General features: G+C 69.2%; 102 protein-coding genes, 1 tRNA gene, 1 other RNA gene and 4 pseudogenes (1 of these 108 cut by a window edge). 38 read left to right on the top strand and 70 right to left on the bottom strand.

Features of this window, described 5'->3' with window-relative positions:
* Positions 1–702 (top strand): lipoyl(octanoyl) transferase LipB (gene lipB, locus ACQE3C_RS10950; RefSeq protein ID WP_434539216.1); only part of this gene is annotated, 702 nt, incomplete at its 5' end.
* Here the strand turns inward: lipB (ACQE3C_RS10950) and ACQE3C_RS10945 are convergent.
* The 3 genes and pseudogenes from ACQE3C_RS10945 to ACQE3C_RS10935 form a co-directional block, all read right to left on the bottom strand.
* Positions 648–1,157 carry a hypothetical protein gene (locus ACQE3C_RS10945; protein ID WP_434539215.1) on the bottom strand — a complete coding sequence of 170 codons (510 nt, stop codon included), beginning with the start codon at positions 1,155–1,157 and terminating at the stop codon, positions 648–650. The genes lipB (ACQE3C_RS10950) and ACQE3C_RS10945 overlap by 55 nt on opposite strands.
* A 92-nt stretch (positions 1,158–1,249) precedes the next feature.
* A complete protein-coding gene (locus ACQE3C_RS10940) occupies positions 1,250–1,900 on the bottom strand; it encodes an ATP-grasp domain-containing protein (protein ID WP_434539214.1) in 651 nt (216 codons plus the stop codon).
* A 62-nt stretch (positions 1,901–1,962) separates the two neighbouring features.
* Positions 1,963–2,370: pseudogene (locus ACQE3C_RS10935) on the bottom strand (biotin carboxylase N-terminal domain-containing protein); the annotation flags it as partial.
* Positions 2,371–2,503: 133 nt separating this feature from the next.
* On the opposite strand from ACQE3C_RS10935, the gene ACQE3C_RS10930 reads away from it, so the two are divergent.
* Positions 2,504–5,083: a sucrose phosphorylase gene (locus ACQE3C_RS10930; protein ID WP_434539213.1), complete on the top strand. Its 2,580-nt coding sequence runs from the start codon at positions 2,504–2,506 to the stop codon at positions 5,081–5,083.
* Positions 5,084–5,133: 50 nt separating this feature from the next.
* On the opposite strand, the gene ACQE3C_RS10925 is transcribed toward ACQE3C_RS10930, so the two are convergent.
* The 6 genes and pseudogenes from ACQE3C_RS10925 to ACQE3C_RS10900 form a co-directional block, all read right to left on the bottom strand.
* Positions 5,134–5,631: a universal stress protein gene (locus tag ACQE3C_RS10925; protein WP_434539212.1), complete on the bottom strand. Its 498-nt coding sequence runs from the start codon at positions 5,629–5,631 to the stop codon at positions 5,134–5,136.
* Positions 5,632–5,641: 10 nt separating this feature from the next.
* Positions 5,642–7,039: an MFS transporter gene (locus ACQE3C_RS10920; RefSeq protein WP_434539211.1), complete on the bottom strand. Its 1,398-nt coding sequence runs from the start codon at positions 7,037–7,039 to the stop codon at positions 5,642–5,644.
* On the bottom strand, positions 7,036–7,500 hold the full coding sequence (locus tag ACQE3C_RS10915; protein WP_434539210.1) for an SRPBCC family protein: 465 nt from the start codon (positions 7,498–7,500) through the stop codon (positions 7,036–7,038). Before ACQE3C_RS10915 ends, ACQE3C_RS10920 begins: the two co-directional genes overlap by 4 nt.
* 237 nt (positions 7,501–7,737) lie before the next feature.
* A pseudogene (locus ACQE3C_RS10910) lies at positions 7,738–8,951 on the bottom strand (IS256 family transposase).
* A gap of 142 nt (positions 8,952–9,093) precedes the next feature.
* Positions 9,094–9,501: a hypothetical protein gene (locus ACQE3C_RS10905; RefSeq protein WP_434539223.1), complete on the bottom strand. Its 408-nt coding sequence runs from the start codon at positions 9,499–9,501 to the stop codon at positions 9,094–9,096.
* Positions 9,502–9,514: 13 nt separating this feature from the next.
* Positions 9,515–9,727, bottom strand: a pseudogene (locus ACQE3C_RS10900) (2'-5' RNA ligase family protein); the annotation flags it as partial.
* Positions 9,728–9,803: 76 nt separating this feature from the next.
* On the opposite strand from ACQE3C_RS10900, the gene lipB (ACQE3C_RS10895) reads away from it, so the two are divergent.
* The 7 genes from lipB (ACQE3C_RS10895) (at position 9,804) to ACQE3C_RS10865 (ending at position 15,640) form a co-directional block, all read left to right on the top strand.
* On the top strand, positions 9,804–10,529 hold the full coding sequence (lipB, locus tag ACQE3C_RS10895; protein WP_434539209.1) for a lipoyl(octanoyl) transferase LipB: 726 nt from the start codon (positions 9,804–9,806) through the stop codon (positions 10,527–10,529).
* An 82-nt stretch (positions 10,530–10,611) separates the two neighbouring features.
* Positions 10,612–11,580: a lipoyl synthase gene (gene lipA, locus ACQE3C_RS10890; RefSeq protein WP_434539208.1), complete on the top strand. Its 969-nt coding sequence runs from the start codon at positions 10,612–10,614 to the stop codon at positions 11,578–11,580.
* Positions 11,581–11,616: 36 nt separating this feature from the next.
* Positions 11,617–12,378, top strand: coding sequence for a DUF4191 domain-containing protein (locus ACQE3C_RS10885; protein WP_434539207.1), 762 nt, complete (start codon positions 11,617–11,619; stop codon positions 12,376–12,378).
* 10 nt (positions 12,379–12,388) lie between these two features.
* A complete protein-coding gene (locus tag ACQE3C_RS10880; protein ID WP_434539206.1) occupies positions 12,389–14,233 on the top strand; it encodes an ABC-F family ATP-binding cassette domain-containing protein in 1,845 nt (614 codons plus the stop codon).
* Between the two features lie 145 nt (positions 14,234–14,378).
* Complete coding sequence (locus ACQE3C_RS10875) at positions 14,379–14,513, top strand: hypothetical protein (protein ID WP_434539205.1); 135 nt, start codon at positions 14,379–14,381, stop codon at positions 14,511–14,513.
* 105 nt (positions 14,514–14,618) lie between these two features.
* Positions 14,619–14,786: a hypothetical protein gene (locus ACQE3C_RS10870; protein ID WP_434539204.1), complete on the top strand. Its 168-nt coding sequence runs from the start codon at positions 14,619–14,621 to the stop codon at positions 14,784–14,786.
* Positions 14,783–15,640 carry an aldo/keto reductase gene (locus ACQE3C_RS10865; RefSeq protein ID WP_434539203.1) on the top strand — a complete coding sequence of 286 codons (858 nt, stop codon included), beginning with the start codon at positions 14,783–14,785 and terminating at the stop codon, positions 15,638–15,640. Before ACQE3C_RS10870 ends, ACQE3C_RS10865 begins: the two co-directional genes overlap by 4 nt.
* Positions 15,641–15,656: 16 nt before the next feature.
* Here the strand turns inward: ACQE3C_RS10865 and ACQE3C_RS10860 are convergent, their stop codons facing one another.
* Both ACQE3C_RS10860 and ACQE3C_RS10855 read right to left on the bottom strand, forming a co-directional pair.
* Positions 15,657–16,832, bottom strand: coding sequence for a glycosyltransferase (locus ACQE3C_RS10860; RefSeq protein ID WP_434539202.1), 1,176 nt, complete (start codon positions 16,830–16,832; stop codon positions 15,657–15,659).
* Complete coding sequence (locus ACQE3C_RS10855; RefSeq protein ID WP_434539201.1) at positions 16,829–17,254, bottom strand: RDD family protein; 426 nt, start codon at positions 17,252–17,254, stop codon at positions 16,829–16,831. The genes ACQE3C_RS10860 and ACQE3C_RS10855 overlap by 4 nt, the downstream gene beginning before the upstream one ends.
* 107 nt (positions 17,255–17,361) lie before the next feature.
* On the opposite strand from ACQE3C_RS10855, the gene glnA reads away from it, so the two are divergent.
* From glnA to ACQE3C_RS10835, 4 genes are all read left to right on the top strand, one after another.
* A complete protein-coding gene (gene glnA / locus ACQE3C_RS10850; RefSeq protein ID WP_434539200.1) occupies positions 17,362–18,783 on the top strand; it encodes a type I glutamate--ammonia ligase in 1,422 nt (473 codons plus the stop codon).
* Positions 18,784–18,891: 108 nt separating this feature from the next.
* The gene (locus ACQE3C_RS10845) at positions 18,892–22,146 is read left to right on the top strand and encodes a GH92 family glycosyl hydrolase (RefSeq protein ID WP_434539199.1); all 3,255 of its coding nucleotides are present in this window, start codon (positions 18,892–18,894) and stop codon (positions 22,144–22,146) included.
* Positions 22,143–23,354, top strand: a complete 1,212-nt coding sequence (locus ACQE3C_RS10840) for a glycoside hydrolase 5 family protein (protein ID WP_434539198.1) — start codon at positions 22,143–22,145, stop codon at positions 23,352–23,354. The genes ACQE3C_RS10845 and ACQE3C_RS10840 overlap by 4 nt, the downstream gene beginning before the upstream one ends.
* 358 nt (positions 23,355–23,712) lie before the next feature.
* Positions 23,713–25,674, top strand: coding sequence for a leucine-rich repeat domain-containing protein (locus tag ACQE3C_RS10835; RefSeq protein ID WP_434539197.1), 1,962 nt, complete (start codon positions 23,713–23,715; stop codon positions 25,672–25,674).
* Here the strand turns inward: ACQE3C_RS10835 and ACQE3C_RS10830 are convergent, their stop codons facing one another.
* Positions 25,675–28,575, bottom strand: coding sequence for a bifunctional [glutamine synthetase] adenylyltransferase/[glutamine synthetase]-adenylyl-L-tyrosine phosphorylase (locus ACQE3C_RS10830; protein WP_434539196.1), 2,901 nt, complete (start codon positions 28,573–28,575; stop codon positions 25,675–25,677). It lies immediately after the preceding gene.
* Between the two features lie 119 nt (positions 28,576–28,694).
* On the opposite strand from ACQE3C_RS10830, the gene ACQE3C_RS10825 reads away from it, so the two are divergent.
* Positions 28,695–29,465, top strand: a complete 771-nt coding sequence (locus tag ACQE3C_RS10825) for a sterol carrier family protein (RefSeq protein ID WP_434539222.1) — start codon at positions 28,695–28,697, stop codon at positions 29,463–29,465.
* Between the two features lie 23 nt (positions 29,466–29,488).
* Here ACQE3C_RS10825 and ACQE3C_RS10820 read toward each other — a convergent pair whose 3' ends face one another.
* Positions 29,489–30,484: a hydroxyacid dehydrogenase gene (locus ACQE3C_RS10820; protein WP_434539195.1), complete on the bottom strand. Its 996-nt coding sequence runs from the start codon at positions 30,482–30,484 to the stop codon at positions 29,489–29,491.
* A 20-nt stretch (positions 30,485–30,504) separates the two neighbouring features.
* Positions 30,505–31,806: a glutamine synthetase family protein gene (locus ACQE3C_RS10815; protein ID WP_434539221.1), complete on the bottom strand. Its 1,302-nt coding sequence runs from the start codon at positions 31,804–31,806 to the stop codon at positions 30,505–30,507.
* 115 nt (positions 31,807–31,921) lie between these two features.
* On the opposite strand from ACQE3C_RS10815, the gene ACQE3C_RS10810 reads away from it, so the two are divergent.
* Positions 31,922–32,812, top strand: a complete 891-nt coding sequence (locus ACQE3C_RS10810; protein WP_434539194.1) for a DUF2510 domain-containing protein — start codon at positions 31,922–31,924, stop codon at positions 32,810–32,812.
* A 41-nt stretch (positions 32,813–32,853) separates the two neighbouring features.
* Complete coding sequence (locus tag ACQE3C_RS10805; RefSeq protein ID WP_434539193.1) at positions 32,854–33,717, top strand: DUF2510 domain-containing protein; 864 nt, start codon at positions 32,854–32,856, stop codon at positions 33,715–33,717.
* Between the two features lie 15 nt (positions 33,718–33,732).
* Here ACQE3C_RS10805 and ACQE3C_RS10800 read toward each other — a convergent pair whose 3' ends face one another.
* Positions 33,733–33,981, bottom strand: a complete 249-nt coding sequence (locus ACQE3C_RS10800; RefSeq protein WP_434539192.1) for a hypothetical protein — start codon at positions 33,979–33,981, stop codon at positions 33,733–33,735.
* Positions 33,982–34,009: 28 nt separating this feature from the next.
* Here ACQE3C_RS10800 and map point away from each other — a divergent pair, with 28 nt between their 5' ends.
* On the top strand, positions 34,010–34,885 hold the full coding sequence (gene map / locus ACQE3C_RS10795) for a type I methionyl aminopeptidase (RefSeq protein WP_434539191.1): 876 nt from the start codon (positions 34,010–34,012) through the stop codon (positions 34,883–34,885).
* Positions 34,886–35,001: 116 nt separating this feature from the next.
* On the opposite strand, the gene ACQE3C_RS10790 is transcribed toward map, so the two are convergent.
* From ACQE3C_RS10790 to ACQE3C_RS10755, 8 genes are read right to left on the bottom strand one after another with little or no spacing between them, the layout of a single operon-like run.
* A complete protein-coding gene (locus ACQE3C_RS10790) occupies positions 35,002–35,994 on the bottom strand; it encodes a LysR family transcriptional regulator (protein WP_434539190.1) in 993 nt (330 codons plus the stop codon).
* Positions 35,991–36,986: a uroporphyrinogen decarboxylase family protein gene (locus ACQE3C_RS10785; protein WP_434539189.1), complete on the bottom strand. Its 996-nt coding sequence runs from the start codon at positions 36,984–36,986 to the stop codon at positions 35,991–35,993. Before ACQE3C_RS10785 ends, ACQE3C_RS10790 begins: the two co-directional genes overlap by 4 nt.
* A complete protein-coding gene (locus ACQE3C_RS10780; protein WP_434539188.1) occupies positions 36,986–38,968 on the bottom strand; it encodes a hydantoinase B/oxoprolinase family protein in 1,983 nt (660 codons plus the stop codon). Before ACQE3C_RS10780 ends, ACQE3C_RS10785 begins: the two co-directional genes overlap by 1 nt.
* Positions 38,965–41,055 carry a hydantoinase/oxoprolinase family protein gene (locus ACQE3C_RS10775; protein WP_434539187.1) on the bottom strand — a complete coding sequence of 697 codons (2,091 nt, stop codon included), beginning with the start codon at positions 41,053–41,055 and terminating at the stop codon, positions 38,965–38,967. The genes ACQE3C_RS10780 and ACQE3C_RS10775 overlap by 4 nt, the downstream gene beginning before the upstream one ends.
* Positions 41,056–41,065: 10 nt before the next feature.
* Positions 41,066–41,899, bottom strand: a complete 834-nt coding sequence (locus ACQE3C_RS10770; RefSeq protein ID WP_434539186.1) for an ABC transporter permease — start codon at positions 41,897–41,899, stop codon at positions 41,066–41,068.
* Positions 41,892–42,767 carry an ABC transporter permease gene (locus ACQE3C_RS10765; RefSeq protein WP_434539185.1) on the bottom strand — a complete coding sequence of 292 codons (876 nt, stop codon included), beginning with the start codon at positions 42,765–42,767 and terminating at the stop codon, positions 41,892–41,894. Before ACQE3C_RS10765 ends, ACQE3C_RS10770 begins: the two co-directional genes overlap by 8 nt.
* Positions 42,764–43,831, bottom strand: a complete 1,068-nt coding sequence (locus ACQE3C_RS10760) for an ABC transporter ATP-binding protein (RefSeq protein WP_434539184.1) — start codon at positions 43,829–43,831, stop codon at positions 42,764–42,766. The genes ACQE3C_RS10765 and ACQE3C_RS10760 overlap by 4 nt, the downstream gene beginning before the upstream one ends.
* A gap of 11 nt (positions 43,832–43,842) precedes the next feature.
* Complete coding sequence (locus ACQE3C_RS10755; protein WP_434539183.1) at positions 43,843–44,886, bottom strand: ABC transporter substrate-binding protein; 1,044 nt, start codon at positions 44,884–44,886, stop codon at positions 43,843–43,845.
* Positions 44,887–45,442: 556 nt separating this feature from the next.
* Here ACQE3C_RS10755 and ACQE3C_RS10750 point away from each other — a divergent pair.
* The gene (locus ACQE3C_RS10750) at positions 45,443–45,694 is read left to right on the top strand and encodes a helix-turn-helix domain-containing protein (RefSeq protein ID WP_434539182.1); all 252 of its coding nucleotides are present in this window, start codon (positions 45,443–45,445) and stop codon (positions 45,692–45,694) included.
* A 159-nt stretch (positions 45,695–45,853) separates the two neighbouring features.
* On the opposite strand, the gene ACQE3C_RS10745 is transcribed toward ACQE3C_RS10750, so the two are convergent.
* From ACQE3C_RS10745 to ACQE3C_RS10720, 6 genes are all read right to left on the bottom strand, one after another.
* Positions 45,854–46,120, bottom strand: coding sequence for a hypothetical protein (locus tag ACQE3C_RS10745; protein ID WP_434539181.1), 267 nt, complete (start codon positions 46,118–46,120; stop codon positions 45,854–45,856).
* A gap of 8 nt (positions 46,121–46,128) precedes the next feature.
* Complete coding sequence (locus ACQE3C_RS10740) at positions 46,129–47,007, bottom strand: phage major capsid protein (RefSeq protein ID WP_434539180.1); 879 nt, start codon at positions 47,005–47,007, stop codon at positions 46,129–46,131.
* Positions 47,008–47,108: 101 nt separating this feature from the next.
* Entirely contained in the window at positions 47,109–47,420 is a 312-nt protein-coding gene (locus ACQE3C_RS10735) for a hypothetical protein (RefSeq protein ID WP_434539179.1), read from the bottom strand.
* 8 nt (positions 47,421–47,428) lie between these two features.
* Positions 47,429–47,836 carry a hypothetical protein gene (locus tag ACQE3C_RS10730; protein WP_434539178.1) on the bottom strand — a complete coding sequence of 136 codons (408 nt, stop codon included), beginning with the start codon at positions 47,834–47,836 and terminating at the stop codon, positions 47,429–47,431.
* A 14-nt stretch (positions 47,837–47,850) separates the two neighbouring features.
* Positions 47,851–49,128 carry a phage portal protein gene (locus ACQE3C_RS10725; protein ID WP_434539177.1) on the bottom strand — a complete coding sequence of 426 codons (1,278 nt, stop codon included), beginning with the start codon at positions 49,126–49,128 and terminating at the stop codon, positions 47,851–47,853.
* A gap of 26 nt (positions 49,129–49,154) precedes the next feature.
* Entirely contained in the window at positions 49,155–49,409 is a 255-nt protein-coding gene (locus ACQE3C_RS10720; RefSeq protein WP_434539176.1) for a hypothetical protein, read from the bottom strand.
* Here ACQE3C_RS10720 and ACQE3C_RS10715 point away from each other — a divergent pair.
* Positions 49,396–50,433, top strand: a complete 1,038-nt coding sequence (locus tag ACQE3C_RS10715) for a hypothetical protein (RefSeq protein WP_434539175.1) — start codon at positions 49,396–49,398, stop codon at positions 50,431–50,433. The genes ACQE3C_RS10720 and ACQE3C_RS10715 overlap by 14 nt on opposite strands.
* A 12-nt stretch (positions 50,434–50,445) precedes the next feature.
* Here the strand turns inward: ACQE3C_RS10715 and ACQE3C_RS10710 are convergent, their stop codons facing one another.
* From ACQE3C_RS10710 to ACQE3C_RS10695, 4 genes are all read right to left on the bottom strand, one after another.
* A complete protein-coding gene (locus ACQE3C_RS10710) occupies positions 50,446–50,670 on the bottom strand; it encodes a hypothetical protein (protein ID WP_434539174.1) in 225 nt (74 codons plus the stop codon).
* Positions 50,660–50,875, bottom strand: a complete 216-nt coding sequence (locus ACQE3C_RS10705) for a hypothetical protein (RefSeq protein WP_434539173.1) — start codon at positions 50,873–50,875, stop codon at positions 50,660–50,662. The genes ACQE3C_RS10710 and ACQE3C_RS10705 overlap by 11 nt, the downstream gene beginning before the upstream one ends.
* Positions 50,872–51,660, bottom strand: a complete 789-nt coding sequence (locus ACQE3C_RS10700; protein WP_434539172.1) for a hypothetical protein — start codon at positions 51,658–51,660, stop codon at positions 50,872–50,874. The genes ACQE3C_RS10705 and ACQE3C_RS10700 overlap by 4 nt, the downstream gene beginning before the upstream one ends.
* A 117-nt stretch (positions 51,661–51,777) precedes the next feature.
* Complete coding sequence (locus tag ACQE3C_RS10695) at positions 51,778–51,975, bottom strand: helix-turn-helix transcriptional regulator (protein WP_434539171.1); 198 nt, start codon at positions 51,973–51,975, stop codon at positions 51,778–51,780.
* A gap of 115 nt (positions 51,976–52,090) precedes the next feature.
* On the opposite strand from ACQE3C_RS10695, the gene ACQE3C_RS10690 reads away from it, so the two are divergent.
* Together ACQE3C_RS10690 and ACQE3C_RS10685 are read left to right on the top strand one after the other, a co-directional pair.
* Positions 52,091–52,696 carry a helix-turn-helix domain-containing protein gene (locus tag ACQE3C_RS10690; protein WP_434539170.1) on the top strand — a complete coding sequence of 202 codons (606 nt, stop codon included), beginning with the start codon at positions 52,091–52,093 and terminating at the stop codon, positions 52,694–52,696.
* Entirely contained in the window at positions 52,671–53,795 is a 1,125-nt protein-coding gene (locus tag ACQE3C_RS10685) for a tyrosine-type recombinase/integrase (protein WP_434539169.1), read from the top strand. Before ACQE3C_RS10690 ends, ACQE3C_RS10685 begins: the two co-directional genes overlap by 26 nt.
* Positions 53,796–53,810: 15 nt before the next feature.
* On the opposite strand, the gene rnpB is transcribed toward ACQE3C_RS10685, so the two are convergent.
* From rnpB to ACQE3C_RS10665, 4 genes are all read right to left on the bottom strand, one after another.
* An RNA gene (rnpB, locus tag ACQE3C_RS10680) (RNase P RNA component class A) lies at positions 53,811–54,175 on the bottom strand.
* Positions 54,176–54,189: 14 nt separating this feature from the next.
* Positions 54,190–55,641 (bottom strand): RNB domain-containing ribonuclease, encoded by a 1,452-nt coding sequence (locus ACQE3C_RS10675; protein WP_434539168.1) that lies wholly within the window; start codon positions 55,639–55,641, stop codon positions 54,190–54,192.
* Positions 55,642–55,685: 44 nt separating this feature from the next.
* Positions 55,686–56,408 carry a zinc ribbon domain-containing protein gene (locus ACQE3C_RS10670; RefSeq protein ID WP_434539167.1) on the bottom strand — a complete coding sequence of 241 codons (723 nt, stop codon included), beginning with the start codon at positions 56,406–56,408 and terminating at the stop codon, positions 55,686–55,688.
* A gap of 35 nt (positions 56,409–56,443) precedes the next feature.
* Positions 56,444–57,376 (bottom strand): acyltransferase domain-containing protein, encoded by a 933-nt coding sequence (locus ACQE3C_RS10665; RefSeq protein WP_434539166.1) that lies wholly within the window; start codon positions 57,374–57,376, stop codon positions 56,444–56,446.
* A 74-nt stretch (positions 57,377–57,450) separates the two neighbouring features.
* Here ACQE3C_RS10665 and ACQE3C_RS10660 point away from each other — a divergent pair, with 74 nt between their 5' ends.
* Positions 57,451–58,992 carry an aminopeptidase P family protein gene (locus ACQE3C_RS10660; RefSeq protein ID WP_434539165.1) on the top strand — a complete coding sequence of 514 codons (1,542 nt, stop codon included), beginning with the start codon at positions 57,451–57,453 and terminating at the stop codon, positions 58,990–58,992.
* Complete coding sequence (locus tag ACQE3C_RS10655; protein WP_434539164.1) at positions 58,992–60,050, top strand: magnesium and cobalt transport protein CorA; 1,059 nt, start codon at positions 58,992–58,994, stop codon at positions 60,048–60,050. The genes ACQE3C_RS10660 and ACQE3C_RS10655 overlap by 1 nt, the downstream gene beginning before the upstream one ends.
* 1 nt (position 60,051) lies before the next feature.
* On the opposite strand, the gene ACQE3C_RS10650 is transcribed toward ACQE3C_RS10655, so the two are convergent.
* The 3 genes and pseudogenes from ACQE3C_RS10650 to ACQE3C_RS10640 all read right to left on the bottom strand — a co-directional run bounded on the left by ACQE3C_RS10650 (position 60,052) and on the right by ACQE3C_RS10640 (position 62,252).
* Positions 60,052–60,681, bottom strand: coding sequence for an SAM-dependent methyltransferase (locus ACQE3C_RS10650; protein WP_434539163.1), 630 nt, complete (start codon positions 60,679–60,681; stop codon positions 60,052–60,054).
* 89 nt (positions 60,682–60,770) lie between these two features.
* Positions 60,771–61,274: pseudogene (locus ACQE3C_RS10645) on the bottom strand (general stress protein); the annotation flags it as partial.
* 54 nt (positions 61,275–61,328) lie between these two features.
* A complete protein-coding gene (locus ACQE3C_RS10640) occupies positions 61,329–62,252 on the bottom strand; it encodes an HpcH/HpaI aldolase/citrate lyase family protein (RefSeq protein ID WP_434539162.1) in 924 nt (307 codons plus the stop codon).
* Positions 62,253–62,315: 63 nt separating this feature from the next.
* Here ACQE3C_RS10640 and ACQE3C_RS10635 point away from each other — a divergent pair, with 63 nt between their 5' ends.
* The 3 genes from ACQE3C_RS10635 (at position 62,316) to ACQE3C_RS10625 (ending at position 65,336) form a co-directional block, all read left to right on the top strand.
* Positions 62,316–63,590 (top strand): magnesium transporter MgtE N-terminal domain-containing protein, encoded by a 1,275-nt coding sequence (locus ACQE3C_RS10635; RefSeq protein WP_434539161.1) that lies wholly within the window; start codon positions 62,316–62,318, stop codon positions 63,588–63,590.
* Positions 63,583–64,101 carry a DUF1003 domain-containing protein gene (locus ACQE3C_RS10630; protein ID WP_434539160.1) on the top strand — a complete coding sequence of 173 codons (519 nt, stop codon included), beginning with the start codon at positions 63,583–63,585 and terminating at the stop codon, positions 64,099–64,101. The genes ACQE3C_RS10635 and ACQE3C_RS10630 overlap by 8 nt, the downstream gene beginning before the upstream one ends.
* A 74-nt stretch (positions 64,102–64,175) precedes the next feature.
* Complete coding sequence (locus ACQE3C_RS10625; RefSeq protein WP_434539159.1) at positions 64,176–65,336, top strand: Mrp/NBP35 family ATP-binding protein; 1,161 nt, start codon at positions 64,176–64,178, stop codon at positions 65,334–65,336.
* A 13-nt stretch (positions 65,337–65,349) separates the two neighbouring features.
* Here ACQE3C_RS10625 and ACQE3C_RS10620 read toward each other — a convergent pair whose 3' ends face one another.
* From ACQE3C_RS10620 to dapA, 4 genes are all read right to left on the bottom strand, one after another.
* Positions 65,350–65,778 (bottom strand): sec-independent translocase, encoded by a 429-nt coding sequence (locus ACQE3C_RS10620; RefSeq protein WP_434539158.1) that lies wholly within the window; start codon positions 65,776–65,778, stop codon positions 65,350–65,352.
* Positions 65,779–65,812: 34 nt separating this feature from the next.
* Positions 65,813–67,264, bottom strand: coding sequence for a hypothetical protein (locus ACQE3C_RS10615; RefSeq protein ID WP_434539157.1), 1,452 nt, complete (start codon positions 67,262–67,264; stop codon positions 65,813–65,815).
* Positions 67,261–67,923, bottom strand: a complete 663-nt coding sequence (gene sigE, locus ACQE3C_RS10610; protein ID WP_434539156.1) for an RNA polymerase sigma factor SigE — start codon at positions 67,921–67,923, stop codon at positions 67,261–67,263. Before sigE ends, ACQE3C_RS10615 begins: the two co-directional genes overlap by 4 nt.
* 68 nt (positions 67,924–67,991) lie before the next feature.
* On the bottom strand, positions 67,992–68,891 hold the full coding sequence (gene dapA, locus ACQE3C_RS10605) for a 4-hydroxy-tetrahydrodipicolinate synthase (RefSeq protein WP_434539155.1): 900 nt from the start codon (positions 68,889–68,891) through the stop codon (positions 67,992–67,994).
* A 29-nt stretch (positions 68,892–68,920) separates the two neighbouring features.
* On the opposite strand from dapA, the gene ACQE3C_RS10600 reads away from it, so the two are divergent.
* Positions 68,921–69,571, top strand: a complete 651-nt coding sequence (locus ACQE3C_RS10600; RefSeq protein ID WP_434539154.1) for an O-methyltransferase — start codon at positions 68,921–68,923, stop codon at positions 69,569–69,571.
* A gap of 74 nt (positions 69,572–69,645) precedes the next feature.
* Here ACQE3C_RS10600 and glgC read toward each other — a convergent pair whose 3' ends face one another.
* Positions 69,646–70,872 (bottom strand): glucose-1-phosphate adenylyltransferase, encoded by a 1,227-nt coding sequence (glgC, locus tag ACQE3C_RS10595; RefSeq protein ID WP_434539153.1) that lies wholly within the window; start codon positions 70,870–70,872, stop codon positions 69,646–69,648.
* 178 nt (positions 70,873–71,050) lie between these two features.
* Here glgC and ACQE3C_RS10590 point away from each other — a divergent pair, with 178 nt between their 5' ends.
* The 4 genes from ACQE3C_RS10590 to glgA all read left to right on the top strand — a co-directional run bounded on the left by ACQE3C_RS10590 (position 71,051) and on the right by glgA (position 74,550).
* Positions 71,051–72,334 (top strand): hypothetical protein, encoded by a 1,284-nt coding sequence (locus ACQE3C_RS10590; RefSeq protein WP_434539152.1) that lies wholly within the window; start codon positions 71,051–71,053, stop codon positions 72,332–72,334.
* 107 nt (positions 72,335–72,441) lie between these two features.
* Positions 72,442–73,125, top strand: a complete 684-nt coding sequence (locus tag ACQE3C_RS10585) for a uridine kinase family protein (RefSeq protein ID WP_434539151.1) — start codon at positions 72,442–72,444, stop codon at positions 73,123–73,125.
* 36 nt (positions 73,126–73,161) lie between these two features.
* A tRNA-Gly gene (locus ACQE3C_RS10580) sits at positions 73,162–73,235 on the top strand.
* Positions 73,236–73,350: 115 nt separating this feature from the next.
* Entirely contained in the window at positions 73,351–74,550 is a 1,200-nt protein-coding gene (gene glgA / locus ACQE3C_RS10575) for a glycogen synthase (protein WP_434539150.1), read from the top strand.
* Between the two features lie 91 nt (positions 74,551–74,641).
* Here the strand turns inward: glgA and ACQE3C_RS10570 are convergent, their stop codons facing one another.
* The 4 genes from ACQE3C_RS10570 to dapE form a co-directional block, all read right to left on the bottom strand.
* Positions 74,642–74,821 carry a DUF3117 domain-containing protein gene (locus ACQE3C_RS10570; RefSeq protein WP_434539149.1) on the bottom strand — a complete coding sequence of 60 codons (180 nt, stop codon included), beginning with the start codon at positions 74,819–74,821 and terminating at the stop codon, positions 74,642–74,644.
* An 84-nt stretch (positions 74,822–74,905) separates the two neighbouring features.
* On the bottom strand, positions 74,906–75,340 hold the full coding sequence (locus tag ACQE3C_RS10565) for a DivIVA domain-containing protein (RefSeq protein ID WP_434539148.1): 435 nt from the start codon (positions 75,338–75,340) through the stop codon (positions 74,906–74,908).
* A gap of 10 nt (positions 75,341–75,350) precedes the next feature.
* Entirely contained in the window at positions 75,351–76,151 is an 801-nt protein-coding gene (locus ACQE3C_RS10560) for a TIGR00730 family Rossman fold protein (RefSeq protein ID WP_434539147.1), read from the bottom strand.
* Positions 76,152–76,179: 28 nt separating this feature from the next.
* On the bottom strand, positions 76,180–77,250 hold the full coding sequence (gene dapE, locus ACQE3C_RS10555) for a succinyl-diaminopimelate desuccinylase (protein WP_434539220.1): 1,071 nt from the start codon (positions 77,248–77,250) through the stop codon (positions 76,180–76,182).
* 184 nt (positions 77,251–77,434) lie between these two features.
* On the opposite strand from dapE, the gene ACQE3C_RS10550 reads away from it, so the two are divergent.
* Together ACQE3C_RS10550 and dapD are read left to right on the top strand one after the other, a co-directional pair.
* Entirely contained in the window at positions 77,435–78,691 is a 1,257-nt protein-coding gene (locus ACQE3C_RS10550) for an alkylhydroperoxidase domain protein (RefSeq protein WP_434539146.1), read from the top strand.
* A 10-nt stretch (positions 78,692–78,701) separates the two neighbouring features.
* Entirely contained in the window at positions 78,702–79,655 is a 954-nt protein-coding gene (gene dapD, locus ACQE3C_RS10545; protein ID WP_434539145.1) for a 2,3,4,5-tetrahydropyridine-2,6-dicarboxylate N-succinyltransferase, read from the top strand.
* A 22-nt stretch (positions 79,656–79,677) separates the two neighbouring features.
* Here dapD and ACQE3C_RS10540 read toward each other — a convergent pair whose 3' ends face one another.
* Genes ACQE3C_RS10540 through ACQE3C_RS10530 form a run of 3 tightly spaced genes read right to left on the bottom strand, consistent with a single transcriptional unit; the run spans position 79,678 to position 82,351 of the window.
* Positions 79,678–80,466: an ABC transporter ATP-binding protein gene (locus ACQE3C_RS10540; protein ID WP_434539144.1), complete on the bottom strand. Its 789-nt coding sequence runs from the start codon at positions 80,464–80,466 to the stop codon at positions 79,678–79,680.
* A complete protein-coding gene (locus ACQE3C_RS10535; RefSeq protein WP_434539143.1) occupies positions 80,463–81,371 on the bottom strand; it encodes an ABC transporter permease in 909 nt (302 codons plus the stop codon). The genes ACQE3C_RS10540 and ACQE3C_RS10535 overlap by 4 nt, the downstream gene beginning before the upstream one ends.
* A gap of 5 nt (positions 81,372–81,376) precedes the next feature.
* Positions 81,377–82,351: an ABC transporter substrate-binding protein gene (locus ACQE3C_RS10530; RefSeq protein ID WP_434539142.1), complete on the bottom strand. Its 975-nt coding sequence runs from the start codon at positions 82,349–82,351 to the stop codon at positions 81,377–81,379.
* A gap of 145 nt (positions 82,352–82,496) precedes the next feature.
* On the opposite strand from ACQE3C_RS10530, the gene ACQE3C_RS10525 reads away from it, so the two are divergent.
* Positions 82,497–83,366, top strand: a complete 870-nt coding sequence (locus ACQE3C_RS10525; protein WP_434539141.1) for a hypothetical protein — start codon at positions 82,497–82,499, stop codon at positions 83,364–83,366.
* A gap of 4 nt (positions 83,367–83,370) precedes the next feature.
* Here the strand turns inward: ACQE3C_RS10525 and dapC are convergent, their stop codons facing one another.
* The 11 genes from dapC to ACQE3C_RS10470 form a co-directional block, all read right to left on the bottom strand.
* On the bottom strand, positions 83,371–84,477 hold the full coding sequence (gene dapC / locus ACQE3C_RS10520) for a succinyldiaminopimelate transaminase (RefSeq protein WP_434539140.1): 1,107 nt from the start codon (positions 84,475–84,477) through the stop codon (positions 83,371–83,373).
* Positions 84,474–84,794 (bottom strand): ferredoxin, encoded by a 321-nt coding sequence (gene fdxA, locus ACQE3C_RS10515; RefSeq protein ID WP_434539139.1) that lies wholly within the window; start codon positions 84,792–84,794, stop codon positions 84,474–84,476. The genes dapC and fdxA overlap by 4 nt, the downstream gene beginning before the upstream one ends.
* Before the next feature lie 62 nt (positions 84,795–84,856).
* Positions 84,857–86,653: a VanW family protein gene (locus tag ACQE3C_RS10510; protein ID WP_434539138.1), complete on the bottom strand. Its 1,797-nt coding sequence runs from the start codon at positions 86,651–86,653 to the stop codon at positions 84,857–84,859.
* Between the two features lie 142 nt (positions 86,654–86,795).
* The gene (pepN, locus tag ACQE3C_RS10505; RefSeq protein ID WP_434539137.1) at positions 86,796–89,237 is read right to left on the bottom strand and encodes an aminopeptidase N; all 2,442 of its coding nucleotides are present in this window, start codon (positions 89,235–89,237) and stop codon (positions 86,796–86,798) included.
* Positions 89,234–90,235 (bottom strand): carbohydrate kinase family protein, encoded by a 1,002-nt coding sequence (locus tag ACQE3C_RS10500; RefSeq protein WP_434539136.1) that lies wholly within the window; start codon positions 90,233–90,235, stop codon positions 89,234–89,236. The genes pepN and ACQE3C_RS10500 overlap by 4 nt, the downstream gene beginning before the upstream one ends.
* Positions 90,236–90,309: 74 nt before the next feature.
* Positions 90,310–91,371, bottom strand: coding sequence for an NAD(P)H-dependent glycerol-3-phosphate dehydrogenase (locus tag ACQE3C_RS10495; RefSeq protein WP_434539135.1), 1,062 nt, complete (start codon positions 91,369–91,371; stop codon positions 90,310–90,312).
* A gap of 20 nt (positions 91,372–91,391) precedes the next feature.
* On the bottom strand, positions 91,392–92,360 hold the full coding sequence (locus tag ACQE3C_RS10490) for a sugar-binding transcriptional regulator (protein WP_434539134.1): 969 nt from the start codon (positions 92,358–92,360) through the stop codon (positions 91,392–91,394).
* A 148-nt stretch (positions 92,361–92,508) separates the two neighbouring features.
* Entirely contained in the window at positions 92,509–94,233 is a 1,725-nt protein-coding gene (sppA, locus tag ACQE3C_RS10485; protein WP_434539133.1) for a signal peptide peptidase SppA, read from the bottom strand.
* A gap of 21 nt (positions 94,234–94,254) precedes the next feature.
* The gene (locus tag ACQE3C_RS10480) at positions 94,255–95,598 is read right to left on the bottom strand and encodes an MFS transporter (protein WP_434539132.1); all 1,344 of its coding nucleotides are present in this window, start codon (positions 95,596–95,598) and stop codon (positions 94,255–94,257) included.
* 447 nt (positions 95,599–96,045) lie between these two features.
* Positions 96,046–96,966, bottom strand: coding sequence for an EamA family transporter RarD (rarD, locus tag ACQE3C_RS10475; RefSeq protein WP_434539131.1), 921 nt, complete (start codon positions 96,964–96,966; stop codon positions 96,046–96,048).
* A gap of 9 nt (positions 96,967–96,975) precedes the next feature.
* A complete protein-coding gene (locus ACQE3C_RS10470; protein ID WP_434539130.1) occupies positions 96,976–97,863 on the bottom strand; it encodes a LysR family transcriptional regulator in 888 nt (295 codons plus the stop codon).
* 81 nt (positions 97,864–97,944) lie between these two features.
* Between ACQE3C_RS10470 and ACQE3C_RS10465 the strand changes: the two genes are divergently transcribed.
* On the top strand, positions 97,945–99,225 hold the full coding sequence (locus ACQE3C_RS10465; protein ID WP_434539129.1) for an MFS transporter: 1,281 nt from the start codon (positions 97,945–97,947) through the stop codon (positions 99,223–99,225).
* Positions 99,226–99,289: 64 nt separating this feature from the next.
* Here ACQE3C_RS10465 and tkt read toward each other — a convergent pair whose 3' ends face one another.
* From tkt to ACQE3C_RS10430, 7 genes are all read right to left on the bottom strand, one after another.
* Positions 99,290–101,365, bottom strand: a complete 2,076-nt coding sequence (gene tkt / locus ACQE3C_RS10460; protein WP_434539128.1) for a transketolase — start codon at positions 101,363–101,365, stop codon at positions 99,290–99,292.
* Positions 101,366–101,533: 168 nt separating this feature from the next.
* Positions 101,534–103,069, bottom strand: a complete 1,536-nt coding sequence (locus tag ACQE3C_RS10455) for an FGGY-family carbohydrate kinase (RefSeq protein ID WP_434539127.1) — start codon at positions 103,067–103,069, stop codon at positions 101,534–101,536.
* Between the two features lie 280 nt (positions 103,070–103,349).
* Positions 103,350–104,921, bottom strand: coding sequence for an FGGY-family carbohydrate kinase (locus tag ACQE3C_RS10450; protein WP_434539126.1), 1,572 nt, complete (start codon positions 104,919–104,921; stop codon positions 103,350–103,352).
* Positions 104,922–105,061: 140 nt separating this feature from the next.
* Positions 105,062–105,928: an HAD-IIA family hydrolase gene (locus ACQE3C_RS10445; protein ID WP_434539125.1), complete on the bottom strand. Its 867-nt coding sequence runs from the start codon at positions 105,926–105,928 to the stop codon at positions 105,062–105,064.
* Positions 105,929–105,960: 32 nt separating this feature from the next.
* Entirely contained in the window at positions 105,961–106,422 is a 462-nt protein-coding gene (locus ACQE3C_RS10440) for a ribose-5-phosphate isomerase (protein WP_434539124.1), read from the bottom strand.
* 143 nt (positions 106,423–106,565) lie between these two features.
* Entirely contained in the window at positions 106,566–107,378 is an 813-nt protein-coding gene (locus ACQE3C_RS10435; protein WP_434539123.1) for a DeoR/GlpR family DNA-binding transcription regulator, read from the bottom strand.
* A 9-nt stretch (positions 107,379–107,387) separates the two neighbouring features.
* Positions 107,388–108,719: an MFS transporter gene (locus ACQE3C_RS10430; RefSeq protein WP_434539122.1), complete on the bottom strand. Its 1,332-nt coding sequence runs from the start codon at positions 108,717–108,719 to the stop codon at positions 107,388–107,390.
* A 66-nt stretch (positions 108,720–108,785) separates the two neighbouring features.
* Here ACQE3C_RS10430 and ACQE3C_RS10425 point away from each other — a divergent pair, with 66 nt between their 5' ends.
* The 3 genes in view from ACQE3C_RS10425 to ACQE3C_RS10415 are tightly spaced (at most 34 nt apart) and all read left to right on the top strand, a layout consistent with a single transcriptional unit that may run on beyond the window.
* Entirely contained in the window at positions 108,786–109,313 is a 528-nt protein-coding gene (locus tag ACQE3C_RS10425; RefSeq protein ID WP_434539121.1) for a GNAT family N-acetyltransferase, read from the top strand.
* Positions 109,314–109,347: 34 nt separating this feature from the next.
* Positions 109,348–110,832, top strand: coding sequence for a purine-cytosine permease family protein (locus ACQE3C_RS10420; protein ID WP_434539120.1), 1,485 nt, complete (start codon positions 109,348–109,350; stop codon positions 110,830–110,832).
* Positions 110,829–111,167, top strand: the 5' portion of a protein-coding gene (locus ACQE3C_RS10415; RefSeq protein ID WP_434539119.1) for a cysteine hydrolase family protein. 234 nt of this gene lie beyond the right edge of the window; only the first 339 of its 573 coding nucleotides appear in the window; its start codon is at positions 110,829–110,831; its stop codon lies off the right edge, out of view. Before ACQE3C_RS10420 ends, ACQE3C_RS10415 begins: the two co-directional genes overlap by 4 nt.

Below are 111,167 nucleotides of genomic sequence, written 5' to 3'. Positions count from 1 at the left end.
GGCCTCGAGTTCCAGTACCTCGGCTTCACCGAGGACCCGCCGCGGCTGTCGCCCTACCTGCCCACCTGGGACTACCAGCGTGAGGTGCTGGCGCGGGTCGCCTCCCACGAGATCTGCAACCAGGTGCTCTACGTCGAGCACGAACCGGTCTACACCGCCGGCCGCAAGACGCTGCCCGAGGAACGTCCCTTCGACGGCACCCCGGTGGTCGACGTCGACCGGGGCGGCAAGATCACCTGGCACGGCCCCGGCCAGTTGGTCGGCTACCCCATCGTGTGGCTGCCCGGCCGCATCGGCGTGGTCGACTACGTGCGCCGCCTCGAAGAGGCGATCATCCGCTACCTCACCTCGCTGGGGTTGACCTGTGGACGAGTGGCTGAGCGCACCGGCGTCTGGGTTGCCGGCGATGCCCTGCGCCCCGAGCGCAAGCTGTGCGCGATCGGCATCCGGGTCAGCCGCCGCACCACGATCCACGGGTTCGCCCTGAACCTGATCAACTCCACCGGCGGGTTCGACAACATCATCCCCTGCGGCATCAGTGACGCGGGGGTGGCCTCGGTGGCCTCCGAACTGGGCCATGCGCCGACCCTCGAAGAGGCCGGGCGGGGCCTGGAACCGTACCTGACCGAGATGATGGCCTTCGAGCCCTACGAGTCGTCCCCCGACCTGGTCGAGCTGGTGCCCGGCGGCGTGCGCGCCTGAAATTCGCAAACCCCCGCGGGGCCTGTTCCGCGCCGCCGGAAGGCCAATTTGGAAACGTCGCTGACAAGGTAGCCTGCCCGACGTGACTGTTGCACCTGAGGGACGCCGCCTGCTGCGGATCGAAGAAGAAGTGGATCTCGACCCCGGCGATCGCGGCGAACAAGTCCTTCGACGTGATCCACCGGACGCTGGGCCCCGGCGGTGGTGGCCCGGCCGGCGAGGAAGTCGGGGTCGGCCAGCACGCCGCGCAGGAAGCCGATGTTGGTGCTGACCCCGCGGATGCGGAACTCGGCCAGCGCCCGCTGCGCCCGGCGCACCGCGGTGGCGAAGTCGCGGCCGCGGCAGGTGAGCTTGACCATCATCGAGTCGAAGTGGGCGCCGATCTCGGCGCCGGCGAACACCGTGCCGCCGTCGAGGCGGATGCCCGCGCCGCCCGGCGTCCGGTACACCGACACCTTGCCCGTGTCGGGGCGGAACCCGTTGGCCGGGTCCTCGGTGGTGACGCGGCACTGCAGGGCGGCGCCGCGCAGGTGGATGGCGTCCTGGCTCAGGCCGAGCTCGGCGAGGGTTCGCCGGCGGCGATGCGCATCTGGGAGGAGACCAGGTCGACGTCGGTGACCTCCTCGGTGACCGTGTGTTCGACCTGGATGCGCGGGTTCATCTCGATGAACACGTAGCGGCCGTCCTGGCCGAGCAGGAACTCCACCGTGCCGGCGTTGACGTAGCCGATGTGGCGGGCGAAGCGCACGGCGTCGGCGCAGATCTGGTCGCGCAGCGCAGGGTCGAGGTTGGGGGCCGGCGCCAGCTCGATGACCTTCTGGTGGCGGCGCTGCCCCGAGCAGTCGCGCTCGTAGAGGTGGATGACCTCGCCGGTGGCGTCGGCCAGCACCTGGACCTCGATGTGGCGCGGCTGGTCGACGGCTTGCTCGAGGTAGACGCGCGGGTCGCCGAACGCGGCATCGGCCTCGCGCATCGCCTCCTCGAGCGCGGTTGGTAGCCGGGCCGGGTCGTCGACGCGCCGCATGCCCCGGCCGCCGCCGCCGGCCACGGCCTTGACGAACACCGGGTAACCGATCTCGGACGCCGCAGCCTGCAGCTGGGCGACGTCCTCCGACGGCTCGGCGCCGCGCAGGACCGGCAGGCCAGCCTCGCGGGCGGCCGCGATGGCGGTGGCCTTGTTGCCGGTGAGGTCGAGCACCTCGGCCAGGGGCCGATGAAGGTGATCCCCTCCTCGCGGCAGCGCCGGGCCAGGCCGGCGTTCTCGCTGAGGAACCCGTAGCCGGGGTAGATCGCGTCGGCGTGGGCCTCCTTGGCGGCGCGGATGATCCCCTCGACGTCGAGGTAGGCGCGCACCGGGTGGCCGCGTTCACCGATCTCGTAGCTCTCGTCGGCCTTCAGCCGGTACTCGGCAAGGCGATCCTCGTACGGGAACACGGCGACCGTCTTCACCCCGAGCTCGGTGCAGGTTCCCCTTGACTGCCCGCGGCGATGGTCGGCGCCGCCAGACGCCGATGTGCCGGTGCCCGAGGTGGAACCACACCTCGTGGATTCTGTGCGACGTAGCGCCCTTTGGACTACCAATCTCCGGGTCGCATCGCGGGGTCTGAGACGAAAGGCCTTGTCAGAGGCTTTGGGGTGCCGACGGGCGATCGCCTTGGTAGTCCACATGGCGCTACGCGTCGCCCGTGAACCCTCGACAATGCCCGTGTGGGAACGCAAGCCGTTCCTACGGGTTCTGTACCCACCGGGACACCCCCGGTGGCATAATGGGCGTGGTTCCCCAGACGACGAAGGAGTCCTCGTGCCCTTGTTCCCCGCGGTCCCCGATCCCAGCTCGATCCCCACCGGCGACATGCCGGGGGACAAGGTGCACATCACCGATTGGCATCTGGCGGCTGCGGCCACGCTGTACCCCGCCCTGCGGGAGCAGCTCGACCCCGTCCTGGCCGCGGGACGCGCCGTGGTGGCCGTCTACGGCGGCTCGGGCGTGGGCAAATCGGAGCTGGGATCGCTGCTCGGCCACGCGCTCAACGCGGACGGCATCGGCGCCTACATCCTGTCGGGCGACAACTACCCGCGCCGGATCCCCTCCGTCAACGACGCCGAACGCCTGCGCGTCTTCCGCCACGCGGGCGTCCGCGGGCTGGTGGACGCCGGGGCCTACGACGCGTCCGTCCGGGACGCCCTCTCCTCCCTCCAGGCTGCGGGGACGGACGCCGACCCGGCGGCCGCGGCCGAGCACCCTTGGCTCCCGACCTACCTCCGCGCGGGCTCCACGGCGCTCGCCGCGTACCTCGGGACACCGAACGAGATCGACTTTGCCGAGGTGAACGCGATCATCGCCGCCTTCAAGGGCGGCGCCGACACCCTGACCCTCAAGCGCATGGGGCGCACCGAGGCCGACCAGTGGTATGACCAGGTCGACGTCTCGGGCACCCGCGTGCTCGTCATCGAGTGGACCCACGGCAACAGCGACTTCGTCGAGGGCGTGGACGTGCCCATCCTGCTCAACAGCACCCCGGCGCAGACGCTGGCGCACCGCCGCGCTCGCGCCCGTGACGGGGCGGTCGACAGTCCCTTCACGACGCTCGTCTTGGGATTGGAGCAGGCCAAGCTGGACGCGCAGGCACCCAAGGCGTCCCTGATCCTGTCGAAAGAGGGCGAACTGCTCACCTACGACGCCTACCTGAAGGCGATGGGGCGCCACCTCCCCCGCGATGGCGTCATGCTGAACGCCTACCCCGACAGCCTGGACGGCACCCTGGCAGGCCTGGCGGCGTTCGTGCAGCGTCCCGAGGTCGCCGGCGCGTTCAGGTCGCTGTACCTGCTCCCCAGCGTCTTCAACAGCGACCTCGACCGCGGCTTCAGCGTGATCGACTACGGGCTGAACGACCTTCTGGCGAAGCCCGCCGACCTCGAGGCGCTGGCCGCTGCGGGGCTCGACCTGAAGTTCGACTTCATCCTCAACCACGCCTCGGTGCTGTCGCCCCAGTTCCAAGACATCCTGGCCCGCGGCGAGAGGTCGCCCTACAACGACTTCTTCATCGACTGGAACGCCTTCTGGGCCGGTCACGGCGAGATGACGCCGGAGGGCTACATCCAGCCACGCGCGGACCTGATCGAGCACATGTTCTTCCGCAAGCCGGGCCTGCCGCTGTTGATGGTGCGCCTGCCCGACGGGTCGGAGAAGCCATTCTGGAACACCTTCTACCAGGAGGTCCGCTACCCCCGCCTGGACGCCCAGGACCTGATGGCGGCCGGCCTGCAGTACGCCTCGGCGGACGAGTTGGCCACCCGGGTCAACGCCACCATCGCGGACGGCGGACGACCCGGGGACGCGGACTTCACCGGCTTCGAGGCGTGGCGGGACGCCGTGGTCGACCTGGTGGAGTCGCGGCGCACCTACCTGGGCCAGATGGACCTCAACATCAAGTCGCCCCTGGTGTGGACGTTCTACGCCGACACCCTGGCCAGGCTCGCGGGCTACGGCGCCGAGATCGTCCGGCTGGACGCTTTCGCCTACGCCCCCAAGGAGCCCGGCGAGAAGAACTTCCTGAACGACCCCGGTACGTGGGATCTGCTCGACCAGGTGAAGGCGTTGGCCGATCGGCACGGGGTGAAGCTGCTGCCCGAGATCCACGCCCGCTACGAGGAGGGCATCCACGAGACGATTGCGGCCAAGGGGTTCCTCACCTACGACTTCTTCCTGCCCGGGCTGCTGATCCACGCGCTCGAGACGCACTCTCCCGAGCGCCTGCTCGCGTGGATCGGCGACATCCAGGCCAAGGGCATCAAGACGGTGTCGATGCTGGGCTGCCACGACGGCATCCCGCTGCTCGACCTCAAGGGCCTGCTCAGCGACGACGAGATCGAGTCGGTGATCGCCACAGTGCGCGGACGCGGCGGCTACGTGAAGGATCTCCACGGCCAGAAGGCGACCTACTATCAGGTCAACGCCACGTACTACAGCGCTCTGGGCTGCGACGACGCATCGATGCTGCTGGCCCGGGCGATCCACCTGTTCATGCCGGGCAAGCCGCAGGTGTGGTACCTCGACCTCTTCGCCGGCGAGAACAACCTGGCCGCCGTCGAGCGTGCGGGGTCGGGCGGGCACAAGGAGATCAACCGCACCAACCTGTCGGCCGACGACCTCGAAGCCGGCCTCGCGAGGCCCGTTGTGCAGCGCCAGATCGACCTGCTGCGGTTCCGCAACACCCACCCGGCGTTCGGGTGGGATGCCGAGCTGACGGCGTCCGGAGAAGGCTCGATGTTGACCTTGGAGTGGTCGCGCGAGGGCCACACCGCACGGTTGGAGGCTGACCTCGCGACCCGGGCGTTCCGCATCACCGCGGACGGCACGGACCTCGACAGCCAAGGCTGACCCTGCGTTCGGCGCCCCCGGCCAGCGGGCAGGGTGGGCCGTCGCAGCGCTCAGACGTCCTCGGGCACCTCGATCTCGGTCACGTCACCCCACGCCGCCGGGGGACGCACCACCAGGACCTCGCACGGGGCTTCACGCACGACGGCGGACGCGACCGTGCCGAGCAGGCGTCCGGCGAGACTGGTGTCTCGGATCGCCCCGATCACGATGAGGTCCGCCTCGTGCTGCTGCGCGGCCCTCAGGAGGGCGGAGGCAGCCTCGCCCTCCACCAGCAGCGACGCCTTGACCTGCGCGCCCAGGCCGGACGCCGTGGATGTCGCGGTCGCCAACGCGTCACTGGCCGCCTCGCGTCCCAACACAACGGAGGTCCGGGTGTCACCGAGGGTGGCCGTCGCCTTCGCACCCTCGCGCATCGTCATGCCCGAATAGGCGCAGACGATGACGAGGTCGGCCCCCTCGGCAGCGGCCAAGAACGAGGCCCTCGCGACGGTCGGGTCGGACAAGGCAGAGCCATCGGTGCCGACCACGATGCATCTGTACGGAGTCATGCTTGCCATCTCAGGCTCCCTTCGTGGTGACGGTCTCGTCGCCAGAGCCGACCGGCTCGATGTCGCGCACGATCGGGGGCTCCTTGACCCAGAGCATGACCAAGCCGGCGATGCCCAGCAGGATGCCGGCGGCCATGATCGCGTTGTTGGGGTTGTCCCCCAGCAGGTTCTTGTAGATCGCGCCGAACGTGAGCGTCTGGATGAGCATCGGGATGACGATCATCATGTTGACGATGCCCATGTAGACGCCGTAGCGGGTCGAGGGAACCATGCGCACGATCATGATGTAGGGCACGCCCATGATGGACGCCCACGCGATGCCCAGGCCCACGATCGCGACGACCTTGAGCGGCAGGGTCGGCAGTTGCGGGAACAAGACCAGACCCACCGTGGCGCACCACAGGGCGATGGCGTGCACCCACTTCGCGCCCCAGCGGCGGGCCAGGGCAACCAGCCCGAACGCGACACAGAAGGTCACGATGTTGTAGGCACCGTTGATGACGCCCGTGTTCGCGACGGCGAGCTGGTAGCCCTCGGACTGGGCGTCCGTCGTGCCGTACAGCGACTGGGACACCGACAGCGACACGTATTGCCAATAGATGTTCATGGCGTACCACTGGAAGAGGTACACCAACGCCAGCTTCCGCATCTCGACCGGCATGTCGACGATGGCGTCCTTGATCTCGGTGATGAAGTGGCCGGGGCCACCCTTGCTGGCGCGGAGCTCGGCGAGTTCTTTCTCCGTCGGGGGGATCTCGGGCGTTGACAGCACCGAGATGAGCACCGTGGCGATCGAGCAGACCGAGCCGAGGAGGAACGCCGGGTAGACCCACAGCGGGATGCCGACGGACTGACCCAGGCCGAAGATGCCCTGGAAGAACATCAGGCTCAAGTTGGCCAGCGTGATCCCCAGGCCGGTGAAGAACGACTGGGCGAGGAAGCCCTTGCCGAGTTGGGCCGGGGGGAGCCGGTCGGCGATGAACGCGCGGTAGGGCTCCATCGCGGTGTTGTTGGAGGCGTCCAGGAGCCACAGCAGGAGAACCGCCATCCAGACCGCCCACACGAACGGGAACAGGGCCAGGCAGATCGCGCAGCCGATGGCACCGATGAGGAAGAAGGGGCGTCGGCGCCCGCGGAAGAAGCCCTTCTCCACCCATGTTCGGTCTGAGAGGGCCCCGATGATGGGTTGGATGAGCAGGCCCGTGACCGGACCGGCCAGGTTGAGCAGCGGCAATTGGTCGTGTGACGCGCCCAGGAACGTGTAGATCGGATTGATGGCCGTCTGCTGCATGCCGAAGCTGTACTGGATGCCGAAGAACCCGAGGTTCATCAGGAGGATCTGCGGCATGGTCATGATGGGCTTCGTGCGGACGACCGCCGACGTCGTGGGGGCTCCTGCGGTATTCATGCCTGTCCTCCATCCAGATAGGTGCCCAAGCGGACCAATTCCTTCTCCCAGCCGGCGGCGTGATACTGCGCCACGGCCGGGTCGTACGGCCCCTGGACGATGCGCACGAGCGTGCGGTCGCGGCCCATGGCGGTGAACTCGACGCGCAGTTCGAGGGACTCGTTCGGGTCGATGCCGGGGTCGCCCGTGATGCGCTGACGCGCGACGAACACGTCCGGGTCGAAGTACTCGGTGAAGACGGCGTCCGTGGTCACGCGGACGCTCGGGTCGTCGTCGCGCACCTTCACGTGATGGTGCTTGCCGCCGGTCCGCAGGTCCGACGTGACGCTCTCCCGCTCGACGTGCCACCCAGGGCTGCCCCGCCACTGGGACATCTCCTCGGGTGCGGTCCAGGCGCGAAACACGCGGGGCCGCGGGTGGTCGAACTCCTGCTCGACCACGACGATGACATTTGCTGACATGGCATCCTCCAAGTGGGGGTTGACTTGGCACTCGGGGGCCACCCGAGGCGGTTGCGCAACCCGCGTTGGCTGCCGGCACCGGGACATCCCGTTGCGCAACATTGCACCACATCCGGAGCCTGTGCAACGGTCAGGAACGACAATTCTCACCAGGGCGTCGAGAGTCGCTCATCACCTGGGCTCGGCATTCATGGACTGAGCCCCGGCTCGTGGTGGGCTTTCGAGGGTTCTCGGTGCCTACACGTCGCCGTCGGTGATGGCGGCGCTGGGTCCATTATCGGTGTCGGGGTGGAGCAAGGCCATGGATCCTTCGGATAGGTAGCGGCGCTCGTCGGTGATCCATTCGTCGTTGGTGTCGGTCAGGATCATGCCGACCAGCCGGATGACGCTGGCCTCGTTGGGGAAGATGCCCACGACGCGGGCGCGGCGCTTGATCTCCTTGTTCAACCGCTCGAGGGGATTGGACCAGATCTTGCGCCAGTGCGCCCGCGGGAACGCGTTGAAGGCGAGGACTTCGGTCTTGGCGGCGTCCATGTGCGGGCCGATTTTGGGCCAACGGGTGCCGAGCTGGTCCCGCACGGCATCGCACGTCGCTGACATGGCTTGGGGGTCGGGTTGGGCGAAGATCGTGCGGAACAGGGCCGCGACCATGTCGGTGTGGGCCTTGGGTACCAGCGCGAGCAGGTTGCGAATGTAGTGGACCCGGCACCGTTGATGCCCAGCGCCTTGGAAGCACCGCCGGATCGCCGCGGTCAGGCCGGCGTGTTGGTCGCTGATTACCAACCGCACGCCGTTGAGGCCGCGGGCTTTCAGGCTGGTGAGGAACCCACGCCAGAACACCTCGTCCTCACTGTCGCCCACGTCCACCCCGAGGATTTCGCGGCGGCCACCGCGGTCGTCACCACGACGGCCTTGCTGGTGACCAGGTGATCGGTGCGGACGTGGAGGTAGGTGGCATCCAGGAACACGTACGGGTACTCGACAGCGTCGAGGCGGCGGGTCCGGAACCGGCCCACCTCCTCATCCAGGGCGCCGCAGATGCGGGACACCTCGCTCTTGCTGATCCCGGTGCCACCCAAGGCGACCACGAGCGCGTCGACGTTACGGGTGGAGACCCCGTTCACCCACGCCTCCATCACGACGGCGTACAACGCCTGGTCGATCCGACGCCGACGCTCGAGCACCGATGGGAAGAACGAGCCGGTGCGTAGCTTCGGGATCTGCACTTCGACGGTGCCGCCCTTGGTCATCACCTCCCTGGGGCGGGTGCCGTTGCGTTCGTTGGTGCGCTCGGGGGTGCGTTCGTAACGGTCGGCGCCGATCACAGCGATCGCTTCGGCGTCGATCAACTCCTGCAGCACGATCCGGACCGACTCGCGCACGAGGTCGACCCCCTCGCCGTTCTGGACAGACGTCAGTAACCCGGACAGGGCAGACTGGAACTGGGCCATCGGTAAGAACTCCTTCGATCGTGCTTGGCCGTACACACCGAAGATCTCGCCGATGGCCCACCCATCAACGCAGGGACACGCCCATCTCCCGAAACCCCACCACCCGGAGGGACTCACACCATTCAAAAATGGAGGCCGGCAGCTACGTGGAGAACATCGCCAACCGGACGGCGACCCGCCGGGTGGTCGTCACCATGACGCGCCTCTTGGGTGGAGCCACCCTGGTGGGTGGGGTCACGCTGGCCGTGGTCAGCGGCTTCCATCCGGCGGCGCTCATCATCGGCAGCGTCCTCGTGGTCGCCTCCCTCGTCCACCCCGGAAAGGCGTCCACCACGTGCACCCACCGGGTGGCATCAAAGGGACGACGGGCCCGCGCCAGGGTGAGGTGCCCGCGGAACCGGCTGCCATCCGGCCCGGCGCCCGCGTGCGAGGCTACCCCGCGGCAGACCCTGGCCAGGGCCTCCAGCTGCTCGCGCCCCTCGGTGACCGCCATCGCCAGCACCTTCACCCGCGACACGTCCGGGAAGCACAACGCGCCCTCGACGCGCACCCTCGAACCCGGCGTGGCGCCCGGCAATCTCGTCCAACCCCTCGGCGAGGGTCTCGACCACCGCTGGGGGCACCTCGGCCATGAAGGCGGTGGTCAGGTGCCAGCCCTCGGGCTGGGTCCAGCGCCAGTCCTGGTCCCCGGCCTCGCGTCGTGGCTCCAACCAGGTCGTCACCTGCTGCACGACCTCGGCCGGCGGCAGGATCGCAGTGAACAGTCGGGCTCCCATGCCCCGCACTCTACGCAGCCGCGGTCCACCACGGCCACGGCGGCACGGGCGACACGGCGGCGGTAGCCTTGCGGTGATGAATGACCAGCAGCACCCCGCCGGCCTCGAGTTCCAGTACCTCGGCTTCACCGAGGACCCGCCGCGGCTGTCGCCCTACCTGCCCACCTGGGACTACCAGCGTGAGGTGCTGGCGCGGGTCGCCTCCCACGAGATCTGCAACCAGGTGCTCTACGTCGAGCACGAACCGGTCTACACCGCCGGCCGCAAGACGCTGCCCGAGGAACGTCCCTTCGACGGCACCCCGGTGGTCGACGTCGACCGGGGCGGCAAGATCACCTGGCACGGCCCCGGCCAGTTGGTCGGCTACCCCATCGTGTGGCTGCCCGGCCGCATCGGCGTGGTCGACTACGTGCGCCGCCTCGAAGAGGCGATCATCCGCTACCTCACCTCGCTGGGGTTGACCTGTGGACGAGTGGCTGAGCGCACCGGCGTCTGGGTTGCCGGCGATGCCCTGCGCCCCGAACGCAAGCTGTGCGCGATCGGCATCCGGGTCAGCCGCCGCACCACGATCCACGGGTTCGCCCTGAACCTGATCAACTCCACCGGCGGGTTCGACAACATCATCCCCTGCGGCATCAGCGACGCCGGGGTGGCCTCGGTGGCCTCCGAACTGGGCCACGCCCCCACCCTCGAAGAGGCCGGGCGGGGCCTGGAACCGTACCTCACCGAGATGATGGCCTTCGAGCCCTACGAGTCGTCCCCCGACCTGGTCGAGCTGGTGCCGGGCGGCGTGCGCGCCTGAAATTCGCAAACCCTCGCAGGGCCCGTTCGGCGCCGCCGGAAGGCCAATTTGGAAACGTCGCTGACAAGGTAGACTGCCCGACGTGACTGTTGCACCCGAGGGACGCCGCCTGCTGCGGATCGAAGCGAAGAACTCGCAGACGCCGATTGAGCGCAAGCCGGAGTGGATCAAGACCACCGCCCGGATGGGACCGGCGTACCAGGAACTGCAGGGGCTGGTGAAGGACGAGGGCCTGCACACGGTCTGCCAGGAGGCCGGCTGCCCCAACATCTTCGAGTGCTGGGAAGACCGTGAGGCGACCTTCCTGATCGGCGGCGACTCGTGCACCCGGCGCTGCGACTTCTGCCAGATCGAGTCGCGCAAGCCCGAGGGCTACGACAAGGAAGAACCCTACCGCGTCGGTGAATCGGTCCGGACGATGGGCCTGCGCTACGCCACCGTCACCGGTGTCTGCCGGGACGACCTCGAGGACGAGGGTGCTTGGCTGTACTCCGAGACGATCCGCCAGATCCACCAGCAGAACCCCGGTGTCGGGGTCGAGATGCTGGCCCCCGACTTCTCGGGCCGCAAGGAACTGCTGCAGCAGCTGTTCGACGCGCGTCCTGAGGTGTTCGCCCACAACGTCGAGACCGTCCCGCGGATCTTCAAGCGGATCCGCCCCGGTTTCCGCTACGACCGCTCCCTCAACGTGCTGACCATGAGCCGTGAGGCCGGGCTGGTCACCAAGTCGAACCTGATCCTGGGCATGGGCGAGACCCGCGAAGAGGTCAGCCAGGCCCTGCAGGACCTCCACGACGCCGGCGCCGAGATCATCACGATCACCCAGTACCTGCGTCCGACCGCGATGCACCACCCCATTGATCGCTGGTTGACCCCCACCGAGTTCGATGAACTGGCCGAGGAGGCCCAGGAGATCGGCTACTCCGGTGTCATGTCCGGTCCGATGGTGCGTTCGTCGTACCGGGCCGGTCGCCTGTACCGTCAGGCCATGGCGGAACGCGGCACCCCGCTGCCCGAGGGGGTTTTCATCCCCGAAGGCATCTCCGCCTGACCCACCCACCACCCCAGCACCCCGACCGAGGAACAGATGGCGCGCAGCGAGAAGGCCAAGGAGCTCGAGGCCAAGCAGAAGGCCGCGGCGAAGGCCGAGAAGGAACGCAAGAAGAACTCTGACGACCCCAGGGACTGGGGTCAGCTGCGCCAGATCCGCGAAACCTACAAGATGGCCTCGGAGTTCGACCCGGCCATGAAGTGGTGGCTGCTGGGCGCCGGCCTGGTCGGAATCCTCGCCGGCGCTGTCGCCGGGATCTTCCTCGACCCCTGGTGGATGTGGCTGATCGTCGGCGTGATGCTGGGCATCACCTTGGCCATGATGGTCTTCCTGCGGCGGGTCAAGCGCGCCACCTACACCAAGTTCGACGGTCAGGCCGGCTCGGCCGAGGTCGCACTGGGCATGCTCGACAAGAAGAAGTGGATCTCGACCCCGGCGATCGCGGCGAACAAGTCCTTCGACGTGATCCACCGGACGCTGGGCCCCGGCGGTCTCATCCTGATCAGCGAGGGTGAACCGACCCGTGCGAAGGCGCTGCTGGCCACCGAGGTCAAGCGGCACGAGCAGGTGGCCTACGGCGTGAAGGTGATCACCATCTCGATGGGCAAGGGTGAGGGCCAGGTGCCGCTCGACAAGCTCGCCGACCACATCAAGAAGCTGCCGAAGACCATGGACGCGACCAAGATCGCCGAGGTCAAGCAGCGCCTGAAGGCCATCGACGCGATGCGCTCACGGATGCCCATCCCGAAGGGTCCGATCAACACCCGGGGCGCCCGCCAGGCCATGCGCGGCCGCTGAGCCGGGTCTCGTGGCACACCTGCTCGGGGCTGAGGCCCTGCACCTGGAGTTTCCCACCAAGGTCGTATTCGACTCGGTCACCCTTGGTGTCGAGGAGGGCGACCGGATCGGCATCGTCGGCCGCAACGGAGACGGCAAGTCGAGCCTGCTCGGCATGCTCGCCGGCCGGCTCACCCCTGATGCCGGACGAGTCACCACCCGCGGCGGCGTCACCGTCGGGGTGCTCGACCAGGGTGACACCCTCGACGACGACCAGACCATCGGCAATGCCGTGGTCGGTGACATGCCCGAGCACGAGTGGGCCGGCGACCCGAAGGTGCGCGACATCATCGCCGGGCTGCTGGGTGACCTCGACTGGGACGCCCGCGTCGGTGACCTGTCGGGTGGGCAGCGCCGCCGGGTCTCGCTGGCCCGGCTGCTGGTCGGCGACCATGACGTGCTGGCCCTCGACGAACCCACCAACCACCTCGACGTCGAGGCGATCACCTGGCTGGCGGGCCACCTGAAGCGCCGCTGGGCGCCGAACGCGGGTGGGCTGCTGGTGGTCACCCACGACCGGTGGTTCCTCGACGAGGTCTGCACCACCACGTGGGAGGTGCACGACCGCATCGTCGAACCCTTCGAGGGTGGCTATGCGGCCTACATCCTGCAGCGGGTCGAGCGTGACCGGCAGGCCGCCGCCATCGAACAGCGCCGCCAGAACCTGGCCCGCAAGGAACTCGCCTGGCTGCGCCGCGGGGCACCGGCACGCACGAGCAAGCCGAAGTTCCGCATCGAGGCCGCCAACGCGCTGATCGCCGACGTCCCCGAACTGCGCAACCCCACCGAACTGCAGTCGCTGGCGGTCTCGCGGCTCGGCAAGGACGTCGTCGACCTCGAGAACGCCTCGGTCAGCTACGGTGACCGCCCCGTGCTGCGCAACATCGAATGGAAACTGGCCCCCGGCGAACGCACCGGCATCCTGGGCGTGAACGGGGCCGGCAAGTCGACCCTGCTCGGCCTGGTCGCCGGCACCTTGGCACCCACCGGCGGACGCGTCAAGCGCGGCACCACCGTCAAGGTCGCCACCCTGACCCAACGCATGGACGCCCTCGACGAGCACCTCGACGAGCCCGTGCGGACCATCATCGGCCGACTGCGCACCACCTACACCTTCGGCACCGGTTCGAAGGCGACCGAGCTCACCCCCGGCCAGTTGCTGGAACGGCTGGGGTTCTCCTCGGCGCAGTTGTCGACCCCGGTGAAGGACCTCTCCGGCGGCCAGCAGCGGCGGCTGCAGTTGCTGATGATCCTGCTCGACCAGCCGAACGTGCTGATCCTCGACGAGCCCACCAACGACCTCGACACCGACATGCTCGCCGCGCTGGAAGACCTGCTCGACTCCTGGCCCGGCACGCTGGTGGTGGTCTCCCATGACCGTTACTTCCTCGAGCGGGTGACCGACCAGCAGTACGCCATCCTCGAGGGACGACTGCGCCACCTGCCCGGTGGGGTGGACGAGTACCTCCGGCTGCGGCACCAGCAGGACCTCGACCGGGCCGACGCGAGGGCCGACCAGGGCACCCAGCGCGCTCGTCCGGCCGGCGAACCCGGCGACGGCAACGGCGCCACCAGCGCCGATGGGGCGGGGCCGTCCAGCGCCGAGCGCCGCGCGCTGCAGAAGGAGATCGCTTCGATCGAACGGCGGCTCGACCGACTGCATGCCGAGGTGAACACCCTGCACCAGCGCATGGCTGACCACGACCAGAGCGACTATCCGGGCCTGCAGCAGCTGGCCGAGGACCTCCGCGCGGTCGAGGACGAGACCGCCGGGCTCGAGGAACGCTGGCTGGAGCTGTCCGAACTCATCGCCTGACCCGGCCGTCCCGCGAAGGGGGGAGGGATCCTTCCCCGGATGACTTCTTCCACTTTTTCGGTTCCCGGCACCGCGCCATCATGGGACACAGGGACTCGCGCCGGCATGGCTGCGGCCCACCACCTGTGGAACTGGAGGCTCCTGGATGAGTGAGATGGACATCGACAAGATCTTCGGGCGCGGGCAGACCAATGACGCCTACGCCGAGAACTTCATCGGGCAGAGCTACCTGAACATGCTGACCACCGAAGGGGTGGTCATCGCGAACGTGACCTTTTGACCCGGCTGCCGGAACAACTGGCACATCCACCACGCCAGTTCCACCGCCGGGAGCGGCTGGCACCAGATCGAGGGCGAGAAACCGACCAGAAGGGAACCGGGGACCGTGATCCAGGTCCCCGCCGGGGTGAAGCACTGGCACGGCGCGAAGGCCGACTCCTGGTTCACCCACATCGCTGTCGAGGTGCTCGGCACCGACACGCACAACGAGTGGGTCGAACCGGTCACCGACGAGCACTACAACAACCTGAACGAGAACCGGAGCAACGCATGACGATCCTGAACGAGACCTACACCCTGTCCAACGGAGTGACCATCCCCAAGCTGGGGCTGGGCACCTGGTTCATCGACGACGCCGTCGCCGCGCAGGCCGTCCGCGATGCCATCGCCATCGGCTACCGCAACATCGACACCGCCCAGGCCTACGCCAACGAGCGCGGCGTCGGCGAAGGCGTCCGGACCAGTGGTGTGGCCCGTGAGGAACTGTTCGTCTCGACCAAGCTGGCTGCCGAGATCAAGGACTACGACCAGGCCGTGGCCGCCATCGACGGCTCCCTGGAGACCATGGGCCTGGACTACATCGACCTGATGCTGATCCACGCCCCGCAGCCCTGGGACGACTTCCGTGGCGGCGACTACTCCGAGGGCAACCGGGCTGCCTGGAAGGCCCACGAGGAGGCCCATGCCGCCGGCAAGCTGCGCTCCATCGGCGTGTCCAACTTCCTGCAGGCCGACCTGGAGAACATCGACACCGAGGCCACCGTCACCCCGCACGTCAACCAGGTGCTGGTGCACGCCGGCAACACCCCCAGCGAGCTGATCGAGTACTGCCAGGGCCGCGGCATCCTCATCGAGGCCTACTCCCCCATCGCCCACGGTGAGATCCTCAAGCACCCGCAGGTGCAGGAGATCGCCGCCCGCTATGGCGTCTCGGTGCCGCAGCTGTGCATCCGCTACACCCTCGAGCTGGGGACGGTCTCGCTGCCCAAGACCGCCAACCCCAACCACATGCGCGACAACTCCCTGGTCGACTTCCACATCTCCGAGGCCGACCTCGAGGCGCTGCGCACCCTGGACGCGAAGGACTACGGCGAGCACACCGCCTTCCCCGTCTACAGCGGCAAGTAGTCCGGCCGACGACCGGCTACGGCTCGAGCGTGGCGTAGACCTGCCGCAACTGGGCCACCACCGCCGGGGCCGAGAACCTGGCCCCGGCGCGTGCCGAGGTCGCCGCCGCGTCCCAGCGGCCGGCGGTGATCCCGGCACACAACTGCGCCATCCCGGCGGCGAGGGCCTCGTCGGTGTCCTCGACGATGACCCCGTCGTCGTCAGTGACGAAGTCCTCGGGCCCGCCGCAGCGGGTGGCCAGCACCGGCAGCCCGGCAGCCATCGCCTCAGCCCAGACCACCCCGAAGGTTTCAGCGTGGCTGGCCAGGGCGAACCCGGTGGCCCCTCCGTACTCGGCGGCCATCTCGTCGCGCGCCAGCCGGCCGGCGAACCGCACCCGGTCGGCCACCCCCAGCGACTGGGCCCGGGCCTCCAACCGTTCCCGTTCCGGGCCCTGTCCGATGATGGTGAGCCGGGCGTCCGGCGGGGCCGCTGCCGCGAAGGCCCGCAGCAGCCCGTCGAAGTTCTTGCGGACGATCAGGTTGCCGGTCGCCACCAGTCGCACCCCCGGCTCACGCGGGGTGCCGGCCATGGGCGCGAAGGTGTCCACATCGATGATGTCGGGCACCACTTCGGCCGCCACCCCGAACTCGCGGCCGATGGTCTCGGCGAGCGGTCGGCTGACGGCCACCACCGCATCACAGCGTGGGTAGACCGCCTGCCCCAGGGCCCGCACGGCCGGGTCGATCCGGTCCTGCAGTTGTGACCAGTGTTCGGTCACCACCAGTCGCGGGCGCGCCCGGCCACCGTCGGCAGCGTCCACCCCCGCAGCCCCGCGCAACAGCCGGGCCCCGGCCAGCGGCGCGGTCCATGGCAGGAAGTGCCCGTGCAGCAGCCGGGGTCGTCCGTGGCGGCGCACCACCGCGGCGAGCAGCACGTCCCACAGGCGGGTCATCAGCACCCGGTTGAGCGCGCGCGGCAACCGCCCCAGCGGCACACTCAGTTCCACCACCCGAACCCCGTCGACCACGTGGTGGCGCAGCCCCCAGGGTCGGCGGCGGCGCACCGACCGCACGTCGAGCGCGGCGTAGACGACGCTCAGCCCGTCGTCCGCCAGGGCCCTGGCCTGGTCGAGTTCGAAGATGCCCAGCAGCGGGGAGCCCGGCCCGGGCACCCCCCGGCCGCAGACCACGACATCAGGAGGCTCGGTCACCGGCGGTTCACGATCACGGTGCCCAGCATCAGGTCGGCCAGGTTGCGCCGCTCGGCGCCGACCACGATCACCGGGATCACCAGGCACTTCAGGAAGGTCCGCAGCACCGCCTGCCACCAGCGCACCGGGGTGCCGTCGAGGCGGGCCACCCCGATCCTGGCCAGCAGCTGACCGAACGAGGCACCCATCAGCATGGTCAGCACCGACGCCTCGACGAAGAACACCAGCAGCGGGGTCTGCGCCCGCCAGGTCGAGTCACGCAGCACACCCATCCCGAACGCGCCGACCGCGAAGGCCATCGAGGCGGCCCAGTCGACGATCAGCGCCGCCACCCGGTTGCGCCACGGCGCCAGCGATCCGGGCCCGGTTTCGGGCAGGCCAAGGCTCGCGCCCGGGTAGGTTTCCACGTCAACGGCAGCCATGCAGAACAGGTTATCGGGCTGTGTTACACGACCGAAACATCGCCGACACTGCCGGGCAACCCGCTGCCACTAGGTTCAAGGAAACGTTCTACCGATGGAGATGACATATGTTCCAGGGAGCTGAAGACCTGCTCGCCTACATCCGCGAAGAGGGTGTCGAGATGGTCGACATCCGGTTCTGCGACCTGCCCGGCGTGATGCAGCACTTCACGGTGCCGGTTGGCTCGTTCGACGAAGCGGTCTTCGAGGACGGGCTGGCGTTCGATGGTTCGTCCATCACCGGCTTCCAGAAGATCCACGAGTCCGACATGGCGCTGCTGCCCGACCCGACCACCGCCTACCTCGACCCGTTCCGGGACGCGAAGACCCTGGTGGTCAACTTCTTCGTGCACGACCCGCTGACCAAGGAGCCCTACAGCCGTGACCCGCGCAACATCGCGCGCAAGGCGCAGGAGTACCTGAAGAGCACCGGCGTCGCCGACACCGCCTTCTTCGCCCCCGAGGCCGAGTTCTACGTCTTCGACGACGTGCGCTACGAGACCAAGTCGAACGGGTCGAGCTACTCGATCGACTCCGAGGCCGGCGCCTGGAACACCGCCCGCGTCGAGGCCGGCGGCAACCGTGGCTACAAGGTGAAGACCAAGGGTGGCTACTTCCCCGTCTCCCCCACCGACCACTTCGCTGACTTCCGCGACGTCGTCGTGAAGACCCTCGAGGCCAGTGGCCTGGTCATCGAGCGCGCCCACCACGAGGTCGGCACCGCCGGCCAGGCTGAGATCAACTGGCGCTTCGACACCCTGCTGCGCAGCGCCGACAACGTGATGAAGTTCAAGTACATCGTCAAGAACGTCGCCTGGGAGGCGGGCAAGACCGCCACCTTCATGCCCAAGCCGATCTTCGGTGACAACGGTTCGGGCATGCACGTGCACAGCTCGCTGTGGGAGGACGGCAACCCGCTGTTCTACGACGAGAACGGGTACGCCGGGCTGTCGGACATCGCCCGCTGGTACATCGGCGGCATCCTGAAGCACGCCCCGGCCCTGCTGGCCTTCACCAACCCCAGCGCCAACAGCTACCACCGCCTGGTGCCCGGCTTCGAGGCCCCGGTCAACCTGGTCTACAGCCAGCGCAACCGTTCGGCCTGCATGCGCATCCCGATCACCGGGTCGAACCCGAAGGCCAAGCGCGTCGAGTTCCGCTGCCCCGACCCGTCGTCGAACCCCTACCTGGCGTTCTCGGCGATGCTGCTGGCCGGCCTGGACGGCATCCAGAACCGCATCGAGCCGCCGGCCCCGATCGACAAGGACCTCTACGAGCTGCCCCCGGAGGAGCACGCCGAGGTTGACACCGTCCCCGCATCGCTGGACGCCGTGCTCGACGCCCTCGAGGCCGACCACGAGTTCCTGCTCGCCGGTGGCGTGTTCACCCCCGACCTGATCGAGACCTGGATCGACCTCAAGCGCGACGAGATCAGCCAGCTGCGCCAGCGTCCGCACCCCTACGAGTTCGACCTGTACTTCAGCATCTGATCCCGACCAGATCCCGCCGTCACCCCGGCACCCAGCGGCCACCTGCCACTCCAGCAGGTGGCCGCTGCGTCTCCCACCCCCCGACCCCGGACCCATAGACTGCACGCCATGGCCCCAGCCTCCTCGCCGGAACCGCTCGTCCTGACCCCGCACCCCGGGCCCGACAAGCCGACCAGTTCCACGCCCGGGGTGGGGCTGTTCCCGGGCGCGCCGGTGCAGCGTTACGAGTTCACCGGCGCCGGACGAGCGGCGCTGGCCACCGGTCTGGAACCGGGCCCGGGCACCGTTTTCCGGGTGGCCGTGCACCCCGAACTGCTGTTCGACGACGCCCGCCCCGACGCGCTGCCGAACTACTCCAGCACCTTCATCGGCGTGGTCGCCGCGACCGCCGCCGGTGACCAGCCGCTGCTCGACCAGCACCACTGGGGGGTCCACCCCGGCGAACCGGGTGCCCTGGTCACCGACCAGTGGAACCTGCTCGACCTCGACCTGGCTGACCTCGACCCGCACGAACCCGTCGACCTGGTCCTGGTCAGCCCCGGGGGCTGTCGCGGGTCGGGCTGGCTGCAGGTCATAGGGCCGGTCCCGGCACCCGCCGACGACGCCGACCCCGTCGACCTGGTCCGCACCACCCGTGGCAGCCACCAGCACTCGGGGTCGTCGCTGAGCCGCGGCAACACCTTCCCGCTGACGAGCCTGCCGCACGGTTTCCACTTCCTCACCCCGGTCACCGACGCCCGCTCGCACCGCTGGTTCTACAGCTGGCACGGTCGTCCCAACGACCCCGACCCCCGACCGACGCTGCAGGCGATGGCGGTCAGCCACTGCCCCAGCCCGTGGATGGGTGACCGGCTCGGCTTCCAGGTGATGAGCTGGACCGGTCGTCCCGATGTTGATCCGCTGGCCCGGGAGCGGCACTTCGACCACGCCGACGAACTCGACCGGCCGCACCACTACCGCGTCCGCCTGGACGACGGGGTGGTCGCCGAGATGGCGCCCACCAGCCACGCGGCGATCTTCCGGTTCGACTTCATCGACACCGCCGCCACCCAAGCCGGTGTGGTGCTCGACATGCCCGGTTCGGGAGAGCTGACGATCAGCCTGCTCGCCGACGGACGCGCCAGTTTCACCGCCATGATCAACCCGCCGGCCGACTGGCAGGTCGACGGCCTGGCGCCGCTGGCCGGCTACGTCTACGGCGAGACCCGCCAGCCCGTCGAGGTGCTCGACGTCACCAGCCGTGAGGGCATCCCCGAACTGCCGACCAACCTGGGCCGAACCATCACCCGCCGCTGGCCCAAGTGGCTGCGGGTCAAGGTGAACCGCAGCCAGTCCGGGGCGCTGCGGCTGCGTGAGGGCAGCGTGCTCGAGGTCGTGCTCGCCACCAGCCAGATCAGCACCCAGCAGGCCCGCGACACCCTCGCCGCCCAGATCGGCCAGGCGGGCTTCGAACAGGTGGTCGAGTCGGCCCGCAGCACCTGGTCAGACCTGTTGGACCGCCTCGAGATCACCGGCGGCACTCACGACCAGCGGGTCACCGCCTGGTCGAACCTGGCCCGGCTGTACTCGTGGCCCAATGAACACCATGAACCCGGCGACACCTACGCCTCCCCTTTCCAGCCGCCGGTCGGCAGCCACCAGCGCCACCACACCGGGGCGACGGTGCGCACCGGCCGCCTGCACGTGAACAACGGCTACTGGGACACCTTCCGCACCTGCTGGCCCGCCTACCACCTGCTGACCCCGCGCCGGGCCGGTGACCTGCTCGATGGCATCGTCCAGCAGTACCTCGACGGGGGATGGATGGCCCGCTGGTCGGCGCCCGGCTACTGCGACATCATGGTCGGCACCAGCTCTGATGCCGTCTTCGCCGACGCCGGCGCCCACGGGCTGCAGTTCAACGAACTCGCCGGCTACGACTCGGCGCTGCGCAACGCGAGCGTGCCGAGCGACCGCGACGAAGTGGGCCGCAAGGGCCTGCAGCGGGGCCGGTTCCGCGGCTTCATCGACACCGACACCCACGAGGGGTTGAGCTGGTCGCTGGACAACGCGAACTCCGACGCGGCCCTGGCCCGCTGGTCGGCGCGGCTCGCCGAACGGGCCGATACCGGGACCATGGACGAGGCTGTGGACCAGAACGCGCGGTGCGACGAGTTCCGCGCGAACGCGATCTGGTTCGCCCACCGGGCGATGGCCTACCAGCACCTGTTCGACCCGGCCACCGGCTTCTTCCGGGCCCGGATGCGCAACGGTGAGTTCCGCGACGAGGACTTCGACCCGACCCTGTGGGGCCGCGACTACACCGAAACCACGGCCTGGGGCATGGCCTTCCACGCCCCCTTCGACGGTGCCGGCCTGGCCCGGCTGTATGGCGGTGAGGACGGCTTGGCGGCCAAGCTGCACCAGGCCGAGCACACCCCCGAGACGGGGTCGTTGAGGGTCGGACGACACTACGGTGCGGTGATCCACGAGATGCTCGAGGCCCGCGCCCTGCGGCTGGGGCAGTTCGCCATGAGCAACCAGCCGGCCCACCACATTCCGTTCATGTGGACCCACACCGGCCAGCACCACCGCACCCAGTGGCTGGTCCGCGAAATCCTGGAGCGCGGGTTCACCGGCTCGCAGATCGGGCAGGGCTACCCCGGCGACGAGGACAACGGGGAGATGTCGGCCTGGTGGCTGCTGGCCGCCGCCGGCCTGTACCCGCTGGCGGTCGGCAGCGGCGAACTGGTGCTGACCGCTCCCCTGTTCGAACGGCTGGCCTTCCGCCGCGACGACGGCACGCTGCTGGAAGTGCGGGCCGGCAACGTGGAACACCGCTTCATCCAGTCGCTGACCGTCAACGGGGAACCCTGGGACCGGGTCAGCATCCCGGTGGAGAAGCTGCATAGCAACGTGACCCTGCAGTTCGAACTGGGCCCCGAACCCTCCGGCTGGGCCACCGGCTCGAGGCCGGGCTCGATCAGCGACCTGGTGCCCGAGGGTGCGCTGCACACCGACCTGACCACGAGCGCCACGGTGGTGGTGCACGGCCGCGACGGGGACCGCGGGACCGGGCTGTGCGACGACCTGGGTGAGGTGGAGACCCTGCGCGGCGGCGAGACGCTGGAACTCACTTGGGAGGAGCCGGTCACCGCCTCCATCTGGACACTGACCTGCCAGGAGGTGGCCGCCGCACCGCTGCGGGTGGAGGTCTGCCGCTTCGGCCACTGGCAGCCGGTGGCGCCCCCCCGGCCGGCCCTGTGGCACAACCAGACCCAGGCCTACCTGCTGTTCCCCGACGCCGGGCCCGACCCGATCACCGGTCTGCGGCTGCACGCCGAGGCCGATGTCGACCTGCGCCAGGTCGAGGTGTACCGATGAAGTACGGGGTCAACTACACACCGCGGCGCGGCTGGTTCCACAGCTGGCTCGACCTCGACCTGGGTGAGGTGCGCGAAGACTTCGACCAGATCGCCTCGCTGGGCCTCGACCACGCCCGCATCTTCCCGCTGTGGCCGCTGCTGCAGCCCAACCGGACCCTGGTTCGTCCGCGGGGGGTCGACGACGTGGTCAAGGTCGCCGAGGTGGCCGGCGAGGCCGGGCTGCGGGTCAGCGTCGACGCGCTCAACGGGCACCTGTCGAGTTACGACTTCGTCCCGAGTTGGTTGACCAGTTGGCATGCCGCCGACCTGTTCACCGACCCGCGAGCCGTCAGCGGGCAGCGGCTGCTGGTGCGGGAGCTCGCCACCGCGTTGCGGGGCGTGCCGAGCGTGACCGGGATGACGCTGGGCAACGAGTTCACCCAGTTCGCCCGGCCCGACCACCCGCAGGTCTCGGCGGCCCGGGTCGCCGACGCGGACCGCTGGTTGAAGGCGCTGTTCACCGACCTGGCCGAGGTCTGGCCCGAGGGCAAGCACCACCACAGCCACGACGACTCGATCTGGTTCACCGACACGCTGCCCTTCACCCCCCGGCACGCGGTGACCCGGGGGGCGGCGACCATCGTCCACTCGTGGGTGTTCATGCAGCTGGGCCCGCTGTTCGGCGCCGACAGCCCCGAACTGGCGCTGTTCGCCCGCTACCTGTGCGAGGTGGCCGCGGCCTGGTCGCCGGACGCCGAACGGCGGGTGTGGCTGCAGGAGGTCGGCGCCCCCCGCCCCTGGGTCAGCGACGCCCACGCGCCGGATTTCCTGCGGTCCACGATCGCCTCGGCGGCGGCGATGCCCGAGCTGCATGCGATCACCTGGTGGTGCAGCCACGACGTCTCGCGTGACCTGGCCGACTTCCCCGAGCTGGAATACAGCCTGGGGCTGTTCACCAGCGACGGGCGCCCCAAGCCCGAGGCCGAGGCCCTGGCCGATGTGATCGCCCACCCGCCAGCGGCCCACCTGGACGAGCGGCCCGCGCTGGTCTTTGACGCCGACTGGACGAACGGGACCGGGCGTTCGGCCACGGCACCGGGCCAGGAACTGTTGGGACTGTGGCTGGACCATGCCCGCGACGGTGTCGTCCCGGCCCTGGTGCGGGCCGCCGACATCGTGGACGACGACCTACTCGTCCGACGTGGGATCACCGAACTGCTCGACTAGCACCCGCGGATGCGCAGGTTCCTCCCCGGACCCTTCACTGGTGGCGCAGATTCCGTGCAGAAACCTGCGCATCGGCGGGATAGGACCCGGGATGGACGACGGCCGGACGGCCCAGCACCCGCCGGCCTGCCCGCCCATTTCCCGGGGTCGGCCCTAGTCAACCCGGAATGGGGTCGCTAGCCTGACCGTGTCGTGGAGAGAACTCGGTGAGATCCCGAGGCTGACCCGCAACCGTGACTCCCCCCGGGGAGGAGCCGGACCGAACCGCGACGTTCCACACCTCTGTCGCGGACTGCAGAGGACGACCCCGAATCGGTGTCTTCGCCCCGCGACGATTACCGACGAAGGGTTCATCTCCATGCGTAGAACACGCGCCGGCATCGCGGTCGTGCTGGCCATGCTCGTCCTGTCCCTGACCAGCCTCATCAACCCGGGCACCGCCTCGGCCGAGGACGATGACGCCGCCGCCTGCCTCGCGGCCGGCAACGTCTGGGTCGTGGTGCAGGACTACTCCGGGACCACCGGTGGCTGTGCCACCGAGTTCGGCGATGGTCTCGAGGCACTACGTTCGGCCGGCTTCACCGTCACCGAGATGTTCCCGGGGTTCATCTGCCAGCTCAACGGCGCCCCGGCGGTCTGCAACTACGAGCCCGACTTCTGGTCGTACTGGACGTTGGCCCAGGACGATGACGGTGAGTGGGGCGACTGGGTCTTCTCCAACGATCCTGCCGACGGCTCCATGCCCGAGGGTGGGACCGTCGAGGGTTGGCGGCTGGTGCCGCTGACCGGCGACTGGGACGCCCCCGACTACACGCCGCCGGCAGTGACGGTGCCCACGCCCACCGCGCCGCCCGGCACCCCGGTCACCATCCCGGACGCCGGCCTCAAGTCCTGCCTGGCCGCGCAGCTGCGCCAGCAGCCCACCGCCCCGATCACGGACGAACAGCTGGCCACGATCACCGAGCTGACCTGCTTCTTCGGCGGCATCCTGGACCTGACCGGGGCGCAGTACCTGACCTCGGTCACCAGCCTCGACCTGACCTTCAACGACATCGTCGACCTCACCCCGCTGGCCGGGTTGACCCAGCTCACCACCCTGGTGCTCGACAGCAACGACATCGTCGACCTCACCCCGCTGGCTGGGCTCACCGGGCTGCGGACCCTCGACCTGGACTACAACCGGATCAGCAACCTGTCACCGCTGTCGACGCTGACCGGCCTGACCACGCTGACCCTCACCAGCCAGCAGAAGGTCGACGGGGTCTCGCCGCTGTCCTCGTTGGCGCCGGTCTCGTCGCTGGTCAACCTCACCGAGCTGGGTGTCTCCGGCAATGCCATCACCGACCTCGGCCCGGTCGCCTCGTTGACCGGGTTGCAGAAGCTGGTGGCCTACTCCAACCAGCTCAGTGACCTGACCGTGATCAGCGGGTTGCCGGCGCTGGTGGAGCTCAACGTGCACACCAACCGGCTCACCACCTTGGCCCCGCTGGCCGGGCTGACGAAGCTGACCAACCTCAATGCCCGCAACAACCAGCTGACCACCCTGGCCGGGCTGCCGACCTCGCTGGTGAACATCGATCTGGGCAACAACCCGACGCTCACTGACCACAGCCGGCTCGCCGCGCTGACGAACCTGACCGACCTGGGGCTGGAGAACACCGCGCTGTCCGACGTGGCGTTCATCAACCAGCTGCCCCGGCTGAACTATCTGATCGCCCACAACAACCAGATCCGCGACCTGTCCGCGATGGCTGGACGGACCTGGCGTGGGTGGGGCGTGCTGCGGCAGGCAGCCACCCTGGACGCCACGGCGGAGACCGTGGTCGACCTGGGCCTGCGTGACCAGACCGGGGCGGTGATCAACCCCGACGTGCTGCGCCTGCCCGACGGGGTGATCGGGCTGGGCAACGGGACGGTGATGTTCACCGAGCCCGGTACCTACGCCATCGCCTACGCGGAGTCCAGTTCGGGGGGCACGGCCAAGTTCGCGGGCACCCTGACAGTGACCGTGGTCGAGGCCCAGGTGCCCTCGACCCCGCCCAGCAGCGAGCCCCCGACCAGTGAGCCCCCGACCAGTGAGCCCCCGACGAGCGAAGCGCCCACCAGCCAACCCCCGTCGAGTGAACAGCCGAGTCAGCAGCCGAGTACCCCGGCGCCCACCTCGGAGCCGAGCTCACCGCAGGGGCCGACCACCCCGCCGACGAGTCGTCCGCTGCCAGAGACCGGTGGCCAGGCGGCCGGCCTGGTCGGCCTGGTCGGCCTGTTCGTGGTGGCCGGCCTCGCCGTGGCCCGGCGTGTCAGTGGGGCCATTCGGCAGTGATCAGCCGCGTCCCCAGAACAGTTCCTCGACCACGGCGCTGGCTCGACGGGAGGCCTTGAGCCAGTCGTCGACCAGTTGGGAACTGGTGCCCGGCGGCCGCGCGAGCAGGTGACAAACGTTGCCCCGCTCGCGCGAGTCCGCCGGGATCACGTCGGACGCCTTGGCCCGGCTCAGCATGTTCGCGTTGCGGATCTCGGAGGCCAGCAGCCAGGCCTCGCGCAGCGCCAGGGCCTGGCTGGCGGTGACCAGTTCCGCCTCCCGGGCGGCGTCCAGCGCCGCCAGGGTCTCGGTGGTCCGCAGGCCGGGCACCCGGGCGGCATGGTGCAGCTGGATCAGCTGGATCGACCATTCGATGTCGCTGAGCCCACCGGGGCCGAGTTTGAGGTGGCGCTTCGGGTCCACCCCGCGCGGCATCCGTTCGGCCTCCATCCGGGCTTTGAGCTTGCGGATGTCAGCGAACTGCTTGCGGCTCAACCCGTCTTCGGGGTAGCGGATCGGGTCGATGCTTTCCAGCAGCGCGTTCACCAGTGATTCCGGCCCGGCGCCGTACCCGGCCCGGACCAGCGCCTGCGCCTCCCAGGTGTCGGACCAGCGTTCGTAGTAGGCGCGATACGAGCTGAGGGTGCGCACCATCGGCCCGCCCTTGCCCTCGGGTCGCAGGTCGACATCGATCTCGAGGGCCGGGTCGGGCCCGGGGGCGGCCAGCAGTTTGCGTGCCCGCGCCACCACCTGCCCGGCCTTCGACAGTGCGTCAGGGTCATCGGTGTCACCGATGACGAACATCGCGTCGCAGTCGGACGAGTAGGCCATCTCGCGCCCACCCCAGCGTCCCATCGCCACCACGCCGACCTCGGGGGCGCCCTCGACCTCGCGGCGGGCCACCTGGAGGGCTGCCTCCACGGTGGCCGAGGCGATGTCGGTCAGGCCGTAGCCGACCTCGGCCAGGTCGGCGACATCGGTCAGGTCGGCGACCGCCACCCGGAACAGTTCGCGGCGCCGGATGCCCCGCACCGCGTTGATCGCCTCCTGCTCAGTGTCGTGGCGGGCGATCACCGAACCCATCGACCCACGGATCCGGTCGATGCCGGGGCGCTGCATGTCGGCGCTGCTGGCCAGGATCTGCACCGACTCGGGGTTGCGTTTGACCAGGTCGACGGCGTACTGGGACGAGGCCAGGATGTGCGCCAGGATCGAGGCCATCTGGCCTTCGTCGCGTAAGGCCCGCAGGTACCACGGCGAGTCCTTCAATGCCTCGGAGACCCGGCGGAAGGCCAGCAGGCCGGCATCGGGTTTCGGGGCCTGGGCGAACCAGCCCAGCATCGCCGGCATCAGCTGGCGCTGGATGTTGGCGGCCCGGTTCACCCCGGAGGTGAGCGCCTGGATGTGCCGCATCGCCGCATCGGGGTCGGCGAACCCGAGCGCCGACATCCGGGTCCGCGCAGCCTCGGGGGTGAGCCGCACGGCGTCGGCGTCGATCGAGGCGACCGTCTCGAGCAGGGGTGAGTAGAACACCCGCTGGTGCAGGCGCAGCACCTTGCGGGTGCTGGCCTTGAACTGGGTGACGACCTCGTCCCCGCTCGGCAGGCCCACGCCGCGGGCGAGGGTGCGCAGTTCGTCGGGGTCGCTGGGCAGCAGGTGCGTGCGGCGCAGCTTGAACAGTTGGATGCGGTGTTCCAGCAGCCGCTGGAACCGGTAGGCCGAGCCCATCTCGGCGGCGTCGGCCCGGCCGATGTAGGTGGCATCGCTGAGTGCGCGCAGCGTGTCCAGGGTGCCGCGCAGCCGCAACCTGTCGTCGGCCTTGCCGTGCACCAACTGCAGCAGTTGCACGGTGAACTCGGTGTCGCGCAGGCCACCGCTGCCGAGTTTGATCTCCCGGTCGGTCTCCTTGGCGGGGATCAGGCTGACCACCCGCTTGCGCATCGCCTGGGTCTGGGCCATGAAGCCCTCCCGCTCGGCGACCCGCCACACCATCGGGGCGACCATGTCGCAGAACTCCTGGCCGAGTTCCAGGTCCCCGGCCATCGGACGAGCCTTCAGCATGGCCTGGAACTCCCAGGTCGAGGCCCACTTCTCGTAGTAGGACTTCATCCCGGCCATGGTCCGGACGAGCTGGCCGGCGTTGCCCTCGGGGCGCAGCGCCGCATCCACCTCCCAGATGGAACCCTCGCGGGTGAACGTCGAACACAGCCGCATCGCGGCCGAGGCCAGTTTGGTGGCGATCGAGATGGCCTGCTCGGGGGTGGTCTGCTCGTCGGCGGGCTCGGCGACGAAGACCACGTCGATGTCGGAGATGTAGTTCAGTTCCTGTGCGCCGCACTTGCCCATCGCCAGGATCGCCAGCCGGGTGTGCTCGTGGTCGGGCACCTGGCTGCGGGCGATCTGCAGCGCCCCGTTCATGATCGCGTCGGCCAGGTCGGCCAGTTCGCGGGCGATCGAGCCGACCACGTCATGCGGGTGGTCGTGGGACAGGTCCCGGGCGGCGATCCGCACCAGGGCCCGCTTGTTGGCCAGCCGCAGCAGGTCGGCCGGGTCGCCCTGCCCCTGGACCATCTCGGCGACCTCGTCGACCAGGTCCTGGCGTGAGCGGGCCCGGGGTGTGGGCAGCAGCTCGGCCAGGTCCTCGGGGTGGCGGACGAGGTGCTGGCCCAGCGGCTGGCTGCCACCGGCGACGGCGACCAGTCGGGCGGCAGCACCGGGGGTGGCCCTGAGCTCGGCGAGCCGGGTGGGTGCGGCGGCCTGCAGCGCGACGATGGTGGCCAGGGCGAGGTCGGGGTCGGCGGCTGCGTCGACCAGGTCGAGCCAGTCCTGTGCGCCCTCCAACTGCTCCAGGTGGTCCTGGGCCTTGTCGGGCTGCAGGAACCCGCGCCGCACCAGCTCTCCTCGTCCGCTCGGTTCAGCCATGGAACCCACTCTAGGACGCGTCGACTTTGCGGTCGGCCGGGTTCGTGGTGTCAGATGGATGTCATCGTGTCTTCACCGTGTGGCAAGGCACTCTCACTAGCCTCAACGGGGTGACCATCATGGCTGCGGCAGGCGACCGGACCCTCAGGCGAGTCGCGGCTGCCACCATCGACCAGTTGGAGAAGCTGCTCCCTGACGACGGGGGGCGACCCTCGGTGCAGCGTCCCCCCTCGACGGGCCGGGCGCAGTGCGGTGAGGTGCTGTTCCTGCTGACCGACGCCCTGCAGACCCTGGAGCTCGGCACCAATGTGCGCCCGGGCACTCTGGCCGACCACCTGTATGACCGGGAGCACTCCGAACACGTCATCCAGGACGTGATCGGCCTGGTCACCGGCACCGACGGCGCCACCGCCCTGACCCCCCAGGCCGAGCGGCTGTGGGCCGACCTGCGGGCAGCCCTGTCCTCACCGAACCTGCCGGCGGTGGTCGACTCACTGTTCGGCACCGTGTGGCTGGTCGACTACCTGCGCGGGGTGCTCATCGATGCCGTCGCCTCCGCCGTCCGGTTCCGCTGCGAGGTGGTGCCGGCTGCCCTGACCGAGGCGGTCCGGGCGCTGGGGTCGGTGCTGGCCGCCCGCCACCCGGGTGCGGTGATCGAGGTACGGGTGCCGCCGGCGGTCGCGGTGCAGGTCGGGGCCTTCGGTGAGGGGCCCCGGCACACCCGTGGCACCCCGCCCAATGTGGTCGAGCTGGAACCGGCGACCTTCTTCGCGCTGGCCACCGGGGCCAGGACCTGGCGCGGTGAGGTGGCCGAGCACCGGGTGATGGCCAGCGGCGCCCAGGCCGACGCCCTGGCGCGGATGCTGCCGGTGATCAACCTGTCCCGCTGAACCTGTAAGGGATCGGGCGAACCTCAGGCCTGCTGGGCGAAGCTGCGCGGGTCGACCTCGTGGCGCAGCGCCTTCCCGGCGAGCAGCCGGAGCACCTCGTCGACGGCCTGCCCGCCCATCACCGCCAACTCACTGCCCAGCGAACCGGCCACGTGCGGGGTCAGGAAGACATTGTCGAGGTCCCACAGCGGAGAGTCGTCGGCCGGCGGCTCGGGCCAGGTGACGTCTAGGACCGCGTTGAGTCGTCCGGTGACCAGTTCAGCCACCAGCGCGGCCTCGTCGACGATCGCCCCGCGGGCGGTGTTCACCACGGTCGCGTCGTCGTGCAGCGCGGCCAGTACCTCGGCGTCAACCATGCCCTCGGTCTCGGGCAGCCAGGGGGCGTGGATGCTGAACACGTCGCTGCGCTCCGCCAGCTCGGTGAGCGAGGCCACCCAGGTGACGCCCAGCGCCTCGGCCTCGGCCGGGCTGACGTAGGGGTCGTACAGCAGCACCTGCACCGGGTGGGGGCGCAGCAGTTCGATGACCTCACGGCCGATCCGGGAGGCGGACAGGATGCCGACGCTGCGCCCGGCCAGGCCGCGGCTCGGGTCGGTGACCCATCCCCGCCGGGTGAACAGGTCGCGGCGGTCACGCCGGTAGCGTTCGCGCAGCCCGAGCGTTCCCCGCAGGGCGAGGACGACCAGGGCGGCGGTGTGGGCGGCCACCGGGGCGGCATTGGCCTCGACCTGGCTCGAGACGACAAAACCCGGACGGTGCCAGGCGCTCGGGTCGAGCACCGCCTTGACGGTGCCGGCGGTGTGCACCAGCGCCGTCAGCCGGGGGGCGCGGGCGAACACCTCAGGGTCGAGCCGGGCACTCCCCCAGCCCGTGACGACCACGCGGGCCTCGGCCAGGTCGGGGTGCCCGGTCCAGTCCTGCGCACCGGCGCGGGCGACGCGGGCCTGCCCGGCCAGCCTGCCCAGGGCCTCGGGGGTCAGGAAGGCATCGAAGATGTCGTCGTCCAGTGCGAGCAGCACCACCGGAGTGGTCGCGGGACTCACAGCGTCGGCAGGTAGCGCTTCAGTTCGAAGGGCGTGACCTGGGCGCGGTACTCGTCGAACTCGGCCCGCTTGTTGACCAGGAAATGCTCGAACAGGTGCTCGCCCAGGGTGTCGGCCACCAGTTCGGAGCCCTCCATGGCGCGGATGGCCTCGTCCAGGTTGCGGGGCAGTTCCTCGATGCCCAGCGCCTTGCGCTGGCGGGCCGAGAGCGCCCAGACGTCGTTGTCGGCCTCGTCCGGCAGTTCGTACTCACCCTCGATGCCGGCCAGGCCGGCGCGCAGGATCACCGCGTAGGCCAGGTAGGGGTTGGCGGCCGAGTCGAGCGAGCGGATCTCGACGCGCGCCGAGGACGACTTGTCGATGCCGAACATCGGCACCCGCACCAGCGCGGAACGGTTGTTGCGGCCCCAGCAGACGTAGGCGGGGGCCTCACCTCCGTCGACCAGCCGCTTGTAGGAGTTGACCCACTGGTTGGTGATCGCGGTGATCTCGCGGGCGTGCTTGAGCACCCCGGCGACGAAGTGGCGCCCGACCTTCGACAGCCGCGCCTCGTGGGTGGCGTCGTAGAAGGCGTTGGTGTCGCCCTCGAACAGCGAGACGTGGGTGTGCATGCCCGAACCGGCGTACTCGGTGAACGGCTTGGGCATGAACGTCGCCTGGATGCCCTTGCCGACCGCGACCTCCTTGACCACGACCCGGAAGGTCATGATGTTGTCGGCCATGGTCAGCGCATCGGCGTAGCGCAGGTCGATCTCGTGCTGCCCCGGGGCGCCCTCGTGGTGGCTGTACTCGACCGAGATGCCCATGGTTTCGAGCATCTCGATGGTGTCGCGGCGGAAGTCGGTGCCCTGCCCCAGGGTGGTGTGGTCGAAGTAGCCGCCGTAGTCGAGCGGCACCGGATCCGCGCCGCGGGGCTGGGGTTCGAGCAGGAAGAACTCGATCTCGGGGTGGGTGTAGAAGGTGAAGCCCATGTCGGCGGCCTTCGCCATCGCACGCTTCAGCACCCCGCGGGGGTCGGCCATGCTGACCGAGCCGTCCGGGAGCGTGATGTCGCAGAACATGCGGGCAGTGCCGCGCCGCTGCTGGCGCCAGGGCAGCAACTGGAACGTGCTGGCATCGGGCCGGGCCACCATGTCGGACTCGTAGACCCGGGCATAGCCCTCGATCGCGGAACCGTCAAAACCGACGCCCTCGGCGAACGCCCCCTCGATTTCGGCCGGAGCGATGGCGACGGACTTCAACGAGCCCAGCACATCGGTGAACCAGAGCCTCACGAATCGGACGTCGCGCTCCTCCATTGAGCGCAGGACGAACTCTGTCTGGCGATCCATGTGCACAGTCTGCCAACCGTGTGTTTCAAACCTGTTACAGCAGGGTGGGGCCGCGCCCCGCCGGCGACCTACACTCGTCGGCATGGCGAAGGCAGGCTGGTACCCCGATCCGTCTGGCCGCGACGGCCAGGTGCGCTACTTCGACGGCGCCGCCTGGACCAGTGACGTGCGGCCCGCGCCGACCGGTGCCGGCCCCGCCGGTGGCGGCGACGAGGGCGGCGACGAGGGCGGCGGCGGGGGTGGTCGGGCCGGGCTGCTGGTCGCGATCGCCGCCGTGCTGGCGATCAGCCTGGTGGTGTGGTTGTGGCTGCGCCCCGGCGGCGGGGACACCTTCCCCGAGGACACGAACTCGGCCGAACCCACGATCTCGGCCTGGGACGAAACCTCCACGCCCTCGTCCAACCCACCCACCCCGAGTGACGACCCGACCAACACCGGCGGCGCGCCGGCCGCCTGCCCCGAGGACACCTTCGACCGTGCCCCCGGCCAACCCTCGGGCGGCTACTACACCGGCGGCGGGCTGGCCTACCCCGAGATCCCGGGCTGGGAGAACAGCCGCGGCTGGGGCCTGGACTGGGCCACCGACCGGGCCGGCCAACGCAACACCGTCACCCCCGGTTGGGTGGCCATCGCCGTCGTCGGCGAGATCGACCGCGAGGTCTTCCCCAGCCCCCAGGTCGCCACCAACCAGCTGATGCAGTGCATGGCCAGCTCGTACTACTACCGCAGCTTCGTCAACCGCACCGACCTGCTCAGTGAGGCGATCACCATCGACGGCAAGGACGGCTGGAAGCTGGTGTCCGAGGTGCACGTCAACGGTGAGCCGGTGCCCGGTGACGTGGTCACCATCATCGTGCTCGACGTCGGTCGTGAGGGACGCTTCGCGGTCTTCTGCGGGGAGGCCCCGATCGGTGATGCCGAACGCAACCAGCTGGTCAACACCGCCGTCGAGGGCCTGCAGGTGCGCGCCTGAGCCCGGGGCACCCTGGGCCGCGCGGGACCTACACTCGTCCCATGGCCAGCGCAGGGTGGTACCCCGACCCATCGGGCACGCCGGGGCAGGTTCGCTACTTCGACGGCAACGCCTGGACCAGTGACGTCATGGCGGCCGAGCATGCCGCCCAGCCCGACCCCGGCCAGGGCGGCAAGGGAGGACGAGCCGGACTGCTCGTGGCCATCGTCGCGGTCGTCGCCATCAGCCTGCTGGTCTGGTTGCTGGTGCGCCCCGGCGGCAACCGGGCCGCCTTCCCCGAGGACACCAACTCGGCAGAGCCCACCATCAGCGCCTGGGACGAGACCTCCACCCCGACGCCCACCCCGACCCCCTCGACCACCGACCCGTCCGGCGCGACCCGGGTGGACTGCCCCTCCAGTGGCGGCGACTACGGCGACCGGCGCGACGGGAACCGCCGGGTCGGGGGCCAGCTGAGTTTCGAGTCGCAGGGCTGGACCCAGGGTGGCTTCTACATGCCGTTCACCCATGACGTCTCGGCCGAGTCCCGCCAGATCCAGTTCGGCTGGCATTCCAACCTGGCGGTGGGAGCGCTACTGAAGTCGGACGGCTTCACCGACCCGGCCGCCTCGGCGAATGCGATGACCCAGTGCCTGGCCTCGTCGAGCTACTTCTCGACCTACACCGGCCACAACACCCTGATCAGTGAGCCGATCACCATCGACGGCTTGCCGGGACACCGGATGGTCACCGAGATCTACGTGGCGGTCCCGGCCAATGTGCGCGGTGACCGGGTGACCGTCATCGTCGTCGACACCGGGCACGACGCGCAGTTGTCGTTCTTCGTGTCGGCGGCCACCATCGCCAACCCCGGCAACATCGCCGAGGTTGAGGCGGCCGAGAAGACGCTGGAGTTCGCCGGTTGAGGGGGTGGCCGCCGCTCAGAACCGGAAGGGGCCCCAGGCCCCCTCGACCTTCTCCTCGTCGTCGTCCTCGTCCTCGTCCGGGTCGTTGAACCGGGGGTCGGTGTCCCACTGTTCGTTGCGGTCGGCGACGTGTTCGAGGGCGGCCTGGGCCTCGGCCTGGCTGGCATAGGGACCGAGTCGGTCGCCGGCCTTGCAGGCGGCGTAGGGTTCGACGGCGTGGTGCTTGAGGCAGTAGTACCACTCGTTGTCGTGGTCGGTGCTCATGCTCGGACAGCCTAATACAATGACCCGGGTGAGCAGCGTCATCAAGCCGTACCCCGTCAGCCCGCTTCGTCCGGTCCCCGCCTCGATCCCGCGGCCGCACTATGTCGGCAAGCGCGCACCGGACCCGTACCTGGGCAGCCACGTGCAGAGCGAAGAGACCATCGAGCTGATGCGCGAGTCGTCGGCCATTGCCTGCCAGGCGATGCACGAGGCCGCCAAGGCGATCGCACCGGGGGTCACGACCGACGACCTCGACAAGGTGGCCCATGAGTTCATGCTCGACCACGGCGCCTACCCCTCGTCCCTGGGCTACCGCGGGTTCCCAAAGGCCTGCTGCACCAGCGTCAACGAGGTGATCTGCCACGGCATCCCCGATGGGCGCCCACTCGAGGACGGTGACCTGGTCAAGATCGACGTCACCGCCTTCAAGAACGGTGTGCACGGCGACAACTGCGGCACCTTCTACTGCGGTGACGTCGACGAGGAGTCCAAGCTGCTGACCGATCGCACCGAAGAGGCGATGAACCGGGCCATCAAGGCAGTGCGGCCGGGTCGTCCGCTGTCGGTGATCGGAAGGGTGATCGAGAGCTACGCGAACCGGTTCAACTACGGCGTCGTGCGGGAGTACACCGGCCACGGTGTGCACACCGCGTTCCATTCCGGGCTGGTGATCCTGCACTATGACGAGCCGCGGCTGGACACCCCCATCGAGGTCGGCATGACCTTCACCATCGAGCCGATGCTGGCGCTGGGGTCGGCCGCGAACGAGCAGTGGGACGACGGCTGGACGGTGGTCACCAAGGACCGCTCCCGCGTCGCCCAGTTCGAGCAGACCATCGTGGTCACCCCCGAGGGCGCCGAGGTGCTGACCGTGCCGATGGAGGGGTACATGACCGCCCGGTAAGTCCGCCGGATGCGCAGGTTCCTGCCCTGAAACTTCACCACCAGCAATGGAACCGTGACGGAACCTGCGCAAGCGCGGACGACGGGGGCGTCTGACCGGACGACGGGGGCCTGGGCTCAGGCTTCCAGCAGGCCCGAGCGGCGGGCGGTCAGGGAGATCTCCGAGGCCAGTCGTCCGAGCACGCGGCGGGCGTCGTGCTGGTGGGTGACCAGGCTGACCGTGCGCAGCGGTGGGTCCACCAGCGGACGAGCCACCACCCCCGGGCGTTGGTAGGTCCGCAGCGTCATCTGTGAGGCCAGCGCCAGGCCCAGGCCGGAGCCGACCAACTGCTGCACGACCAGCTGGTCCTCCGAGGTGTGCCGGATCACCGGGGTGAACCCGTGCCGCTGGCCGTAGTCGGTCAGGTTCGACTGGCACCACACGCAGCCCGAGATCCACGTTTCACCGGCCAGCTCCGAGGCCTCCAGCGCCGGGGCCTCCAGCTCCGGCGCATCAAGGTGGGACGACTCGGGCTCGCTGCCCTCACCGACCGCGCCAAGCGCCAGTCGGTGGTCAGCGGGCATGGCCACCAGCAGCGGGTCACGCCCGAGCAGTCGGCGGCGCAACTGCCCCGTCCCGCCGAGGTAGTGGTCGTCCTCCTGGTGTTCGAAGACCAGCGCCGCGTCGACCTGCCCCTCCGACAGGGCCTCCACCGCGACTGGGGGTTCCATGTCGATGACCCGCACGTCCAGGTCGGGCACCGCGGCCGCCAGGGCCGCCACCGCCGGCGCCACCAAGGCCGACGACCCGCTGGGGAAGCTGGCCACACTCAGCCGGGTCGAGCGCCGACGCACCGTGTCACGCAGCGCCGCCCGGGCGACCAGCAGCCGCCCGGCGATCGCATCGGCGTGACCGAGCAGCACCTCACCGGCCGGGGTGAGGGTGATGCCGCGGGCGTGGCGGCGCACCAGGGCGGTGCCGGCCTCCTTCTCGAGGCGCCGCAACTGCTGCCCCAGTGCCGGCTGGGTCCAGCCGAGTTTGCGGGCGGCAGCCGAGATCGAACCCATCCGGGCAACCTCACGGAAGGTCAGCACCAGCTTGGGGTCGAGCGAAGCCGGGTCGTCGGTCATGCCCTCAATGCTGCCAGCCCGGCCTCGGTGGCGTGCGCCGACAGGATGCTGCAGGTGGGCGCAACCAGCACCGGACGCTGTCGTCCGAGCTCGGCAGCGGCCCGCGCCTGGGCCGCGATGGTGTCCGGGGAGGTGAACTCCCGGTGGTCGACCCCACCCACCACCACGGTGGCGTCGAGGTCGGCCAGGCCGGGGTTGCCGGGCAGCATCTGGTCCCAGCTGAGCGCGGCACCCCAGTCGGTCAGGCGTTCGACCCGGGAGTGCTCCCCGCAGGTGTGCACGACCACCGGCAGGTCACCGGCGGCGGCCAGCAGTTCCCGGTCGTAGGGTTCGGAGAACTCGGCGAAGTCGTCCTCGGTGGTGATCGCCGGGTTCAGGGTGCCGGTCACCGCATAGAACAGCGTTTCGGCGCCGGCCGCGCGCAACTCGGCGAGGTAGCCCACGTAGGTGTCGGTGATGGCCCGCAGCGCCCGATGGGTCAGCGCCGGGTCACCGTGCAGCAACCCGTCCAGGTCGAGCTCACCGGTGGCCCCGAAGACGGGTTTCCCGGCGTAGTAGCTCAACCCGGCCGCCTGCACCAGGGTGCTGAGCGGCGAGAACAGGGTCTGCGCGACCGGCAGGTCGGGGGCCAGCGCGACCGTGTCACGCACCAGCGCCACCTGTTCGGCCAGCACGGGCGAGTCGCTGCGCACGCCCACCGCGGCGAGGTCGTCGAGGGAGTTGATCGCGACCCCGACCTGCCGGGGGATGTCGCGGGTCTCGTAGTCGCCGGTGCGGTACTGGTTGCCCCAGACCTCGGCGTAGTAGGTGGCGCGCGGGTTGAGCTTGATCCAGTCCCATTCCCAGCGGTGGGCGAAGTCGGCGGTCCACTGGGCCAGCGGCCCACCGGGGTACTCGCTGTCGCGGTGGTGGCGCCACGCGGTGACCGGCGCCCGGTCGGCCAGTTCGCCGGCCAGCACGGCCTGGAAGCGGGAACGTGCAGTCCAGCTCATCAGGCCTCCTGCCGATCGACCAGGGTTTGGAACAGTTTCGCGGCGGCGCTGAGTTCGGCCTGGCCGGCCTCGGCGCGGGGGAAACCCTCCGGCAGCGTGGCCAGCACCTGCTCGACCAGGGCGACCTTGCGGGCGTTGCGCCCAACCTGGCTGCCGTTGAACAGGCCGGCGACCATCCGGTCCCAGACGGGGGCGGCGAAGACCGCGTCGAAGCGTTCCCGTTCGGGCCCGGACTCCCCGTGGGGGCAGTTCGGTGAGCGGCGCAGGTCGTCGGTGGCGGCCAGGTCGACCGACCCGTCGGCGCTGATGACCACCCCGTAGTCGTGGGCGGCGGCCGCCACGCTGACCTTGCCGCGGGCCACGTCCTCACGCACCGCGGCAACGTCCCGCTCGAAGGGGTGGCCGTAGCCACCGGCCCCCGAGGTCAGCAGGGTGACGGTGTCACCGGGCTCCAGCGCGATGATGTCGACGATCGAGGGCCGCTGTTCCCGGTCGGTGCCCTCGTTGATGATCATGCGGGTGGGCATGCCGGGCTGGCCACCGGCGTAGCCCCAGGGCCGGAAGCTGACCCGTTCCATGCCTCGGGCCAGCAGCGAACAGGGCCGCAGCGCCTCGAAGGTCAGCGCCAGCCCGGTGCCTCCGCGCCACCGCCCCGGCCCACCGGAGTCGGGCCGCAGCGCGTACCGCAGCACCCGGACGCAGACCTCCGACTCGACCGTTTCGACGGGGTTGTTGGCCAGGTTGGAGATGCCCGAGTCGCGCCCGTCGACACCATCGGCGCCCAACCGGGCACCGGTGCCGCCGACCATGGGTTCCACGACCTGGACGTGCTCACGGTCACCTCGGGTCTCGGCCACCACCACGGGGACGACCAGGCCGCTGCTGGCCGCCGGCAGCGTTTCGGGGGCGACCTGGATCAGCGCCGCCGAGAGCACGTCGTTCACCCGGCTGGCGGCGGCGTGCCGCACCCCGGTCGCGGCCGGGTACTCGGCATGCACGATCGACCCCTTCGGGGCGAGCAGGGTGACCGGACGCATCAGCCCACCGTTGAGCGGCATCGTCGGGTCGAGGGTCATCACCAGGCCCAGGATGCGGGTGGTCAGCCAGGCGTGGGTGGTGCCGAAGCTGGCGATGTTGAGCGCGGCCTCCACCTGCGGGTCGGTGCCCTCGAAGTCGACGACCAGTCGTCCGTCGGTGAGGGTGACGGTGATGCTGATTCGCACCGGGACGCGGCTGAAGGCGTCGCTGTCGAGGTAGTCGATGGCCCGGTAGGAGCCGTTGCCGAGGCTGCGCAGGGCGGCCTCGGACTTCGCGGCGGCCCGGTCGAGCAGGTAGGCCGAGGCCTCGTGGAACACCTCGGTGCCGGCATTGGTGGCGAGTTCGACCACGCGCCGGCGTCCGGTCGCCAGCGCCCCGAGCATCGCCTGGAAGTCGCCCTCGTTGGCGTCGGGGGTGCGGGTGTTGCGTTGCAGCAGCTCGCTGACATCAGCCACGACCTGCCCACCGCGGACGTACTTGACCGGCGGGATCTGCAGGCCCTCGGCGAAGATGCTGGTGTTGAACGGGCTCACCGACGAGGGCACCCGCCCGCCGATGTCGGAGATGTGGACGAAGGCCCAGCCGTAGGCGACGATCTCACCGTCGACGAAGTAGGGCTCGATCATCTGGATGTCGGGCAGGTGGGTCGACAGCCCACCGGTGGTGAACGGGTCGTTGGTGATGATCACGTCACCGGGCTGCAGCGGGTCACGTTCGTGCACCCGGGCGACGGCGGTGGCGATGTTGAGGCCGACGAAACCGGAGACACCCATCGCGTTCGGGTAGGCGATGAAGGTGCCGTCGCGGTCGGCGATGGCGCAGACGAAGTCGGCGGTCTCCTTGACGTAGAGGCTGCGGGAGGTGCGCTGCAGGGTCAGGCACATCTCTTCGGTCAGCGCAGCCAGCTTCGCGCCGAGGATCTGCAGGTCGGTGGTCGCGGTCACAGCGAGGCCTCCTTGACGAGTTCGAGGTCGCGGTTGGGCAGCCGGCGCAACGCCCACTGCGGGGGGACGACGATGGTGGTGTCGCTGTGTTCGATGACCGCCGGGCCGGTGGTGGTCGCCCCCACGGCGAGGTCGGCGTAGTCGTGGACCTCGGCCTCGACCCAGGTGCCGCGGTGGTTGAGCCGCCGTCTGGCCCGGGGGGCGGGCTGGTGCCCCTCGGCGTCGTGGGCGGGTGCGGCCAGCGGGATCGTCCGACCGATGATCGCCATCCGCAGGGTGCCCACCTCGAGCGCCGACGAGGCGTGGACGAAGTCGTAGCGCAGTTGGTGCTCGGCGTTGAACGCCTCACGGATGCGCCCCGCCTCGACCACCTCGGCGGCATCGGCCAGGTCGGCCAGCCCGAAGCGCCCCAGTTCGATGGACAGCTCATAGGCCTGCCCGGGGTAGCGCATGTCGAGGACCACCTCGACCAGCCCCTCGTCCGGGTTGTCGCCGTTGGCGGCGAGCCACTCGCGTCCCTCGGCGATGATGCGACCACCCGCCGAGCGCAGGTTGGCGACGGTCTGGTCGTCGAGCAGGGTGCGCACGCTGTGGACGAAGTCGCGGCGCAGCGGTGCCAGGGCCGCTCCCAACGCGCAGTAGGTGGCCGCCGCATCGGGGACGATCAGTCGGGTGATGCCCAGTTCGTCGGCCAGCAGCGCGGCGTGGGTGGGCCCGGCACCCCCGAACGGCACCAGGGTGAAGTCGGGTGCGTCGAGGGCTCGTTCGGCGAGCAGCTTCTGCAGTTCGGTCGCCATCTGGGCGGTGGTCAGCCGCAGCGCGGTCCCGGCCGCCCAACCGGCCGCATCATCGGTGTCAACGCCCAGCTGGTGGGTGGCCTCGGCCAGGGCAGCGGTGGCCAGGTCGGCGTCCAGCGGCATGGTGCCGCCGAGGAACCCGGCCGGGTCGATCATCCCGGTGGCGAGGTAGGCGTCGGTGATCGCGGCGCGATCACCCCCCTGGCCGTAGCTGGCCGGGCCCGGGGAGGCGCCGACCGATTCGGGGCCCACCTGCAGCACGGGCTGGTCGGTGGACAGGTCTGCCCAGATCACCGACCCACCACCGGCGCCGATGGCCGAGACGTCGACGACCGGCAGCATCAACGCCAGGCCACCGACCTCGTTGGTCGTCGACAGCCTGCTTCGTCCCTCGACGATGATCGAGATGTCGCTGCTGGTGCCACCCATGTCGAAGGTGATCAGGTTCTCACCGGGGTAGTGCAGCTGCGCCGAGGTCACCCCGGACGCGGGCCCCGACAGGATCGTGTCGAGCGGCTGGGCGATCGCCGACTCGACCGACAGCGTCCCGCCGTTGGAGGCGGAGATGAACAGCGGCGCGGTGACCCCCTGCTCGGCGAGGCGGCGCTGCAGGTTCTCGAGGTAGCGCTTGACGATGCCGTGGATGTGGGCGCCCATCACCGCGACCAGGCATCGTTCGTACTCGCGGATCTCGGGCCACAGCGCGGCCGCCGAGATGACCTCGATGCTGCTGCCGAGGCCGCTGATGGCCGCCGCCAGCCGGTCGGCGACCTGCTGCTCGTAGTCGGGGTTGGCATAGCCGTTGACCAGGTTCAGCACCACGGTCTCGGGGGCCTGCTCGACTATGCGGGCCGCGGTGGCCGCCACCTCGTCGTCGGTGGCCGGGTCGACCACGTTGCCGGCCGGGTCGAGGCGGGAACCCAACTGCAGCACACTGTCGCGGCGCACCAACGGCTGCTGGCCCACGGCGTGCAGGTTGAACGAGTTGGGCATCCGGGAGCGGCCGATCTCGAGCAGGTCGGCGAACCCCTCGGTGACCACCAGCACCACCTTGCCGCCGCGACGCTGGATGATCGCGTTCAGGCCGATGGTGGTGCCGTGGGTGACGCTGCTGATGGTGGCGCCGTCGAGCATCCCGAGCAGGTCGGCCATGCCCTCCCCCACGGCCCGCGCCGGGTCCGTGGGGGTGCTGGGGACCTTGTGCCGCAGGATGGACGAGCCGTCGTCCGGCACCGCGACGAAGTCGGTGAAGGTACCCCCGACGTCGATCCCAATCCGGTACGCAACCATGGTGTGCCTTTCAGAATGCCTTGGACAGGTCGACCCACTTCGACAGCAGCACCATCACGGCGATGCTGAAGAGCATCAGCAGCGTCGAGACGGCTGCCGAGGAGGGGTCGAGTTCGAACTGGACCGCAGACATGATCCGCAGCGGCACGGTGGTGGTGTTGGGGCCGGTCACGAACGTCGAGACCGCGACCTCACCCAGGGACAGCACCCCGGCGAAGATGCCGCCGGCGACGATGCCCGGGCGCAGCTGCGGCAGCGTGACGGTGAAGAAGACCCGCAGCGGGCCGGCGCCGAGGCTCTGCCCCGCCCGTTCCAGCATCGGGTCGAGGCCCTGCACGCTGATCGAGACGGTGCGGATCGCGAACGGCATGGTGACCAGGGTGTGCGCGAGCCACAGGCCGGTGATGCTGTTCAGCGTGCCGGTGCCCTGCAGGTAGGTCAGCAGCCCCAGTCCGATCATCACTTCCGAGACGATCAGCGGGGACATGAAGAAGCTGGTCAGCACCGGCTTGGGTCGTCCGCGGAACAGGCCGTAGGCAGCCAGGGTGGCGAGCACCACCACGGTGGGGATGGTCAGCAGCGCCACGACCAGCGAGAGCTGCATCGAGACCAACCAGTCGTTGCTGGTCAGCACCGACTCGTACCAGCGCAGCGAGAACCCCGAGGGCGGGAACTGCACCAGCGGCGTCGGGTTGAACGAGCTGCCGACCAGGGCCACCAGCGGCAGCGCCAGGAAGACCAGCACGACCAGGGCGCTGATCCGCACGGCCCAGCCGTCGCCGAACTGGCGCATCGGCCGGCGCCGCCGGGTGGTGCTGGGTCGGGTGGTGGTGGGACTAGTCATGGATCCTCCTGTCCCAGGCCCGGCCGGCGGCGTTCAGCAGCGCGATCGCCACCAGGGAGATGCCGAACAGGACGAAGCTGAGCGCGGCGGCGCCGGGGTGGTTGAACACCCGCATCGCCTGGTCGTAGACCCGCAGGCCCGCCAACGGCTGGTTCGCGCCGCCCACCAGCATCGGGGTGACGTAGATGCCCATCGACAGTGAGAAGACGATCACTGCCCCGCTGACCAGGCCGGGTACCGACAGGGGCAGCACCACCCGGGCGAAGGTGCGCACGGGCCGTGAGCCCATCGAGGCGCTGGCCCGCAGCAGGTTGTCGTCGATGCGCCCGAGTGAGGTGGCCAGGGTGACCACCGCGAACGGCAGCAGCACGTGGACGACCACCACGACCACGGTGACCGGCCCCGACAGCAGGTTCAGGGGCCGTTCGACCAGCCCCAGTCCGGTCAGCAGGCCGTTGAACAGCCCTTCGGCCGACAGCAGGGCGCGCCACCCGAACGAGCGGACGACCACGCTGGTCAGCAGCGGGCTGACCACCACGATGGTGGCGATCATCCGCACCACCTTCGAGGACGAGCGGGACAGCACCCAGGCGACCGGGAAGGCCAGCACTGCGCACAGCACGGTCACGATGACCGCCATCCGGATCGTGTACCACAGCGCGTCGGAGAAGTAGCTGCTGGTGAAGACGTTGCGGTAGTTGTCGAGGCTGAACCCGGGCAGCGGTTCGTAGAACCCGTCGACCGGGCGCACGCTGAGCAGGAACAGGCTGATCAGCGGCACCACGAACAGCGCCAGCAGGAAGATCCCGGCCGGCAGCAGGGGAAGCGCCTCGAGCAGGCGGCGCTTGGTGCGGATCGGCTGCTTCACTCGCTGATCACCACCGCGGCGGCGGGGTCCCACACGAGGCGCACGGTCTCACCCTCCCGGGGTGGGGTGCGGTCGGCGCCGGCGTCGGCCAGTTCGACCGCGAAGGTCTTGCCGCCCTGGTCGGGGTCGCCGACCTGCACCTGCAGGTGCCAGGTGCCGCCCGAGAAGGCGCGCATGCTGACCTCGCCCAGCGGGAACTCGCCGTGCTCGGGGTCCTGGGCGTCGGCCGGGTCGGCCAGGGTGATGTGCTCGCGGCGCAGCACCACGGTGACCGGTCCGCTGTGGCCGTCCAGGACGGCCGGCAGGGTCGCCCCGGTCGCGGTGACGGCTCGTCCGTCGGTGACCGTGGCGCTGACCAGGTTGCCGGCGCCGAGGAAGTCGGCGACGAAGGCGGTGCGGGGGTGCCGGTAGATCTCTTCGGGGGTGCCGATCTGTTCGATCTTGCCGCCGTTGAGCAGGGCCACCCGGTCGCTCATGGTGAGGGCCTCGTCCTGGTCGTGGGTGACGAAGATCATCGTGGTGCCGATCGCCTTCTGGATGCGCCGCAGCTCGAACTGCATCTGGCGGCGCAGCTTGGCGTCCAGGTTCGACAGCGGCTCGTCCAGCAGCAGGACGCTGGGCGAGTAGGCCAGGGCCCGGGCCACCGCGACGCGCTGCTGCTGGCCGCCGGACAACTGCCGCGGGCGGCGGTCGGCGAAGGCGGCCAGGTCGACCAGTTCGAGCACCTCGGCGACGCGACGCTTGGCCTCGTCCTTGGGTGTCTTGCGGACATCCAGTCCGTAGGCGACGTTCTGCGCCACGCTCAGGTGCGGGAACAGGGCGTAGCTCTGGAAGACCAGGCCGAGGTCGCGCTTGTGGGCCGGCTCACCGGTGACGTCACGCCCGTCGACCAGGACCTGCCCGCTGCGCGCATCGACGAAACCGGCGATGACGTTCAGCAGGGTGGTCTTGCCGCACCCGGAGGGGCCCAGCACGGAGAGGAACTCCCCGGGCTGGACGTCCAGGTGGTCGAGGTCGAGGATCGTGACGTCACCGTAGCCGGCCGTCAGATCACGAACTGCCACGTGGCCTTTGCTCACGCGAACAGCTCGTTCCACTCCTCCTGCAGCCCGGTGATCTGGGGCAGCACGGTCGGGTAGTCGATCCACGCGAACTTCTCGTAGACGTCGTTGCCGTACTGGATGCGGGCAGCAAACTCCTCGCTGTACTCAATGGTGGTGTTCGAGGCCGCGTACCAGGTGCCCTCGGCGAAGACCTTCATGTTCTCGGGCTTGCTCATCTCCGAGAGGAACTCGTAGGCCAGGTCGGACTTCGTCGACCCCTTGGCCAGGTAGTACGAGGTCAGTGCGCCCACGGGACCCGACTCGGGGTAGACGAAGCCGATGTCGACACCGTTCTGCTCCATGGCGAAGGCGCGCCCGTCCCACCACGGGACGATCCAGGCGTCGCCGTTCTGCAGGGCGGTCTGCATGGCGCCGGAGTCGGCCGGGTAGGTCGAGACGCAGCCCTTCAGCTGGGCCAAGGACTCCATGGCCTTGGTGTTGGCGGCCTCGTCACCGAGGGTGCCACCCTGCTCGTTGGCCAGGCCGGCCAGCAGTTCCAGGCCGGGGTTGAAGGTCAGCGGGGGCAGGCCGACGTGCCCGCAGTACTCGGGCTTGAACAGGTCGGACCAGTCGGTCGGCGGGGTGGGGACCAGGTCCTTGCGGTAGGCCAGTCCGGTCGAGCCGGTGGTCAGCGGCAGGCCGAAGGTGGTGCCGTCGACACCGGCACGCTCGACCAGCACGGGGCTCAGTTCGTCCCAGTTGCTGATCTTGCTGGTGTCGAGCGGCTCGAGGATGTTGGCGCGGGCGGCCTGGCCACTGAGGTCAGGGGTCAGCGCGATCAGGTCGTAGGGCGGGTTCTCGCCGTTGGCGGCGCGCAGCTTGGTGAGCCACTCGGCGCCACCACCGGGGACGAACTGGACCTTGGCGCCGGTGCGGGCCTCGAAGGGCTCGACGAAGGCCTTGGTGAAGGTCTCGCTCCAGGCGCCGGCGAAGGCGGTGACGGTCAGGGTCTGACCGGCGAGCTCGGAGCCGTTGTCGGAGGACGCGCCGGTGTCGACGCTACATCCGGTCAGCATCACGGCGAGAGTCGTAGCGATGGCCGCGACTGCGCGGCTGGCCTTTGAACGCAACACGTTCAAACCTCCTGTGTTTCCGGTGAACGACCCCGGACGGCATCGGGCACACGCCGGGGCGGGGGTCTGTCGACCCTCGTCCAAGTGTGGTCGTTCACAAGTTCTGCCAGAAGACCGAAGATCTTTGGGGGCCCAAAGTTGAGGTTTTGACCAGTCCCCTCGTCCGCGCTTGCGCAGGTTCCGTCACACTTCCTTCACTGGCAGCGAAGATTCCGTGCAGAAACCTGCGCATCCGCCGAATTTGGGGGGACGGGGGCCTGGGCGGACGAAGGGCCTGGGCGGACAAGGGCCTGCGCACGCGAGGAAGAAGGACGAGTCGGCCGGTAAGCCGGGTTCTAATATCGCCCCTCGGGTGACTAGGCGAAACGTCCCAATGTCCCTACGACTAGCGGTTTTAGTAGTTGGGGATGTTGGGCAAGTAGGGCAGTTTTGAACTGTCCTGCGGACTTTCTGCGGACTCGCGGACGGTCTCAAACATCTACCGGAAGGAACCACCGAAATGACCACCACACCCACCACCACCGAGCCCTTCTGCGCAGCCCTGGGCCGCGTCATCGCGGACCGCCGACTGGCAGCGGGCCTCACCCGTCACCAGCTTGCCGAGCAGTTGGGCACCACCGAGGAACGACTTGCCAGCGTGGAGGCCGGCGACATGGTCGGCTTCTTCCTGCCCGACATGGTCGACCTTGCTAGGGCGCTGGGCTCCGACATCGTGGCGATTGTCCGGGAAGCCGAGGCGCTGACGGCCTGACTCTTGACGCGCAAGACCCCCGGACCTGCTGATGGTCCGGGGGTCTTGCTGTTGGCGCTGGCCCGGTCTGTGCGCCCATCTACGAAAACGCTCTCGGGCCATCGGTCCGGGCAGGTCAGAGAAGGACAAAGATCCCTGCCCGGGTGCCGTTGACGCCGGTTACAGTGCCCGCTCGCGGTAGCGGTTGAGCACTGCGAGTTCAGCTAGCGTCCAGCCCTGGAACCCGTCGAGGACCTGGGTGAACGGGCCGCTGGTGTCGGTGCGGCGCAGTTGGCCGGGGTTGGCGGCCAGCCGTGCCGATGCCATCGTGATGACGGCGCTGAGGTCGGGGTTCGGCACGGTGCCGAATGCGTCGAAGCCGTTGCCGCGCGTGTAGGCCTTCACCATGGCGGTGATGACCTGCACGGCGTCGAGCTGGGTGCTCATGGTGGGCCTCAGATGGTGATGCCGGTGAGCTTGACGATGGCGTTCGCGTTCAGCGGGGCGACGTCGTAGCGGGCGACGACGCGCAGGGCCTGCTGGTCGTAGTCGCCGAAGGTCTGGTCAAGCAACTTCACCGAGGGTGCCATGTCGCGGGCGACGACGACCTGCGAGAAGTCGGCCAGGATGATGTTGCCGGTGTCCGGGGTGCCGGTGGTGTCGGGGATCCGGTTGGTGACGACCACGGGGTGACCGAAGATCGAGTAGCCGCCCGCGCGGGTGGCGTCGGGCTGCAGCACGTACTTGGCGCTGCCGGTGGCTTCCTTGATCTTGCGCAGCTTGGTCAGCTCGCGGCTGGTCATGGCCCACTTCAGGTTGCTGGGGTTCACGTTGGCCGACAGGGCCTTGTCCTCTGCATCGAGCAGATGATCGAGGGTCAGGGTACCCACCGAGGTGACCGACTGGCCGGCGTAGTTGAGGATGCCCTCGGGCAGGGTCTTGGTGGCCCCGTTCGAGGCGCTCCAGAACTGCTTGTCGATGGTGTCAGCAACGTCCTTGACGAGGCGCTCCTTCAGCGCGGCGTCCAGGGCGATGACCGACTGCCGGGCCAGCTCGTTCGAGAACCGGGTCAGGGTCTTCACCGACTTGATCGTCGAGGGCAGCAGCTCGATTTCGTCGAAGTCGGGGTCGATCTCGGGGGTGATCTGTGCGTTCTCGGCGAACCAGCCGGGAGAGGTGGCGGTGCCGAGCTTGGGCAGGCGCAGCGGGCCCGCGGTGTCGACGATCCGCACACCGGTGGCCAGGAACGTCGAGGCAGCCTCAAGGGGCTTGACGAGGACCTTCTGGACCTGTTCGGCGGTGAGCTCGGATGCGTTGGAAGTGGAAACAGCCATGATGGCCTCCTGGGGATTTAGCAGCGGAATGGTCACGCTGGCCGCCAGGGCCACAACGGGGGTGCCGGGTCAACCGACACCCCCCACTGTAGCACATACCCCTAGGGGGTATCGTGCGGCCACGTGTAGTCGCGGTAGCTCTGCTGCGGAATCACTCGCCTGCCCGACTGGACTCGCCGGAGATGTCCGGTCAGCTTCGCCGCGTCCTTGTCGGACAGGCCAGCGTCGACGAGGGCGTCTTCGAACTCACCAGCATCCACGCCCCGCCAGATGGCGCGAGAGTTCATCAAGTCGGCCTTGAACTTGGCCTCCTCGTTCCACTTCAGACTGTTGTTGTAGCCGGCCGCCCATTGCGCGAGGTGAGCGGCGAACTCCAAGACCGACTTGGGCAGTGATCGCTCGTCTTCAGGCATGTGACCAATCATGCTGCACCCGCCTTCAGCAGGTCGGCCAGCGAGACCTCACCGGTCGCGCCGGTGGCACCCTGCCCGACGTCGCCGCGGGGGGTGCGGCTGGCCAGGTGGGGCTTGCGGCCGATCAGTTCATCGATGGCGGCTTCCATCGCAGCATGGTCGTCCAGCAGGGCCTCGTCGAACGGGAGGTCGCTGGGGTCAGCCAGCAGGCCGGTGGCGCTCACGCGGGCGTGGAACAGCTCGCGTGCCCAGTCATCGGCCTTCTTGGCCTTCACGCGGGCGTCAGCGGCTTCCTGGCGCAGCTTCTGGACGTACTCGCGGGGGAAGGTGTCCGGGTCGCCCCCAGCGGGTTCCTGGGCGGCGTCGGGTGCGGGGTCGACGGGTTCATCGACGACGGGGGTGGGGTTGTCGGTCATGATGGTTACCTCTCTCAGTTGGTGTTGCCGGTCGGGTTCGTGGTGGTCAGCTCGTTGGTGATGGCGGTGATCTGTTCGTCGGTGTAGCCGAGCTTTCGCAGCGCGTGGCTGCGGGGCAGGATCCCGGCCTGCACGAGCTTCACGACGGCGTCGGCTTCCTGGGCGACCGACCGGGTGGCGGCGTCGGCCCACTTGATCGTCGTGGTGGTGCTGCGGGGGTCGGCCCCGGTGCGGGTGGCGACCATCAGCGCGGCTACCTTCTCCCAGGCGCGGCCGAACATCTGCTGGCGGGACTCGGCGCGGGCGGTCAGGCTGGCCTCGGCAGCCCTGAGCGCGTCGGCGCTGGCGGGCTGGTCGGCCAGGACACCGACGTAGTGCGCGGGCAGCGCGCTCACGGCCATGACCTGCCCCAGCAGCACCCGCACCGACGCCTCGTAGGCCCCGAGGTCTGCCCCGGGCAGTTGCCCGAACTTGGTCTCGGGAGACTCCGACAGCATCATCCGGTCACTGTCGGGGAACGGGTTGACCACGCTCACGTCCCCGGTCGACTCGTCGATGACCTCGGCGGGCTCCACACCGACCGCCCACCGACGCGGCCGGGCGTAGAACTCGCTGGTGACCATCAGGTCAGCCAGGGACTTGTTCAGCGCATCGACCAGCGGCACCAGGTCGTCGAGTTCGGATGCGCCGGGACCGAGCAGCCGGTCGGAGTTGCGCAGCTCGACGACCGGCACGACGCCATACGGGTTGCGCACCATGCCGGTGATGGTGAACCCGGTCGTGGTCGCGCCGGGGGTGTTCGAGCTGTACCTGGTGACGGCGGTCGGGGTGAACAGGGTTGCATGGGTGGCCCGGTCGTCCTCCCAGCGCTTGACGGCGGCGACCACCTCACGGGTGGCGGGGTCACGCAGGACGGCGACCTGGGTCGCGGACTCGACACTGACCTGCGGGTTGCCCTGGGCGTCGGCCCACACGATCACCGGGCAGGAGCCCAGGGTGAGGGCCTCGCGGTGGGCCACGCCGGCCAGCTGGTCGAGGTCGTTGGCGATCCAGTCGGCCCACAGCTGCGGGCCACCGGCCACGCCGGTGATCCGCAGCCGCTCAGCCAGCGCGGTGACGGCCAGCCGGGGCAAGTTCGTGGCCATGCGGCCGAACCGGTTCCCGATCGCGGTACGGGCGTCAGGGCTCAAGTAGGCCATGGGCTGGGTGCCGTGGTAGTAGGCCTCCAGCGAGGTGTAGCGGGCCTGCGGCTCATCGAGCTTGGCCAGCATCCGCTGCAGCAGTTCAGTCATGGGTGTATCCCTCCAGGGGTCGTGTATCAGGCGAATGAGTAGGTCCGGTGCTTGCGCTTGTGGGTCGCGTGCCAGGTGGCACGGGAATGGGCCATCACCGCGCAGGCGGCGAGGTCGATCTTGCGGGCGGTGCGTGAGCGGGACCGTTTGGCCAGCCGCATGCCGCGGGCGTCCTCGGAGACGACCGCCGCGGCGATGTGGGCAGCCAGGCGGGGGTCACCGGAGTGGGTCAGCCTGCCGTTGACCGCCGCCGAGTACAGGGCACTGGTGGCCGCGGTCAACCTGCTGGGTGAGTGCGGGAACTCGGCAATCGGTCTGGCGTTCGGTGCTGCCCGGCGCATGGTGGAGCTCGACGAGGACCTGGCTGCCAGGGTGCAGGTGTACAAGGACCGGCTCTACCTGCCCGCGACGGACTCAGGGATGGCGGTGATGCCGGCGTCGGCTGCTGCTGCTGAGGGCCTCGACTACGTGCTGGCGATTGTCGACGAGGCCGGGGTGGTGAACCGTGACTTGTTCGAGGTGGTGCAGCTCGCCCAGGGCAAGCGTGAGCGTTCGGTGCTGGTCGCGATTGGCACGCCGGGGCCGAACCTCGACGACCAGGTGCTGCTCTCGCTGCGCGACTACGCGTTCGACAACCCCGACGATGGGTCGCTGCGGTGGCGTGAGTTCTCCGCCGCCGGTTTCGAGGACCACCCGGCTGATTGTCGCCATTGCTGGGAGTTGGCGAATCCGGCGTTGGGTGATTTCTTGCATGAGGATGCCATCACCGCGCTGTTGCCGCCGAAGACCCGTGAGGCGACGTTCCGGCGTGCCCGGTTGTGCCAGTTGGCCACCGACACCGAGGGCGGGTTCCTGCCCGCGGGGGTGTGGTCCGGGTTGTCGACCGGTGAGTCGATCCCGCACGGGGCCAGGGTGGTCGTGGCCCTCGATGGCAGCTTCTCTGATGACACGACCGCGCTGCTGCTGGCCACCGTCAACACCGAACCGCACTTCGATGTCCTGGGGGTGTGGGAGCGGCCCCCGGGTGACCCCGGCTACCGGGTGCCGGTCGCTGAGGTCGAAGAAGCGGTCCGGCAGGCCTGTCGTGATTACCAGGTCGCCGAGGTGATCGCCGACCCGTTCCGCTGGACGAGGACCTTGCAGGCGCTGGAGGCCGAACGGTTGCCGAGCAGAACGGCTGCATCGACCGTGCCCGCTTGGACAGTTGCTTCCACGACTCACGCCCCAGGTCGGCACGTGCACGAGGACGGGGAGCTGGCCGGTGGTCGGCGCAGTAGGTGCTGTCGGCCAGGGTGCCGCAGGTGAGGCAGGGGCGCATCATGCGGTTGCCTCCAGCGCAGCCAGCACCTTGTCGACGAGGGCGTCCCAGAAGTCGGCAACCTCGTCGGCATCGGCCCGGTCGGAGTAGCCGCCATCGATGACGAGGGCCACATCCCAGCCGCCGGATTCACGTTGCGCGACGATCCAGCGGGTACGACCGTGTCCGAGCGTCTGGTGCATGAGCAGGTCGGCGACGGCGTCTTCCAGGTCATCACCGGCCATGGCGGTACCCCCTGTGCTGCTCTTCCTCGGCGATCTCGTAGAGCAGGTCGGTCAGGTGCACCATCGTGTTCTGCACCGACTCGGCATCCATGAACAGCACGTCCTGCGAATCCTCGAGCAGGTGCTGGGCGACGTTGGTCGCGGCTTGCAGTGCCGTCAGCGGACGCCGACGCCGACGTTCAGCGGCGAGGTTGACCACGGTCATGAGACCCACTCCTTGTCCAGGTCGATCGGTGCGAGCCACGGGTCAGGCTCGGGCATCTTCTTCGGGGTGCTGGCGGCAACCTCGTCGTCGTGGTGGTGTGCCTTGAACTCGATCTCGTGGCGGCCCTCGGCGAACATCTCGATGAACTTCGAGAACTTGGGGTCCCAGTTGCTTGAACGCGGCTTGCGGTTGCAGGTCTCGTCGTCGCAGCGGAACATCTCGTCGAAGGTGTCGAGGACCTCGCCACGGTCCAGGCCGAGCTCGTCGAGCTTGCGCCAGTGGCGCGGCTTGGGTGACCACCTGTCGACGGTCGTCAGCGATGTGGCCGTGCCTCCCTCGCCGCCAGGTGAGGGCATGCTTTTAAAGGAAGCATTGGTCTTCTTAGTGGCTAGATTTGGCACACGGCCGTGGCTAGATTTGGCACACGGTGCTTCAGCCGGATCGGTGGCATGACTCACGCGTGTGTCACGCGTGACAGTCAGGTCGACCGTGTAGACGTAGGTGGCGTTGCCCTGGGTGTCGTGGCCGCCGGTCGGCGTGCGGGTCAGGTACGGGCTCTCGAGTGCGGCGGCGAGCGCGCGGTGCATGGTCCGGCGCGCGAGGCCGGTTTCCTCGGCGAGCTTGGTCAGGTAGACGGCGCGGCCTGGTGCCTGCGAGGCGAACCAGAGGATCACCCGCATGGCTGGCGGCGTGACTTCGGGGTCACGGATCAATGCGTTCGGCACGCGGGTGAACTGGTCATCGGGTTCACCGATGATGTAGACGATCGAGGGCTTGGCGGTCACGGGTTGCACCTCGCGGGTGCTGCTCGGTGTGGGCTGGCCTGGACTGCGTGCATGAGACTTCCTTTGTGATGGGTTTGCACGCGAGGGGGAAGTACCTCCATGAGGCCTCGCACGTCGTCAGCTGGCGTTGGCGTACTGCTGCTCGAGCCAGGCGAGCACGTCGACGCGGCGGTACATCACCTTGCGCCGGCCGAGCTTGAAGCTCTTGGGGCCTTCGCCGATGTGTCGCCAGTAGCGCAGCGTGGCCGGGGGGATGTTCGTCATCGTCGAGACCTGGTCGGTCGTCAGGATGTCGGTGGGCTGGTCGGGGTTCATCGATGCTCCTTACAACACAAGCGGGGTGTCCATCTACAAACTAGCGTGGCACACGTCATCGGTATTCGCAAGCAACACGTTGACGCCCACCTACAAAACGTTGTACGGTCTGGACATGGTTGACGAGTCCTACGGGATCTGGGAACAGAACTTCCGTGTGCAGATGAAGCGGCTACGGGAGGCGCGCGGCGAGACCCAGACGGACCTGGCGCGGTCGCTCAAGGCGTTGGGGTTGCCCTTCCACCAGCAGACCGTCCAACGCGTTGAGAGCGGGGAGCGGCCGGTGCGGCTCAACGAGGCGTTCATCATCGCGGAGCACATGCAGGTAGACCTCGCCAGCATGACGGGCGTCTCGACGCCGACCGACCGTGAGATCATGTACGCCGCTGACCGGCTGGATCGAGCTGCCCACATTGCAGCGGGCAACCTCGAGGACGCTGGCGTCGAACTCACTCCCGCACTCGAGGAACTGGCGGCCACGCTGTCCGCTTTGCCAGGAACGCTGTCGGCGGAGAGCGTCGCGGTCGCCAAGAAGGCGATCCCGATAGCCCGTGCGACCCACGAGATCTACCTGATCATGGAGTCCTTGGACGGTGGGTACGGCGACGTTGACCGCTCAATCGAAGAATCCTTCCAGGAGGTGACCCGGGTGTTCGAGGACCTGGTGGCGACGTGCGAGGCGAAGGGGAACGACGATGGCCAGCATCCAGAAGAGGCCTGATGGCGTCTGGCGGGCCCGCTACCGAGACCAGGCGGGCAAGGAACACGCACGGCACTTCCAGCGGAAGGTCGACGCGCAGCGCTGGCTCGACGAGGTCACCGCGTCCGTGGTCACCGGCACCTATGTCGATCCCAAGGCCACCCGGACGACGTTCAAGGCGTACGCGGAGAAGTGGCGCGCCGTCCAGGTGTTCCGGCCGTCCACTGCGGCACTCGTCGAGGTTGCGCTGAAGCGGAGGGTCTACCCGGTCATCGGCGACATGCCGCTGAACGCCATCCGGCCGGACACCGTCCAGGGGCTCGTATCGACGCTCGCGGAGTCCTACGCGCCCGCCACGATCGAGGTCACCTACTCCTACGTGGCCACGGTGATGAAGTCGGCGGTGATGAACAACCTGCTGGCGAAGACGCCGTGCATCGGGATCAAGGTGCCGAAGGTCGAGAAGACCAGGATCAGGCTCGTCACGACCGACGAGATGCTGGCGATCGCCGACGCGATGCCGGACCACCTGAGGGCGTTGGTAATCCTCGCTGGCGGCACGGGCCTGCGCCAGGGCGAGGCGTTCGGGCTGACGGTGGACCGCGTCGACTTCCTGCGGCGAACGGTGCGGGTCGACCGCCAGTTGCTCGGTATCGATTGCGACGGCGCGCCGATCTTCGGGCCTCCCAAGACCGACGCGTCGATCGGGACTGTGCCGCTGCCGTCGACCGTCGCCGACGAGATCTCGCTGCACCTCCAGCACCATCCAGTCGATGACCACGGGCTGATCTTCCGAGGTGGGCGCGGCGCCCCGCTGCGCAGGAACACGTTCGGCCCGGTCTGGGCGAAGGCGGTGTCGGTGGCGAAACTCGAGGGTGTGGTCTTCCACCAGTTGCGGCACCACTACGCGTCCGTGCTGATCGCGTCGGGTGCCTCCGTCAAGACCGTCCAGGCGAACATGCGGCACAAGTCGGCGCAGGAGACGCTCGACACGTACGGCCATCTCTGGCCGGACTCCGACGACCAGACACGGACCGCGATCGATGCCGCGATCCGCGCGAGCGCGAATCTTGCGGACTCTGTGCGGACTCACCCGCACCAGGGCCAGCAAATCACCTAGTCAGCACGATAAAGAGGGACGAGCCGGCCTGTAAGCCGGGTTCTGTCGAAGGATGATCATCTATCTGCGACCGTTGTTGCCAACGGCCTTCCGTGCACGCACGGTGCGACCTACCCGGACGCTCGGGCGGGCAGCCCTCGAACACGCCCTGTCTGGTCTTGCTCCGGATGGGGTTTACCCAGCCACGCCAGTCACCTGGCGTGCTGGTGGTCTCTTACACCACCGTTTCACCCTTACCAACCTGGGTTGGCGGTCTACTTTCTGTTGCACTGGCCCGCGGGTCACCCCGGGTGGGCGTTACCCACCATCCTGCCCTGTGGAGCCCGGACTTTCCTCAGCCACCACCCGGGGGTGGCGACCGCGATCATCTGGCCGACTCGTCCAAGGAACAAGCCTAGCGGGTGACGAACGAGACCTTGCCGTCCGCGACGCTGGCCCGCTTCAGGGTCACGGTGACCACTTCACCCAGCGCCACCCCGCGTCCCTTCACCGGGGCCTCCACGGCCGGGTCGGTCAGTGAGATCACGCCCTCGTCGCGGTCGCCCTCGTCCACGCTGACCACGACGCCCTCGAACTTCTCCCCCACCCGGTCCTGCAGGATCAACGCCTCCACCATGTTGGTGATGCCCCGCTCGAAGGCCTTGGCCCGGCGGTCCGACTCACGCATGGTGTCCGGCAGTTCGTCCAGCGCCGAGAGCACCCACTCGGGCACCTCGTCCCCGGCGCACAGCGCCACGCAGATCTCACCGACATGCCGGTCGACCAGGCGGCGCAGCGGCGCGGTCACGTGCGCGTACTGGGCGGCCAGCGCTCCGTGCACCGTCTCGTCAGCCGACAGGCCGGGCTCGATGATCGTGTACCCGGCGCCCCGGAACAGCCGCACGCAGGCCATCATCATGGCCTGGCCCTGCGGTTGGCCGGGGTCGAGCGAGCGGACGAAGTCGCCGTAGTCCATCGAGTCGGGCCACGGCAGCTTCAACGAGGCGGCCACCTTCCGCAGCAGGTTGATCGTCTGCTTGCTGGCCGGCGGCAGGGTGCGCAGCACCCCGACCCCGGCATCGAGCATGATCCTGGCCGCGCTGAACCCGGTCATCAGCGAGATCTGCGCGTTCCAGTCCTCGTTGGGCAGCGGCTCACGGTACGACAGCCGCCAGGCCCCGTCGTCGTCGACCTCGACCTGCTGGTCGGGCAGGTTGAGGCTGACACCGCCGCGCTCGACCTCGACGCGTTGGCGCAGCTGGCCGACCTCCTTGAGCAGCACCATGGTCTCGATCGCGGTGCCGGCGTCGATGTCGGCCTGCACGTCGGCGTAGTTGAGCTTCGCCCGGCTGGCCACCAACCCGCGGATCACGGTGGCATCGACGATCTCACCGGGCTGGTCGAGCTGCATCCTCCACACCTGGGCGGGCCGGGCCACGCCATCGGCGAGCAGGCTCGCGGCCCCTTCACTGAGCGTCGGCGGGTGCAGCGGGTAGCGGGTGTGCGGGGCATAGAAGGTCTGCCCGCGGCGGTGGGTCTCGGCGTCGATCGCGCCACCGGCCGGCAGCCAGGCCGCCACGTCGGCGATCGCGTAGTGCACCAGGTAGCCGCCGTCGTCGGTGCGGGCGATGTGCATGGCCTGGTCGAGGTCCATCGAGTCCGGCGGGTCGATGGTGACGAAGGCGATGTCGGTCAGGTCGACATGTCCCAGCGACTGGTCGAATCCCCGCGCCACGACCTGGTCGACCTCGGCCAGCACCTCGTCCGGGAACTCAGTGGGCACCGACAGTTCCTCACGCAGGTCCTCGAATGCCGCCCGCAGCGGGTCCGGCAGTTCGGGGGTGATCCGGAACTCGACAGCGGGCATGGGCACGTCCTTCCGTCAGCAGACCGGTCCCTCCGTGGACCAGCTCAGCGGACGAGGATGCGCCCGCACTCCTCGCACCTTACGACCTGATCGGGCGAGGCTGCGGAGTACTGGCGCAGATCAGCTGCGTTCGCCTCCACGTGGCAGCCCATGCAGCGTCCGTCGGTCAGCTTCGCCGCACCGGTGCCCCAGCGGGCCGCGATCTTCTCGTACATCGCCAGCAACTCATCAGGGACGACCACGGCCTGCGCCTGCCGGTCGTTGCCCAGTTCGACCAGTTCCGCGTCGATCTCGGCGAAGGCACTGTCGCGGGCGGCGATCAGGCCCCGGGCCTGATTGTCGATGACCCCTCGCCTGGCAGCGATCTCGTCGCACACGGCGGTGGTGTCCTCGATCGACTGCATCAGGTCGAGTTCGGCGTCCTCGAGCTTGCTGATGCGTCCCTTGAGGTGCTCGATCTCCTCCAGCATCGAACGCAGGGCCTTCGGGTCACCGATCTCGCCGGCATCGACCCTGCCCTGGTTGCGCACCAGCCGCGCGCGGGCGGGTTCGAGGTCACCCTCGAGCTGTTCCTGTTCGGCGACCAGATCGCCCAGCTGGGTCTCGGCGGCCACCAGTTCGGCGGTCACCGCGTTGCGCTGGGCGCCCAGTTCGCGCAACTGGGCCACCTCGGGGAGTTCGGCGCGCCGATGCCGGGCCCGGGCGATGGCGACATCGGCGTCGGCCAGGACGAGAAGACGCAGCTGGTCTTCCGGTGATGCCTTCATGGGACCCTCCTCGGATGGACTTGTGGGACCCGACTCTACCGTGCAGGGATGCGCCCCCGGGCCTGGCGCAGGTGCTTGCCGGCCCGCCAATGTGCGACCAGGGCGCGTTCGAGGGAGGTCCGCTGCGGCAACTCGTCGAGCCGGCCGGGCAGCTGCTCGTCTGCCCCCGGCTCGATGTTGAACACGAAGTAGTAGCCGTCGCGGTCGTGGTCGATGCCACCGGCCGGTTCCCAGCGTTCGGCGAAGTCGGCGATGTTGCTGCTCGGCAGCAGGGCGGCGAGCTCCCGGTCGAGCAGCCACGACTGGCAGTAGATCCACGCCACCCCCGGGCCCCGGCCGTCCAGGTCGTCGAGCTGGTCGGCGTAGTGCTCCCGGTAGAACCCGGCCGCAGCCGCCAATGAGGCGCCCACCGCGCCCGGCGCCATCGATCCGTCCCCGGGGATGTGGGTGTTGAGCACCTGCACCGGGCCCGGGGCGTCGTCGAAGCTGACCCGGTACAGCTCGAACTGCAGTCGTCCGAGGCGGACGAAGTCGCCGGCCCACACGTTGCGCAGCCAGTTGGCCTGGGTCAACCCCGTGGAGCCACGCACCAGCCGGTGCTTGGTGACCTGTTGGCCGAGGTCGGCCAAGGACGCCCAGCTGACCTCGGCGTCGATGCCCCGCGAGCGGTGGTGGTCGTGCACATCTGCGGCGGTCGCCAGCAGCGCACACAAGGCCGGACCGCCCTCCATCCACCGGTCCTCGGGGGTCGAGGGGGCGAACCCCGGGCGCTGCCAGCTGTCCTCCCACTGTCCCAACCCGGCGAGCAACAGTTCCGCGGCGAGCCGGTCGACCTCGTCGCGGGCGGCCCGGTCAGCCAGCAACTGCGCCACCATCACGCTGATTGGCTCCCGGTCGAGCGGGTCGACCCCGAGCCGGACGAGCAGTTCGGGCAGCGCCTCGAGGGACAACCGATCGGTAGGACTCATGCGGGCGAGCCTATGATGTCCCCTGACCGGGGCACGTGCAGCGCCCCGCCCCCAGCAGAACAGGAGCAGTCGCGATGAGCGAGGCCACCCCGCCCGACTCCCCCGAGGCCGACCAGGCCCCCGCCGAGGAGCTGCCGAACCGGCAGAACCCCTTCTCGCAGGCCTTCCGCGACTTCATCCCCACCGGCTGGGCGCCCTACCCCGACACCCTGCCCGACCCGCTGCCGGCCAGCGCCTGGACCCCTGCCCGCCGCCTGGCGCTGGGGGCCGCGTTCCCGCACGACCGCATCGTCCTGCCCGCGGGCGGGTTGAAGGTGCGCGCCAACGACACTGACTACCCCTACCGGCCGGACACCGCCTTCGCCTACTACTCGGGCCTCGGCGGAGACCGGGAACCCGATGCCGTGCTGGTCCTGGAACCGGCCGACCAGGGCGAGCAGGTCGGCGACCAGGTCGGCACCCACGTCGCGACCCTGTACTTCACCCCCCGAGCACCGCGCACCGACCGCGAGTTCTACGCCGATGCCCGCTACGGCGAGATGTGGGTCGGCCAGCGGGAGTCGCTCGACGAGATGTCGGCGATGATCGGCATCCCCTGCGCCCCGATCAGCCAGTTGGACGAACACCTGGGCAAGAACCTCGACTCGACCCAGCTGCGGCTGCTGCGCGACGTGGACGCCCAGGTCAGCGCCACCGTCGACACGCTGCGGGCGCAGGCCGGGCACACCGGCCATGAGCAGCGCGACCAGGAGCTGGCCGTGTTCGCCTCCGAGCAGCGCCTGGTCAAGGACGCCTTCGAGGTCGAGCAGCTGCAGCGGGCCTGCGACGCCTCGGCCGAGGGATTCGAGGCCGTCGTCCGCGACCTGCCCGAGGCCGTGCGCCGGGGACGCGGAGAACGTTGGGTCGAGGGCATCTTCGGCCTGTACGCGCGCCACCACGGCAATGCCGTGGGCTACGACACCATCGCCGCGGGCGCCGACCACGCCAACACCCTGCACTGGGTGCGCAACGACGGCGACCTCAATGACGGCGACCTGCTGCTGATGGACGCCGGCGTCGAGCTCGACAGCCTCTACACCGCCGACATCACCCGCACCCTGCCGGTCAACGGCACCTTCTCACCGGCCCAGCGGAAGGTCTACGAGGTCGTCCTCGAGGCCCAGCAGGCCGCGCTGGCGGTCGCCCGCCCGGGCACCACCTTCAAGGACGTGCACGCCGCGGCCATCAAGGTGATCGCCACCCGGCTCGAGGAATGGGGCCTGCTGCCGGTCACCGCCGAGGAGTCGCTGGGCCCCGACGGTGGGCAGCACCGCCGCTGGATGGTGCACGGCACCAGCCACCACCTCGGCCTCGACGTGCACGACTGCGCCCAGGCCCGCGCCGAGCAGTACCGCGAGGGGGTGCTCCGCGAGGGCATGGTGATCACCGTCGAGCCCGGCCTGTACTTCAAGGCCACCGACCTGCTGGTGCCCGACGAGCTGAAGGGCATCGGTGTGCGCATCGAGGACGACATCGTGATCACCGCCGACGGCTGCCGGATCCTGTCCGACAAGCTGCCGCGTGACCCCGACGAGGTCGAGGCCTGGATGGCCCCACTGCTGGAACAGCGGCCCTGATGGTCGTCCGGAAGGCGCCGACCCACCAGGCCGTCAACCGCCGACTGCCCCAGTGGGAGACCACGCCCGACTCGGTGGTGGCCTGGGGTTGGTACGTCGAGGGTGTCCGGCAGGACACCGATGACCTGCAGCACGCCACCGACCGCGCGCAGGTCGGGGATGGTTTCGTATGGTTGGGGTTGAAGGACCCCACCAACGAGGACATGACGCACTTCGCGACCCAGTTCCACCTGCACCCGCTGGCGATCGAGGATGCCGTCGAGGGCCACACCCGCTCGAAGCTGGAGTTCTTCGACGACACCGTCTTCGCCGTGCTCAGCACGGTCGCCTACCTCGAGCATGCCAACGTCGACGAGGCCGCCGAGGTCGTCTCGACCGGCCAGATCATGGTCTTCCTGGGCCCGAACTTCATCATGACGGTGCGCCGCGGGGAGCAGTCGCCGCTGCGCACGATGCGCCACGAACTCGAACAGAGGCCCGAGTTCCTGGCCGACGGCCCGCACGTGGTGCTCTACTCGGTCTTCGACCGGGTGGTGGACGACTACCTGCAGGTGGTCGCCGAGATCGAGGAGGACCTCGACGAGGTCGAGGAACAGCTCTTCGAACCCACCAGCAACCCGGACCTGTCGAAGGTCTACCAGCTCAAGCGTGAGGTCATCGAGTTCCGTCGCTCGATGGCACCGCTGTCGCTGCCGCTGACCCTGCTGGCCAGCCGGGACATCCCCCTGGTGCCTGCTGATGCGCGCGCCTACTTCCGTGAGGTCTCCGACCACCACACCGAGGCCCGTGAAGCGGTCGCCTCCTTCGACGAGGTGCTGACCAACCTCTTGCAGGCCGGCCTGGCCCGGTTGAGCGTCAAGGACAACCAGGACATGCGCAAGATCTCGGCGGCGGTGGCGATCCTGGCGGTGCCGACCCTGGTCGGGGCCATCTACGGCATGAACTTCACCTACATGCCCGAGCTGGACTACCACTGGGGCTACTTCATCACCCTGGGCGCGATGGCCCTGATCATGGCGGTGCTGGCGGTGCTGTTCCGGCGCAACAAGTGGTTGTGAGTCAGGGTTTCTGACCCAGCACCTGCACCACGCTGGACAGGCCCTGGTGGGCCATCCCCTCGAAGATCCGCCGTTCGACCAGGTGGATGTCGAGCACCAGCCCGGCCCAGTCCTGCTGCACCCGCTCACGGTTGAGCAGCACGCTCTCTTCGGATGGGCCGCCGGTGCCCAGCTGCAGCTGGGCGGGGGTGTAGGCCTCCAGCAGCAGCTTGCCGGACGGCGCCATCAACCCCACCAGCGCCTGGCTGATGCCGCCGCGGATGTCGGCGGGCAGGTGGCAGAAGATGGAGACCACCGCATCCCAGGGGCCCTGGGCGGCCTCAGTGTGCACCCACGTCTCGAGGTCACCGACCAGCGCCTCGACCTGCACACCGCGTTCGGCGGCCAGTGCCCGCGCCTTGCCCACGGCGACCGCGGAGATGTCGACCGTGGTCACCCGGTGGCCGCGTTCGGCCAGCCAGACCCCGTTGCGTCCCTCACCGTCGCCGATGCACAGCACCCGCGAACCGCGTCGCAGCAGGATCTCGTTCTGGGCAAGGAAATCGTTGGGCTTGTAGCCGTAGACGTGGTTCGGGTGGTCGTAGCGGGCGTCCCAGAACGCCGCGGCCCCACCGGGCGGACGAAAGTTCACAGCTGGGTCGGCGGCTGCTGGGTCGGGGTCTGCTGCTGGACGGGCGGCTGCTCGCCGCCGAGGGGGGTGTGCACCACACCGGTGGTGCCGCCCTGGAACTGGCGGCGCCGCTCACCGGGTGCCTGCATCAGCATCTGGCGCGCCTGCTGGGTGACCTTGTGCTCGCCGAGCACCTCGTACTTGCTGGCCACCGTCTGGCGCACCGAGTTGAAGTCACGCTTGCCGCCGCTCATGCCGTAGGAGATGGCGGCATTGATCATGCCGAAGGCCACACCGAAGGCCAGGCCGGCCAGCAGCATGCTGCCCCAGGCACCGGGGACGAAGATGCCCAGCATCAGGCCGACCAGCAGACCCATGAAGATGCCCGACATGGCCCCCTGCACCATCACATTGCCCCAGGTCTTTCGTCCGATGACCCGCTCGATGGTCTTCAGGTCGGTGCCCACGATGACCAACTGGTTGACCGGGAACTCGTGGTCGGCCAGGTAGTCGACGGCCTGCTGCGCCTCGGCGTAGGTGTCGTAGACCGCGATCGACTGGGGGAACTCCAACATCAACGCCTTGCCCAGGTCCTGGGGTTCGGGGTTCTGCATGGACAACGGTTCGCCTTTCGCCACGGGGCCGCGGCCGGCCACCTGCCAGCCACTCTACTGGCGCGCCAAGGTGGCCTGCGCGAGCTTCACGCCCGCCTCGTCGACCATCTCACCGTCCACCACGATCGCACCTACCGCCCCCTGGGCGCGTTGGGTGGCCTCGGCGTAGGCCGCGATGATGCGCCGGGCCCGTTCAAGGTTGGCCGGGTCGGGGCTGAAGACCTCGTTGGCGACCTCGATCTGGGTCGGATGGATCGCCCACTTGCCGTCATAGCCCAGGGCCGCTGCCCGCCGCGCCGAGGCCCGGAACCCGTCCAGGTCCTTGATCGCGACGTAGGGCCCGTCGATGGCCGCCAGCCCGTGGGCCCGGGCCGCCACCAGGATCGTGGACAGCACATGGTGGAAGTGGTCACCGGGGTAGCCCTCGATCCCGGCCCCCACCGACAGTGAGGCCATCCCCATCGAGGCCATGAAGTCACCCGGGCCGAAGACCAGCGACTCGTTGCGGGGGCTGGCGGCGGCGATCTCGGCGACGTGCAGCAGGCCGGCGGCGTCCTCGACCTGGATCTCGACCCCGATCCGGCCGACGGGCAGCCCCGCCTCCTGCTCGGCCTGTGTCACCACCAGGTCGAGGGCGCGCACCTGGTCGGCGCTGGTGGCCTTGGGCAGCACCAGGGCGTCGATGTGGGCGCCTGCACCGGTGACCACCTGCCAGACGTCCTGGGTGGTCCACGGCGTCGTCCAGTCGTTCACGCGGACGGTGACGGTGCGCGGCGCCCAGCCTTCGCCTGCGTTCAGCGCGTCGACGATCTTGGTGCGGGCGGCCTGCTTCTCGGCCGGGGCGACCGCGTCCTCGAGGTCGAGGAAGATGCAGTCGGCGGCCACACCCCTCGCCTTGGCAATGAATCGGTCACTGGAGCCGGGCACTGCCAGCACGCTGCGGCGGGCACGAACCGGGCGGGACTGTGGAGCTGACATGCACCCCAGCCTAGGCAACGTGGACTCCCCGGTGCGGGGCCGGTCATGCAATAGATTCACACCGTGAACACATCGTCGGTCTTCATCGCACGCCTGCAGGGCATGCCCGTGCTCGATGGTTTCGGCGACCCGGTCGGCAAGGTCCGAGACGTGGTGGTCCAGGAACGCTCCGGTCGCCGCTCACCACGCTGCCGCGGCCTGGTCGTGGAGTTGTTCGCCCGCAAACGGATCTTCATCCCGATGGTGAGGGTGCACGCCATCGACCCGACCCAGGTCGCCATCAGCGGCGCGGTCGACACCCGCCGGTTCATCCGCCGTGACGCCGAGACGCTGGTGATCGATGACCTGTTCGGGCGACTGATCGATCGTCCCGACGGCACCCGGGCTGTCATCCAGGACGTCTCGATGCGCCGGGTGCGCAACCTGGAATGGGAACTGGACGAGGTCGCCCTGGCCGACGCGCGCAGCGGCCCCGGCCTGCGGCTGGGCCGGCGCCGCCACACCTACACCCTGGACTGGGGCACGGTGGGCCAGGCCATCAGCGGTTCGGACGACCAGGACACCCGCCAGGTGGTCGCCCAGATGTCGGACATGAAGGCCGCCGACGTCGCCCGAGAGTTGCACGACATGGCACCCTCCCGGCGCGCCGAGATCGCCCATGCCCTCGACGACGAGCAGTTAGCCGAGGCCCTGGAGGAACTTCCCGAGGACGAACAGGTCAGCCTGCTGCAGACCCTGGACACCGAACGGGCCGCCGACGTCCTCGAAGAGATGGACCCCGACGACGCGGCCGACCTGATCCGGGAACTGCCCGAGGCGCTTGCCGAGGACCTGCTGCAACGCATGGAACCCGAGGAGGCCCGGGACGTGCGCAGCCTGCTCATCTACGACGAGTCGACCGCCGGCGCCATGATGACCCCCGAGCCCGTGATCCTCGGCGTCGACGCCACCGTCGCCGACGCCCTGGCCAAGGTCCGCCAGGAAGAGCTGACCCCCGCGCTGGCGTCCATGGTGTTCGTGTGCCGCTCACCGCTGGACGTGCCTTCGGGCCGCTACATCGGTGGTGTCCACGTGCAGCGGCTGCTGCGCGAACCCCCGTCCGCGACGGTCGCCGGCATGGTGGATGCCTCGCTGGAGCCGATGAGCCCCGAGCAGACCCTGGCCGAGGTCAGCCGCTACTTCGCCACCTACAACCTGGTCGTGGCCCCGGTCGTCGACGAGGACCAGCGCCTGGTCGGCGCGGTCACCGTCGACGACGTGCTCGACCACATGCTGCCCGAGGACTGGCGCGGGGAGCAGATGGACGGAACCGATCCCACCGAGGTGAGCCATGGCTGATTCCCGCCGGAACGAAGTCGGTCTCGACCAGCCGATCGAACGCCGCTCGTGGCGGCTGCCCCGGCTGTCCTTCGGCACCGAGGGGTTCGGACGATTCGCCGAGTTCGTGGCCCGGTTCATGGGCACCCCCACCTTCCTGTTGTGGATGACCGTCTTCGTGGTCGTCTGGATCACCTTCAACGTGGTCGGCCTGTTCGGGCTCAAGTGGGACCCCTACCCGTTCATCCTGCTGAACCTCGCCTTCTCGACGCAGGCCTCGTACTCGGCGCCGCTGATCCTGCTGGCGCAGAACCGTCAGGAGGCCCGCGACCGGTTGGGGCTCGAGGAGGACCGCCGGGTCGCCCAGCAGTCACGCGCCGACATGGACTTCCTGGCCCGCGAGATCGCCAGCCTGCGCATGAGCGTCAACGACCTGGCCACCCGCGACTACATCCGCAGCGAGATGCGCCAGGAACTGCGGGACCTGCTGGCCGAGCTCGACCGGCGCGCCGAGGAGTCACCGCGACCGTGACCGGTCCCACCGCCGGGGCGGTTCCCCCTGTCCAGTAAGTTGAAACTACGCAAATTCCGATCTAGAGATGAGCCATGACTGCCGAGCATCCGCTGCTGCCCAAGATCCGTGCCGCCCTCCACGAGGTGAACGACCCCGAGATCAAGCGACCGATCACCGAACTGGGGATGGTCGGTGACATCGACGTCGACGACGCCGGTCGGGCCAGGGTCCACGTGAAGCTGACCACCGAGGGCTGCCCGCTGAAGGGCCCGCTGCGGCTCGAGGTGACCAATGCCGTCTCGGCCATCGAGGGCATCTCCGAGGTGCAGGTCGACCTCGGCGTGATGGACGACGAGGAGCGCAAGGCCCTGCGGACCCTGCTGCGTGGCGGCGTCGTGGAACGCGAGATCCCCTTCGGCCAGCCCGGCAACCTGACCAAGGTGATCGCGGTCGCCTCCGGCAAGGGTGGCGTCGGCAAGTCGTCGGTCACCGTGAACCTGGCCACCGCGCTGGCCAAGCAGGGCCACAAGGTCGGCCTGCTGGACGCCGACATCTACGGCCACTCCATTCCCGACATGCTGGGCCTGGGCGATGCCCGCCCCACCCCGGTCGACGACATGATCATGCCGGTGCCCGCGGGTGACCTGAAGGTGATCAGCGTCGGCATGCTCAAGCCGAGCCGCGACCAGGTGATCGCCTGGCGTGGCCCGATCCTCGACCGGGCACTGACCCAGTTGCTGGCCGACGTGTACTGGGGTGACCTGGACTACCTGATCCTCGACCTGCCGCCGGGCACCGGTGACGTGGCGATGAGCCTGGGCCAGAAGATCCCGAACTCGTGGGTGCTGGTGGTGACCACCCCGCAGGATGCCGCGGCCGAGGTCGCCGAACGAGCAGGCACCATGGCAGGCATCATGCAGCAGAAGGTCATCGGCGTCGTCGAGAACATGTCGTGGCTCGAGACCACCTGCCCGCACTGCCACGAGACCCACAAGGTCGAGCTCTACGGCAGCGGCGGCGGTGAGAAGGTGGCCGCGGTGCTCAGCGAACGGCTCGGTTACGAGGTCCCGCTGGTCGGGCAGATCCCGATGGACGTCGACCTGCGTCGCGGTGGCGACGAGGGCGTCCCGATCGTCGACAGCCACCCGCTGAGCTCCTCGGCCCAGGCGATGTACGCGCTCGCCCAGACCGTGAGCGCCCGCCCGCGCGACTTCGACCTGAAGAAGGTCCGCCTGGACCTCAACCCCGCCTGAGCGGGACCGACAACTACGTGGCCTCGGCGTCGAAGGGCGCCGCGGTCCAGTAGTTACCGGCCGTGGCCGCCGCCCTGCTGGCGGTGGCCATGGCGTCGTCGGTGTTCTTGATCGCCTTCTCGATCTCGGTGAGGTCCTTGCCCTCGGCCTCGAAGTCCTTCTTGATCGAGCCGAGGTCTTCCTTGATCTCGTTCAGGTCCTCCTGCAGGTCACCCAGCAGGTGCTTGGCGATGAACGTCTTGGGGTTCAGGTCGGTGATGCTCAGGTTGGCGTACTCGGGCCCGAGCTCACTGCGCAGCTGGCTGGTCGCGTCATTGGCGATGCCACGCAGGAAGTGGATGACCTTGGCAGCCTTGCGCGCCAACGGCGGGATCTTCTCCGGGCCGAACATGAGAACGGCCAGGATGAGGAGCATCCCGATTTCACCAACGCCAAGGTCCACGTGTCAAACCATAGCCTGATTGCCCGAACCCGCCTCAGCGCGGGCCGAGACCGAGGAGTCGGGCCAGCCCCGACAGGGACCTGCTGACGGGGTCGGTGGGGGCGGGCGCGTCGTGGGGTAGTTCGTCGGCCACCTGCTGGGCCACCGAGGGGCCGGCGTTGGTGGTGACGGTGTAGACCACCGTGCCCGACTGCCAGGTGACCAGTGAGCGGTCGGTGCTGATCCCGAAGTCCTGGCCCGACTGCTGGCCCTCGGCGGGCTCGGCGAGTCGTCCGCGCTGCTGCAGCACGGTCACGCACACCCCGTCCTTCTCGTAGACCGCATGGATCACCGTCGGGTTGTGCGGCGAGTCAGAACTCATCGACAACAGCCGGAACCCGGCCAACTCGCTCGAGCAGTCGAACCCGTCGGTACACATGGGTCGGGTGGCCGAGGCCACCACGGCCGGCGCCTTGCTCAACTGCAGCGGCATCGGGTTGGTGTCGGCGGGCGGCTCACTGGTCAGCCGCAGTTCGGTGAACCCGGCCGAGCGCACCAGGGTGCCGTTGGAGTCGAAGGTCTCGTTCCACAACACCTGGCCGAGCTCGGGCGAGACCCACCAGCGCGCCACCAGCGACCGGTCGGCGCGCTTGGCCTCGAGCAGCGTGGCCGGGTGCCCGGCGATGATGCCCCCGCGGGCGACCCGGAACCAGCTGGCGCTGGGCGGCAGGCTGTTGACCTGGTCGGAGTGGCGCGCCGGGAGCACACCGGAGTTGATGAGGGTGCCCGAAGCATCGTGGACAGCCACGCTGACCGCCGAGCCGGGCTGCTGGGCCACCCACACGTTGGCGCTGACGAACCCCTGGCCACCCGAGAGGGTGACCCGCTGGGTGCCGACATAGCCGACCTTCGGGTCGACGGCCTCCAGCAGCATCGACAGGGCCTGGTCCTGGCTGACCGTGGTCCAGGTGAGGCTGGTCATCACGCCGGGGCGTTCCATGGTCGGGGTCGGGCTGAGCCGGCCACCCTGGGCCGAGGCCATCACGGCGTTCACGGCCTGTGCGCCGGCCCCCATCCCCAGGGACAGGTCGAACTCGCGGTTCGCGGTGGTGCGGGCATCAGCGACCTCGTCCACCGTGGGTGCCAGCAGCAGCCCGAGGGTGAACAGCATGCCGAAGCAGGCGACCAGTGCCACTGAGCCGGTGGCCAGGGTGCGGCGGCGGCGCTGCCGGGGGCTGGGCAGTGAGCCCGCACCGGACGAGGCCAGCCACAGCGGTTCGTCGGCTTCGTTCCCGGCGATCGCGGCCAGGCGCGCCGACAACCCGTCGGGGGCTGAGGTGGGGTGGCTGCAATGCTTGAGGCGGTCGAGCACCTGCTGCATCTCACCGGTGGCCTGCCGGCAGGACTCGCAGCCCGCCAGGTGGGCTGCGGTCGCCGCGTCCCGGGCACCGTCGACCGCCTCGCGGGCGGCGCGGCAGGCGGCGGGGATCAGGTCGCGGTGGATCATCGCTTGAGGACCTTGGCCAGGGCCGGGTCGGGTTGCAGGTCGCGGGCCTCGCCGGGGCGTTCGTCCGGGGCTCCCTGGATGTACTGGTGCCCATCGGCGGGACGACGATGGGCCAGGCTGCGGCGCAGGCCCTCTCGTCCGCGGTGGATACGGCTGCGCACGGCGCCGATCTTGATGTCCAGGATCTGCGCGATCTCTTCGTAGCTGAGACCTTCGATGTCACACAGGACGACGGCGACGCGGTGGTCGGGCGACAGGTCAGCCAGGGCACGCGCCACGTCATGGTCGAGGGAGGTGTCGAGCATCGCCTCGGCCGGGCCCCGTGCCGAGGAGGGCACCCGCTCCTGCGCCTCGGCCATCGGGTCGAAACGAATCCGCTTGTTGCGGCGGGCGCCGTCGAGGAACAGGTTGGTGGTGATCCGGTGCAGCCAGCCGTTGAGGGTGCCCGGCTCGAACTTGTGGATCGACTTGAACGCCCGGATGAACACTTCCTGGGTGAGGTCCTCGGCGTCGGGGGCGTTGCCGGTCAGCCGCAGCGCGACGCGGTAGACCATGTCGGAGTGGTCGCGGACGAGTTCTTCCCAGGTGGGGGCCTGCCAGTCGGCGGGCTCGTCAGCAGCCGGCCCTGCGGCACGATCTGCCTTGCTGGCTCCGAACACGGATGGTCCCCTCGTCGTTGTCCCGACCCATTTTGCCATGCCCGGCTGAGAGGTGGCTGACAGAGCGCTCAGCCTTGCTCTGCGGTGTGCAGTGCGTCGAGGAATGCGGTGACCACGGCCTCGGGGGCAGCCACCATCGGAAGGCGCACCGAACCCACGCCACGACCCTCGGCCCGCAGGCCGCCCTTGACGGTGCAGCAGCCGGGAGCACCGAACACGCGGGTGAAGGCGGGCAGCCAACGTCGGTGGGCGGCCAGCGCCCGGGGGTAGTCACCGGCGACGACCGCGTCGATGATCTCGCGCATGCCCCGGCCGGTGAAGTGGGTGGAGGTGCCGACCACGCCGACCCCACCCACCGACATCAGCGGCAGGGTGATGGCGTCGTCGCCGGCGTAGTAGTCGAGACCGGTCTCGGCGATCACCCGCGACGAGCTGACCACATCACCCTTGGCGTCCTTGACGGCGACGATGTTGGGGTGCTCGGCCAGCGCGATCAGCGTGTCCGCCTCGATCGCGGTGGCGGTGCGCCCGGGAATGTCGTAGACCATCACCGGCAGGTCGGTGGCGTCGGCGACCGCCCGGAAGTGGGCGATGATCCCGTCCTGCACCGGGCGCGAGTAGTACGGCGTGACCACCAGCAGGCCGTGCGCCCCGGTCTGCTCGGCGCGCTTGGCCATCCGGACGGTGTGGGCGGTGTCGAAACTGCCCACCCCGGCGATGACGTTGGCGCGGTCACCCACAGCCTCGAGCGTGGCCGCCACGACGGCGAACTTCTCGTCCTCGGTGGTGGTCGGCGACTCGCCGGTGGTGCCGTTGACCACGACCGAGTCGTTGGCCTGCTCGTCCACCAGTTCGGTCGCCAGGCGGCGCACCCCGTCGAGGTCGAGCGAGCCGTCCTCGTTGAACGCGGTGACCATCGCCGTGGCAAGTCGACCCAGCCGCGGCTGGGTGGCAGGTGTGTGGGTCATGGGGCCATGCTAGTGGTTAGGCTGTGCTTGTGACTTCACAGCAGACTCCCGATGGCCTGGACCTCCGCTCCTGGGGCTACGCCGAGGACTACGTACTCCCCAGCGACAATGTCGCCGCCAGCCGACGCGCAGCAGCCGGGTTGGGCATCGACGCCCTGCCCAGCGGCACCGCCAGCACCCTGCGGATGCTCGCTGCCGCCCTCGGCGCCAGGCAGGTGGTCGAGGTCGGCACCGGCAGCGGCACCAGCGGCCTGGCGCTGTTCGAGGGCATGGAGCCCAAGGGCGTGCTGACCAGCATCGACCCGGAGTCGGACCGGCAGGCGTCCGCCCGCAGCGCGTTCCTGGACGCGGGCATCCCCACCTCCCGGTTCCGCCTGATCGCGGGCATCCCGCTGGAGGTGCTGCCGCGACTGTCGGACGGCGGCTACGACCTGGTCTTCATCAACGGCGACAAGCTGGAGTACGTCGAGTACGTGGCCCAGGCCCTGCGCCTGCTGCGCCACGGCGGCATGCTTGTGCTCAATGACGCGCTCTGGCGCAATGCGGTGGCCGACCCCGACAACGAGGACGACGAGGCCGTGATCCTGCGCGAGGCCCTGGGCTCGGTGCTCGACACCGAGGAGTTCACCCCTGCCCTGCTGCCCGTCGGCCAGGGCCTGCTCGTCGCAGTGAAGAGCTGAGTTCTCCGTCCGAGCGGAACGAGGACAGACAACACAGGGCCCGTCATCCGGTGGGATGACGGGCCCTGCTCGGCTCAGTTGGCCTGGACGTGGGTTCCCTTGGGGACGACGGTGATGCCGCCGTCCGAGACGTGGAAGCCACGGGCCTTGTCAGCGACCTTGTCGATGCCGATCTCGGCACCCTCGTCGACGACCACCGACTTGTCGAGGATGGCATCGGCGATCCGGGCGTGGCGGCCGATCTCGACGTTGTTCATGATCACGGACCGGTCCACCTTGGCGTACTTCTGGATGCGCACCCGCGGGCTGAGCACGGACTGGTCGACGTCGGCGCCGGAAATGATGCAGCCCGCGCTGACGATCGAGTCCTCCGCCGTACCGCGCAGGGTGAACTTCGCGCCGGGCGCCTGCACCTGGTCGGTCCAGATCGGCCACTGCGGGTTGTACAGGTTGAACTCCGGCTCGACCGAGACCAAGTCCATGTGCGCCTCGTGGTAGGCGTCGATGGTACCCACGTCACGCCAGTAGTTGCGGTCCTTCTCGGTGGAACCGGGCACGGCCTGGGAGCTGAAGTCGTAGACCTGCGCGCGGCCCTTGTCGACGAACCAGGGCACGATGTTGCCACCCATGTCGCGCTTGGAATCCGGGTCGGAGGCATCGGCCTCGAGGGCCTCCACGAACGCCTTGCGGGTGAAGACGTAGTTGCCCATCGACGCGAACGACTCGTCCGGGGAGTCGGGCAGCGCGGGCGGGTCGGCCGGCTTCTCGAGCCAGTTGATGATCTTCGCCGACTCGTCGGCATCGATGATGCCGAACGCCGAGGCGTCCTTGCGGGGCACGCGGATGCCGGCGATGGTCGCGTCGAGCCCGGAGTCGATGTGGGCGCGCAGCATGGCGCCGACATCCATCCGGTAGATGTTGTCGGCCCCGAACACGACGACGTGGTCGGGGTCCTCGTCCACGATGAGGTTCATCGACTGGTGGATGGCATCGGCACTGCCCTGGTACCACTGGGGCCCGAGCCGCTGCTGGGCGGGCACCGGGGTGACGTAATTGCCCAGCAGGGTCGACATGCGCCAGGTCAGCGAGATGTGCCGATCAAGCGAGTGCGACTTGTACTGGGTCAACACGGCGATCTGGCGCAACTCTGAGTTGGCCAGGTTCGACAGGACGAAGTCGATCAGGCGGTAGGTACCGCCAAAAGGAACAGCCGGCTTGGCGCGATCCGCGGTCAGGGGCATCAGGCGTTTGCCCTCTCCGCCGGCGAGGACGATGGACAAGACCTTGGGGCGACTCTGCATGCCATGAACCTACCGACCCGATCGCCGTCGTGGGTAGGAATTGCGATCTGTTGACCCGAGTTTCGTTCCGGGTGCCCACCAGGCTGTGACCCCGACCACCATCCGGTCGCCGATACCACGATGAGGACACCCCCCAAGCCTTGTTGACATCGATTTTCATTTTTGTCAGGATCACGACATGAGAATCATTCCCAAGATGGGCGTGCCGCTGGTGGCCCTCGCCCTGGCCCTGGCCGGCTGTGGCCAGTCCCAGGACCCGGCGGCAGATCCCACGACGTCCTCCCCCGTGGTCTCCCCCAGCCACGACGAGCACGACGAGCATGACCACGACGAGCACGACCACGAGTCGTCCGACGGCAAGACCCAGGAGGTGGGGGCGCGGGCACCACGGCTCGCGCTGACCCACTCCGCGGGAGTGATGGTGGTCGACGCCGAGAAGCTCACCGTGATCAGCGACATCCCGCTGGAGGGATTCCTGCGGCTTCGTCCGACCGGTGACGCCCGCTACCCGCTGGTCGACGTCGCCGGCACCTCCCTGAAGACCCTCGACCTGGGCAGTTGGACCGAGGCGCACGGCGACCACGGCCACTCCAAGATCACCGAGCCCAGCCTGACCGGCACCAGCCTGACCACCCAGAAGGCCGGCCATGTCTCGACCAACGCGGGGCTCACCGCCATCTTCGACGACGGCGACGGCTCCATCGAGGTCTTCGAGACCAAGGAACTCGCCCATGCCGACGCCACGCCGGTGCGCACCCTCACCGTGGCACCCCACCATGGCAACGCCATCCCGCTGGCCGACGGCAAGCTGCTGCACACCACGGTGAGCGGCGAGGTGGTCAACGGCATCCGCATCCTCGACGCCGAGGACAAGGTGCTGGCCGAGTCGGCCGAGTGCCCCGGCCTGCACGGCTCGGCGATCGCCAAGGATGCCATCGTGATCGGCTGCCAGGACGGCGCCCTGGTCGTCAAGGGTGAGACCATCACCAAGGTCAAGGCCGGCCCGGCCTTCGCCCGCATCGGCAACCTGTTCGGCTCGACCGACTCGCCGTACGTGCTCGGCGACTACAAGCAGTCGGCCGATGCCAAGCCGACCCAGGTCGCCATCATCAACACCACCGACGCCAGCATCAGCACCGTCGACCTGCCGGCCGCCTACACCTTCCGCGGCCTGGCGTTCACCGACGAGGGCCAGGCCCTGGTGCTGACCAATGACGGGCAGTTGCACGTCATCGAGGCCGACCACGGCCACATCCACGCCTCGATCAAGGTGCTCGACCCCTTCACCGAGCCCGACGACTGGCAGCAGCCCCGCCCGACCATCCACGCCCAGGGCCACTGGGTCTACGTCACCGACCCCGCGAACAAGAAGGTGCACGCGGTCGAACTCAGCGTGGCCAAGGTGATGGCGACCGGCGAGTTGCCGCAGGCCCCCAACGAGGTGGCCGGCACCCTGGGCTGACCACTCCCCCGAACCGGTGGGGCGGCGACAACCTGTCCTCCTGTCGCCGTCCCACCTACCATCCCCGGGCCCCGGCGGGCACCACGACCGACTGGTTGACTGTGCCCATGCACCTGCCACCCGGGGAACCCCTGATCACCACCTGGCGCACGGTCCCCCTCGCGGAACTGTGCGCCAGCCTCGTTCCCCCGACCAGCGCCAGAGCCCCTCGTCCGTGGGTCGTGGCGATCGACGGGCGCAGCGCGTCCGGCAAGTCCAGCCTGGCCACCGGGCTGGCCGGGCTGCTGCCCGGCAGCGCCATCATCCACACCGACGACCTGGCCTGGCACGAACCGATGTTCGCCTGGGGGCCCCAGCTGGCCCACGACGTGCTGGTGCCGCTGCGGCACTCGCGCCGGCTGGACCACCGCCCGCCGCAGTGGGTGGCGCGGGGCCGACCCGGTGCGATCCGGGTGCAGGACGCCGACGTGGTGCTGGTCGAGGGGGCGGGGGCGAACCAGCGCGGGCTGGAGGGCCTGCTGGACGTCGCGATCTGGGTGCAGTCCGACTTCCACGCCGCCGAAAAACGGGGGCTGGCCCGCGACATTGCGTCCGGCGTGAACGGCGACGAGGCCTCCGCCACCGAGTTCTGGCATTCCTGGATGGCCCACGAGGTGGAGTTCATGGCCGGGCACAGACCTTGGGAACGCTCCCGGTTCGTCGTCAACGGCACACCCGACCCACCGGTCGCGGCTGACCTGGTCCAGGTCGCCGACTTGCTCGACGTGCCAGCGCCCGCCCCGATGGCCTAGAGTGGACGAAGTCGTCGGCCCACGGCCGAGGGCCACGCGGGTGAGGCCTATGGGTGAGGCGCCCCACTTCCTGTGGGGAGAACCTGGTTCAAGTCCCGGCGCCCGCTCCACCGCAAGACCCCACGTGCCCGCCCGGCGTTCAGCCGGGCGGGCACGTTTGTCCCGGTCACGGACACTTTGCCCCCCGACCACCTCCACTGCCGCGGCGTGTGCAACGATCGGCCCATGAAGGTATCGATCCTCACCCGTGAGTACCCGCCCCACATCTACGGCGGCGCCGGCGTGCACGTCGGCCAACTCGTCCCCCAGTTGCGCAAGTTCGTCGACGTTGACGTCCAGTGCATGGGTGAGCCTCGCGAAGGAGCGACGGCTCATGCCGAGAACTTCCCCGAAGGCGCCAATGCCGCCCTGCGCGTCTTCGGCGCCGACCTGTCCATGATCAACGCCCTGCCCGAGGAGCTCGACCTGGTCCACTCCCACACCTGGTACGCCAACCTGGCCGGTCACATCGGCGGCCTGTTCCGGTCGGTGCCGCACGTGGTCAGCGCCCATTCCTTGGAACCCCACCGGCCGTGGAAGGTCGAACAGCTCGGCGGTGGCTACCACCTGAGCTCATGGGCCGAACGGACCGCCTTCAACGGCGCCGATGCGGTGATCGCGGTCAGCGCCGGCATGGCCAAGGGTGTGCTGGAGTCCTACCCCGAGCTGGACCCCGACAAGGTCCACGTGGTGCGAAACGGCATCGACACCGACGAGTTCTGCCCCGACGAGGGCACCGAGGCCCTCACCGAGATCGGCATGGACCCTGACAAGCCGAGTGTGGTCTTCGTCGGCCGGATCACCCGCCAGAAGGGCCTGATCCACCTGGTGCGGGCCGCCCGCCAGCTCGACCCGGGCACCCAGCTGGTGCTGCTCGCCGGGGCCCCCGACACTCCCGAGATCGCCGCCGAGTTCAACGGCGCCTTCGCGGAGCTGAAGCAGGAACGTGGCGGCGACGTCATCTGGGTCGAGCAGATGCTGCCCCGCGCCAGCGTGCGGCAGGTGCTCAGCCACGCGACCGTGTTCGCCTGCCCGTCGATCTACGAGCCGCTGGGCATCGTGAACCTCGAGGCGATGGCCACCGAGACCGCGGTGGTCGCCAGCGCCGTCGGCGGCATCCCCGAGGTGGTCGTCGACAACGAGACCGGCCACCTGATCGCCTATGACCCGGACCGCGCCGACGACGCCGAGTACGTGGCCGACTTCGAGAACCGCTTCGCCGAGAAGCTGAACGCCCTGACCCGCGACCCCGACCGGGCAGCAGAAATGGGCAGGGCGGGCCGCCAGCGCTGCATCGACGAGTTCAGCTGGGCCAAGATCGCCCAGGAGACCGTCGCGGTCTACGAGGCAGCCATCGAGCGCCACCAGGCCCGCACCCAGGGCTGAGCCCTTTCGGGTCCCGGCCAACACGAACGGCGCCACCCCGACTCTGGGGTGGGGCCGTTTCGTCCGCCGTGGCGGAGGGTTGGTCAAGCGATCACTGTGGCAACTTCAGCTCTGGGTCCTTCAGGCAGGCCAGCAGTGCGGTGGCCTCCTCGGCGTTGAGCTCAACCACCAGGCGCCCACCACCGTCAACAGGGACGCGCATGATGATCCCGCGCCCCTCCTTCGTGACCTCCATCGGTCCGTCACCAGTGCGAGGCTTCATAGCTGCCATGTGGCTACTTCCTAACTTGAGCTGCGAGACTGACAGGTCCCATTATTCCAGCTTCCGCCCAAAGGTGCCCGTCGGGGCGGCCCATCACGCCTCGGACTCGCGGCCATCAGCTGCTGGCGGCAGGGGCTCTTCCGCTTCGGGTTGGTCGAACTCGGGGCGGTCGAACTGCCAGGCCAGCCGGTCGAGGACGAGGTCGACCTGCCCCATGTGGTAGCCGCGGCCGACCACGTTGAAGGCGCTGGCGCGCAGGTCGGCGCCGGTCATCGGACGAGCGACTGAGCCGCCCCGCAGGCTCTGCGTGGCCCGGTCGATCAGCTCGTCAACCTGGTGGGGGGCGTAACCGCGCATGGTGATGGCGAAGCGCACCTCGCCCAGGTTCTCGGCGGTGAAGTCGCCCTCGGGCAGGCGCGGCACCGGGTGGTCATCGACCAGTTCCGGCATCGAGCCGAACTTGTCCGAGGCCAGGAACACGCCACAGGCGATGATTCCCACGCCGATCACTCCGAGCAGCCACATCATGCCCGCAAGCCTACCCGTGGCGCGGGCCGGACTCCCCCGTCCCGTTCGTCAGTGGCCCTCGGGTGACCAGGTTGAGTGCCTCGGTGATGTCGTCGGTGACCACCAGTTCGTCCAGGTCGGCCGGGCTGATGTAGCCCTCGGCCAACACCTGGTCGCGCAGCCACTCGATCAGCCCGGCCCAGTACGAGCTGCCGAACAGGACGACCGGGAAGTGGGTGACCTTGCCGGTCTGGGCCAGCGTCATCGCCTCGAACAGTTCGTCGAAGGTGCCCAGGCCGCCGGGCATCACCACGAAACCCTGGGCGTACTTCAGGAACATCACCTTGCGGGCGAAGAAGTAGCGGAAGTTGATGCCGAGGTTCACGTGCTCGTTCATCGACGCCTCGAAGGGCAGTTCGATGCCCAGCCCCACCGAGGTGCCACCGGCCAGGGAGGCACCTCGGTTGGCGGCCTCCATGATGCCCGGGCCACCACCGGTAATCACCGCGTAGCCGCGGTCCACCAGCCCACGGGCCAGTTCCTCGGCGGCCTGGTACATCGGGTGGTCGGACCGGGTGCGGGCCGAGCCGAACACCGAGATGGCCGGCCCGAGCTCCGCCAGGGTGCCGAAGCCCTCGACGAACTCCGACTGGATGCGCATCACCCGCCACGGGTCGGAATGGACCCAGTCGGCCCCGTTGCCGCCCTCGAGCAGGCGCTGGTCGGTGGTGGTGTCCTGCAACTGGTCCTTGCGGCGCAGCACCGGCCCCTGCCGGACGCCGCCGCCGTTCGGACGCGGTGCGTTGTCGATGGGGCCATGGGGACGAGTCATCAGGTCCTCCGGGTGGGGGTGGTCAGGGTCATTCCGCGAGCCAGCGACGCAGCACCGCATAGCAGGTCTCGAGGTCGGCCGCCGGACAGTACTCATCATCAGCATGCGCCTTGCCGGGGTCAGCCGGGCCGAAGTTCACCGCCGGGATGCCGAGGTCGGTGAACCGGGCCACGTCAGTCCAACCGTACTTGGCCCGCGGAGGTGTCCCGACGGCGGCGACGAAGGCGGCAGCGGCCGGACGATCGAGGCCGGGGCGGGCACCCGGGGCCATGTCGTCGAACTCCAGGTCCCACTCGGAGAAGTGCTCGCGCATCAGGGCCTCGGCCTGGGCCGCGTCCTTGTCGGGGGCGAAGCGGTAGTTGACCTTCACGACGCCGACATCGGGCACGACGTTGCCGGCGATGCCACCGGAGATCTCGACCGCGTTGAGTCCCTCGCGGTAGAGCAGGCCGTCGACCTCGATCTCGCGGGCGTCGAACTCGGTGATCCGGGCCAGCACCGGGCCCAGGTCATGGATGGCGTTGTGACCGAGCCACGAGCGGGCGGAGTGGGCGGCGGTGCCGCTGGTGCGGATGCTGAAGCGGGCGGTGCCCTGGCAGCCACCCTCGACCCCGGCCCCGGTGGGTTCCATCAGGACGGCGAAGTCGGCCTGCAGCAGGTCAGGGTGGTCGCGCCCGACCCTGACCAGGCCGTTGCGGGCCGAGTCGACCTCTTCGCAGTCGTAGAACAGCCAGGTGATGTCGCGTGCTGGCGCGCTCAGCTCGAGGGCGCTCTTCAGCGCGACGGCGACCCCGCCCTTCATGTCGCAGGTCCCCCGGCCGTACACGCGCAGCCCGTCGGGGCCGTCCTCGGTCCAGCTGGGCAGGTTGTTCGCGACCGGGACCGTGTCGAGGTGCCCGGCAATGACCACCCGTTCGGGGCGCCCCAGCTCGGTGCGGGCGGCGACCGTGTTGCCGATCCTGGTCACCTGCAGGTGGTCGGCACCGCGCAGCAGGGCCTCCACCTGGTCGGCGAGCCCCGCCTCATTGCCGCTGACCGACTCCACGTCCACCACCTGCCGCAGCAGGGTCACCAGGTCAGCACTCGGGTCAATCGTCAGCATGGCTCGAGCCTACCGCCGAGCGGAGCGAGGGGAATCACCGCCGCCCGGCTGAGCGAGGAACGAGCGAAGCCCTCCCGCAAGCGAGCGAGGAACGAGCGAGCGCGACGGGAACCCGGTTTTGGCGGCACCCCCGAGCGGAGCGAGGGGAATCAACAGAGCCTTCGCGTGGTTGGCCACGGGCATGACTGACATCATCACGGTGCTGAGCGCGATCGACCCCGACGGGGCGCTCGCCCGGACCCGCATCCAGCGTTCGGCCGCCGTCGCCAACTCGCAACTGAGCTTCGAGGCACTGCTCGAGCCGCTCAACCCCGGCACCTTCAGCTTCGGTGAGCGTTACGCCGTGGCCACCTACGTGGCCGGGCTCCACCAGGACCAGGCCGCCTTCGACTTCTACGGCGAGTTGCTGTTGGACGACGCCCCGGCCAGCCTGCGCGATGCGGTCGCCGCGGCCGTCCAGCAGGGCCTGGCCAGCGGCCCCTACGGCACCTACCGCGAGGTGGGCCTGGCGGCCGAGTCGCAGCCGGGGCCCTCGGTGCGCCACGATGCCGCCGCACTGGGTGAGCGGCTGGCGGCCGCCTTCGACGTGGCCCACCTGATGGTCTTGCACCCGCGTGATTCGCGCCCCGAGGTGCTCGGCCACCTGTCCGGCGCCGGCTGGAGCGCCGACGAGCTGGTCAGCCTCGCCCAGCTGGTGGCCTTCCTGGCCTACCAGCTGCGCGTCGTCCACGGTCTGCGGGTGGTGGACGGTCGCGAGGCGACCGTCGAGCCGACGCCCTCGTCCGGGTCGGTCGAGCAGGTGGACTGGCAGCTGTCCGACCGTGGTTTCCCGGTCACCACCTACCCCGACATCGTCGCCCCCGAGAGGTTCGTGAGCCACTCGCTCGGCTGGAAGCCGTGGGCTCCCCCGGTGCCCAAGGGTGACCTGCGGCCCGACCAGTGGGAGGCGCTGGTCGAGAAGCGCCGCGCCGACATGCCCTACTTCCGGCTGCTGGCCCGCGACCCGCAGGCGCTGAAGGCACGCACCCTGACCGACAACGACATCTTCTACAACATCGAGGGCGGCCTCGGTCGGGCCGAGCGCGAACTCAGCGCAGCGGCGACCTCACGGCTGAACGGCTGCACCTTCTGCGCCTCGGTGCACGCCGGCTTCGCCATCGAGCAGTCCGGTCGGGTCGACGACGTCGAACGGCTGCTGGCCGAGGGCGTGGGGGCCGACCTGGGCAGCGAGTCGTGGAATGCGGTGGTGGACGCTGCGGTGGCGCTGACCCACACTCCCGTACGTTTCGGCAGCGCGCAGGTGGACCGGCTGCGGGCGGCCGGCCTCGATGACGCCGCGGTGCTCGACGTGATCAACAGCGCGGCCTTCTTCAACTGGGCGAACCGGCTGATGCTGGGCCTGGGCGAGCCGGAAGTCCCGGCCCGGCTGCGGGCCTAGAATGGAACCCATGACCGAATCGCATTCCCATGATGAGTTCTCCCGCCCGGCCTGGGGCTGGGGGCTGGCCACCGTCCACGAGTCGGGGCAGGTGCTCGACACCTGGTTCCCAGCACCGGCACTCGGACTGCCCGACGGGCAGGATGTCCCCGCCGAGCTGGACGCAGCCCGCACTGAGGATGCGGCCCGGCGCGTCCGGGTCGAGGTTGTCCGTGTGGTCGTCGACCTCGATGCCGCCCCGCAGGGTGCCTCGGACGCCTACTTGCGCCTGCACCTGCTCAGCCACCGGCTGGCCGAGCCCCGCTCCCTCAACCTGGACGGCATCTTCGGGCACCTGGCGAACGTGGTGTGGACCTCGGCCGGCCCCTGCGCCGTGGAGGACTTCGACAGCGTCCGACTGGCGCTGCGTGCCCGGCGCGGCCACGTGAGTGTGTTCGGCGTGGACAAGTTCCCCCGGATGACCGACTACGTCCTGCCCACGGGTGTGCGCATCGCCGACGCCGACCGGGTGCGGCTCGGTGCGCACCTGGCGCCGGGGACGACGGTCATGCACGAGGGCTTCGTGAACTTCAATGCCGGCACCCTGGGCACCTCGATGGTCGAGGGCCGCATCTCGGCCGGTGTCGTGGTCGGCGACGGCTCCGACGTGGGCGGCGGCGCCTCGATCATGGGCACCCTGTCGGGTGGCGGCAATGAGGTGATCAGCATCGGTGAGGGCTGCCTGCTGGGCGCCAACGCCGGCGTGGGCATCTCGCTGGGTGACAACTGCGTGGTCGAGTCGGGCCTCTACGTCACCGGTGGCACCAAGGTCACCCTGGACGACGGTTCGGTGGTCAAGGCCAAGGATCTGTCCGGCAGCAGCGACGTGCTGTTCATCCGCGACTCGCAGTCGGGCCAGGTGCTGGCCAAGTCACGCACCGGCAAGAAGATCAGCCTGAACGCCGCCCTGCACGCCAACGACTGAGCACGCCGGCTGGCCGACGGGTTCACTCCAAGAGCATCCGGTCGGCCAGCTCGCCGCGGCGGCGACCGAACTCGGCCATCAGGTCCTCCGGGGTCTTGGTGGCCTTTTCGTCCGCGTCCAGGTCGAGCACGACCTGGCCGTCGTGCATCATCAGCAGCCGGTTGCCGTGGGCCAGGGCCTGGCTCATGTTGTGGGTGACCATCAGGGTAGTCAGCTGGTGGCGGGCCACCCCCTCGTCGGTGAGCCGCAGGATCAGCGCCGCCCGTTCGGGGTCCAGGGCGGCGGTGTGCTCGTCGAGCAGCAGCACCTCCGGCTCCACGAAGGTCGCCATCAGCAGGCTGAGCGCCTGGCGCTGACCACCGGACAGCAGGCCGACCTTCAGGGTGAGCCGGTTCTCCAGGCCGAGTTCCAGGCGCGACAACTCGCCCCGGAACAGTTCACGGCGCTTGCGGGTCACCGCCTGGCGCAGTCCCCGCCGACCGCCCCGTTCGAGGGCGACCGCGAGGTTCTCCTCGATGGTCAGGTGCGGTGAGGTGCCGGCCATCGGGTCCTGGAAGACCCGGCTGACGAAGGCGGCGCGACGGTGCTCCGACATCTTGGTGACGTCACGGCCACCGATGGTGATCGAGCCCGAGTCGGGGCGCATGCGTCCGGAAATGATGTTGAGCAGGGTCGACTTGCCGGCGCCGTTGGAGCCGATCACGGTGGCGAAGTCGCCCTCGGCCAGGGTGAACGACAGGTCGCGCAGCGCCACCCGCTCGTTCACGGTGCCGGGGAAGAAGCTCTTGGTCAGCTGGTCGATGCGGATCATGCGGGCACCTCACTGACCGGTTCGGGTGGCGCACCGTGGCGGCGCTTCATCCGGAAGCGTCGCAACGGCGCCCACTTCGGGATGAGCAGCGCGGCGACCACCAGCAGCGCCGAGACGAGCTTCATGTCGTTGGGGTCGAGCCCGTTGTCGAGGGCGATTTGGATGGCCAGGCGGTACAGCACCGAGCCGAGCGCGGCCGCGGCGATGGCCTGCCACAGCTTGCTCATGCCGAAGATCGCCTGGCCGAGGATCACCGAGGCGAGCCCGGCGACCACCAGGCCGACGCCCATCGAGATGTCGGCGTAGCCCTGGTACTGGGTCACCATGGTGCCGCAGAAGGCGACCAGCCCGTTCGACAGGGCAAGGCCGGTGATCTTGGTCCACGCGGTGTTGACGCCCTGGCTGGAAGCCATCTCCTGGTTGTCACCGGTGGCCCGGATGGCCACGCCGTAGGCGGTGCGCAGGAACCAGAACAGCACCAGCACGGCCACCGATGAAACCGCTGCCAGCAGCAACACCGACCACCAGCTGCCCATCAGCCCGGCCTCACGCAGCGGCGTGAAGACCGTCCGTTCGCGCAGCAGGGACAGGTTGGCCCGGCCCATGATGCGCAGGTTGATCGACCACAGGCCGATCTGGGTGAGGATGCCCGCCAGCAGCGGGTTGATGCCACCCCAGGCGTGCAGGGCACCCGTGATGAACCCGGCCACCACCCCTGCACCGGTGCCGGCGAGCATGCCGAGCACCGGCGGGACGCCGCCCACGATGAGGACGGCGGCAGTGGCCGCCCCCATCGTGAACGAACCGTCCACTGTCAGGTCGGGGAAGTCGAGCACCCGATAGGTGAGGTAGACGCCCAGCGCCATGATGGCGTAGAGCAGACCCACCTCAAGAGCGGTCACCATCCGCGTCAGTCCACCGTCTTTGCCGCGCGTGACAGGACGGCCTCGGGCAGCGGGGTGCCCTGGCGTTCAGCGGCAGCGGGGTTGACGATCAACGCCAGGTCGCTCTGGAAGGACACCGGCAGGTCACCGGGGTTCTTGCCGTTCTTCAGGATCTCGACGGCCAGCTTCGCGGTGTCGAGGCCCTGCTGGTAGTAGTCGATCGAGATCGCGGCGGCCGCACCCTTGGACACCGAGTCCTCGTCGGAGGTGACCACGATGGCGCCCTTCTTCTCGGCCTCCTGCACGAGTGCCTCGATGGCGGAGACGACGTTGTTGTCGTTGCCGACGTAGAAGGCGTCAACGTCGAGCGACGCGGCGGCCTGCTGCACCTCGTTGGAGTTGGTCACCGTGGCGACCTTGATCTCCAGCCCCAGCTCCTGGGCGGCCTCCTGGGCCTGCTTGGTCTGGATCTCGGAGTTCGCCTCCGAGGAGGTGTAGACGATGCCCACGGTCTTGGTCTCGGGCTTGATCTCCTTGATCAGCTCCAGCACCGGCTTGGGCGGGTTGGCGTCGGTGGCGCCGGTGACGTTGCCACCCGGCTTGTCGAGGCTGTCGACCAGGCCGGCACCGACCGGGTCGGTCACACCCGAGAACAGGATCGGGCGGTCGGTGATCGCCTGCACCAGCGCCTGCGAGGGCGGGGTGGCGATCGAGACGAACAGGTCCTTGTCGGAGTTCGCGAAGGTGCTGGCGATCGAGTTCAGGGTCGACTGGTCGCCCTGCGGGTTCTGGAAGTCGTACTCGACGTTGACGCCCTCTTCGTAGCCGGCCTCCTTCATGCCGTCCTTGAAGCCCTGCCAGATGGCATCCAGCGAGGGGTGGGAGACGATGGTCACGCCACCGATCTTGACGACCTCACCGTCGACGGCGTCCGAGCCGCCGCAGCCGGTGAGCAGGAGGGCAGACGCCACTACGGCTGCCAGTGCTGCTTTGAGACGCATGCGCGTTCCCTTCGTTGGGCCCAAGCGGGCGCCGGCCGGCACCTGCTGTCGGACTCAAGAACTTAGTCCTGCGCCGCCCCGGCAGGAACAGCGACCCAACAAATGGGACGATCGGGGCTCTGCCCCGGCTGCCTACACTTGACGGGTGCGTTCCGTGACCAGTCGTCTGCTGATCCTGCTGCTGTGCCTGGCAGCGGTGGCCGGTCTGCTGGCCCTGGGGGCCTGGGGCCTGCGCCGGCTGCTGCCGAGCACCCCTGGGCCGACCCCGCAGCCGGTCACCCAGGGCTGCCTGGCCACCGTCGACGGGGCCACCGCGTTCCTCAGCCCCGAGCAGAGCAAGTGGGCCTCCATCATCGTGGCCGAGTCCATCCGCAGGGGCCTGCCGGCAAGGGCGGCCACGATTGCGCTGGCGACTGCCATGCAGGAGTCGAGCCTGCGCAACATCGACTACGGCGACCGGGACTCGGTCGGCCTGTTCCAGCAGCGCCCCAGCCAGGGTTGGGGCAGCGTCGAACAGATCATGGACCCGTGGTACTCCAGTGGGAAGTTCTACGAGGTGCTGGTCACCATCGAGAACTGGCAGACCGGCGACATCAACGACGTCGCCCAGGCCGTGCAGCGCTCGGGGGTGCCCGAGGGCTACCGCAAGCATGTCGAGGAGGCCCGGGTGCTGGCCAGCACGCTCACCGGGCACAGCGCTGCGGCGCTGACCTGCGTGGTGCGCGACTCGGCGACCCCGCAGCCCTCGGTGCTGCCGGAGATCTTCGAGCGTGGCCTGGCCGGCGGGGTCACCGTCGAGCGAGCGCCCGACCAGTGGACGATCACGGCGGACGACCCGACCACGGCCTGGGCCGCGGCCCACCTGGCCATGGCGAACCTGCGGGACAGCGGCCTGCGCTCGGTCAATGCCACCGGCGCCGGTGGCAGCACGGCCTGGACGATGGACCCGGTGGCCTATGCGCCGTGGACGGCGAGCACCCCGGTGCAGCCGACCACGATCACCCTGGGCTTCTAGGGCCCTACCCCGCCAGGCGCTGGGCGGCGGCGGCGATGCGTTCGTCGGTGGCGGTCAGTCCCACCCGGACGTGCTGTTCACCGGTCTTGCCGTAGAAGTCGCCGGGGGCAACCAGGATGCCGCGCTCGGCCAGCCAGGCGACGGTGTCGCGGCAGTTCTCACCGCGGGTGGCCCACAGGTACAGCGACCCCTCGGAGTGGTCGATGGTGAACCCGGCGCCGCGCAGGGCCGCCGCCATCACCTCACGGCGGGCACGGTAGCGTTCCAGCTGCTCGGTGACGTGGGTGCGGTCCCGCAGCACCGCCTCCATCGCCCTCAGCACCGGGGTCGGCAGCATCATGCCCAGGTGCTTGCCCAAGCCCAGCAGCTCACCGACGATCGCCGGGTCACCGGCGGCGTAGCCGGCCCGGTAGCCGGCCATGTTCGACTCCTTGGAGGTCGACATCGCCACCACGATGCCCTCGACCGACCCCCCGTTGAGGTCCCGGTCGAGCATCGAGTGGGCTCGTCCCTCGTAGACGAACTCGCCGTAGCACTCGTCGGAGGCGAGCACCGCACCGACGCCGCGGGCGTAGTCGATCCAGGCCTTCATCAGCGCCGGTGACATCACTGCCCCGTGCGGGTTGGCCGGGGAGTTGACCCAGATCAGCCGGGGGGTGTCGGGCTGGCCGGGGTCCGGCAGAAGTTCGGGCTGGTCACACTCCACCACGGTGGCATCGGCGTACAGCGCGCCCACCGCATAGGTCGGGTAGGCGGTGGTCGGGATGACCACCGTGTCCCCGGGGCCCAGGTCGAGCAGCTGCGGCAGCATGGCCACCAGCCACTTCGTCCCGATCACCGGAAGCACCCCGGTTTCGGGCAGCTCCACGGCGTTCCACCGGGTGAACAGGTGATCGATGACAGCTCGGCGCAACTCGGGGTAGCCCCAGACCTGCGGGTAGCCGTGGGCATCGGAGGCAGCCGTCAGCGCGGCGACCGCCACCGCGGGGGTGGGGTCGACCGGGGTACCGACGGACAGGTCGACGATGCCGTCCGGGTGGGCGCTCGCCGTGGCCTTGGCCTCGGCGAGGGTGTCCCAGGGGAAGACCGGGAGGCGGTCCAGGCGGCTCACTCGCCCTGCGGGGGCAGCGCGGCGACGAAGGGATGGTCCTTGTCGATCACGCCGAGCTTGGCGGCGCCACCGGGCGAACCGATGCCGTCGAAGAACTCGACGTTGATGTCGAAGTAGTGCTTCTGGTCCTCGGGGATGTCGTCCTCGTAGTAGATCGCCTCGACCGGGCAGACCGGCTCGCAGGCACCACAGTCGACGCACTCGTCGGTCTGGATGTACAGCATCCGGTTGCCCTCATAGATGCAGTCGACCGGGCACTCGTCGACGCACGCGCGGTCCTTGAGGTCCACGCAGGCCTCACCAATGATGTAGGGCACTTCCACTCCTCGATATCGCGACGTCCTCGCGGACGGGTCGCAGTCATCCTAGCGCGCAGCGATCAGGTGCAGGTCACCTGCGGGGTGGCGGCGTACTTCCACGAGAAGGGTTCCCGCTTGACGATCGACCCGTTCTGGTAGAACAGCCGCTCGTAGTTCACCGTGAAGCCCGGTGAGGCGCTCTGGGCTTCACAGTCGGGGGCATCGCTGGTGATCGGTGCGGTGTCGTAGTAGTTGGTCGGGGTCAGCGGGGTCGACTCCACCTTCTGCCAGGTCTTGGTCGACCAGATCTTCACCGTGATCGACCCGTTGTTGCCCGGGGTCGACTTGTTCACGTAGGCCTGGATGACCACGCCGTGCTCGGTGTTGTTCTTGAACTTCAGGTCGAGCTGGCCGTAGTAGAGGGTGGCCTCACGACCGGCCGGGTAGCGGGGGAAGTAGAGGGTGTGCGGGTGGTGCTCCACGTCTTCGAGGCCGGCGAAGAAGACCGCGTTGAAGACGGTGGTCGCGCTCTGGCTGATGCCGCCACCGGTCTCCTTGACCAGTCGCGCGCCCTGGATGACGTAGCCGTCGACATAGCCGTTGGCGGCGGTGCGCGGGCCCAGGGCGTTGTTCATGCTGAACGTCTCACCGGGCAGCACCAGCTTGCCGTTCAGGCTGGCCGCGGCCCGCGACAGGTTCGTGTTGCGGTAGTCGGCGTGCGGGAAGCTGGTGGTGAACTCACCGGTGACCTCCTTGACGCCGAGCTGGTTGGCCTGCTCGGTGGTCAGCGTTGCCGGGGCCTTGGTGGTCTTGACCGTGACGGTGCGGGCATCCCCGCTGGCGGTCAGGGCCGGCTGGACGACCTTGTAGAAGTCCTCCTTGTCGACGCTGATGCCATCGGTGGACGGGACGACGGTGGGCCGGCCGTTGGTGAAGGTGAAACTGGCGTTCCTGCCCTTCGGCAGGCCGATGTCGGCGATCTGCTCCTCGGCGTCGGCCCAGATCTTGTCCATGTCGGTCGCACCCGAGATGGTGCCGTCCTTCACCGGGAAGGTGGTGGCCCCGGCGATCGACTTCACGTCGATGGGGAAGGTCTTCCCGTCACCGAGATTGACGGTGATCGGGCCGGAGAGGACCTTGTCGGCGTACTCGGTCTTGACGGTGTTGACGGCCTCGGTGGTGATCGCCGGGTCCTGCTTGACCAGCGGCACGGTCACTGAGTCCTGCTCCATCCAGGCGTCGGCGACGAGGGTGGTGGTGGCCTCCTGGTCGAGGCTGACCTGCTGTTCGCTGGGGGTGGTGACCACGGTGGTGCCGTCGAGGGTCAGGGTGGCGTCCTTGCCGTCGGCGGCGAAGGCGGGGGCGGCCTTCGCGACGGCCTGGGCGACCAGGGTCTCGTCGGTGTTGGTGACCGGCTCGAGTTCACCGCCGCCGGACAGCACGTTCCAGATGTGGACGGGGTTCCAGGACTTGCCGGCGCCGGCCTTGGAGACGGTGGCGTCGAAGTCGACGGTCATCCCGGCCTCGGACGGCTTGATCTGCGTCGAGGTGCCCTCAGCGGTCAGGGTGATCGGGGTGTCGAAGCTGGGCCCGAGTTCGGTGGTCAGCTTCGCGACGGCCTCGTCGTGGGTCATCCCACCGATCTGGACGCCACTGACGGTGGCGTTCTTGGGGGTCTTGTCACCGGCCATGGTGTAGCCGGCCACGTAGGTGGCACCGAGCAGGACGAGCAGTCCACCGACCACGGAGCCGATGACCAGCCCCTTGCGCTTCTTGCGGGGGGCGTCCTCGACCTCCTCGACGAAGGCCGCGTCGTCGTCCTGGGCGGGGATCTGGCGGGTCGGGTCGTCGTCGGGCGTGTGCGTGTTCTCGGTCAAGACGTCCTCTTCCTGGCGAGCTCTTCTGGGCGTGGCATGCGCATACCGCAAGGGGCGGAACCTGGGCAAGGCTCAACGTCGGCTCGGCGCGGAATGCCCATTCATTCTACGTCACGATGTGCGGGGAACCCATTTCCCCTAGTCAGCCCGCTGATCTCGCGGACAGGACCTGGTCGATCCGGGCCAGCACCTCCGCGAGTGGTCGAGCCGGAGGACCGGCCAGGTCGCTGCGGCGGGCCAGCTCCTCCAGCAGTTGCCGGGTGGCTGGGTCAGCATGCGAGCTCGGGGCCGAGCCGGTGACCAGCCGCGGCAGCACCCAGCCCCCTCGCCGGCTGGCCAGCGCGGGGATGCTGTCGGCCCACTGCTGGACCAGTTCCGTGGTGAGGTCGTGCTGCTCGGGCAGGAAGAGGTTCTCGGCGATGGCGTAGAGCTCGTAGTTGCCCAGGTCGGCGGCGTTCACCAGCAGGTCGAGCGCGGCCTGTTTCGAGGCGGCGTCGGGCACGGCGGTGCGCGCCCTGCGGGCGGCCACTCGTCCGGTGGAGGTGTGGTCGCGCTCGTACTCCTGGTCGATCACGCCGGGGTCGGTGCCCAGCATGACCAGTCGGTGGACCGCGAGCCAGCGCAGGTCCTGGTCGAGGGTGATGCCCACCGGCAGGTCGTCACCGGCCAACCAGACCCGCAGCAGGGCGGCGTCGCTGGTGGTGGCCAGCAGGCTGCGCACGGCGGCGAGCTGTTCGTCCGACCCGGGAGCGGCGGCGACGAGCAACTGCTGCGCCACCCCGGCGAGCCGGGCCCGGGCGCCGGCACGCAGCCCCGGTTCCAGCCAGTCACCGGACAGGTCCCCCGCCCAGGCCAGCATGGCCGAGGTGATCGACGGCGCGGTCTCGCCGGGCAGGCTGTCGAGCAGCAGGTCGAGGGCGGTGGTCGGGCTGAGCTCGGCGTGGCGCAGCCCGTCACGCAGCCCGTTGTAGAGCACGACGCGGGTCGCGGGATCGGCCACCGCGGAAATCCTGGGCAGCCGGGCCGCCGGCAGTGAGGGCCGCACCCGCGCCCAGGTCTGGTCGCCGGCATCGGGGACGAGCAGGTCGGCGGGTGGCACGTCGAGTGCCTGCCGGTCGCCGGTGACCACGACGGGCACCCGGAACAGTTCGGCGCCCTCGCTGCTCAGCCCGGCCACCTCGATGGCGTGGACGCGCTGGGCCGGGTGCTCGGCGGGCACCTGCCGGACGAGGTCGGTGCCTTCGACGGCGAGCAGGTCCATGTCCTGGGTGAGCAGCCACGCGCGGGCCCACTCGTCCAGGCCCTCGGCCCCGGCCTCGGTCCAGCAGGCGAGCAGGTCGGCGGCACTGGCATTGCCCCAGGCGTACCGGTCGAAGTAGCTGCGCAGGCCGGCCAGGAAGACCTCGTCGCCGATCAGGGACACCAGTTGCCGCAGCGCCGAGGCGCCCTTGGCGTAGCTGATGCCGTCGAAGTTCTCCAGGGAGCCCTGCGCGTCCTCAGCGCCGTTGCCGGCGATGGGGTGCGACCCGGGGCCCTGGTCGGCTTCCGAGCCCCAGTTCTTGCGGGTGATGCCGAAGTCGACCCACAGGTCGGCCCGACCAGTGGCGGTGATGACCCGGTGGGCCATGTACTCGGCGAACGACTCGTTGAGCCACAGGTCGTCCCACCAGCGCATGGTGACCAGGTCGCCGAACCACTGGTGGGCCATCTCGTGGGCGACCAGCCCGGCGCGCGACATCACCTCGGCGCGGGTGGCGGCGCCCCGGAACAGCACCTGGTCGCGCAGCACGACGCAGCCCGGGTTCTCCATGGCGCCGGCGTTGAAGTCGGGCACGAAGGCCTGCACGTAGTCGCCGAATGGGTACCGCACCCCGAACAGCTCGTGGTAGGCGTCGAAGCTGTCGCGGGTGACCTGGAAGAGGTCCTCGGCCGAGCGCTCCAGGTCGGGGCGCACCGAGGCGCGGGCGAGCAGTTCCAGCCTGATGCCGTCGTGGGTGGCGCTGAGGCCGGCCCAGGGCCCGGCGACCAGGGTGACGAAGTAGGTCGACAGGGGTTTGCTGGTGGCCAGCTTCCACTGCCGGCCGGACTGCGCCGCGACCGGGGCATTGCCGCGGACGATCCAGTCGTCCTCGGGCACGGTGACGGTGAAGTCGTAGGTCGCCTTCAGGTCGGGCTGGTCGAAGCAGGCGAACCAGCGCGGCGCCGCGTCGAGGAAGCTCATCGCATACAGGTAGGTGCTCCCGTCGTTGGCGTCGACGTGGCGGTGCAGGGCCTCACCGTCGTTGGCGTAGGGCAGTTCGGCGCTGACCTCCAGGACGTTGTCGGCGGCCAGGTCGCGCAGTTGGATTCGTCCGTCGCTGAAGGCGTCGGCGGTGAGCTCGCGCCCGTTGAGCAGGGCCCGCACGTCCCGGCCGGCGCCGCTGATCTCGGCGAAGGTGGCTGCCCCCTCGGTGGCTGCGAAGCGCAGCACGGTGCGGCTGGTGAACCAGTCCCCCAGCCCGAGGTCGAGGTCGACTTCGGCGTGGATGCTGCCGACCACCCGGGCGCGGGCGATCGCTTCGTCGCGGCGCAGGCTGGTGCTCACCGGCGGCCCCACTGGTGGTGGGTGGCGATCTCGGCGACGAAGCCGTACTGGCCGGCCAGTTCGTGGTCGGCGGGCAGGTTGGCCACCCACTGCCACAGTTCCCCGAGGGTGGGTGAGGTGATGGCCCCGCCGGGGCGGGCGACGGTGAGCGAGGCCAGTGCGGTCGCGAAGCGCAGGCGCTGGACGAGCGGCCAGGTGGTCAGCAGCCCGGCGGCCCAGCCGGCGCTGAACACGTCGCCGGCACCGGAGGCGTCGATCACGGTGACCGGCAGGGCCGGGGCGTGGACGACCTCCCCGTTGCTGCTGTCCAGCGCGATGGCCCCCTCCCCGCCCAGGGTGATGACCGGTTCGGGCACGTGCTCGGCCAGGCCCAGCAGGGCCTGTTCGGGGTCGGTGGTGCGGGTGTAGTGCTGGGCTTCGACCAGGTTGGGGGTGAAGGAGTGGCAGTAGCCAAGGTCGACCAGGGCCGACAGGTCCCAGGCACCCGACTCGTCCCAGCCGCAGTCGCCGATGACCTGGGTGCCGTGGCTGACGGCCTCGGCGAGCCAGGGCATCGCGAACGGTTGCAGGTGGGCGATGGCCACCCGGGCGCGGGGGTGTTCGCGCTGCCGCAGCACACAGGCGCCGGGGTGGGGGGTCTCGGCGGTGACCATGGCCCGGTCACCGGCGTAGTTCATGATCACCGTCAGCGGGGTCTGCCAGTCGCGGTGGATCAGGCAGTTGCGGGTGTGCACGCCTTCGCGCTCGAGGGTGTCGAGCATGCCGCGGCCCAAGGTGTCGTCACCGACGTCGGCGACCATGCCGACGTCCAGGCCGATCCGTGCGGCCGCGATCGAGGAGTTCGCGATGCCGCCCGGCACGCCCAGGTAGGGGGCGGTGCGGACTTCTCGTCCGGGTTGGGGGCCCTCACTCGGTAGCCCGCTGAAGACGAGGTCATTGAAGAACAGGCCCACGGCCAGCAGGTCGAACCGGTCCTCGGGTTTCTCATCGGTCTGCACCCTGCCACGCTAGCGCGGCGCCGCCCCCGACAGGGAGCGGCGCCGCGTCAACGAGAGCGCTGGGGCTCAGCTGGTCACTTCTCACCACCGAAGAAGGTCGCCCAGGGCAGGTCGAGGGGGGCGTCCTCGGCCACGACCGAGTACAGGTAGCGGCAGAAGGGGAAGTCCTCGGGCTTGATCACGCCGCGTTCGGTCAGCTTCTTCAGTGCGGCACCCACGACACCGATGGCGGCCACACCCTCGAGGGTGACGCCCTTCATGTGCACGTCGCGCACCTCGGAGAACTTGACGCCCTGACCCACGAAGGTGCCGGCCTTGACGTTGCGGCCACCCATCGAGGTGACGAACATGTCACCGACGCCGCACAGGCCGGTGGCGGTGTCACCGTTGCCGCCGAGCAGTTCGATGAACTGGCGCAGTTCCACCGACCCCTGGGCGAACAGGCCGGCGCCGTAGTTGAACATGACGTAGCGATCGTTCTCCTTGCCCTGCGAGGCCAGGATGCCCTTCGCGAAGCCGGCGCCGAAGGCGTAGATGTTCTTGGCGGCCGCGGCCACCTCACAGCCGATCCAGTCGGTCGAGGTCCACACGTGGTAGTAGTCGGTGCGGAACAGGTCGGCGACCCAGCTGATGTAGTCCTGGTCGACCGAGGTGAACACGACGGCGGTGTCGTGACCGACGGCCAGCTCACCGGCGATGGACGGACCGGTGATGGCGCCCCACTTGATCTGGTCAGCCAGTTCCGAACCCAGGCGCTGCTTGATGACCTCGGGCAGGATCGTCAGGGTGCCGTCCTCTTCGGCGTGCAGGCCCTTGGTGATCGACAGCACCTTGTCGCCGGGCTTGAGCAGGCCCTTGAACTGCTCGGCGACCCACTCGACACCGAAGCTGTTGACACCGCTCATGATGAGGTCTGCGCCCTCGAAGGCCTCGGCGGCATCGGCCAGCTGGTAGGCGGTGACACCCTCGTTGACCTTGAGGTCGAGGTTGGTGTGCACGCCGGTGTTCTGGATCGAGGTGATGATGTCCTCGTCCAGGTGGGTGCCGACCAGGTTGACGGTGTGGCCGTTGTCGGTCAGCGGGTAGGTCAGGGCGGTGGCCATGATGCCTGCGCCGAGGATCGCGATCTTTGCCATGGGATTCTCCTTGGTGGGGGTTACTGGTGGTTGCTGGTTTCGGGGCCGGTGGTGGCCAGCACGGCGGTGGCCACCTCGGCGTCGGTCACGAGGGTGCGGCAGTAGCCGCCGGTGAGCATGGCGCGGGTGACGGCGACCTTCTCGGCGCCGGTCACCACGGCGATGCTGTGCGGGCAGGTGCGCAGGGCGCCCAGGTCCATCGAGATGGTGCGTTCGTCGAGTTCGGCGTCGACGATGTCACCGTTGGCATCGACGAAGTGGCTGAGCAGGTCGCCCACCACTCCCCTGCCGGTGAGCCCCTGCACTTCGGCGAGGGTGAGGTAGCCGGAGTCGACCAGCACCGAGGTGGCGGTCGCCGACCCCGGCGAGAAGACGATGACCCGGGACTGCTCGGCAGCCTGGATGGCGCCGGCCACCGAGGGCTCGGCGCGCAGCGCGCGACCCAGGCCGGCGGACGAGACGATGGTCGGGGCCGGCATCAGCCGCACCTGGCCGGGGCCGCGTTCGGCCATCGTCCGCAGCGCCTGGCCGACATGGTCGGTGCCGGCCACCGACAGGCCCCCGTTGGTCTGCACGACGGTGACGCCCCGGTTCCAGCCGTTGGCAAGCTGGGCGGCGACCCGTGAGGTGGTGCGCCCCCAGGACACCCCGACCGAGGCGGGCCGGGGCCGCAGGGACGCGAGCAGTTCGGCGGCAGCGTGGCTGACAGCGTCGGCGGTGGCCTCGGAATCGGACTGGCTGGGCACGACGATGGCGTCACGCACCCCGAAGCGTTCCCGCAGTTGCAGTTCCAGGTGGTGGTGGCGGGCCAGCGGGTGCTCGATGTTGATCCGGACGATGCCGACCTCGCGGGCCCGGTCGAGCAGCCGCCCGACGGTCCAGCGCGAGGTGCCCAGCTGCTCGGCGATCTGCGCGTGGGTGAGGCTCTCGTAGTAGTAGAGCTCGGCGGCCCGCAACATCGACAGCTCCGCTTCGGAGGTGTTCGACATTGGCCACCGCCCTTCTGTGCACATGTGTGCATCGCCCTTGGATCGTGCGTTCATTGTGCTGGTTTCTGGTTCCCAGCCTAAGCCAGAACGACCCACCCCTGCACGGCTTTTGCGCACATCTGCACTTAAGTGCAGTACTCTCCCGGTGTCAGCGCAGGGTGAACGACCACGGCATGGTCAGCGCACCGAAGGGCAACTGCAGCGGGCTGCCCAGCAACGCCAGGCCGCGCTGCAGCAGCGCCTCGGGGCCGCTGTCGGGCAGCATCAGTCCCCCACCGCCGCCGATCGACTCGGAACTGTTGGCGGGCTGGAACCGCGCCAGCAGGCCGAGTGCGGGCACCTGCTTCAGGGTGACCTTGTCGCGCGGCAACCCGGCCAGAGTGCAGGCCTGCTCCACTGCCTGCTCCAGCCCACCGATCTCGTCGACCAGGCCGCGTTCGTGGGCGTCGCGCCCGGTCCACACGCGGCCGCGGGCCAGCGGTTCGAGGTCGGCGACGTCCATGTTCCGGCCGCGGGCGGCCTTGGCGACGAAGTCGTCGTAGACCCGGTCGAGCCAGGTGTTGAGGATCTGCCATTCCTCCTCGGTGAGCCGCCGGTCGGATTCGAGCATGCCCGCGTGCTTGCCGGCGGCCAGCCCCTCGTGGGCCAGCCCCAGCTTCTTGTAGGTCTGTTCGAGCACGAACTTGCCGGCGACCACCCCGATGGATCCGGTCAGGGTCGAGGGCAGGGCGAGGATGCGGTCGGCACCCATCGCCGAGTAGTAGCCACCCGAGGCGGCCACGGCACCCATCTGGGCCACGACCGGCTTGCCCTGGTCGCGCACCTGCTGCACGGCCCGCCAGATGGTGTCCGAGGCCACCGCGGACCCGCCCGGGGAGTCGATCCGCAGCACCACGGCCTTGATCCGCTCATCGGCCGCGGCGGCACGCAGGTGTTCGCTGACCACGTCGGCGCCGACGGACTGGCCGCCGGGGCCACCGCCCGGACGACCCCGCCCGGTGACGATGCCGCCGCGCAGGCTGACCACGCCGATCTCGGGCCCCTTGCGGTTCAGCGCCCGCCCGGCCGTGCGCCGGGGAGCAGTGGCCGCGTTGTAGCGGTGCACGAACTGCAGGCCCTCGGTGCTGCCCGACCATTCCGCGAGCACGGCCGAGTAGACCTCGTCGCGGTACCCGATGCGGTCGACCAGCCCGGCGGCCAGCGCCTCGTCCGGGGTGAGCATGCCCTGGTCGACCAGTTCGCGCACGCGCGCCGGTTCCAGGCCGCGCTCGGCGGCGATGGTGTTCACGGCCTCCTCGAGGACCGAGTCGGCCAGCCGCTGGGCCATCTCACGGTTCGCGTCGCTGATCTCGTGGGCCGAGAACTGTTCGCCGGCCGACTTGTACTCCTTGCGCTGGGCGAACTCGGGTTCGATGCCGCCCTTCTCGAGCAGCCCGCGCAGCAGGGTGATGCTGACCGACACCCCGACCAGGCCGACCTGCCCGGAGGGCTGCAGCCAGACCTGGCGGGCACGGGTGGCGAAGGCGTACAGCGGCAGCGCGCCGCCGAGTTCCCCGAAGGTCTCCGCCCACGCCACGGTCGGCTTCGTCCGCCCGAAGGCGGCGACCATGTCGCCGAGTTCCTGCAGGTGGGCCACGCCCAGGCCCGACCCGTCGCTGACCCGGACGACCAGTCCGGCGACCCGGTCGTCATGGGCGGCCTCACGCAGGCCGTCGCGCAGGGCGTGCATAGAGGCGGCGTTCAGCATCTTCAGCGCGGCCAGCGGGCTGTCCGGCGGGGCGGCGAGCACGCCCCGGGCGAGGTCGATCTCGAGCACCTTGGGCGAGGAGGGGTTCTTGGAGAAGAGGGCGGCCAGCGGCGGGGGCAGGTTCATGCCCCGAGTCTATGTGGGCGCTCAGGCGTGGGCGCCGGCGCCGGGTTCGGCCGGGGTCCCCTCGATCCCCAGGGCCTCTTCGACGGCCCGGTTGCGGACCCCCAGCTGCGGCGGCCAATAGCGGTCGAGCCGCAGTTCGATGCCGTCGCGGCGCATCATCCAGACCGCCACGCCGAGCGCGACCAGGCCGGTCATGGCGGCGCCGAGGGCGAGGCCGGCGCGGGCTCCCCAGACGTCGCAGACCCGACCCAGCACCAGCGAGCCGATCGGCGAGCCGCCCATGTTGACGGCCAGGTACACCGACAGCGCCCGCCCGCGGAACTGCGGGTCGGTGGTCATCTGCACCATGGCGTTGCAGTTGGTCAGCACGGTGATGGCGCACAGCCCCATCGGCACCAGCAGCAGCATGTAGGTGGTGTAGGTGGGGGCGCTCGCGGCCAGGGCCATGGTCACCGCGAACCCGGCCAGCGCCAGCAGCGTCGTCCGGAACCGCGGACGAGCCCGCTTGGCCGCCAACAGGGCGGCCGCGAAGGTGCCCACCGCCATCGCAGAGCCGAGGATGCCGAATTCGCCGGCCCCCTTGCCGAACTCGGTGGTGGCCATCAGCGCATTGGTCAGCGGGAACTGCATGCCGAACATCGACAGGGTTGCCACCACCACCATCACGGCGATGATGTCGGGGCGCCCGGCCACGTAGCGGATGCCGCCGATGATGGCATTGCGCTCACGCACCTTGGGCGAGCGCAGCAGTTCGTCGGGCCGCATCAGCAGCAGGCCGGCGAGCACCGCGGCGAACGAAATGCCGTTGATCAGCAGCGCCGGGCCCACCCCGAAGCCCGCGATGACCAGGCCGGCGACCCCTGGGCCGACCAGCCGGGCGGCGTTGAACTGTGCGGAGTTCAGCCCGATGGCATTGGGGATCAGGTGGCGTGGCACCATTTCCGAGACGAAGGTCTGCCGCGCCGGCATGTCGAAGGCCTGGATGACGCCCGACAAGGTGGCGAACACGAAGGCCAGCCCGAGCGTCATCACCCCCGAGGCGTACAGCGCCCAGACCACGAAGGCATTGACCGCGAGCAGGCTCTGGGTGGTCAGCAGCATCTTGCGCCGGTCGAAGCGGTCGGTGAGCGCCCCGGCCACCGGGGCCAGCAGGGCCATCGGGGCGAAGGTGAGCGCAGTGACATAGCCCAGGGCGGTGGCCGAGTGGTCGGTCAACTCGGTGAGCACCATCCACTGGTGGGCGGTGCTGAACATCCAGCCACCGACGTTGCTGACCAGCGCACCGATCCAGAACAGGCGGTAGTTGAAGATGCCGAACGAGGCAAACATGGGCACAGCGGTGCCGTTCGTCCGGTTGCTGATCATTGTAGTTACCCTAGCTAACCACTTTGCCCACGGCAAGCTTGAGTTGGCCTCGCTGGTCGCCGGCCTCTTCACTGTGCGGGGGTCGGCGCCGCGAGCTCCCCATCCATGGCATCGAAGATTGTGAACCGGTCAACGTGCTCAATGATCGACACAAGGCCCACCGACGACGAGACGAGGCGGCGCGGATTTCGCCCCGGGGCCGATCTGACCAGCGACGACGGGGACCTTGAAGAGCTACCGAACAGTGCCAGAGAGACCCTGAACCGACCGAAACAACCTTGCATGACAGCGGGTCGAGGAAGCAGGTGCGACCGGTGCTGAGCCGCCGCTGCGGCCTTGGTGGCCATCGTGGGATCCTTGTCTGCCTGCAGCAGTGAAGGGTCATTCTGGAGGTGGAGTCGCTGGGGACCCGGTCGTTCGTCCGACCTGACGGCAGCGTGCTGGCGCTCACCTGACACTTGTGAGGCCCTCTGACCGGGCGGCCTCCTGGCGTTCCCGGGCCCCCTTGACCAGCCCGGTGATGTAGACCAGGCAGCCGGTCCACACGATCACCAGGCCGCCCAAGTAGGCCGCGCTGACCTGCTGGCGGAACAGCAGCACCCCGAACAGGAACTGCATGGTCGGCGCGATGTACTGCAGCAGCCCGATGGCGCTCAGCGGCAGGCCGCGGGCCGAGAAGGCGAACAACCACAGCGGGATCATGGTGATCAGGCCGCCCATGATGAACAGCCACCACAAGTTGGGGTGGCTCCAGTGGCCCTGGCCGTTCGCCTCGAGCCAGACCACATACGCCAGGCACGGGACGAGCATGATCCCCGACTCGACCAGCAGCCCGGGCAGGGCCGGGAGCGTGATGGTCTTCTTCAGCGCCCCGTAGGTGCCGAAGCTGAACGCGAGCAGCAGTGAGATCCACAGGGTGCGCCAGCTGTCGAAGGCGATCACCATGACCCCGACGAAGGCGAGCAGGATGCCGACCCGGCTGCGCACGTCGAAGCGCTCACCGAAGAACACCCGCCCGAACAGCATGCTCACCAGCGGATTGATGAAATAGCCCAGCGACGACTCGACGACATGGCCGCTGTTGACCGCATAGATGAACCCGCCCCAGTTGAACGAGATCACCACCGCTGCCGCGGCGAGCAACAGCCACTTGCGCACGGTCAGTTCCCGCAGCCACCCCCAGGGGTGGCGCAGCAGCACCAGGATCACCAGCGCCGAGACGAACGACCAGATCATCCGGTGGGCCAGCACCTCAACGGCGCCGGCCTCGTCGAGCAGGGGCCAGAACAGCGGGAAGACCCCCCACATCAGGTAGCAGGCCACCCCGGTCAGCAGCGCCACGTTGGGCCGGGTGGGGGTCTGGGTCACGCCCGCACTCTAGTCCCCTGTGCGCTGGCAGAACGCCTCGACCAGGACCGTGGCAGCGGCGCTCAGCGGACGAGCGGGCGACCAGACCAGCTGGATGCGCCAGGCCAGGTCGAGCCCGGCCAGTGGCGCGACATGGACCCCCGGCAGGTCCACGGTCGCCGAGACCGGCAGGACCGCCACCCCGAGCCCCGCCTGCACCAGCTCGGCGGCCAGGGTGAAGCTGACCACCTCGGTGCGGATCGTCCGGGTCAGCCCCAGGGCGTGCAGGGCGCGTTCGAACTCGGTGCGGTTGCCCCAGCCCTCGGGGAAGGAGACGAAGGGTTCCGCGGCGGCCTCGCGGGGGTCGACCACGGCCAGGCCGTCGAGCCGGTGACCACCGGGGCAGACGAAGACCATCGGTTCGGCGTAGAGCTCGACGTACTCGAAGCCGCGCAGGGAGGGTTCCCCGGCCGAGACCAGGGCCAGGTCGAGGGTGCCGGCGCGCACCTCCTCCAGGCTGGTGCGGGTGCCCTGGATGGTCTGGCGCAGCTTGACGACCACGTCGGGGTAGTCGGCGGCCAGGGTGCTGAGCACCCCGGTCAGGTCGACCTTGCCCATGTGCATGATCGTGCCGAGGACCACCGACCCGCGCACCGTGCCGCGAACGGCATCGACCGCCTCCCGGGCCGCCCGCAGGTCGTCGATGACCTGCCGGGCCAGCGGCAGTAGCGCCTCACCGGCCGCCGTGAGCCGCACGTCACGGTTGCGGCGTTCGAACAGCGGCATGCCGAGGTCCTCCTCGAGCTGTTTGATGCCCGCCGAGACCGCCGACTGGACGACGCGGACCTGGTCGGCGGCATGCGTGAAGCTCCGCTCGGAGGCCACGGCCAGGAAGTATTCGAGCTGGTGGATCTGCATTCACCGATTATCACTGTTGGTGATGGGTACGATCACGGAACTTCGTTGGACGTGATGAAAAATTCAAACGAAAATGGAGGCATGACCACCGCGACATTCGACTCCACCCCCGCTGCCACGGCCCACCGCGCCGTCAGCCGCCCCAGTGGGCGCACCGGGGCCCGCGAGGAACGACGTCGCCGGTACCACGCCCGCGGGTTCTGGGCCGTGGCCCTGGTCTTCGCCACCGCCATGGCCTTCGCCGCCGCCCCGGCCCCCCTCTACGTGCTCTACCAGCAGCAGCACGGCCTCTCGTCGCTGACCATCACGGTGGTCTTCGCCACCTACGCCTTCGGGGTCGCCGCCAGCCTGTTCACCGCCGGCCACCTGTCCGACCAGTTCGGCCGCCGCCGCATGATCGCGCTGGCCGTGGCGCTGAACGTGCTGGCCGCCCTGGTGTTCATGAGCTGGACGAACCTGGCCGCACTGCTGGCCGCCCGGCTGGTCTCCGGGCTCGGCATCGGCATGCTCACCGCCGCCGCCACCGCCTACCTCACCGAGCTGAATGCCGTGGCCCGACCCGGCATGGGCAGCCGCCGGGCCGAGGTGGTGGCCACCGTGGCCAACATCGGTGGCCTCGGGCTCGGCCCGCTGATGACCGGCCTGCTCGCCGAGTACGCACCCGCCCCGCTGTTCACCGCCTTCATGGTCTTCGCCTTCCTGCTGGTGGTCGGAGTCCTGCTGGTCGTGGTCTCCGCCGAGACCGTCACGAACAGCGATCCCGACTGGACCTACCGTCCGCAGCGCATCGTGGTGCCGCCGGCGGCCCGCGGGCGCTACTGGGCGGCCACCATGCTGGTCTTCGTCGGGTTCGCGATGTTCGGCCTGTTCAGCTCGCTGGCCCCGGCCTTCCTGAACACCCAGCTGGGCAACACCTCCCACGCGGTGGCCGGGCTGGTCTCGTTCGTGGTCTTCGCCGCCGCCGCCGGTTTCCAGTTGCTCACCGCGCACTGGACGACCACCCAGCAGACCATCGTCGGGCTGTCACTGCTCGGCATCGGCCTGGGGCTGGTGGTGACCGCGATCGTGGTGGCCTCCCTGACGTGGCTGCTCATCGGTGGCGCCGTGGCCGGCGCCGGGGTCGGCACCACCTTCAAGGCGGCCCTGGCCACCGTGATCCAGCTCGCCTCACCGGGCGCCCGCAGCGAGGCCATCGCCGGGCTGTTCCTGATGTGCTACATCGGCATGGCCGTGCCGGTCATGCTGCTGGGCCTGGCCCTGCAGGTGGTCAGCCTGGTGCCCGCGGTCATCGGCTTCGGTGTGGTGATGCTGGCCCTGCTGGCCACCACCGCCACCCTGCTGGTTCGCACCCGCCGCCGCTGAGCCAACAACAACAGTGGGGGCGCCCCGGTCGGGGCGCCCCCACTGTGTGGGTCAACTCAGGCGATCAGAGCACGCCCTTGGCAGCGGCCACGACGGCGTCGACGGTGAAGCCGAACTCCTCGAAGCACTTGTTGCCCGAAGCCGAGGCACCGAAGTGCTCGATCGAGACGCTGGCGCCCTGCGGGCCGACGTAGCGGTTCCAGCCCAGCGAGATGCCGGCCTCGACGCTGACGCGCGCGGTGACAGCGGCGGGCAGCACCGACTCCTGGTAGGCCTCGTCCTGCTCCTCGAACCACTCCTGGCAGACCATCGAGACCACACGGGTCGCGACGCCCTCGGCCTCGAGCTGCTCGGCAGCGCCGATGGCCAACTGCACCTCGGAGCCGGTGGCGATCAGGATCAACTGCGGCTCGGCGCTGGCCTCCTTGAGCACGTAGGCGCCCTTGGTGACACCGTCGGTGCTGCCGACGCCCTCGGCCGAACGATCGACGATCGGCAGGTCCTGGCGGGACAGGATCAGGCCGGCCGGGCGGTCGGTGCGCTCGAGGATGCCCTTCCAGGCGGCCGCGGTCTCGTTGGCGTCCGCGGGGCGGACGACGTCGAGGCCGGGGATGGCCCGCAGCGCAGCCAGGTGCTCGATCGGCTGGTGGGTGGGACCGTCCTCACCGACACCGACCGAGTCATGGCTCCAGACGAAGGTGCTGGGCACCTTCATCAGGGCGGCCAGGCGGACGGCCGGGCGCATGTAGTCGCTGAACACCAGGAAGGTGGCGCCGTACGGGCGGGTCAGGCCCGACAGGGTGATGCCGTTGACGATGCCACCCATACCGTGCTCACGGATGCCGAAGTGCAGGGTGCGCCCGTACTCGTGGCCGGTGAACTCGCCGGAGCTGCGCTCGGCCGGGAAGAACGAGGGCTCGCCCTTCATGGTGGTGTTGTTCGAGCCGGCCAGGTCGGCCGAGCCGCCCCACAGCTCGGGCAACTGGGAGGCCAGTGCGCTCAGCACCTCACCGGAGGCCTTGCGGGTCGACATCTTGGGCTGGTCGAAGGTGGGCAGCTCCAGGTCGGCCGGCAGCTCACGCTTGGACAGCCGCTCCAGCAGGGCAGCACCCTCGGGATTGGCCTGCTGCCAGGCGGCGAACTTCTCGTTCCACGCATCGTGCAGCGCCTTGCCGCGCTCGGCGGCCTGGCTGCGGGCATGGTCGACGGCAGCCTGGTCGACCGCGAAAGGGGTGTCCTCGAAGCCGAGGACCTCTTTCAGGCCGGTGATCTCGGCGGCACCCAGCTTCGAGCCGTGCACCGAGTGGTCGCCGGCCAGGGTCGGCAGCGGCCAGCCGATGACGGTGGTGATCCGGATGAACGAGGGCTTGTCGGTAACCTTCTTCGACTCCTCGATGGCGTCGTAGAGGGCCTGGACGTTCTCTTCGTAGCTGGTACCGCCGTTGGTCCAGTCGAGGTGGATGGTGTGCCAGCCGTAGGCGGCGTAGCGGGCCTGCACGTCTTCGGAGAAGGCGATCTTGGTGTCGCCCTCGATCGAGATGTGGTTGTCGTCGTAGATCAGGATGAGGTTGCCCAGGTTCTGGGTGGCGGCCAGTGAGCTGGCCTCCGAGGCGACACCCTCCTGCATGCAGCCATCACCGGCGATGGTGTACACGTAGCGGTCGAAGGGCGATTCGCCGGCCGGGGCCTCCGGGTCGAGCAGGCCACGCTCACGGCGGGCCGCCATGGCCATACCGACCGCGTTGGAGATGCCGGCGCCCAGCGGGCCGGTGGTGGTCTCGACGAACTTGGTGTGTCCGTACTCGGGGTGACCGGGGGTCTTCGAGCCCCAGGTGCGCAGGCTGGCGATGTCGTCGAGCTCAAGGTCGGCGCCGGCCAAGTACAGCTGGGTGTACTGGGTCAGCGACGAGTGGCCGGCCGACAGGACGAACCGGTCACGGCCCAGCCACAGGTCGTCGGCCGGGTCGAAGGCCATCACCTTCTGGTACAGCAGATAGGCGACCGGCGCCAATGAGATGGCGGTGCCCGGGTGGCCATTGCCAACCTTCTCGACGGCGTCAGCCGCGAGAATGCGTGCAGTGTCGACGGCCCGCTGGTCCTGCTCGGTCCACGTCAGCCCGTTGGTGGTGTTCTCAGTCACTGTGGGGTTTCCTCTCCTGAGGCGGTTGTTCGCCCGGTGTGGTCGCCATCCTAGGACGCACCCCCGCTCGCTCGTGGGGCGGGTCGCGGATTGGCAACAACGTGCAGGACGACCCGGCATCGCGTGGATACCGGGTCGTCCGCGGGGGGTGGTTACTTGGCTGCCCGGTTACTTGGCTGCTTCGTGGTCGACGATCTCGTGGATGGTGTCCTGGACCTTCGGGAACAGCTCGGTGTACTTGTCGATGTAGAACTGGTAGGCCTCGTTGATGTCCTTGCGGGGCTCGAGGGTCTCGCGGACGGTGACCATGTTCTCGGCGGCATCGGGCAGGTCGGCGTAGACACCGGCACCGACGGCGGCCATCATGCACGAACCGAGCACGACGGCGTCGCCGACCTCGGTCAGGGTGATCGGCACACCGGTCACGTCGGAGTGCATCTGCATGAAGTCACGGCCACGGGTGGCGCCACCACAGGCGACGATCTCGGACGCGTGGAAGCCCTGGGCCTCCATCACGCGCAGGTTGTGCGCGGTGCCGTAGCAGATGCTCTCCTGAATGGCCCGGTACATGTGCTCGGGGCCGTGGTGCAGCGACAGGCCGTAGATGCTGCCGCGGGCCTTTCCGTCGACGTAGGGGGTGCGGTTGCCCTGGAAGTACTCGTTGATGATCAGGCCGTCGGCGCCCGGGGGCAGCTGCTTCGACTGCTGGTTCAGCAGGTCGTAGGCGTTCAGCCCGGCCCGGTCGGCGGCCTGCACGAGGTCGCGGGCGAAGTTGTCCTTGAACCACTTCATCACCGAACCGGTCGAGACCTGGCCGCCCTCGACGGTGTACTGGCCCTTGACCACGCCGTCGGTGTAGGAGCCGAAGAACCCGGCGCCGTGGATGGGCTTGTCGGACTGCCCGGTGATCACGTGGGAGGAGCCGGTGATCAGGGCCATCTTGCCCGGGGTGACCACGCCGAGGCCGATGGCACCGGCCCAGGCGTCGGCCGAGCCCTGGGCGACGGGGATGCCGGGGACCAGGCCCATCAGGGTGGCCGCACGGCTGCTCAGGGTGCCGATGCGGGTGCCCAGGTCGATGACCTCGGTGGGCAGCTTGTCGAAGATGTCACCGATGCCGAGGTGGTCGTAGAAGTCGGTCGGCCAGCCGCCCTTGTCGCGGTTGTAGTACATGCGCTGGGCGGCGGTGTTGATGCTGAGGGTCCATTCGCCGGTCAGGGTGTGGGTGACCCAGTCGGTGGCATCGACGATGCGGTAGGCCTTGTTGTAGGTCTCGGGCTCATTGTTCTTCAGCCAGGCGGCCTTGAAGGGGAACCATTCGGCCGAGGCCGGGGCGGTGCTGTCACCGTTGTAGAGGCGGGCGACCGAGTTGGACGAGTCGGCCTGCGCGGCCTCCTTGGTGGCGCGCACGTCCATCCACATGATGGCCGGGCGCAGGTGGATGCCCTCCTGGTCGAGGGCGCAGACGGTGGTGGTGGTGGCGTCGTAGGAGATGCCGATGATCGCCGAGGGCGAGATGCCGGCGTTCGCCAGAGCCTTGTGGCTGGAGGCCTCCAGGCAGCTCAGCCATTCCGTCGGGTCCTGCTCGGCCCAGCCGGAGCGGGGGTGAGTGGTCTTGTAGGGCGTGGCAGCGAAGGTGACGGGCGTCCCCTTGGTGTCAAAGATGGCGACGCGGACACTCTCGGTGCCGAAGTCGACACCCATCAGGTAGCCGTCGGCAGAGGCAATCGTGTTCGACGTTGAACAACCTTTCAAATGCTGGTTCCCGGGTGGCGCCCGGTGCTGCGAAAACACTAGGCAGCGGGCAGCCGAGAGTGAAGGGGCTCACACCAGATAGACGGACGTGCAGCGCTCCCCCAGCTCGCCCGCACTGTTGTTCAGACATGTACAGACCTGTCCAGCGCGCTGCTGGGCGCGAACGCAAACGGTGCCCGGACGACCAGGTCGTCCGGGCACCGCCGTGGAGCTTGGGCTGGCGGAACCCTTACTTGGCAGCCTCGTGGTCAACCACCGTGTGGGTCAGCTCGGTCAGCGCCGGGTACGACTCGCAGTACTGGTCGACGTAGAACTGGTACTCCTCGTGGGCCTCGGCGTTCGGCTCGATGGTGTCACGCACATGCACCATGTTGTGGGCCGCATCCTGGATGGTCTCGTAGACACCGGCACCGACGGCCGCCAGCATGCACGAGCCCAGCACGACGGCGTCGCCGACCTCGGTGAGGGTGATCGGCACGCCAGCGACGTCGGCGTGCATCTGCATCCATGCCCGGCTCTTGGTCGAGCCACCACAGGCGACGATCTCCTGGGCTTCGAAGCCCTGCGCCGCCATCGCCCGCAGGTTGTGGGCGTTGCCGTAACAAACGCTCTCCTGGATGGCGTGGTAGATGTGGTCGGCACCGTGGGCGAGCGAGAGGCCCCACATGATGCCGCGGGCCTTGCCGTCGGTGTAGGGGGTGCGGTTGCCCTGGAAGTACTCGTTGATGATCAGGCCGTCGGAACCGATCGGGATGTTCTTTGACTGCTCGTTGAGCACGTCGTAGACGTTCAGGCCCATCCGCTCGGCGGCATGGCTCAGGTCGCGGGCGAAGTTGTCCTTGAACCACTTCAGCACCGAACCGGTCGAGACCTGACCACCCTCGACGGTGTACTGGCCCTTGACCACACCATCGGTGTAGGAACCGAAGAAGCCCTTGCCGTGGATCGGTTCGGCCGACTGGCCGGTGAGCACGTGCGAGGAGCCGGTGATCAGCGCCATCTTGCCGGGGCTGACCACACCGAGGCCGATCTGGCCGGCCCACGCGTCGGCCGGGCCCTGGGCCACCGGGATGCCGGGGCGCAGGCCGAGCAGGGTCGCGGCCCGCGTCGTCAGGGTGCCGACGACCTCGCCGAGGTCGACGACCCGATCGGGCAGCTTGTCGAAGACGTCGCCGCAGCCGATGGTCTCGTAGAAGTCGGTCGGCCAGCCCCCCTTGTCGCGGTTGTAGTACATGCGGTGGGCGGCGGAGTTGATGTTGACGGTCCACTCACCGGTGAGCTGGTAGGTGATCCAGTCGGGGGCGTCGACCAGGCGGAAGGCCTTGTTGTAGGTCTCGGGCTCGTTCTCCTTGAGCCAGGCCGCCTTGAAGGGGTACCACTCCGGCGAGGAGGGGGCGGTGCCGGCGCCGTTGTACAGCTTGGCCACCGAGTCGGAGTCGGCGGCGCGGGCTGCCTGGGCGGTGGCGCGCACGTCCATCCACATGATCGCCGGGCGCAGCGACAGGCCATTGCTGTCGAGGGCACAGACGGTCATTGTGGTGGCATCGAAGGAGATGCCCAGAATGCTGGCCGGCGAGATGCCGGCATTGGACAGGGCCTTGAGGCTGGAAGCCTCGAGGCAGCGCAGCCATTCCTCCGGGTCCTGCTCGGCCCAGCCACCGCGGGGGTGGGTCGTCTTGTAGGGCGTCGCGGCGAAGGTGACGGGGGTGCCCTTGATGTCGAAGATGGCGACTCGCACACTCTCGGTGCCGAAGTCGATACCCATCAAGTAGCCGTCTGCGGAATCCACGATGTTCGACATTGAACCAAAGCCTTTCGTACGGGTGCCCCGGGCCCGGCAACGTCGCCTTCCCGGGGGTCTTGTGGTGGTGGATGGACTTGTGGTGGTGATGTTACGGAGGCGCGGGGCGGCTGAACCAGCGCCCCCCGCCCTATTCCCGATCAGTCGTTGTCGAGCGTCCAGCCCAACTCGTCCCAGACATGTTGGGGAATGAGCTGGTCGACCCGGTCGAGGATGTAGGTCGGCTTCTCCTGGTCCGGCAGCGCCTGGGCCTCTGCCAGGGTCGAGTCGCCGGTCAGGACCAGCGCCGAGGTCATTCCCCCGTCGACAGCCATCTTGATGTCGGTGCCCAGACGGTCACCGACCATCACGGCCCGGTCCGGGGTCACACCGAAGCCGCGCAGGGCCTCGGTGAGCATGATCGGGTCGGGCTTGCCGAAGTTGGCCTGGCACTTCACGCCCGTGCTGGCCTCGATGGCCGCCACGATCGAGGCGCAGTCGGGTTCGCCGCGCCCACCCGGGAAGGGGCAGTACTTGTCGGGGTTGGTCTGCACCAGGATGGCCCGCTTGTGGAACCACAGCGCGTCGAAGGCGATCTGCAGTTTGCGGTAGTCGAAGGTGCGGTCGTAGGAGGCAATGACGATGTCGATCTTCTCGGGGTCGTCACTGAGGGTGAAACCCTCATTGCGCAGGTAGTTGCACAGCGGTTCCTCGGCGATCGGGAAGAGCACCGCATTGGGGTGGTTCTGCTTCAACCATCCCGTGGTGGTCACGATCGTGTTCGCAATGTCGGACACGTCGGTCGGCAACCCGAGCTTGGCCAGTTTCGTGGCGTACTGCTCGGGGTCCTTCGTCGGGTTGTTCGACAGGAAACGAACGCCGATGCCCCGGCGCCGCAATTCGTTGATCATCCGGGCTGCACCGGGCAGGAGGTGGTCACCCAGGTAGATGGTGCCGTCCATGTCGAAGACATAGGCGTCATACAACTCCGTGGGCAGCTGAACGGCGGACGCAGGGGCCTGGCTCATGGTCTTCTCGCTGTCTCGATCGGTGGTCCGGGTCAGGACTGCGGCTGCTCGTAGGACTTGATCGCGTCGACCTTGGCGGCCGAGGGCGACGAGGTGTCGAACTCGTAGCTGACGAACTCGCTGGCCAGGCGGCGGGCCAGTTCGATGCCGATGACGCGCTGGCCCATGGTCAGCACCTGGGCGTCATTGGACTTGACCAGTCGCTCGACCGAGAACGAGTCGTGGGCCACCGAGGCGCGGATGCCCGGGACCTTGTTGGCGGCGATGGCGACACCCATGCCGGTGCCGCAGATGAAGATGCCACGATCGGCCTCGCCGGCAGCGATCTTGCGGGCACCGGCAACAGCCGGGTGGGCGTAGGCGGTGTTGTCGCCGGCCTCGACGCCGACGTCAATGACCTCGTCGACGTTCTCGTTCTTGGCCAGGTCGGCCTTGATCGCGTCACGGTACTCGACACCTGCGATGTCACAGGCAAGAACGACACGGAATCCCATGGTATTTCTCCTTGAATCAGGCGGGAGGTGGGCTGGCGTGCCGGCTCACGTCCCTGTGAACGAACCAAACTTAACACGAATAACTGTAGAATAACCGCCCTGCGTGTGAATTTCAGGGTCGGGCGCATCATCGCGCGGGGGCCTCACAGTGCCTCGCTCACCACCACCCTTGCCGTGTGACGTGCCAACATGGCCAAGTCTTCAGTAGAGGTGCGGTGGTCCACCATCACTGTGTCAAATTCCCCGAGCTCTGCGAAAGCGTGCAGGGCCCTGCGCTGGAACTTGGTGTGGTCGAGCAGCAGGATCTTGCGCCGCCCTGCCCGCAGCATGGCCCGCTTGACCTCGGCCACGTCCTGGTAGGGGTGGTAGACCACACCGTCTTCGATGCCGCTGGCCGACAGGATGCAGTAGTCGGCGCGCACGCCTGCCAGCATGGCCAGGGCGCTGGGCCCCAGCATCGCCTCGGCCCAGGGCTGGAACTCCCCACCGGTCAGCAGCAGCTTCACATCCGAGCGTGCCGACACCTCCCGGGTGACCATCATCGAGTTGGTGATCACCGTCAGCGGGGTGACGTGGGTCAACGCCCGCAGCACCCAGATGCCCGAGGTCGAGTCGTCGAGCAGGATGGACGACCCCGGTGCGATGTGGTTGGCCAGGTGGGCGGCCATCTCGGCCTTGGCCTCGGTGTTGGTCTCGACCCGGAACCCGGCGCCGGCCTCGTGCAGCCCGGAGGCCAGGGCGCTCACCCGGCCCCGTTGCCGGGTCAGGATGCCGGCCTCCTCGAGGGCGGCGATGTCGCGGTACAGCGTCATCAGTGAGACGCCGACGGCGGCCACCAGTTCTTCCATGGAGGCGGTGCCGCGCCGGAAGACCAGTTCGGCGATGGCGTGGCGGCGGGCAACCTGGATCGAGGGCACACCCCGAACGTTCGTCTCGGCTTCGGACCCCGCTCCCATGCCCTGATCCTAGCCAAGGGCGCGGTTGCGTTGCTCCGGCAGGATGAAGGCCGCCAGGGCGGCCACGACGAAGGCGGCCGCGAAGACCCCGAAGGTGAGCGGGTGACCGCCGGCACCGATGAGCACCGGAACCATCAGGGGCGCGATGATCGAGGCGATCCGGCCGAAGGCAGCCGCCGCCCCGGTGCCCTTGCCGCGCGAGGCGGTCGGGTACAGCTCGGGCCCGATCGCATAGAGCGCTCCCCAGGCACCCAGGTTGAAGAACGACAGGGCGCAGCCGGTGATGATGATCTGGGTGGGGCCGTCGGCGATGCCGAACAGGGCCGCACTGACCGCCGAGCCGACCAGGAAGGTGGCCAGGGTGGGGCGCCTGCCCCAGGCTTCGATGAGCCAGGCCGCCACCGCGTACCCGGGGATCTGGGCCAGGGTGATGATCAGCGTGTACTGGAAGGACTTCACCAGCGTGTGCCCGTCCTGGAACAGCAGCGTCGGCATCCAGATGAACGCCCCGTAGTACGACAGGTTGATCATGAACCAGATCACCCACAGCGCTCCTGTGCGCCGCCGCAGCCCCCTCGACCAGATCGAGGGCACCGGCTCGTCCGGGTCGGGGGGTGCCGGGGCCGGCGACGGCTCGGCGGGCGGGGCCACCCCGCCGGCTTCCTCGAACTCGCGCACGGCGGCCTCGGCCTCGTCGAGGCGTCCCTTCGACTCCAGGAAGCGCACGGACTCGGGCAGCCCGAAGCGCACCACCGCCGCGTAGATGGTGGGGATGATGCCGACCGCCAGCGCCCAGCGCCAGCCGTTGTCGATGTTGGGGATGAACAGGTAGCCGATCAGCGCGGCCATGATCCAGCCGAGCGCCCAGAAGGCTTCCAGGGCCACCACCAGGCGTCCGCGGATGCTGCGGGGCGCGTACTCGCTGACCAGCGTCGAGGCCACCGGCAGCTCGGCACCCAGCCCCAGGCCGACCACGAACCGCAGGATGATCAGGGCGGCCACGGTCGTCACCAGCGCCGAGGCACCGGTGGCCAGGCCGTAGACCAGCAGGGTCAACGCGAAGACGTGGCGACGCCCGAACCGGTCGGCGAGCAGCCCACCGAGGGCCGCGCCGATGGCCATGCCGACGAAACCGATGGAGCCGATCAGCGACAACTCCCCCTGCCCCAGGTTCCATTCGGCGGCCAATGCGGTCATCACGAAGCTGATCAGGCCGACGTCCATCGCGTCGAGGGCCCAGCCGATGCCGGAGCCGGCCAGCAGCTTGCCGTGCTTGCGGTTGAACGCCAGCTTGTCGAGGCGTTCGGCGCGCGTGGGCGCAGTGCTCGTGGGAGTGGTCATGGGAGCCTTCCGCTAATCCTGAGGCAGTGTGCCACGAGTTCACGCGGGCGGAGTAATCTCGCCCGCATGCCAGTGACCATCCGCACCGCGACCACCGACGACGTCCCCGCGATCACGGCCATCTACAACGAGGCCGGCGTCGGGACGACCGCGAGTTACGACCTGGCCCCGGTCGGGATCGCCGACCGGATGGCGTGGTTCGAGGCCAAGCAGCGTCGCCGGTTCCCCGTGATGGTCGCCGAATGGGTCCCGGACGAGGGCGAACCCATCGTGGTGGGTTTCGCCTCCTACGGCAGCTTCCGCGACAAGGCCGGCTACGACTTCACGGTGGAGCATTCGGTGTACGTGGCGAGCGGGCACCGGGCCGGCGGGGTGGGGCGGATGTTGATGTCGGCGTTGATCGACCATGCCCGGGGAGGCGGGGTGCACGTCATGGTGGGGGCGGTCGACGGCAACAATGAGGCCAGCATCGCCTTCCACGAACAGCTCGGCTTCGTGGTGGCCGGCCGGCTCGACGAGGTGGGCCGCAAGTTCGGCCGCTGGCTCGACGTGGTGTTCATGACGCTCACGTTCGAGGACTCCCGCGTCGAGTGAGCCACGTCACACCCGGTGGGACTATCGTGCCTGCATGAGCGCTGAGCAGACCACCACCGGGCTGGTCGAAATGCAGGGCATCGACGTGATCGCCGAGGCCGACCGCACCGCCAAACCACGAGACCTGTTCATGCCGTGGTTCGCGGCGAACGTCAGCGTGTTCGGCATGAGCTACGGCGGGTTCCTGCTGGGCTTCGGCATCTCGTTCTGGCAGGCCACCTTCGTGGCCATCATCGGCATCATCTTCAGCTTCGCCATCTGTGGGGTCATCGCCATCGCCGGCAAGCGGGGATCGGTGCCGACGATGGTGCTGAGCCGGGCGGCCTTCGGGGTCCAGGGCCAGAAGGTGCCCGGCCTGGTCTCGTGGATCACCTCCATCGGCTGGGAAACCAGCCTCACCATCGTGGCCACCCTGGCCACCGCCACCGTCTTCGACGCCCTGGGCTGGACGCACGGGACCTCCACCAAGGTGATCGCCTGCCTGGTGATCGCCGCCATCGTCGTGGTGGCCTCGGTGCTCGGCTACCACACGATCATGAAGCTGCAGTCGGTGCTCACCTGGATCACCGGCGGGTTCACCATCCTGTTCATGGCGCTGACCATTCCCCAGATCGACTGGGCCACCGTCGTGCGTGACTACCCCAGCGGCCCGTGGCAGAACGCCATCGGCGCCCTGGTGATGGTGATGACCGGCTTTGGCCTGGGCTGGGTCAACATCGCCGCCGACTGGTCGCGCTACCAGAGCCGCAAGGCGTCCTCCGGCGCGATCGTGGCCTGGAACACCTTCGGCGGCTCGGTGGCCCCGATCCTGCTGGTGATCTTCGGCCTGCTGCTGGTCGGCTCGAACCCGGACTACGCGGCCGCGGTCGGTGGCGACCCGATCGGCGCCCTGGCCCAGTTGCTGCCCCGCTGGGTGCTGCTGCCCTTCCTCATCGTGGCGATCCTGACCCTGATCAGCGGCGCAGTGCTGGGCATCTACTCCTCGGGTCTGACGCTGCTGAGCCTCGGCATCAAGGTCCCCCGCCCCGTGGCCGCCGGCTTTGACGGCCTGATCCTCACCCTGGGCACGATCTGGGTGGTCTTCTTCGCCACCGACTTCCTGGGGCCCTTCCAGAGTTTCCTGATCACCCTGGGCGTGCCCCTGGCGGCCTGGGCGGGCATCATGTGCGCCGACATTGCGCTGCGCCGCAAGCCCTATGACGAGCAGGCACTGTTCGACTCCAGTGGCCGCTACGGGTCCTTCGACTGGATCTCGATCGTGACCATGGTGGTCGCGACGATCATCGGCTGGGGCCTGGTGGTCAACTCCTTCGCCGAGGACGCCACCTGGAACAACTGGCAGGGCTACCTGCTCGAACCGCTGGGCCTGGGCCGCAAGGTCGTCGTGGACGGGGTGGTCAGCTGGGAGGGCAACTGGCCCTGGGCCAACCTCGGGGTGCTGATCGCGCTGGTGCTGGGCTTCGTGGTGACCCTGCTGGCCCGGCGCCACGTGGTGCGCCGCCAGGAGTCCGACCAATGACCCTTGAGGGTGCGTGGCTGGTGGTGATCGACCACCAGTTCGTCTTCGCCGACCCCGCCAGCGACTGGTGCGCCCCGGGGTTCGCCGCGACGATCGCACCGGTGCGCGCCCTGGCCGAGCACTTCGCCGGTCGGGTGGTGCTCACCCGCTGGCTGCCGGCCCTTGACCGGGAGGGCTCCTGGGGGCCCTACTTCGAGACCTTCCCGTTCGCCGACCAACCCGATGACGACCCGCTGTTCGCCCTGGTCGATTCCGCGCAGGCCATCGCCGGTGACGGCCTGGACATCGGCCGAACCCTCGATGCCCGCACCTTCGGCAAGTACGGCGCCGACCTG

Source organism: Aestuariimicrobium sp. Y1814 (assembly GCF_050113895.1).
Taxonomy (GTDB): Bacteria; Actinomycetota; Actinomycetes; order Propionibacteriales; family Propionibacteriaceae; genus Aestuariimicrobium.
Note: the sequence above shows the minus strand (reverse complement) of the source record. Positions and strands in the feature narration are given on the sequence as shown.

What these genes read in the sequence shown, in the direction of transcription:
- ACQE3C_RS10690 (WP_434539170.1), top strand. Translation starts at nt 52,091, where the DNA reads ATGGTTGACGAGTCCTACGGGATCTGGGAACAGAACTTCCGTGTGCAG.
- ACQE3C_RS10530 (WP_434539142.1), bottom strand. Translation starts at nt 82,351, where the DNA reads ATGCGTCTCAAAGCAGCACTGGCAGCCGTAGTGGCGTCTGCCCTCCTG.
- glnA (WP_434539200.1), top strand. Translation starts at nt 17,362, where the DNA reads ATGTTCCAGGGAGCTGAAGACCTGCTCGCCTACATCCGCGAAGAGGGT.
- glgA (WP_434539150.1), top strand. Translation starts at nt 73,351, where the DNA reads ATGAAGGTATCGATCCTCACCCGTGAGTACCCGCCCCACATCTACGGC.
- ACQE3C_RS10550 (WP_434539146.1), top strand. Translation starts at nt 77,435, where the DNA reads ATGACTGACATCATCACGGTGCTGAGCGCGATCGACCCCGACGGGGCG.
- ACQE3C_RS10855 (WP_434539201.1), bottom strand. Translation starts at nt 17,254, where the DNA reads ATGGCTGCCGTTGACGTGGAAACCTACCCGGGCGCGAGCCTTGGCCTG.
- ACQE3C_RS10740 (WP_434539180.1), bottom strand. Translation starts at nt 47,007, where the DNA reads ATGGCTGTTTCCACTTCCAACGCATCCGAGCTCACCGCCGAACAGGTC.
- ACQE3C_RS10455 (WP_434539127.1), bottom strand. Translation starts at nt 103,069, where the DNA reads ATGGGTGTCGACTTCGGCACCGAGAGTGTCCGCGTCGCCATCTTTGAC.
- glgC (WP_434539153.1), bottom strand. Translation starts at nt 70,872, where the DNA reads ATGCAGAGTCGCCCCAAGGTCTTGTCCATCGTCCTCGCCGGCGGAGAG.
- ACQE3C_RS10725 (WP_434539177.1), bottom strand. Translation starts at nt 49,128, where the DNA reads ATGACTGAACTGCTGCAGCGGATGCTGGCCAAGCTCGATGAGCCGCAG.
- ACQE3C_RS10670 (WP_434539167.1), bottom strand. Translation starts at nt 56,408, where the DNA reads ATGAAGGCATCACCGGAAGACCAGCTGCGTCTTCTCGTCCTGGCCGAC.
- ACQE3C_RS10535 (WP_434539143.1), bottom strand. Translation starts at nt 81,371, where the DNA reads ATGGTGACCGCTCTTGAGGTGGGTCTGCTCTACGCCATCATGGCGCTG.
- ACQE3C_RS10745 (WP_434539181.1), bottom strand. Translation starts at nt 46,120, where the DNA reads ATGAGCACCCAGCTCGACGCCGTGCAGGTCATCACCGCCATGGTGAAG.
- ACQE3C_RS10615 (WP_434539157.1), bottom strand. Translation starts at nt 67,264, where the DNA reads ATGATCCACCGCGACCTGATCCCCGCCGCCTGCCGCGCCGCCCGCGAG.
- ACQE3C_RS10480 (WP_434539132.1), bottom strand. Translation starts at nt 95,598, where the DNA reads ATGATCAGCAACCGGACGAACGGCACCGCTGTGCCCATGTTTGCCTCG.
- ACQE3C_RS10490 (WP_434539134.1), bottom strand. Translation starts at nt 92,360, where the DNA reads ATGTCGAACACCTCCGAAGCGGAGCTGTCGATGTTGCGGGCCGCCGAG.
- ACQE3C_RS10430 (WP_434539122.1), bottom strand. Translation starts at nt 108,719, where the DNA reads ATGACCACTCCCACGAGCACTGCGCCCACGCGCGCCGAACGCCTCGAC.
- ACQE3C_RS10790 (WP_434539190.1), bottom strand. Translation starts at nt 35,994, where the DNA reads ATGACCGACGACCCGGCTTCGCTCGACCCCAAGCTGGTGCTGACCTTC.
- ACQE3C_RS10750 (WP_434539182.1), top strand. Translation starts at nt 45,443, where the DNA reads ATGACCACCACACCCACCACCACCGAGCCCTTCTGCGCAGCCCTGGGC.
- ACQE3C_RS10590 (WP_434539152.1), top strand. Translation starts at nt 71,051, where the DNA reads ATGAGAATCATTCCCAAGATGGGCGTGCCGCTGGTGGCCCTCGCCCTG.
- ACQE3C_RS10835 (WP_434539197.1), top strand. Translation starts at nt 23,713, where the DNA reads ATGCGTAGAACACGCGCCGGCATCGCGGTCGTGCTGGCCATGCTCGTC.
- ACQE3C_RS10885 (WP_434539207.1), top strand. Translation starts at nt 11,617, where the DNA reads ATGGCGCGCAGCGAGAAGGCCAAGGAGCTCGAGGCCAAGCAGAAGGCC.
- ACQE3C_RS10865 (WP_434539203.1), top strand. Translation starts at nt 14,783, where the DNA reads ATGACGATCCTGAACGAGACCTACACCCTGTCCAACGGAGTGACCATC.
- ACQE3C_RS10710 (WP_434539174.1), bottom strand. Translation starts at nt 50,670, where the DNA reads ATGGCCGGTGATGACCTGGAAGACGCCGTCGCCGACCTGCTCATGCAC.
- ACQE3C_RS10640 (WP_434539162.1), bottom strand. Translation starts at nt 62,252, where the DNA reads ATGTCAGCTCCACAGTCCCGCCCGGTTCGTGCCCGCCGCAGCGTGCTG.
- ACQE3C_RS10830 (WP_434539196.1), bottom strand. Translation starts at nt 28,575, where the DNA reads ATGGCTGAACCGAGCGGACGAGGAGAGCTGGTGCGGCGCGGGTTCCTG.
- ACQE3C_RS10625 (WP_434539159.1), top strand. Translation starts at nt 64,176, where the DNA reads ATGACTGCCGAGCATCCGCTGCTGCCCAAGATCCGTGCCGCCCTCCAC.
- ACQE3C_RS10825 (WP_434539222.1), top strand. Translation starts at nt 28,695, where the DNA reads ATGGCTGCGGCAGGCGACCGGACCCTCAGGCGAGTCGCGGCTGCCACC.
- ACQE3C_RS10800 (WP_434539192.1), bottom strand. Translation starts at nt 33,981, where the DNA reads ATGAGCACCGACCACGACAACGAGTGGTACTACTGCCTCAAGCACCAC.
- ACQE3C_RS10560 (WP_434539147.1), bottom strand. Translation starts at nt 76,151, where the DNA reads ATGACTCGTCCCCATGGCCCCATCGACAACGCACCGCGTCCGAACGGC.
- ACQE3C_RS10775 (WP_434539187.1), bottom strand. Translation starts at nt 41,055, where the DNA reads ATGGTTGCGTACCGGATTGGGATCGACGTCGGGGGTACCTTCACCGAC.
- ACQE3C_RS10685 (WP_434539169.1), top strand. Translation starts at nt 52,671, where the DNA reads ATGGCCAGCATCCAGAAGAGGCCTGATGGCGTCTGGCGGGCCCGCTAC.
- ACQE3C_RS10450 (WP_434539126.1), bottom strand. Translation starts at nt 104,921, where the DNA reads ATGTCGAACATCGTGGATTCCGCAGACGGCTACTTGATGGGTATCGAC.
- ACQE3C_RS10435 (WP_434539123.1), bottom strand. Translation starts at nt 107,378, where the DNA reads ATGGGAGCGGGGTCCGAAGCCGAGACGAACGTTCGGGGTGTGCCCTCG.
- ACQE3C_RS10735 (WP_434539179.1), bottom strand. Translation starts at nt 47,420, where the DNA reads ATGCCTGAAGACGAGCGATCACTGCCCAAGTCGGTCTTGGAGTTCGCC.
- ACQE3C_RS10660 (WP_434539165.1), top strand. Translation starts at nt 57,451, where the DNA reads ATGAGCGAGGCCACCCCGCCCGACTCCCCCGAGGCCGACCAGGCCCCC.
- ACQE3C_RS10695 (WP_434539171.1), bottom strand. Translation starts at nt 51,975, where the DNA reads ATGAACCCCGACCAGCCCACCGACATCCTGACGACCGACCAGGTCTCG.
- ACQE3C_RS10585 (WP_434539151.1), top strand. Translation starts at nt 72,442, where the DNA reads ATGCACCTGCCACCCGGGGAACCCCTGATCACCACCTGGCGCACGGTC.
- ACQE3C_RS10675 (WP_434539168.1), bottom strand. Translation starts at nt 55,641, where the DNA reads ATGCCCGCTGTCGAGTTCCGGATCACCCCCGAACTGCCGGACCCGCTG.
- dapD (WP_434539145.1), top strand. Translation starts at nt 78,702, where the DNA reads ATGACCGAATCGCATTCCCATGATGAGTTCTCCCGCCCGGCCTGGGGC.
- ACQE3C_RS10445 (WP_434539125.1), bottom strand. Translation starts at nt 105,928, where the DNA reads ATGAGCCAGGCCCCTGCGTCCGCCGTTCAGCTGCCCACGGAGTTGTAT.
- lipB (WP_434539209.1), top strand. Translation starts at nt 9,804, where the DNA reads ATGAATGACCAGCAGCACCCCGCCGGCCTCGAGTTCCAGTACCTCGGC.
- ACQE3C_RS10875 (WP_434539205.1), top strand. Translation starts at nt 14,379, where the DNA reads ATGAGTGAGATGGACATCGACAAGATCTTCGGGCGCGGGCAGACCAAT.
- ACQE3C_RS10570 (WP_434539149.1), bottom strand. Translation starts at nt 74,821, where the DNA reads ATGGCAGCTATGAAGCCTCGCACTGGTGACGGACCGATGGAGGTCACG.
- ACQE3C_RS10425 (WP_434539121.1), top strand. Translation starts at nt 108,786, where the DNA reads ATGCCAGTGACCATCCGCACCGCGACCACCGACGACGTCCCCGCGATC.
- ACQE3C_RS10630 (WP_434539160.1), top strand. Translation starts at nt 63,583, where the DNA reads ATGGCTGATTCCCGCCGGAACGAAGTCGGTCTCGACCAGCCGATCGAA.
- ACQE3C_RS10655 (WP_434539164.1), top strand. Translation starts at nt 58,992, where the DNA reads ATGGTCGTCCGGAAGGCGCCGACCCACCAGGCCGTCAACCGCCGACTG.
- ACQE3C_RS10845 (WP_434539199.1), top strand. Translation starts at nt 18,892, where the DNA reads ATGGCCCCAGCCTCCTCGCCGGAACCGCTCGTCCTGACCCCGCACCCC.
- ACQE3C_RS10785 (WP_434539189.1), bottom strand. Translation starts at nt 36,986, where the DNA reads ATGAGCTGGACTGCACGTTCCCGCTTCCAGGCCGTGCTGGCCGGCGAA.
- ACQE3C_RS10665 (WP_434539166.1), bottom strand. Translation starts at nt 57,376, where the DNA reads ATGAGTCCTACCGATCGGTTGTCCCTCGAGGCGCTGCCCGAACTGCTC.
- ACQE3C_RS10470 (WP_434539130.1), bottom strand. Translation starts at nt 97,863, where the DNA reads ATGCAGATCCACCAGCTCGAATACTTCCTGGCCGTGGCCTCCGAGCGG.
- ACQE3C_RS10420 (WP_434539120.1), top strand. Translation starts at nt 109,348, where the DNA reads ATGAGCGCTGAGCAGACCACCACCGGGCTGGTCGAAATGCAGGGCATC.
- ACQE3C_RS10755 (WP_434539183.1), bottom strand. Translation starts at nt 44,886, where the DNA reads ATGCTGACCGGATGTAGCGTCGACACCGGCGCGTCCTCCGACAACGGC.
- ACQE3C_RS10730 (WP_434539178.1), bottom strand. Translation starts at nt 47,836, where the DNA reads ATGACCGACAACCCCACCCCCGTCGTCGATGAACCCGTCGACCCCGCA.
- ACQE3C_RS10920 (WP_434539211.1), bottom strand. Translation starts at nt 7,039, where the DNA reads ATGAATACCGCAGGAGCCCCCACGACGTCGGCGGTCGTCCGCACGAAG.
- ACQE3C_RS10565 (WP_434539148.1), bottom strand. Translation starts at nt 75,340, where the DNA reads ATGATGTGGCTGCTCGGAGTGATCGGCGTGGGAATCATCGCCTGTGGC.
- ACQE3C_RS10810 (WP_434539194.1), top strand. Translation starts at nt 31,922, where the DNA reads ATGGCGAAGGCAGGCTGGTACCCCGATCCGTCTGGCCGCGACGGCCAG.
- ACQE3C_RS10805 (WP_434539193.1), top strand. Translation starts at nt 32,854, where the DNA reads ATGGCCAGCGCAGGGTGGTACCCCGACCCATCGGGCACGCCGGGGCAG.
- ACQE3C_RS10915 (WP_434539210.1), bottom strand. Translation starts at nt 7,500, where the DNA reads ATGTCAGCAAATGTCATCGTCGTGGTCGAGCAGGAGTTCGACCACCCG.
- sppA (WP_434539133.1), bottom strand. Translation starts at nt 94,233, where the DNA reads ATGAACCTGCCCCCGCCGCTGGCCGCCCTCTTCTCCAAGAACCCCTCC.
- ACQE3C_RS10540 (WP_434539144.1), bottom strand. Translation starts at nt 80,466, where the DNA reads ATGATCCGCATCGACCAGCTGACCAAGAGCTTCTTCCCCGGCACCGTG.
- ACQE3C_RS10465 (WP_434539129.1), top strand. Translation starts at nt 97,945, where the DNA reads ATGACCACCGCGACATTCGACTCCACCCCCGCTGCCACGGCCCACCGC.
- ACQE3C_RS10925 (WP_434539212.1), bottom strand. Translation starts at nt 5,631, where the DNA reads ATGACTCCGTACAGATGCATCGTGGTCGGCACCGATGGCTCTGCCTTG.
- ACQE3C_RS10840 (WP_434539198.1), top strand. Translation starts at nt 22,143, where the DNA reads ATGAAGTACGGGGTCAACTACACACCGCGGCGCGGCTGGTTCCACAGC.
- dapA (WP_434539155.1), bottom strand. Translation starts at nt 68,891, where the DNA reads ATGACCCACACACCTGCCACCCAGCCGCGGCTGGGTCGACTTGCCACG.
- ACQE3C_RS10705 (WP_434539173.1), bottom strand. Translation starts at nt 50,875, where the DNA reads ATGACCGTGGTCAACCTCGCCGCTGAACGTCGGCGTCGGCGTCCGCTG.
- ACQE3C_RS10770 (WP_434539186.1), bottom strand. Translation starts at nt 41,899, where the DNA reads ATGACTAGTCCCACCACCACCCGACCCAGCACCACCCGGCGGCGCCGG.
- ACQE3C_RS10815 (WP_434539221.1), bottom strand. Translation starts at nt 31,806, where the DNA reads ATGGAGGAGCGCGACGTCCGATTCGTGAGGCTCTGGTTCACCGATGTG.
- ACQE3C_RS10495 (WP_434539135.1), bottom strand. Translation starts at nt 91,371, where the DNA reads ATGGCAAAGATCGCGATCCTCGGCGCAGGCATCATGGCCACCGCCCTG.
- ACQE3C_RS10440 (WP_434539124.1), bottom strand. Translation starts at nt 106,422, where the DNA reads ATGGGATTCCGTGTCGTTCTTGCCTGTGACATCGCAGGTGTCGAGTAC.